Annotated in this window: 100 protein-coding genes, 3 tRNA genes and 1 pseudogene; 39 read left to right on the forward strand and 65 right to left on the reverse strand. The window is 71.2% G+C overall.

All coding sequences use genetic code 11. From position 1 onward, the window contains the following. Window positions 1–444 precede the first annotated feature (444 nt). Window positions 445–669 (forward strand): hypothetical protein, encoded by a 225-nt coding sequence (locus tag NIE111_RS17530; RefSeq protein ID WP_112584164.1) that lies wholly within the window; start codon window positions 445–447, stop codon window positions 667–669. 3 nt (window positions 670–672) lie between these two features. Here NIE111_RS17530 and NIE111_RS17535 read toward each other — a convergent pair whose 3' ends face one another. The 6 genes from NIE111_RS17535 to NIE111_RS17560 all read right to left on the reverse strand — a co-directional run bounded on the left by NIE111_RS17535 (window position 673) and on the right by NIE111_RS17560 (window position 6,261). After that, a complete protein-coding gene (locus NIE111_RS17535; RefSeq protein WP_238685427.1) occupies window positions 673–1,470 on the reverse strand; it encodes a carbon-nitrogen hydrolase family protein in 798 nt (265 codons plus the stop codon). Between the two features lie 139 nt (window positions 1,471–1,609). Continuing rightward, complete coding sequence (clpX, locus tag NIE111_RS17540; RefSeq protein ID WP_112676080.1) at window positions 1,610–2,905, reverse strand: ATP-dependent Clp protease ATP-binding subunit ClpX; 1,296 nt, start codon at window positions 2,903–2,905, stop codon at window positions 1,610–1,612. Between the two features lie 209 nt (window positions 2,906–3,114). After that, window positions 3,115–3,777: an ATP-dependent Clp protease proteolytic subunit gene (locus NIE111_RS17545; protein WP_030333536.1), complete on the reverse strand. Its 663-nt coding sequence runs from the start codon at window positions 3,775–3,777 to the stop codon at window positions 3,115–3,117. Window positions 3,778–3,787: 10 nt separating this feature from the next. Next, on the reverse strand, window positions 3,788–4,429 hold the full coding sequence (locus NIE111_RS17550; protein WP_007464111.1) for an ATP-dependent Clp protease proteolytic subunit: 642 nt from the start codon (window positions 4,427–4,429) through the stop codon (window positions 3,788–3,790). 272 nt (window positions 4,430–4,701) lie between these two features. Continuing rightward, window positions 4,702–6,048 carry a trigger factor gene (gene tig / locus NIE111_RS17555; RefSeq protein WP_145789660.1) on the reverse strand — a complete coding sequence of 449 codons (1,347 nt, stop codon included), beginning with the start codon at window positions 6,046–6,048 and terminating at the stop codon, window positions 4,702–4,704. A 139-nt stretch (window positions 6,049–6,187) separates the two neighbouring features. Further along, window positions 6,188–6,261, reverse strand: a tRNA-Pro gene (locus tag NIE111_RS17560). A 321-nt stretch (window positions 6,262–6,582) separates the two neighbouring features. On the opposite strand from NIE111_RS17560, the gene NIE111_RS17565 reads away from it, so the two are divergent. Beyond that, window positions 6,583–6,656, forward strand: a tRNA-Gly gene (locus tag NIE111_RS17565). A gap of 136 nt (window positions 6,657–6,792) precedes the next feature. On the opposite strand, the gene NIE111_RS17570 is transcribed toward NIE111_RS17565, so the two are convergent. Together NIE111_RS17570 and NIE111_RS17575 are read right to left on the reverse strand one after the other, a co-directional pair. Further along, complete coding sequence (locus NIE111_RS17570) at window positions 6,793–7,623, reverse strand: hypothetical protein (protein ID WP_238685428.1); 831 nt, start codon at window positions 7,621–7,623, stop codon at window positions 6,793–6,795. Beyond that, window positions 7,620–8,129, reverse strand: coding sequence for a SigE family RNA polymerase sigma factor (locus NIE111_RS17575; protein WP_238685429.1), 510 nt, complete (start codon window positions 8,127–8,129; stop codon window positions 7,620–7,622). The genes NIE111_RS17570 and NIE111_RS17575 overlap by 4 nt, the downstream gene beginning before the upstream one ends. A 179-nt stretch (window positions 8,130–8,308) precedes the next feature. Here NIE111_RS17575 and NIE111_RS17580 point away from each other — a divergent pair, with 179 nt between their 5' ends. Both NIE111_RS17580 and NIE111_RS17585 read left to right on the forward strand, forming a co-directional pair. Next, window positions 8,309–10,447, forward strand: a complete 2,139-nt coding sequence (locus NIE111_RS17580) for a M14 family zinc carboxypeptidase (RefSeq protein ID WP_238685430.1) — start codon at window positions 8,309–8,311, stop codon at window positions 10,445–10,447. Window positions 10,448–10,541: 94 nt separating this feature from the next. After that, window positions 10,542–10,808 (forward strand): hypothetical protein, encoded by a 267-nt coding sequence (locus NIE111_RS17585; protein WP_238685431.1) that lies wholly within the window; start codon window positions 10,542–10,544, stop codon window positions 10,806–10,808. Window positions 10,809–10,973: 165 nt separating this feature from the next. Here NIE111_RS17585 and NIE111_RS17590 read toward each other — a convergent pair whose 3' ends face one another. Beyond that, window positions 10,974–11,519: a hypothetical protein gene (locus NIE111_RS17590; RefSeq protein ID WP_238685432.1), complete on the reverse strand. Its 546-nt coding sequence runs from the start codon at window positions 11,517–11,519 to the stop codon at window positions 10,974–10,976. 139 nt (window positions 11,520–11,658) lie between these two features. Between NIE111_RS17590 and NIE111_RS17595 the strand changes: the two genes are divergently transcribed. Further along, entirely contained in the window at window positions 11,659–12,000 is a 342-nt protein-coding gene (locus NIE111_RS17595) for a hypothetical protein (RefSeq protein WP_238685433.1), read from the forward strand. 11 nt (window positions 12,001–12,011) lie between these two features. Here the strand turns inward: NIE111_RS17595 and NIE111_RS17600 are convergent, their stop codons facing one another. From NIE111_RS17600 to NIE111_RS17615, 4 genes are all read right to left on the reverse strand, one after another. After that, on the reverse strand, window positions 12,012–12,479 hold the full coding sequence (locus tag NIE111_RS17600; protein WP_112584153.1) for a ribose-5-phosphate isomerase: 468 nt from the start codon (window positions 12,477–12,479) through the stop codon (window positions 12,012–12,014). An 87-nt stretch (window positions 12,480–12,566) separates the two neighbouring features. Beyond that, window positions 12,567–13,766, reverse strand: a complete 1,200-nt coding sequence (locus NIE111_RS17605; RefSeq protein ID WP_238685434.1) for a DUF1015 family protein — start codon at window positions 13,764–13,766, stop codon at window positions 12,567–12,569. An 89-nt stretch (window positions 13,767–13,855) separates the two neighbouring features. Next, window positions 13,856–14,371, reverse strand: a complete 516-nt coding sequence (locus NIE111_RS17610) for a hypothetical protein (RefSeq protein ID WP_238685435.1) — start codon at window positions 14,369–14,371, stop codon at window positions 13,856–13,858. A gap of 181 nt (window positions 14,372–14,552) precedes the next feature. Further along, a complete protein-coding gene (locus NIE111_RS17615; protein WP_210786053.1) occupies window positions 14,553–15,179 on the reverse strand; it encodes a mycothiol-dependent nitroreductase Rv2466c family protein in 627 nt (208 codons plus the stop codon). A 221-nt stretch (window positions 15,180–15,400) separates the two neighbouring features. Here NIE111_RS17615 and pepN point away from each other — a divergent pair, with 221 nt between their 5' ends. Beyond that, a complete protein-coding gene (pepN, locus tag NIE111_RS17620; protein WP_238685436.1) occupies window positions 15,401–17,950 on the forward strand; it encodes an aminopeptidase N in 2,550 nt (849 codons plus the stop codon). A gap of 328 nt (window positions 17,951–18,278) precedes the next feature. Here the strand turns inward: pepN and NIE111_RS17625 are convergent, their stop codons facing one another. The 14 genes from NIE111_RS17625 to NIE111_RS17690 all read right to left on the reverse strand — a co-directional run bounded on the left by NIE111_RS17625 (window position 18,279) and on the right by NIE111_RS17690 (window position 31,305). After that, the gene (locus NIE111_RS17625) at window positions 18,279–18,686 is read right to left on the reverse strand and encodes a DUF5130 family protein (protein ID WP_238685437.1); all 408 of its coding nucleotides are present in this window, start codon (window positions 18,684–18,686) and stop codon (window positions 18,279–18,281) included. After that, window positions 18,673–18,993 (reverse strand): aa3-type cytochrome oxidase subunit CtaJ, encoded by a 321-nt coding sequence (gene ctaJ / locus NIE111_RS17630; protein WP_433312043.1) that lies wholly within the window; start codon window positions 18,991–18,993, stop codon window positions 18,673–18,675. The genes NIE111_RS17625 and ctaJ overlap by 14 nt, the downstream gene beginning before the upstream one ends. Before the next feature lie 51 nt (window positions 18,994–19,044). Beyond that, on the reverse strand, window positions 19,045–20,508 hold the full coding sequence (locus NIE111_RS17635; RefSeq protein ID WP_238685438.1) for an amidase: 1,464 nt from the start codon (window positions 20,506–20,508) through the stop codon (window positions 19,045–19,047). Between the two features lie 181 nt (window positions 20,509–20,689). Beyond that, window positions 20,690–21,691, reverse strand: coding sequence for an amidohydrolase family protein (locus NIE111_RS17640; protein WP_238685439.1), 1,002 nt, complete (start codon window positions 21,689–21,691; stop codon window positions 20,690–20,692). After that, window positions 21,691–22,215, reverse strand: a complete 525-nt coding sequence (locus tag NIE111_RS17645; protein ID WP_238685440.1) for a 3-hydroxyanthranilate 3,4-dioxygenase — start codon at window positions 22,213–22,215, stop codon at window positions 21,691–21,693. The genes NIE111_RS17640 and NIE111_RS17645 overlap by 1 nt, the downstream gene beginning before the upstream one ends. Continuing rightward, window positions 22,212–22,634 carry a RidA family protein gene (locus NIE111_RS17650; protein WP_238685441.1) on the reverse strand — a complete coding sequence of 141 codons (423 nt, stop codon included), beginning with the start codon at window positions 22,632–22,634 and terminating at the stop codon, window positions 22,212–22,214. Before NIE111_RS17650 ends, NIE111_RS17645 begins: the two co-directional genes overlap by 4 nt. Beyond that, the gene (locus NIE111_RS17655) at window positions 22,631–23,404 is read right to left on the reverse strand and encodes a 2-keto-4-pentenoate hydratase (RefSeq protein WP_238685442.1); all 774 of its coding nucleotides are present in this window, start codon (window positions 23,402–23,404) and stop codon (window positions 22,631–22,633) included. The genes NIE111_RS17650 and NIE111_RS17655 overlap by 4 nt, the downstream gene beginning before the upstream one ends. Next, on the reverse strand, window positions 23,401–24,525 hold the full coding sequence (gene dmpG, locus NIE111_RS17660; protein WP_238685443.1) for a 4-hydroxy-2-oxovalerate aldolase: 1,125 nt from the start codon (window positions 24,523–24,525) through the stop codon (window positions 23,401–23,403). The genes NIE111_RS17655 and dmpG overlap by 4 nt, the downstream gene beginning before the upstream one ends. Beyond that, window positions 24,522–25,457: an acetaldehyde dehydrogenase (acetylating) gene (locus NIE111_RS17665; protein WP_238685444.1), complete on the reverse strand. Its 936-nt coding sequence runs from the start codon at window positions 25,455–25,457 to the stop codon at window positions 24,522–24,524. Before NIE111_RS17665 ends, dmpG begins: the two co-directional genes overlap by 4 nt. Beyond that, entirely contained in the window at window positions 25,454–26,251 is a 798-nt protein-coding gene (locus tag NIE111_RS17670) for a 2-keto-4-pentenoate hydratase (protein WP_238685445.1), read from the reverse strand. Before NIE111_RS17670 ends, NIE111_RS17665 begins: the two co-directional genes overlap by 4 nt. A 20-nt stretch (window positions 26,252–26,271) precedes the next feature. Further along, a complete protein-coding gene (locus tag NIE111_RS17675; protein ID WP_238685501.1) occupies window positions 26,272–27,753 on the reverse strand; it encodes a 2-hydroxymuconic semialdehyde dehydrogenase in 1,482 nt (493 codons plus the stop codon). Between the two features lie 23 nt (window positions 27,754–27,776). Beyond that, window positions 27,777–29,114 carry an FAD-dependent oxidoreductase gene (locus NIE111_RS17680; RefSeq protein WP_238685446.1) on the reverse strand — a complete coding sequence of 446 codons (1,338 nt, stop codon included), beginning with the start codon at window positions 29,112–29,114 and terminating at the stop codon, window positions 27,777–27,779. Further along, window positions 29,111–30,388 (reverse strand): kynureninase, encoded by a 1,278-nt coding sequence (kynU, locus tag NIE111_RS17685; protein ID WP_238685447.1) that lies wholly within the window; start codon window positions 30,386–30,388, stop codon window positions 29,111–29,113. The genes NIE111_RS17680 and kynU overlap by 4 nt, the downstream gene beginning before the upstream one ends. 14 nt (window positions 30,389–30,402) lie before the next feature. After that, complete coding sequence (locus NIE111_RS17690; protein WP_238685502.1) at window positions 30,403–31,305, reverse strand: tryptophan 2,3-dioxygenase; 903 nt, start codon at window positions 31,303–31,305, stop codon at window positions 30,403–30,405. Window positions 31,306–31,453: 148 nt separating this feature from the next. Here NIE111_RS17690 and NIE111_RS17695 point away from each other — a divergent pair, with 148 nt between their 5' ends. From NIE111_RS17695 to NIE111_RS17705, 3 genes are all read left to right on the forward strand, one after another. Beyond that, the gene (locus NIE111_RS17695; RefSeq protein WP_091405454.1) at window positions 31,454–31,918 is read left to right on the forward strand and encodes an Lrp/AsnC family transcriptional regulator; all 465 of its coding nucleotides are present in this window, start codon (window positions 31,454–31,456) and stop codon (window positions 31,916–31,918) included. A gap of 212 nt (window positions 31,919–32,130) precedes the next feature. Then, complete coding sequence (locus NIE111_RS17700) at window positions 32,131–32,655, forward strand: hypothetical protein (RefSeq protein ID WP_238685448.1); 525 nt, start codon at window positions 32,131–32,133, stop codon at window positions 32,653–32,655. A gap of 12 nt (window positions 32,656–32,667) precedes the next feature. Then, complete coding sequence (locus tag NIE111_RS17705; RefSeq protein WP_238685449.1) at window positions 32,668–33,507, forward strand: class F sortase; 840 nt, start codon at window positions 32,668–32,670, stop codon at window positions 33,505–33,507. On the opposite strand, the gene NIE111_RS17710 is transcribed toward NIE111_RS17705, so the two are convergent. Continuing rightward, a complete protein-coding gene (locus tag NIE111_RS17710; protein WP_238685450.1) occupies window positions 33,450–34,223 on the reverse strand; it encodes a MerR family transcriptional regulator in 774 nt (257 codons plus the stop codon). The two genes, NIE111_RS17705 and NIE111_RS17710, sit on opposite strands and share 58 nt — an antisense overlap. A 54-nt stretch (window positions 34,224–34,277) precedes the next feature. Here NIE111_RS17710 and NIE111_RS17715 point away from each other — a divergent pair, with 54 nt between their 5' ends. After that, a complete protein-coding gene (locus NIE111_RS17715; protein WP_238685451.1) occupies window positions 34,278–35,873 on the forward strand; it encodes a DUF6194 family protein in 1,596 nt (531 codons plus the stop codon). 13 nt (window positions 35,874–35,886) lie between these two features. On the opposite strand, the gene NIE111_RS17720 is transcribed toward NIE111_RS17715, so the two are convergent. Then, window positions 35,887–36,423, reverse strand: a complete 537-nt coding sequence (locus NIE111_RS17720) for an HNH endonuclease (RefSeq protein WP_238685452.1) — start codon at window positions 36,421–36,423, stop codon at window positions 35,887–35,889. A 349-nt stretch (window positions 36,424–36,772) separates the two neighbouring features. On the opposite strand from NIE111_RS17720, the gene NIE111_RS17725 reads away from it, so the two are divergent. Together NIE111_RS17725 and NIE111_RS17730 are read left to right on the forward strand one after the other, a co-directional pair. Further along, a complete protein-coding gene (locus NIE111_RS17725; RefSeq protein WP_238685453.1) occupies window positions 36,773–37,135 on the forward strand; it encodes an ArsR/SmtB family transcription factor in 363 nt (120 codons plus the stop codon). Further along, the gene (locus NIE111_RS17730; protein ID WP_238685454.1) at window positions 37,132–37,827 is read left to right on the forward strand and encodes a cation diffusion facilitator family transporter; all 696 of its coding nucleotides are present in this window, start codon (window positions 37,132–37,134) and stop codon (window positions 37,825–37,827) included. Before NIE111_RS17725 ends, NIE111_RS17730 begins: the two co-directional genes overlap by 4 nt. Before the next feature lie 592 nt (window positions 37,828–38,419). Here the strand turns inward: NIE111_RS17730 and NIE111_RS17735 are convergent. Beyond that, window positions 38,420–39,271, reverse strand: a pseudogene (locus NIE111_RS17735) (IS5 family transposase). A 514-nt stretch (window positions 39,272–39,785) separates the two neighbouring features. Between NIE111_RS17735 and NIE111_RS17740 the strand changes: the two are divergent. The 4 genes from NIE111_RS17740 (at window position 39,786) to NIE111_RS17755 (ending at window position 43,750) form a co-directional block, all read left to right on the forward strand. Further along, window positions 39,786–40,220, forward strand: a complete 435-nt coding sequence (locus NIE111_RS17740) for a tyrosine-type recombinase/integrase (RefSeq protein WP_238685455.1) — start codon at window positions 39,786–39,788, stop codon at window positions 40,218–40,220. A 300-nt stretch (window positions 40,221–40,520) separates the two neighbouring features. After that, the gene (locus tag NIE111_RS17745; protein ID WP_266304605.1) at window positions 40,521–41,579 is read left to right on the forward strand and encodes a mechanosensitive ion channel family protein; all 1,059 of its coding nucleotides are present in this window, start codon (window positions 40,521–40,523) and stop codon (window positions 41,577–41,579) included. 233 nt (window positions 41,580–41,812) lie between these two features. Further along, window positions 41,813–43,198 carry an MFS transporter gene (locus NIE111_RS17750; protein WP_238685456.1) on the forward strand — a complete coding sequence of 462 codons (1,386 nt, stop codon included), beginning with the start codon at window positions 41,813–41,815 and terminating at the stop codon, window positions 43,196–43,198. Window positions 43,199–43,321: 123 nt separating this feature from the next. Further along, entirely contained in the window at window positions 43,322–43,750 is a 429-nt protein-coding gene (locus NIE111_RS17755; protein WP_307850661.1) for a globin, read from the forward strand. Window positions 43,751–43,771: 21 nt separating this feature from the next. Here NIE111_RS17755 and NIE111_RS17760 read toward each other — a convergent pair whose 3' ends face one another. From NIE111_RS17760 to ettA, 4 genes are all read right to left on the reverse strand, one after another. Continuing rightward, window positions 43,772–44,356 carry a type III secretion system chaperone family protein gene (locus NIE111_RS17760; protein ID WP_112676053.1) on the reverse strand — a complete coding sequence of 195 codons (585 nt, stop codon included), beginning with the start codon at window positions 44,354–44,356 and terminating at the stop codon, window positions 43,772–43,774. A gap of 131 nt (window positions 44,357–44,487) precedes the next feature. Beyond that, complete coding sequence (locus NIE111_RS17765) at window positions 44,488–45,225, reverse strand: DUF8185 domain-containing protein (RefSeq protein ID WP_238685457.1); 738 nt, start codon at window positions 45,223–45,225, stop codon at window positions 44,488–44,490. After that, on the reverse strand, window positions 45,222–45,668 hold the full coding sequence (locus NIE111_RS17770) for an acyl-CoA thioesterase (protein ID WP_238685458.1): 447 nt from the start codon (window positions 45,666–45,668) through the stop codon (window positions 45,222–45,224). The genes NIE111_RS17765 and NIE111_RS17770 overlap by 4 nt, the downstream gene beginning before the upstream one ends. Window positions 45,669–45,680: 12 nt before the next feature. Further along, window positions 45,681–47,357 carry an energy-dependent translational throttle protein EttA gene (gene ettA / locus NIE111_RS17775; RefSeq protein ID WP_238685504.1) on the reverse strand — a complete coding sequence of 559 codons (1,677 nt, stop codon included), beginning with the start codon at window positions 47,355–47,357 and terminating at the stop codon, window positions 45,681–45,683. 209 nt (window positions 47,358–47,566) lie between these two features. Between ettA and NIE111_RS17780 the strand changes: the two genes are divergently transcribed. The 4 genes from NIE111_RS17780 (at window position 47,567) to otsB (ending at window position 52,389) form a co-directional block, all read left to right on the forward strand. Beyond that, window positions 47,567–47,851 (forward strand): hypothetical protein, encoded by a 285-nt coding sequence (locus NIE111_RS17780; protein WP_238685459.1) that lies wholly within the window; start codon window positions 47,567–47,569, stop codon window positions 47,849–47,851. Next, window positions 47,848–48,270 carry a hypothetical protein gene (locus NIE111_RS17785; RefSeq protein ID WP_238685460.1) on the forward strand — a complete coding sequence of 141 codons (423 nt, stop codon included), beginning with the start codon at window positions 47,848–47,850 and terminating at the stop codon, window positions 48,268–48,270. The genes NIE111_RS17780 and NIE111_RS17785 overlap by 4 nt, the downstream gene beginning before the upstream one ends. 112 nt (window positions 48,271–48,382) lie before the next feature. Further along, window positions 48,383–49,783, forward strand: coding sequence for an alpha,alpha-trehalose-phosphate synthase (UDP-forming) (locus tag NIE111_RS17790; RefSeq protein WP_124817234.1), 1,401 nt, complete (start codon window positions 48,383–48,385; stop codon window positions 49,781–49,783). Between the two features lie 41 nt (window positions 49,784–49,824). Next, window positions 49,825–52,389, forward strand: a complete 2,565-nt coding sequence (gene otsB / locus NIE111_RS17795; protein ID WP_238685505.1) for a trehalose-phosphatase — start codon at window positions 49,825–49,827, stop codon at window positions 52,387–52,389. A 50-nt stretch (window positions 52,390–52,439) separates the two neighbouring features. Here the strand turns inward: otsB and NIE111_RS17800 are convergent, their stop codons facing one another. From NIE111_RS17800 to cobC, 4 genes are all read right to left on the reverse strand, one after another. Continuing rightward, window positions 52,440–53,726 (reverse strand): hypothetical protein, encoded by a 1,287-nt coding sequence (locus tag NIE111_RS17800; RefSeq protein ID WP_238685461.1) that lies wholly within the window; start codon window positions 53,724–53,726, stop codon window positions 52,440–52,442. A 129-nt stretch (window positions 53,727–53,855) separates the two neighbouring features. Next, the gene (gene cobA, locus NIE111_RS17805; protein ID WP_238685462.1) at window positions 53,856–55,097 is read right to left on the reverse strand and encodes a uroporphyrinogen-III C-methyltransferase; all 1,242 of its coding nucleotides are present in this window, start codon (window positions 55,095–55,097) and stop codon (window positions 53,856–53,858) included. Window positions 55,098–55,137: 40 nt separating this feature from the next. Continuing rightward, window positions 55,138–56,241, reverse strand: coding sequence for a nicotinate-nucleotide--dimethylbenzimidazole phosphoribosyltransferase (gene cobT / locus NIE111_RS17810; RefSeq protein ID WP_238685506.1), 1,104 nt, complete (start codon window positions 56,239–56,241; stop codon window positions 55,138–55,140). Continuing rightward, window positions 56,241–57,326, reverse strand: a complete 1,086-nt coding sequence (cobC, locus tag NIE111_RS17815) for an Rv2231c family histidinol phosphate aminotransferase CobC (RefSeq protein WP_238685463.1) — start codon at window positions 57,324–57,326, stop codon at window positions 56,241–56,243. The genes cobT and cobC overlap by 1 nt, the downstream gene beginning before the upstream one ends. Before the next feature lie 121 nt (window positions 57,327–57,447). Between cobC and NIE111_RS17820 the strand changes: the two genes are divergently transcribed. Continuing rightward, a complete protein-coding gene (locus tag NIE111_RS17820) occupies window positions 57,448–59,577 on the forward strand; it encodes a transglycosylase domain-containing protein (protein ID WP_238685464.1) in 2,130 nt (709 codons plus the stop codon). A gap of 25 nt (window positions 59,578–59,602) precedes the next feature. Here NIE111_RS17820 and NIE111_RS17825 read toward each other — a convergent pair whose 3' ends face one another. Further along, on the reverse strand, window positions 59,603–60,172 hold the full coding sequence (locus NIE111_RS17825; protein WP_238685465.1) for a GNAT family N-acetyltransferase: 570 nt from the start codon (window positions 60,170–60,172) through the stop codon (window positions 59,603–59,605). Continuing rightward, window positions 60,169–61,572, reverse strand: a complete 1,404-nt coding sequence (locus NIE111_RS17830; protein WP_238685466.1) for a cobyrinic acid a,c-diamide synthase CobB — start codon at window positions 61,570–61,572, stop codon at window positions 60,169–60,171. The genes NIE111_RS17825 and NIE111_RS17830 overlap by 4 nt, the downstream gene beginning before the upstream one ends. Before the next feature lie 206 nt (window positions 61,573–61,778). Between NIE111_RS17830 and NIE111_RS17835 the strand changes: the two genes are divergently transcribed. Beyond that, the gene (locus tag NIE111_RS17835; protein WP_238685467.1) at window positions 61,779–62,600 is read left to right on the forward strand and encodes an SURF1 family cytochrome oxidase biogenesis protein; all 822 of its coding nucleotides are present in this window, start codon (window positions 61,779–61,781) and stop codon (window positions 62,598–62,600) included. A 10-nt stretch (window positions 62,601–62,610) separates the two neighbouring features. Here NIE111_RS17835 and NIE111_RS17840 read toward each other — a convergent pair whose 3' ends face one another. The 5 genes from NIE111_RS17840 to NIE111_RS17860 all read right to left on the reverse strand — a co-directional run bounded on the left by NIE111_RS17840 (window position 62,611) and on the right by NIE111_RS17860 (window position 67,887). After that, window positions 62,611–64,203: an ATP-dependent DNA ligase gene (locus NIE111_RS17840; protein WP_238685468.1), complete on the reverse strand. Its 1,593-nt coding sequence runs from the start codon at window positions 64,201–64,203 to the stop codon at window positions 62,611–62,613. 92 nt (window positions 64,204–64,295) lie between these two features. Further along, a complete protein-coding gene (locus tag NIE111_RS17845; protein ID WP_238685469.1) occupies window positions 64,296–64,502 on the reverse strand; it encodes a hypothetical protein in 207 nt (68 codons plus the stop codon). A gap of 77 nt (window positions 64,503–64,579) precedes the next feature. Next, complete coding sequence (locus NIE111_RS17850; protein WP_238685507.1) at window positions 64,580–65,923, reverse strand: dipeptidase; 1,344 nt, start codon at window positions 65,921–65,923, stop codon at window positions 64,580–64,582. Between the two features lie 36 nt (window positions 65,924–65,959). After that, a complete protein-coding gene (locus NIE111_RS17855) occupies window positions 65,960–67,105 on the reverse strand; it encodes a M48 family metallopeptidase (RefSeq protein WP_238685470.1) in 1,146 nt (381 codons plus the stop codon). Window positions 67,106–67,173: 68 nt separating this feature from the next. After that, window positions 67,174–67,887, reverse strand: coding sequence for a uridine kinase family protein (locus NIE111_RS17860; protein ID WP_372488354.1), 714 nt, complete (start codon window positions 67,885–67,887; stop codon window positions 67,174–67,176). A gap of 201 nt (window positions 67,888–68,088) precedes the next feature. On the opposite strand from NIE111_RS17860, the gene NIE111_RS17865 reads away from it, so the two are divergent. Continuing rightward, window positions 68,089–68,490 carry a rhodanese-like domain-containing protein gene (locus tag NIE111_RS17865; protein ID WP_112584171.1) on the forward strand — a complete coding sequence of 134 codons (402 nt, stop codon included), beginning with the start codon at window positions 68,089–68,091 and terminating at the stop codon, window positions 68,488–68,490. Between the two features lie 163 nt (window positions 68,491–68,653). Here the strand turns inward: NIE111_RS17865 and NIE111_RS17870 are convergent, their stop codons facing one another. The 3 genes from NIE111_RS17870 to NIE111_RS17880 form a co-directional block, all read right to left on the reverse strand. Beyond that, a complete protein-coding gene (locus NIE111_RS17870; protein ID WP_238685472.1) occupies window positions 68,654–70,192 on the reverse strand; it encodes a cobyric acid synthase in 1,539 nt (512 codons plus the stop codon). Next, window positions 70,189–71,244 (reverse strand): cobalamin biosynthesis protein, encoded by a 1,056-nt coding sequence (locus NIE111_RS17875; protein ID WP_238685508.1) that lies wholly within the window; start codon window positions 71,242–71,244, stop codon window positions 70,189–70,191. Before NIE111_RS17875 ends, NIE111_RS17870 begins: the two co-directional genes overlap by 4 nt. Before the next feature lie 188 nt (window positions 71,245–71,432). Then, window positions 71,433–72,251, reverse strand: a complete 819-nt coding sequence (locus tag NIE111_RS17880; RefSeq protein ID WP_238685473.1) for a single-stranded DNA-binding protein — start codon at window positions 72,249–72,251, stop codon at window positions 71,433–71,435. 303 nt (window positions 72,252–72,554) lie between these two features. Between NIE111_RS17880 and NIE111_RS17885 the strand changes: the two genes are divergently transcribed. Continuing rightward, complete coding sequence (locus NIE111_RS17885) at window positions 72,555–72,974, forward strand: HPF/RaiA family ribosome-associated protein (protein ID WP_238685474.1); 420 nt, start codon at window positions 72,555–72,557, stop codon at window positions 72,972–72,974. 152 nt (window positions 72,975–73,126) lie between these two features. Beyond that, on the forward strand, window positions 73,127–74,218 hold the full coding sequence (locus tag NIE111_RS17890) for an alpha/beta hydrolase (protein ID WP_238685475.1): 1,092 nt from the start codon (window positions 73,127–73,129) through the stop codon (window positions 74,216–74,218). A gap of 21 nt (window positions 74,219–74,239) precedes the next feature. Here NIE111_RS17890 and NIE111_RS17895 read toward each other — a convergent pair whose 3' ends face one another. Next, on the reverse strand, window positions 74,240–74,935 hold the full coding sequence (locus NIE111_RS17895) for a hypothetical protein (RefSeq protein WP_238685476.1): 696 nt from the start codon (window positions 74,933–74,935) through the stop codon (window positions 74,240–74,242). 160 nt (window positions 74,936–75,095) lie between these two features. Between NIE111_RS17895 and NIE111_RS17900 the strand changes: the two genes are divergently transcribed. From NIE111_RS17900 to NIE111_RS17910, 3 genes are all read left to right on the forward strand, one after another. Beyond that, window positions 75,096–75,168: transfer RNA gene (locus NIE111_RS17900), tRNA-Arg, on the forward strand. Between the two features lie 227 nt (window positions 75,169–75,395). After that, window positions 75,396–75,965: an LPXTG cell wall anchor domain-containing protein gene (locus NIE111_RS17905; protein ID WP_238685477.1), complete on the forward strand. Its 570-nt coding sequence runs from the start codon at window positions 75,396–75,398 to the stop codon at window positions 75,963–75,965. Window positions 75,966–76,132: 167 nt separating this feature from the next. Beyond that, window positions 76,133–76,306: a hypothetical protein gene (locus NIE111_RS17910; RefSeq protein ID WP_238685478.1), complete on the forward strand. Its 174-nt coding sequence runs from the start codon at window positions 76,133–76,135 to the stop codon at window positions 76,304–76,306. Here NIE111_RS17910 and NIE111_RS17915 read toward each other — a convergent pair. Continuing rightward, window positions 76,291–76,593 carry a MerR family transcriptional regulator gene (locus NIE111_RS17915; RefSeq protein WP_238678144.1) on the reverse strand — a complete coding sequence of 101 codons (303 nt, stop codon included), beginning with the start codon at window positions 76,591–76,593 and terminating at the stop codon, window positions 76,291–76,293. The two genes, NIE111_RS17910 and NIE111_RS17915, sit on opposite strands and share 16 nt — an antisense overlap. Before the next feature lie 730 nt (window positions 76,594–77,323). Here NIE111_RS17915 and NIE111_RS17920 point away from each other — a divergent pair. Both NIE111_RS17920 and NIE111_RS17925 read left to right on the forward strand, forming a co-directional pair. After that, a complete protein-coding gene (locus NIE111_RS17920) occupies window positions 77,324–77,821 on the forward strand; it encodes a SigE family RNA polymerase sigma factor (protein ID WP_238685479.1) in 498 nt (165 codons plus the stop codon). After that, complete coding sequence (locus NIE111_RS17925) at window positions 77,821–78,864, forward strand: hypothetical protein (RefSeq protein WP_238685480.1); 1,044 nt, start codon at window positions 77,821–77,823, stop codon at window positions 78,862–78,864. Before NIE111_RS17920 ends, NIE111_RS17925 begins: the two co-directional genes overlap by 1 nt. Window positions 78,865–78,903: 39 nt before the next feature. Here the strand turns inward: NIE111_RS17925 and NIE111_RS17930 are convergent, their stop codons facing one another. After that, the gene (locus NIE111_RS17930; RefSeq protein ID WP_238685481.1) at window positions 78,904–79,401 is read right to left on the reverse strand and encodes an STAS domain-containing protein; all 498 of its coding nucleotides are present in this window, start codon (window positions 79,399–79,401) and stop codon (window positions 78,904–78,906) included. 179 nt (window positions 79,402–79,580) lie between these two features. After that, complete coding sequence (locus NIE111_RS17935) at window positions 79,581–80,327, reverse strand: GAF and ANTAR domain-containing protein (RefSeq protein WP_238685482.1); 747 nt, start codon at window positions 80,325–80,327, stop codon at window positions 79,581–79,583. Between the two features lie 538 nt (window positions 80,328–80,865). Here NIE111_RS17935 and NIE111_RS17940 point away from each other — a divergent pair. Further along, entirely contained in the window at window positions 80,866–81,015 is a 150-nt protein-coding gene (locus NIE111_RS17940) for a hypothetical protein (protein ID WP_238685483.1), read from the forward strand. A gap of 54 nt (window positions 81,016–81,069) precedes the next feature. Here NIE111_RS17940 and NIE111_RS17945 read toward each other — a convergent pair whose 3' ends face one another. Further along, complete coding sequence (locus NIE111_RS17945; protein ID WP_238685484.1) at window positions 81,070–82,068, reverse strand: hypothetical protein; 999 nt, start codon at window positions 82,066–82,068, stop codon at window positions 81,070–81,072. Between the two features lie 144 nt (window positions 82,069–82,212). Between NIE111_RS17945 and NIE111_RS17950 the strand changes: the two genes are divergently transcribed. The 5 genes from NIE111_RS17950 to NIE111_RS17970 all read left to right on the forward strand — a co-directional run bounded on the left by NIE111_RS17950 (window position 82,213) and on the right by NIE111_RS17970 (window position 86,585). Further along, entirely contained in the window at window positions 82,213–82,608 is a 396-nt protein-coding gene (locus NIE111_RS17950) for a VOC family protein (protein ID WP_238685485.1), read from the forward strand. Window positions 82,609–82,727: 119 nt separating this feature from the next. After that, window positions 82,728–83,906 carry a sensor histidine kinase gene (locus NIE111_RS17955; RefSeq protein WP_238685486.1) on the forward strand — a complete coding sequence of 393 codons (1,179 nt, stop codon included), beginning with the start codon at window positions 82,728–82,730 and terminating at the stop codon, window positions 83,904–83,906. After that, complete coding sequence (locus NIE111_RS17960; RefSeq protein ID WP_238685487.1) at window positions 83,896–85,104, forward strand: hypothetical protein; 1,209 nt, start codon at window positions 83,896–83,898, stop codon at window positions 85,102–85,104. Before NIE111_RS17955 ends, NIE111_RS17960 begins: the two co-directional genes overlap by 11 nt. Next, window positions 85,077–85,790, forward strand: a complete 714-nt coding sequence (locus NIE111_RS17965; RefSeq protein ID WP_238678153.1) for a response regulator transcription factor — start codon at window positions 85,077–85,079, stop codon at window positions 85,788–85,790. Before NIE111_RS17960 ends, NIE111_RS17965 begins: the two co-directional genes overlap by 28 nt. A 72-nt stretch (window positions 85,791–85,862) precedes the next feature. After that, window positions 85,863–86,585: a hypothetical protein gene (locus NIE111_RS17970; RefSeq protein ID WP_238685488.1), complete on the forward strand. Its 723-nt coding sequence runs from the start codon at window positions 85,863–85,865 to the stop codon at window positions 86,583–86,585. On the opposite strand, the gene NIE111_RS17975 is transcribed toward NIE111_RS17970, so the two are convergent. From NIE111_RS17975 to NIE111_RS18005, 7 genes are all read right to left on the reverse strand, one after another. Continuing rightward, a complete protein-coding gene (locus NIE111_RS17975) occupies window positions 86,467–87,447 on the reverse strand; it encodes a GlxA family transcriptional regulator (RefSeq protein ID WP_238685489.1) in 981 nt (326 codons plus the stop codon). The genes NIE111_RS17970 and NIE111_RS17975 overlap by 119 nt on opposite strands. Before the next feature lie 4 nt (window positions 87,448–87,451). Next, window positions 87,452–88,060, reverse strand: coding sequence for an isochorismatase family protein (locus NIE111_RS17980; protein ID WP_238685490.1), 609 nt, complete (start codon window positions 88,058–88,060; stop codon window positions 87,452–87,454). Window positions 88,061–88,133: 73 nt separating this feature from the next. Beyond that, window positions 88,134–88,886 (reverse strand): lysophospholipid acyltransferase family protein, encoded by a 753-nt coding sequence (locus NIE111_RS17985; protein ID WP_238685491.1) that lies wholly within the window; start codon window positions 88,884–88,886, stop codon window positions 88,134–88,136. A gap of 96 nt (window positions 88,887–88,982) precedes the next feature. Then, window positions 88,983–91,043, reverse strand: coding sequence for an amylo-alpha-1,6-glucosidase (locus tag NIE111_RS17990; RefSeq protein WP_238685492.1), 2,061 nt, complete (start codon window positions 91,041–91,043; stop codon window positions 88,983–88,985). Beyond that, window positions 91,043–91,414 carry an SCP2 sterol-binding domain-containing protein gene (locus tag NIE111_RS17995; RefSeq protein ID WP_238685493.1) on the reverse strand — a complete coding sequence of 124 codons (372 nt, stop codon included), beginning with the start codon at window positions 91,412–91,414 and terminating at the stop codon, window positions 91,043–91,045. Before NIE111_RS17995 ends, NIE111_RS17990 begins: the two co-directional genes overlap by 1 nt. 293 nt (window positions 91,415–91,707) lie before the next feature. Beyond that, window positions 91,708–92,124 carry a CBS domain-containing protein gene (locus NIE111_RS18000; protein WP_091405600.1) on the reverse strand — a complete coding sequence of 139 codons (417 nt, stop codon included), beginning with the start codon at window positions 92,122–92,124 and terminating at the stop codon, window positions 91,708–91,710. Window positions 92,125–92,198: 74 nt separating this feature from the next. Then, entirely contained in the window at window positions 92,199–92,882 is a 684-nt protein-coding gene (locus tag NIE111_RS18005) for a TMEM175 family protein (RefSeq protein WP_238685494.1), read from the reverse strand. A 113-nt stretch (window positions 92,883–92,995) separates the two neighbouring features. Here NIE111_RS18005 and NIE111_RS18010 point away from each other — a divergent pair, with 113 nt between their 5' ends. Then, the gene (locus NIE111_RS18010; RefSeq protein ID WP_238685495.1) at window positions 92,996–93,577 is read left to right on the forward strand and encodes a nucleotidyltransferase family protein; all 582 of its coding nucleotides are present in this window, start codon (window positions 92,996–92,998) and stop codon (window positions 93,575–93,577) included. A gap of 29 nt (window positions 93,578–93,606) precedes the next feature. On the opposite strand, the gene NIE111_RS18015 is transcribed toward NIE111_RS18010, so the two are convergent. The 4 genes from NIE111_RS18015 to NIE111_RS18030 all read right to left on the reverse strand — a co-directional run bounded on the left by NIE111_RS18015 (window position 93,607) and on the right by NIE111_RS18030 (window position 98,015). Then, complete coding sequence (locus NIE111_RS18015; protein ID WP_238685509.1) at window positions 93,607–94,047, reverse strand: PPOX class F420-dependent oxidoreductase; 441 nt, start codon at window positions 94,045–94,047, stop codon at window positions 93,607–93,609. 155 nt (window positions 94,048–94,202) lie between these two features. Beyond that, a complete protein-coding gene (locus tag NIE111_RS18020; protein WP_196919411.1) occupies window positions 94,203–95,228 on the reverse strand; it encodes an aspartate-semialdehyde dehydrogenase in 1,026 nt (341 codons plus the stop codon). 163 nt (window positions 95,229–95,391) lie between these two features. Next, on the reverse strand, window positions 95,392–96,729 hold the full coding sequence (locus tag NIE111_RS18025; protein WP_238685496.1) for a M16 family metallopeptidase: 1,338 nt from the start codon (window positions 96,727–96,729) through the stop codon (window positions 95,392–95,394). Then, entirely contained in the window at window positions 96,726–98,015 is a 1,290-nt protein-coding gene (locus tag NIE111_RS18030) for a M16 family metallopeptidase (protein ID WP_238685497.1), read from the reverse strand. The genes NIE111_RS18025 and NIE111_RS18030 overlap by 4 nt, the downstream gene beginning before the upstream one ends. 103 nt (window positions 98,016–98,118) lie before the next feature. Between NIE111_RS18030 and NIE111_RS18035 the strand changes: the two genes are divergently transcribed. Next, the gene (locus tag NIE111_RS18035; RefSeq protein WP_238685498.1) at window positions 98,119–98,868 is read left to right on the forward strand and encodes a phosphodiesterase; all 750 of its coding nucleotides are present in this window, start codon (window positions 98,119–98,121) and stop codon (window positions 98,866–98,868) included. Here the strand turns inward: NIE111_RS18035 and NIE111_RS18040 are convergent. Next, the gene (locus tag NIE111_RS18040; protein WP_238685499.1) at window positions 98,835–99,053 is read right to left on the reverse strand and encodes a hypothetical protein; all 219 of its coding nucleotides are present in this window, start codon (window positions 99,051–99,053) and stop codon (window positions 98,835–98,837) included. The two genes, NIE111_RS18035 and NIE111_RS18040, sit on opposite strands and share 34 nt — an antisense overlap. A 273-nt stretch (window positions 99,054–99,326) precedes the next feature. Here NIE111_RS18040 and NIE111_RS18045 point away from each other — a divergent pair, with 273 nt between their 5' ends. Beyond that, window positions 99,327–100,421, forward strand: a complete 1,095-nt coding sequence (locus NIE111_RS18045) for a 3-deoxy-7-phosphoheptulonate synthase (protein WP_238685500.1) — start codon at window positions 99,327–99,329, stop codon at window positions 100,419–100,421. Window positions 100,422–100,589 lie beyond the last annotated feature (168 nt).

Here is a 100,589-nt window from a genome sequence, read left to right on the forward strand (position 1 = left end):
TGCTTCAACCCGATAACGCGGATAGTCTTGCTTGCTCGATTCCACGATGACGCACGTCGTTACCGACGTTCGTTTCTGTCGTGGGAAGCCGCAGACCGGCCGATCACCGCTTCGCGGCTCTCCGCCCGGCTCCTGCCGGCTCCGAAACTCTACCCGGTCGGTTCCGCGTTCGCAACCCCGTTTCCGGAGTGTTCCGCACCGCCCGATCCTCAGTCTCGCTCGGCGTTCCCGCCACGAGCCTGACGCCCGTTCTCAGCCGGTTTGTCCGGCCTCCCCCGTGCAGAGAGAAAGTTACGCGGACGGCCCGGAGAAGGCAAATCAGGGTTCATCACTGGTTCGGGTGAACAGCGCCGACCGGTCGCCGGCGCAGCCGAGGACGCGAGCGCGTCGACTCCCCGGCGCAGCCGAGGACGCGGGCCGCCTCGACGTGCCAGAGTGTCAGTCATGGATGAGTCCGGGCACGGTGCCAGGGTGTTCGCCGAGGAGGCGCTACTCGGCCTCATCGGGCCGTTCTGGCAGGTGGTGATCGGCGCGGTCGTGCTGGTCGTACTTGTGCTCTCGGTGGGACGACTGGCCCGACGGGGCAGGTCCCGGATGACCACGGCGCTGCTGGTCACCGCGGCGGCCATCGCCGGGTTCGCGGTCATCGGCGTCCTGCTGGAGGGCTGAGGTTCAGAGCCGGCGGTTGGCCAGGCTGGGCAGCTCGGCGCGGATCGTGTCGAGCCGCTCCAGGTCCAGGTCGACGACCGAGAGCCCCGGGCCGTCCGGCACCTGGCCGATGACCGTGCCCCACGGGTCGACCACCATGCTGCGCCCAAAGCACGTGCGGCCTGGCTCGTGGTCGCCGGTCTGACCCGCCGCCGCCACGAAACACTGGTTCTCGATGGCCCTGGCCCGCAGCAGGACCTCCCAGTGATCCCGGCCGGTGTGCATCATGAACGCCGCCGGAACCACAAACAGCTGAGCGCCGCCATCGGCGGCGAGCAGCCGGTACAGCTCCGGGAAGCGCAGGTCGTAGCAGATCGACAAGCCGACCCGCAGCCCCTCGACGTCGACCACCACCGGTTGGACCCCGGGCGCGACACTCGCCGACTCCCGGTAGGAGACCCGACCGGGGATCTCCACGTCGTACAAGTGGATCTTGCGATAGCTCGCGGCCAGGCTGCCGGAACGGTCGAAGACCAGCGAGGTGTTCCAGGTGTGGTCCGGGTCCGGGCCGGCCTCGTGGAACGAGCCGGCCACCAGCCAGATCCCGAGCCGCCGCGCGACGCTGGCGAAGAAGCTGCCCACCTCACCGTCGACCGGCTCCGGTTCGGGCAGCCCAGCGGCAGGACCCAGGTAGTCGACGTACTCCGGGAGGACGGCGAGATCCGCGCCGCCGGCGGCGGCGCGCTCCAGTAGGGCCTCCGCAGCCGCCAGATTGGCCTTACGGTCGTCCCGGGCGTTCAGCTGGCAGACGGCGACACGCATGAGCAAAGGGTACGGCTGGAGGGCTCTGACGGACAGCGTCACAGTCTGGCCGGCACGGGTGGTGGGTCACTGGCAAACGGCGCCGAACACGATCACGCCGGCCGCTCAGGATCGAACGACCGGCGTGACACGGGAAGGATCAGGCGGACTTCTCTTCGCGGTCGCGCCGAGCCCGGCGCCCGGTGAACTCACGCGGCACGATCGTCGGGTTGACGTTCTCCAGGACAACCTCGCGGGTGATCAGCACGCGGGCGGCGTCGGGGTTGCTCGGCACCTCGTACATCGCGGAGAGCAGGACCTCCTCGATGATGGCCCGCAGACCACGGGCACCGGTGCCCCGCAGCATCGCCTGATCGGCGATCGCCTCCAGCGCCGGCTCGTCGAACTCGAGCTCGACACCGTCCAGCTCGAACAGGCGCTGGTATTGCCGGACCAGGGCGTTGCGCGGCTCGGTGAGGATCCGAACGAGGGCGCTGCGGTCCAGGCTGCGAACGTTGGTGATCACCGGCAGCCGGCCGACGAACTCGGGGATCAGCCCGAACTTGAGCATGTCTTCCGGCATGACCTGGCTGAAGATGTCGTCGGTCGACCGGTCCGAGACCGACCGGAGTCGGGCGCCGAAGCCGGTGCCGCCCTGCCCGGTGCGGGACTCGATGATCTGGTCGAGGCCGGCGAACGCCCCACCACAGATGAACAACACGTTCGTGGTGTCGATCTGGATGAACTCCTGATGTGGGTGCTTACGGCCACCCTGCGGCGGCACGTTTGCCACAGTGCCCTCGAGCATCTTGAGCAGGGCCTGCTGCACACCCTCACCGGAGACGTCCCGGGTGATCGACGGGTTCTCCGACTTGCGGGCGATCTTGTCGACCTCGTCGATGTAGATGATGCCGGTCTCGGCGCGCTTGATGTCGTAGTCGGCGGCCTGGATCAGCTTGAGGAGGATGTTCTCGACGTCCTCGCCCACGTAGCCCGCCTCGGTCAGCGCTGTGGCGTCGGCGATGGCGAACGGGACGTTCAACATCCGGGCGAGGGTCTGCGCCAGGTGGGTCTTGCCGCACCCCGTCGGACCGAGCAGCAGGATGTTGGACTTGGCCAGCTCGACGGCGTCACTGCCGGAGCCCGGCGCGCCAGCCGCCTCGGCCTGAATCCGCTTGTAGTGGTTGTAGACCGCTACGGCGAGCGCCTTCTTTGCCTGATCCTGACCCACGACGTAGGTGTCGAGGAACTGGCAGATCTCCATCGGCTTGGGAAGCTCTTCCCACTTCACCTCGCCGGACTCGGCCAGCTCCTCTTCGATGATCTCGTTGCAGAGATCGATGCACTCGTCGCAGATGTAGACCCCTGGGCCCGCGATGAGCTTCTTGACCTGCTTCTGCGACTTGCCGCAGAAGGAGCATTTCAGTAGGTCGCCGCCGTCACCGATCCGTGCCACCTACGTTCTCCCTGCACTCATCGGCCGGAGACCCGGCCCTGACCTGCGGACGTTGCGCGCCGCCCGGCTTAGTTCGCGCCGCCGGCCCAACCGGCGAAGCGGTACGGACCCGACGTTACCCGCTGGCGGGGCATTCTCCGACCCCCAAAACGGGTGTGTCAGAGGTCGGCCGGGAACGGAGCCCCGGCCAACCTCTGACCCGGTACAGCTCAGCGGGCGGCGTTGGCCGCCAGCAGACCCTTCTTGCGGCTGGTCAGGATCGTGTCGACCAGCCCGTACTCCTTGGACTCCTCGGCCGTCATGATCTTGTCGCGGTCGATGTCCTTGCGAACCTGCTCGATCGGGCGGTTGCAGTGGCGGGACAGCATGTCCTCCAGCTGCGTACGCATCCGCAGGATCTCCCGGGCCTGGATCTCGATGTCCGAGCCCTGCCCGTAGCCGCCCTCGGTGGCCGGCTGGTGGATGATGATCCGCGAGTTCGGCAGGGCCATCCGCTTACCCGGAGTGCCCGCCGACAGCAGCACCGCCGCCGCGCTCGCCGCCTGCCCGAGGCAGACCGTCGAGATGTCCGGACGGACGTACTGCATGGTGTCGTAGATCGCCGTCATGGCGGTGAACGAACCGCCCGGCGAGTTGATGTACATGATGATGTCGCGGTCCGGGTCGGTGCCCTCGAGCGTCAGCAGCTGGGCCATCACGTCGTTGGCCGACGCGTCGTCCACCTGGACGCCGAGGAAGATGATCCGGTCCTCGAAGAGCTTGTTGTACGGGTTCGACTCCTTGACCCCGTACGACGTGCGCTCGACGAACGACGGCAGCACGTAGCGGTTGTGCACGGCCGCGAACTGGGGCGGCAGGCTCAGATCGGTCATCGTCAGCTCCTCAGCTCAGGGTCCCGGCGCCATCCGGAACCTGTGCGGCCCCGATGATCACCTTGTCGATGAAGCCGTAGTCCATGGCCTCCTGGGCGGTGAACCAACGGTCCCGGTCCGAGTCGGCCTCGATCTGCGACTGGCTCTGGCCGGTGTGGTGCGCGACCCGCTCCTGGAACATCCGCTTCGTGTAGAGCATCTGCTCCGCCTGGATGGCGATGTCGGACGCCGTGCCGCCCAGACCACCGGACGGCTGGTGCATCATGATCCGTGCGTGGGGCAGGGCGTACCGCTTGCCCTTGGTGCCCGCGCAGAGCAGCAGCTGACCCATCGAGGCAGCCATGCCCATCGCCACGGTCGACACGTCGTTGTCGATGAACTGCATGGTGTCGTAGATCGCCATGCCGGAGTAGACCGAGCCACCCGGCGAGTTGATCCACAGGTTGATGTCGCGGTCCGGGTCCTCCGCGGCGAGCAGCAGCAGCTGCGCGCAGATGCGGTTGGCGACCTGGTCGGTCACCTCACTGCCCAGGAAGATGATGCGTTCCTTGAGCAACCGGTTGTAGACCGAGTCGTCGAGGTTGCCAATGGAGTCGCCACCGCGCGCGTCAATCGCCCGGAGCGACTTCTTGGGGATGTGCATGTCGGTCATGGCAGCCCTTCGCTCTCCGTACCGTCTTTCCCGACACTAACCGCTGTGCGAGGCGGCAGAGTCCCGGTCGGGGCAGTGTTCGCTCTCAGCGCAGCTGTGTCGGGTACCCGCGGCGCGGGCTTCCGGGCGTACCCGGCAGTGCTTGCTGCCCGGGCGTACCCGGCAGTGCTTACCGCCCGGACGTACCCGGCAGTGCTTGCCGCCCGGGCGTACCCGGAAAGGAAACGGCCGCCGTCCGCCGCTCAGCGGCGGACGGCGGCCGCACCCGACGATCAGTGGTCGTGGTTGTGCTCCGCCTCGTTGGCGGCGCGGAGCGCGTCGAGGGTGATCCCGTTGCCGGCCGAGTCCTTGATCGTGATCTTCTCCATGACGGCCGCGAGCGCCTTGCCTCGCCGCACGTCGCCGAAGACCGCGGCGGCCGCGCCGGAGCGCACCAGCTGGTCGTAGTACTGCTGCGGGGCCATCCCGGCACGCTGCGCCCGGTGCACGATCTCGTGCCCGAACTCGTCGTCGGACACCTGCACGTCCTCCGCGTCGGCGAGCGTGTCCAGCAGGAGCTGGACCTTGACGCCCTCGGTCGCCGCCTCGGTCAGCTCGGCGTCGATCTGCTCCTCGGTCTTGTCCTCGGCAGCGAGGTACTCCTCCATCGAGGCGCCGATCCGCTCCAGCTGGTCGACCATCGCCTGCTTGCGGCTCTCGACCTCCTCGCGGACGACACCCTCCGGGGCCGGAATGTCGGCGGCCTCGACGAGCTGGGCCAGGGCCTTGTCCCGAGCGGCGTAGATCTGCTCGACCTGCTTGCCCTGGGTGACCCGGGACCGCAGGTCGCCGCGCAGCTCCTCGATCGTGTCGAACTCGCTCGCCATCTGGGCGAACTCGTCGTTCAGCTCCGGCAGCTCCTTCTCCTTGACCGTGCGCACGGTCACCGCCACGTCGGCGTCCCGACCGGCGAAGTCGCCGCCGACCAGCTGGGTGGTGAAGGTGGTGTCGTCACCGGCGGCGAGGCCGACCACTGCCTCGTCCAGGCCCGGCAGGAGCTGCTTGCTGCCCACCTCGTGGGAGATGTTGCTCGCCTGGCCGCCCGGCACGTCCTCGCCGTCGACGGTGGCGTTCAGGTCGATCTGGACGTAGTCGCCCTCGGCGGCGGCCCGCTCGACGGTCTTGAGGGTCGCGAAACGCTCCCGCAGGTTCTTCACCTGCTCGTCGATCTCGCTCTCGTCGATCTGCAGCTCGTCGACCGTCACCTCGATGGTGCTCGCGTCCGGGATGGTGATCTCCGGGCGGACGTCGACCTCGGCCGTGAAGTTCAGCGAGTCACCGTCGTTGAACTCGGTGATCTCGACCTCCGGGCGCCCCAGCGTCTTCAGGTCGTGCTCACGCACCGCGGCGAGGATGTTCTCCGGGATGGCCTCCTGGACCGCCTCGTTGAGGACGGTGCCCCGGCCCACCCGCTGGTCGATCACCGCGGTCGGCACCTTGCCCCGGCGGAAGCCCGGAACCTGGACCTGCGAACCGATCTCCCGGTACGCCTTCTTGAGGCTCGGCTCGAGCTCGACGAACGGCACCTCGATGGCGAGCCGCACGCGCGTCGGGCTCAGAGTCTCGACGGTGCTCTTCACAGGCGTACTCCTTGACGGATCTCAGTTGAGTCTGGGCGTGATTCAGCCCATCGAGTGTAGGCGAGCCGGCCTGACGCTCCGGCATCGCCCGGGGACCGCACTGGGCAGCACCCGGGGCGGCCCGGCCCGCGGACGACAGTCGGGGTGGCGGGATTTGAACCCACGGCCCCTCGCTCCCAAAGCGAGTGCGCTACCAAGCTGCGCCACACCCCGTGGCGACGTGCAGTCTATGCCGTCGCCACGCCTCAGTCGGTGCCGGGGCATCCCCCACCCGGGCACATCACCCGAAAATTACCATTCCGCCCCGCCCACGTGCCGCCAAGATCCGTACGGCGACGTCAAGATCCGCACAACGTCGCGGATGTAGTGGCCTCCTCGGACGGCGAGGCCCCTCCATCCCGGATGTTGTGCGGATCTTGGGTCGCCGTACCGCCGGGTCGCGAACGACGCCGCACCGCGGGGCGGTGACGCGGTTACGCGTCGGGCGTCGACATTGGGTACGCTGTGGGCGCGTCCTGTTTCGGCGGGAAGCACGCGGGCGTAGCTCAATGGTAGAGCTTCAGTCTTCCAAACTGACTACGCGAGTTCGATTCTCGTCGCCCGCTCCAACGCCCTCCGGCCCAGGTCGGAGGGCGCTTTGGCGTACAGGGCCGTCTCCAGTGTCGGCAACGGCGCACACGGCAGGGTCCAGGCGCACACACAGTGGCGGCACCTGGACCCACTCGGCGAGGCCGAGTCGCCGTGTCACTTCAGATGAAACCGTTCGTCGACGGCGAGAGCCGCCAACTGCGGCACGGAGAACGGCAGCTCCGACAACGCCGGCCGGCTCTCGTCCAGCCGTACGCCCTGCGCCACGAAGACCACCACGCCGTCCGGGTGCCGGTACGCCGACCACTGGTCGAGCCGATCGTCGCCGCTCGGTCGGACCACCACGCCGACCCGCACGGCTCCGACGGTCTCGACCTGGCACCCACCCCGCATGCCCCAGAATTTCTGGGCCAGGTCGCACGGCTCGGTCGGCAGCTGATTGCCGGCGGCGTGCACCTCGACGATCACGCGACCGGTGCCCTCGCCCTGCGCCACGGCCACCGAGGACGAGTAGCTCCACACGTCGACGCCGTCCACCTTGTCCTCGAACTGCGCCTGGTGGGTCCGCAGCGTCCGCTCCTCGGCGGACTGGCTCGACGGGTCCTCCGGCGTGGTGTAGCCGGAAGGTATGACCGAGACAGCCTCGCCGAGCAGGTGAGCCCCCTGCTCGTACCGGGACCCGGCCCGCGCGGTCCGGTCCTCCTGCGGTTGCCCGTCCGGCCCGGTCGGCCACGGCTCCTTGGTGTCCGGAGCAGCCAGTGGCCCCTGCCCCGCCGGTTGGTAGACGTGGCCGCCCGGGGTGGCGACGGCCGCGAAGCCGGTGACGGCCAGCACGACAGCAGCCGATCCGAGGGACGCCCACAGCGCGCGTCGCCGGAAGTGCGTCCGCCGTGCCGCGCCGAGCGCGGCCGTCGTACTCAATGGTGGTGGCGGGGTTGTCCCCGCCATCTCGCTGCGCAGCCCCTCGCGCAACTCCTGCTCGTTCATCGCTCCCCCATCTCGATCCCGCTGTAGGTGGGGGTCAGGAGGCCGCGCAGGGTGTCGAGCCCTCGTGCCGCCTGGCTCTTCACCGTCCCTGGAGAACACTCCAGCAGCGCCGCGACGTCATCGACCGACAGGTCCTCCCAGTACCGCAGAACCAGCACGGCCCGCTGACGCGGTGCCACCCGGGTCAGCGCCTGCAGCAGCACCAGTCGGCTCTCCGGCGAGTCGGGCGGGGCCACCTGTTCGGCGTCCTCCCCACCCACCCGTTCGCGCCGCCACCAGCCGCGGCGGCGCTCGTCGAGGAAGGTCCGGATCAGGATCCGGCGCACGTAGCTGTCGAGCACCTCGTGCCGGGAGATCCGGTTCCAGACCCGGTAGAGCTTGACGAACGTGGTCTGGACCAGGTCTTCGGCACGGTGCCAGTCGCCGCACAGCAGGTACGCGGTGCCGCGCATGGCACCGGACCGTGCCGCGAAGTACTCGGCGAACGCCTCGTCGCGATCGCTCATTCAGGCCTCCGATCCCCGTTTCGAGTTAGTCACGCGGGGTCTGCCCCAGGGGGTTGCTCCGGATCTCGCGGACCTGTCACGGGATCAACGCCGGGAAGGCGCGGAGGACGCCTTGACAGGTGTCGATCCGTGCACTGGTGTAAGGACCAAGCACATCGACGTCCGTCACAGGAGGGCACATGATCGTCCGACGACGGTGGACAGCTGCCGCCACCACAGTGATCCTGTTCAGCGCAGTGTTGGCCCATCCGGCTTCCGGAGCGGCCGCACCCGCCGACCCGGCCGCCCCGATCGCTCTGAGCGCCACCGAAACCGCAGTGGTCCGAGTCCAGCTGCGCGATCAGGCCCAGTTGGACCGGCTCGTCGCCACCGGCGCGGACCTGGCCAACCGGCCCCGGGCACGGGACGGCCGGATCACCGCCGACCTGGTGCTCAGCGGCGCGCAGCTCGGCGACCTGACCGCGCAGGGCGCGACGGCCGTGCAGATCGTGCAGCGCGCCGGGGACGGCAACCGGCACTACGCCGACAGCGTCCGGGCGGCGCGGGCCCGCACCGCCGCCGGCCTGCGCGCGCCGGCCGCGGGCCAGCGGTCCGCCGCCGCCGTGGACACCCTCCAGGTGCAGCAGGCGTACTGGTGGACCACTACCGGACAAACCTTCCTGCAGGCCCAGGTGGCCACCACCGCCACCGACGACCCGGACGTGGAGATCACCGTCAGTTGGCGCACTGCGGACGGCGCCACCGGCTCGTTCCCGCTGTACCGGTTCGAGGACTCCGGTGAGTACCAGTACCACTACGCGCTCCCCCAGCCCGTGCCGAGCCGACCGGTTCAGCTGACCGCCACCTCCAGCCTCGGCGGGGTCAGTCGGGCGATCACCCCGACGCTCTGGCCGAACGCCTCCCCGCCGCCGCTGCCGGCCGGCTACCAGAAGGACTTCATCGACGCGTACCTGACGCCGGTGGACATCCAGGCGCGGATCAAGCGACTGGCCCGCCAGTACCGGGACCTGGTGGACGTGATCGACCTGCCGAACAAGACCCAGGGGTACCGGCGCAACGCCGTCGGCTATCTGGGCGACCCGGCGGTGGCCGCCCTGGTGGTCGAGTCGGTTCGCTTCGGCGACCAGAACATGAACGGCGTACAGGTGCGGACTGTCGACCCGGGCCGGGCGAACCGGCCACTGACCGTCGGCTACCGCGACCGCGTCCTCACCGTGTCACTGGCCACCGACACCGCGGGCAAGACGGTGAGCACCACCGACGAGGTCGCGGCGGCGATCAACGCCCGTCAACCGGACCGGTTCCGGGCCACCGTCGAGGACGGCTCGGCCGGGCTGCCGATGCCCGTCGCCGGCCCCACCCGACTCGACGACGGCCTCCAGGGCACCGAGGTGCCGGCGCGGCCGTGGACGGTGCAGGCGCTGCGCCTCGGCGTACACCGGGACGGCTCCCGGGTCGGAGTGCTCGCGTACTCCCAGGAACACGCCCGGGAGTGGGCCACCCCGCTGGTGACGCTGGAGTTCGCCGAGCGGATGCTGGCCAACGCCCAGACCGACTCGGCCACCCGTGAGCTGCTGGAGCAGGTCGACATCTTCGTCATCCCGATGGTCAACCCGGATGGCGCGAACTACTCGTTCAACGACTTCAACTTCCAGCGCAAGAACCTCGTCAACCACTGCACCGGGGCGGCCCGCGACCCGAAGAACCGCACCTCGTGGGGCGTCGACATCAACCGCAACTACACAGTCGGGTCGTACTTCGACGGCTACGTGGGGGCCAGCGCCAACTGCCTGTCCGGCACCTACGCGGGCACCGCCGAGCTGTCCGAGGCGGAGAGCGGCAACGTGATCGCGCTCGCACAGGACCACCCGAACATCAAGTTCGCGATGAACGTGCACTCCTACGGCGGGTACTTCATGTGGCCGCCGGGGGCGTACCGGGCCGACGGCAGGGTGACCCTGCCGCGACCGTCGATCGACGAGTCGACGCTGTTCCTCGACAGCGCCCGACGGATCGTCGGCGCCATCGCCCAGGAGCGCGGCACCGTCACCTGGCCGTCGCAGACCGGACCGGTAGCCGACGTGCTCTACTCGGCCGCCGGCAACTCGGCCGACCAGCTCTACTACGAGCTGGGCATCTTCGCCTGGGACTTCGAGGTCGGCAACGACCGGTGGAACCCGGCGACCAACGAGTGGGAGGGCGTCGGCTTCCAGCCACCGTTCGACGAGGCGCACGGCGAATCCCAGGAGTACGCCGGCGGGCTGGTGGAAATGGTCCGGGTGGCCCGCGACTACGCCGCCGCCGAATCCGCCGGCTGATCCCTCGGTGGTGCCGCGTCCCCTCGTCGGGGCGCGGTACCCCCGGCCGGATGTCACCCGTTTCCGCCGGATGCCTGGTGGGTAGGGCCCGTGCATGGACACGAACACCACTGCCCACCTGGTGGGCGGCCCTCGAGACGGCAGCACCCACGAGACCGGCAACGAGGCACTCGTCGAGGTGGAGATCGACGGCCTGATGCACCGCTACATCAAGACCACCAAGCGGCACGACGATGGTCGACCGCTCTACAACTACGACGGGGCGGTCGCCCCGGACGGCGGCGAGCCCGGCGTCGAGGATCCGGCCGCCCGGGTCGCGTCGCCCCGGGCCGACGCCGAGGGGCACGGCGGCACCCACTGACCGCCGCTCCACCGGAATCACCCAGGCCCACGAAGGAGGAATCGGTCGGAGCGGCCGGCTGCGGATGAACCGCGGCCGGCCGGGTAAGCAACGACCTTGCCTGGTGGGGAGACGACCGGGTGCACGGGTGGGCGGTCCTGGACCAACCCGCCCGTGCACGCCCGGTCAGTTCGAGGAAATCCAGTTCCAGGCCGAGACGACCCACTCGGTCTGCTGGAGCCACGCCACGCCGAGGCCGACGAGGAACACCGCCGTCGCCAGGTGGGCACCGCGGGCGCTGCGCCGGACCCGGCCGAGCTGCCGCTCCAGCACCACCCGGCCAACCAGCCGGAACAGGGCGAACAGGCCGAGCGCCACCAGCAGGCTGAGCACCAGCACCAGCAGCGGGCCGCTCAGGTTCCCCTGGCCGGACAGCGCCCAGATCCCCCAACACACGAACGCGAAGAGGCCCGCCGCCGCGCTCCATTCGCCACCGAGCCGAAGCTGTGCCATCCGCGAGCTGAGCGAGCGGCGGGGCACCGGTTCGCCGGGCCAACCGGTGCCGGTCGGCTCCTGCTCGACCACCGGGAACGGCTCCGTCCGCGGGGTGCGACGCTCACCCACCGGAGCGACCCCCCGGCGGAACCCGTCACGCTGCGGCGGCACCCCGACGCCGGCCTGCGGTGGCACCTCCACGGTCCGCTCCGCCCACGGCTGCGTCTGGTCTGCCATCTCGTCCTCCCCCTGACCGACGGCAACAGCACCGCCTGGATTCGAGGGTAGCCAGCCGGCAAATCGGTCGCCGACCCCGGCCGGGACGCGTGGCCCCGCGACGGTGCCGGATCGAACCCGGCCAGGGTACGGTCGGCTGATGGGTGACCCCGACCGACGACGGCGACGGCTGCGCCACCACGGCGACACCGAGACGGCCAGACCGGGTGCGGACGGCCCGACGGTCAGCACGCCGGGCGTGCACGACGGTGACGAGCCGCCGCCGCGACGCAGGAACACGGGCGGCGACGAGCGCGACGGCGAGCGAGGGCTGCGCGGGTTGGTCGGTTCCGGCTCGTCCCAGGTGGGGCTGAGCGCCGCACTACGGGCCCGGGACGCGGCCCGCCCCACCGACGACGACCTGGCCCAGGCCGAAGCCCGGGTGGTGGTCGTCCGGCGAAACTGGGTGCCCCGCGAGGAGCTGCCCCGCTCGCCGCGCTGAGCGCCGCACCGTCAGGGCAGGTCGGGCAGCTTCCGGGTCCGCTCGTACTCGGCCACCTGGGCGATCCGACGAGCGTGCCGCTCGTTGCCGGAGAACGGCGTGTTCAGGAACGCCTCGACGATGCCGGTCGCCTCGTCCAGCGTGTGCTGGCGGGCACCGATGGCGACCACGTTCGCGTCGTTGTGCTGGCGGGCCAACTGAGCGGTCTCGACGCTCCAGGCCAGCGCGGCGCGAACGCCGGCGACCTTGTTCGCGGCGATCTGCTCACCGTTGCCGGAACCACCGATGACCACCCCGAGGCCAGTCTCGTCGGCCACCACCTGGTCGCCCGTGTGCAGGCAGAACGTGGGGTAGTCGTCGTCCGGGTCGTAGCTGTGCGGGCCGACGTCGACCACGTCGTAGCCTTGCATGGCCAGGTGGTTGGCCAGGTGCACCTTCAACTCGAAACCGGCGTGATCGGATCCCAGGTAGACGCGCATACCGGGCAGTCTGTCAGGCCGCGCTCGGGGACGTCACAGGGGCGGCGTCCCCGAGCCGGGTTCGTCACACGGTCGTGGGGATGACGCTCACCGCGGCAGCTCGGCGACGACCAGACCGCCGCGCGCCTTCGGGGTGAACCAGGTGCTCTTGCGGGGCATCTTCTCCCTGGCCAGGTTGACGGCGACGAAATCCGCCACGGTCACCGGAGCGATCAGGATGGCCAACTCGGCCCGCCCGGCGTCGACCTCGCCGGTGAGCCAGCTCGCCGGGTAGTCACCGCCGACGTAGGTGATTCGCTTGTCGCCCGGGTCCAGACCGAGCGCGTCGCGCAGCACCAGCCGCTCGACCAGGGCGTGGTCCAGGTTTTCCAGGCGGGCGGAGGCGGTGGCGGGCAGGCGCACCGCGTACCCCTGGCCGTCGAGGCGGAGGTGCACGGAGCCGCCGGCCGCCGGGACCTCGACCGGGCCGTCGATCGGCTCGACCTCGGCGCCCGCGGCCCGCAGCCGGTCGAGCAGCTCGGCCGGGGTGGTGGTCAGCTCGCTGACCAACCGGTTGTACGGCTGGATGGCCACCGACGCGGGGGTGGTGACCACGGCCAGGAAGCGCGGCAGCCCTCCGGTCTGGGCGGCCAGGCTGCGGTGGTTGCCGTCCGCGACGACCAGGTCCCCGCCGCCGGCGAGAGCGGTCAGCGTGGCCTGCTCCGGGCCGGGGCCGAGCAGCCAGATGGCGTGCGTGCGCCCCGCCTGGTCGGTATCGGTCGCGGCGGGCGCGCCGGCCATGTCGGTCGCCGCAGCGAGCGCGGCGTGAAGGTCGTCGCCACGCCCGGTCTGGAGCAGGAGTACGGGTGAGAGCAGGTGGCCCAGCGCGTCGGCCAGCGCCACCCGCTCGCGCACCTTGGCGATGAAGACGTCCTCGTTGCGGATGACCAGGCCCGGCTCGTCTGCCCGGGTGGAGATCTGGTCGGTGTCCACCATCGCGAACAGCCCGTACGCCGGCTCCTCGCCGGGCGCGCTGATCCGGTAGAGCACCACCACCTGCTCGGCGGGGGTGTAACTGCCGTCGGCCTTGGCCTCGGCGAAGCGGGCCACCGCGTCCGGCAGCGCGTCGAGGAACGACTTGCCCAGGCTCTGCGGGGCGCGGTGCGGCATCTCGATGCCGAGAGCACTGTGCGGGTTCGACTCGATGATCGCGGTGATCTCCGCGTCGTCGGCGAACTCGTCGTAGTTTTGCGCGCCGGTGCCGCCAGTGGTGACCCAGGCCCGGGTGATCGGATGCACGACCGTCATGCCCACTGACGCTACCGGCGACGGTGTCGCCGCCGACGGGGACCCGCGGGGCGTCCACCAGATGAAAGCGCCCGGTGAGGCCCTGTCGGTCAGCCGGCGCGGTCGGAGGTGCCCCGGCGGTGCTTGCCCGCGCTCACCGGCCCACCGTTGCCACGCCGACCGGTCCCGATCGGCCCGGTGTTCAGGGCGCGGCGAGGCGACGCGGGCGGCCCCGGCACGGGACGGTCGGGAGGAGGCGTGGGAACGGGCCGCGGGCTCAACGGCGGCGTCGGCACCGGGCGCGGAGGAGCCGGCGCCGGCGGCGGCGGAGCCGGTTCGGCCGGTGCCGCCAACGACGGCACCAGCGCCGGCGCGTTGGCCGGCACCGCGTCGACGGACGACGGCAGTGGGTCGACCGCCCTGGGCGGGGTGAGCCGGGAGGTCACCGGGACCCGGGCCACGCCCACCACGATGGGCGGCGCGAGTAGATCCACCAGGTGGGCGGGCAGGTCCGGGCGGACCGTCGGCCAGCGGGAGTCGTCAACGGACCAGTAGTCCGCGCCGGGAGTCTCGATCACCCCCTGCCGGGTCAACTGATCGTCACCGGACGCACGGTGCTTGGCCATCGGGATTTGCCTCCACGAACTGCGGCGTGCGGCCCTGCGGGCCGCTGCGGCGGACACCGAGGGAAACGACGCCGCCCGCCTCCCGGTGACGCCACTACCCTCCGCCGACCTCGGCACCCGACGAGAAACGCCCCCGTCCGCGCCACTGACGACGCACGGACGGGGGCGCGACGGTCGTCGCTCAGTCGAAGATCGGGCTCTGCTCGCGGGTGCGCTTGAGCTCGTAGAAGCCCGGAGTGCCGGCGACCAGCAGCACGCCGTCCCAGAGCCGGCCGGCGGCCTCCCCCTTCGGAGCCGGAGTGATCACCGGGCCGAAGAACGCGACAGGGGTGCCGTCCGGGCCGGGCGCGTGCACGACCGGAGTGCCCACGTCCTGCCCCACCGGGCGCATGCCCGCCTCGTGGCTGGCCCGCAGTGCCTCGTCGTAGTCCGTGCTGTCGGCGGCCGCGGCCAGTGCCGGGTCGAGGCCGGCCTCGGTGAGCGCGGCCACGTACAGCTCCGGACCCCGCTCCTGCTTCTGCAGGTGGATCCGGGTGCCGAGCGCGGTGTAGAGCGGGCGCAGCACGTCATTGCCGTGCAGCTGCTCGGCGGCGATGCAGACCCGCACCGGGCCCCACGCGGTCTTCAGGAACTCCTTGTAGTCCTCGGGCAGCTCGTCCCGACCGTCGTTGAGCACGGCCAGGCTCATCACGTGGAAGCGGATGTCCACATCCCGGATCTGCTCGACCTCGAGCAGCCAGCGGGAGGTGATCCACGCCCACGGGCAGGCCGGGTCGAACCACATGTCGGCGGTGACACGTTCGGTCACAGTGAGATCCCTTCACGACGGGTGGCGCCGACAGGTCGGCGTCTCAGGAGAATCTTCACCCCGCAGCGCATCGACCGGCACACGAATGAGAGCGTGACCTCGGCCACCGCGGGCTGCCCGTACATGGAAGACTCGAATCGGGCCAGCCGTCACGAGCGGTAGGCGAACGGGCGCCGCCGGGCGTACGGCGACATGTGGGATGGAGACGAACAGTGCCGGGAGTGCGCAACCTGACGCAGGTCGAGGCGACCGAGCGGGCACGCCTGCTCAACGTGACGGGGTATGACATCAGTCTGGACCTGTCCAGTGCCGTACTGGCGGCCGACGGCCGCACGTTCAGGTCGACGACCGAGGTCCGGTTCCGCTGCTCCGAACCGGGCGCGAGCACCTTCATCGAGCTGGCCGCCGACTCGGTGCGGTCCGCGACGCTGAACGGCACGCCCGTCGACCTCTCCGACTGGTCCGCCGAGAAGGGCCTGGCCCTGTCCGGGTTGGACAGCGACAACGTCCTGGTGGTCGATGCCGACTTCGGTTACTCCAACAGCGGTCAGGGTCTGCACCGGACGGTCGACCCGGTGGACGGCGAGACGTACCTCTACAGCCAGTTCGAGACGGCCGACGCGCAGCGGGTGTTCGCCTGCTTCGACCAGCCCGACCTGAAGAGCGTCTACACCTGGCACGTCACAGTGCCGGCGCACTGGCGGGCGGTCTCCAACATGCCCGTGCAGCGGGAGGAGCCGGCGGGTGAGGCGCTCAAGACGCTGCACTTCACCGAGTCGCCCCGGATGAGCACCTACATCACGGCGATGTGCGCCGGGCCGTACCACGAGGTGCGCGACGCGCACGACGGCATCGACCTGGGGGTGTTCTGCCGGGCGTCGATGGCACAGTACCTGGACTCCGACGACCTGTTCCTGATCACCAAGCAGGGCTTCGACTTCTTCCACGAGAAGTTCGACGTGCGCTACCCGCTGCCGAAGTACGACCAGCTCTGGGTGCCCGACTTCAACGCCGGCGCGATGGAGAACTTCGGCTGCGTGACGCACGCCGAGTCGCACTACCTGTTCCGCTCGCAGGTCACCGACTTCGAGTACGAGCAGCGGGCCAACACGATCCTGCACGAACTGGCCCACATGTGGTTCGGTGACCTGGTCACCATGCGCTGGTGGAACGACCTGTGGCTGAACGAGTCGTTCGCCGAGTGGGCCAGCCACTGGTGCAACACCAACGCGACCCGGTTCGCAGAGGCGTGGACGACCTTCCTGTCCATCCGGAAGAACTGGGGCTACCGGCAGGACCAGCTCTCCTCCACCCACCCGGTCTACACCGAGATGCCGGACATGGAGGCCGTGGAGGTCAACTTCGACGGCATCACCTACGCCAAGGGCGCGAGCGTGCTCAAGCAGCTCGTCGCGTACGTGGGTGAGGAGCCGTTCGTGGCCGGGCTGCGGGCCTACTTCGGCAAGCACGCCTGGGGCAACGCCACCTTCGACGACCTGCTCACCGAGCTGGAGGCCGCATCCGGGCGGGAGCTGCGCAAGTTCGCCGCGCAGTGGTTGGAGACCGCGCAGGTCAACACGCTGCGTCCGGAGGTGACCATCGGGGCCGACGGCACGTACGAGCAGGTGCTGGTGCGGCAGGAGGCCCCGGCGGCGTACCCGACGCTGCGGACCCACCGCATCGGCGTGGGCCTGTACGACCTGACCGACGGGCGGCTGGTCCGTCGGGAACGGTACGAGGTGGACGTGACCGGCGAGCACACGGATCTGGCCCCGCTGCGCGGCGTCCGGGCGGCCGACGTGTTGCTGCTCAACGACGACGACCTCAGCTACACCAAGCTGCGCCTCGACGAGCGCTCGATGGCGACAGTGGTGCAGCACATCGGTGGCTTCGACTCGTCGCTGGCCCGCGCGCTCTGCTGGACCGCCGCCTGGGACATGATCCGCGACGCCGAGTTGTCCGCCCGCGACTACGTGGCGCTGACGCTGAGCGGGCTGCCCGCGGAGACCGACATCAACCTGGTCACCGCCACCCTGCGGCAGGCGACCACGGCGCTCACCCTGTACGCCGACCCGGCCTGGGCGCCGACCGGCTGGGCCGACCTGGCCCGTACCGCCCGCGACGCACTCGCCGCCGCCGAGCCCGGCAGCGGGTTCCAGTTGGCCTGGGCCCGTGCGTTCACGTCGGCGGTCCGCTCCGAGGAAGACCTGGCCACGCTGCGCGGTTGGCTGGACGGCACCGGGATGCCGGCCGGGCTGACAGTCGACACCGAGCTGCGCTGGTCGGTCCTCGCCGCGCTGGTGGCCAACGGCGCCGCCGGCACCGCCGAGATCGAGGCGGAGCTGAGCAGCGACCGCACGGCCAGCGGCGAGCGGGAAGCCGCGTACGCGCACGCGCTGATGCCGACGGCCGAGAACAAGGCCGCCGTGTGGGCCCTGCTCACCGGCCCGGACGCACTGCCCAACTGGCGGCACCGGGCGCTGTTGCAGGGCTTCGCCCACCCGGCGCAGGTGGAGCTGGTCGCCCCGTACCGGGCGCGGTACTTCGCGGCGGTCGGGCAGGTGTGGGCCACCCGGGACAGCGAGCCGGCGCAGGAGTTCGCCCAGCTGGCGTACCCGACCTACCTGGTGGAGGACGACACGGTCGCGGCTACCGACGCGTGGCTGGCCGGCGACGGGCACCCCGCCCCGCTGCGTCGACTGGTGGCCGAGGGCCGCGACGGCGTGGTGCGGGCGCTGAAGGCCCGCGCGAAGGACGCCCAGAGCGCCTGAGCAGCTTGTCCGGGGCCGGCGTGGGTGTGAGCCCGCGCCGGCCCCGGGCGTTATCGTCACGCGATTCGCCAGGCGGCGCCCACCGGTTGGCGCGTGATCCGGGAAATTGGGGTGCAGGGTCCCCGACGGTAATCTCATCCCCGATCTGACGGTGTTGCGACCAGGCGCACCCCCGCGGGCTGGGCACCATTGGTCCGGACGACGCCGTGACAGTGGACGAGCCGTGGACGATGAGGTTGGACCCGAGCGCCTGGCCGCACTGAGACAGCCCCAGACAGATCAAAGCCCGGCCCGCTCGCAGCGGGCCGGGCTTTGTCGTGTGTGTGGGTCAGCCCTTGCCGGCGTGGCTGGCGAGCTGGTCGAGGCCGTTGATGATGCCGCCGGCCAGGTCACCGCCGCTGAACGCGCCGACCATGGAGAGCGCGGCCAGCTTGGCGTACGTGTCGGGGATGCGCTTGCGGGCGTACCGCCCAGTGATGATCTCCAGCTGACGCTGGTTGGGTGACACAGCGATCAGCACCGACTTGTCGGGCTCGGCGAGCTGACGGTGCAGCCGCTGGGCGTGCTCGCGGATCGGCTCGTCGAGACCACCGACGAAGACCGAGAAGACCAGGCCGGTGCCCCTGTCGGCCAGGCGCAGGGCCTCGTCGATGCGCAGCAGCTGGCGGGTCGAGAACGGCCCGTCGAGCACCTCGGGCGGATTTTCCGACCCCGTCTGCTTCTCACCAACGGTCACTTGCGCCTCCGGTTCCACCGGCCGGCGCCTCGACGCTGGCCTGCTCAAGCTTGTGGCTGGTCAGCGCGGGCGCCTGCGCCCCCGCCGTCAGCGCGGTGCCGGCCGAGTCGGCCAGCTGCTCCGGTCGGCCCAGGAACCAGACCGGAGTGAAGTCGAAGGGCCGGCCCGGACGGTAGCGCTTGGCGCCACCGCCACCGCCGGTGGCACCCCCGCGGCTACCGGCGTACGACAGGCCGGCGATGACCAGCACAGCGGCCAACGGGATGCCGACGAAGACCAGCAACGTCTCGGTAACAGACAATCCCAACGCCCCCAGGCGGAAGAAGGACGACAGTGAAAAACCGGGTCGGATGGACGATCACGCGGCCGACCGCCCGACTCCGTCACCATTCACGTTAGCGGAGTCGACGGCCCGCCAGATTGCGGGGTGCCGATCCCATCCGTCACTCGAGTTCTCCAGTTGCGCAGCGGTAGCGATAAGCCGCGCGTCGTCGCCGTACCGACCGGTGAGCAGCACCCCGACGGGCAGGCCGTCGGTAGTGGTACCCAGTGGCAGGGAGACGGAGGGATCGCCGGTGACGTTGAAGATGGCGCAGTAGGGCGAGAATCGGCGTTGCCTGTCGAAATCGGCGGCCGGGTCCGCATCGGCGGTGAACCAGCCGACGGGCGCCTGCGGGGTGGCCAGCGTGGGACAGAGGAGCAGGTCGCAGCCGGCGGTGCGGCGGGCACCGAGGCGCACCTGCGCCTGCAACTCCCCGAGGGTGGCGGCCAGGGTGCCGGCGGAGAGTTCGGCGCCCCGGGCCCGGAGCAGCCGGGTCAACGGCAGCAGCTCCGCCTCCCGCTGGGGTGGCACCGGGGTGAGCGCCAGCACGTACCAGAGGATCTCGAACAGCGGCCACGCCGCCGGCCCGAGCGGCGGCGGCACCTCGACCACCTCGTGGCCGGCCGCCGTGAGCAGCGCGGCGGCCCGGTCCACGGCGGCCACGCAGTCGGGATGCACCGGCTCGTCGGCGAGCATCGGCGTGGTGAACCGACCGATCCGCAGCGGGCCCGGCTCGGCCCGCCGCGCGACGGCCAGGTAGCCGCCGGGCGGCGCGGACGGCGGCAGGTAGGGCTCGCCGGGGACCGGGACGGCCATGACGTCGAGCAGCGCGGCGACGTCGGTGACCGTCCGCCCGAGCGGGCCGCTGGTGGGCAGGCCGAACGCGCCGGAGCCGATCGGCCCACCGGAGACGAGGCCCCGGCTGGGCTTGTAGCCGACCAGGCCGCAGAGCGACGCCGGGATGCGCAGCGACCCACCACCGTCGGAGCCCTGGGCGACCGGGACCAGCCCGGCCGCGACCGCTGCTGCCGCGCCGCCGCTGGACCCGCCCGCTGTGTACGCCAGCTGCCACGGGTTGCGGGCCGGCGGCGCGACCCGGCCCTCCGAGTAGAGCGAACAGCCCAGCTCGGAGGTGGTCGTCTTGCCCAGGCTGACCAGACCGGCGGCCTTGATGAAGCGGACCACGTCGGCGTCGACCGGCGGGACGAAGTCGAAGAAGGCGGCCGAACCGAAGGTGGTGCGGACTCCGGCGGTGAGCGTCAGGTCCTTGATCGCGGTCGGCACGCCGTGCAGCGGGCCGCGCTCCTCGTTCGGCACCGCGTCGGCCGCGCGCGCGGCCTGCCGCGCGAGGTCCGGTGTGACGGTGACGAACGCGCCCACGGTGTCGCCGAGCGCGGCCACCCGCCGCAGGGAGTGCTCGACCAGGTCGACGCTGGACAGCTCGCCGCGGGTCATCGCGGCGGCCTGCTCCAACGCGGTCAGGTCGTGCGGCTCGGCCATGCCGCCATCCTGCCGGCCGTCGGCCCTTCGCGCAGCCGACACGCGCTGGCGACCGGAAACGGACCAACCGGGCGTCCACCCCACGCGTGGCCGGTCGAGCCGCAGATCGTGGACAGTTCTCGTCAACGCGGCGGACGGAAACTGTCCACGATCTCCTCGCGCCGAGGGCGAGGCGCTGCGCTCAGCCGTGCAGGAAACGGAGGGCGTTGGCGGACAGGAGTTTGTCGCGTTGGTCGTCGCTGAGGAAGTCGGCCGCGTGAACCACAGCGCCGGCCGGCCGTTCGCCCAGCGGGTACGGGTAGTCGCTGCCGACCAGCACCCGGTCCTCCCCCAGGGTGTCGACAAGCAGCCGCAGGGCGGGCGGCGCGAAGACCACCGAGTCGACGCTGAACCGGTCGAGGTAGCTGCTGGGCGGGCCGGCGGACGCGCCCCGGACCAGGTCGCCACGGCGGTGCCAGGCGTTGTCGGCGCGGCCGAGCCAGAACGGGAAACTGCCGCCGCCGTGCGCGAAACAGATCCGCAGCGTCTCGGGCACCCGGTCGAAGACACCGCCGAGGATCATCGCCAGCACCGACAGGTGCGTCTCGGCGGGCATCCCGGTGAGCCAACGGGCCATCCAGCGGTCCAGTCGCGGCCCGCCAGGCATGTCCCACGGGTGAACGAAGACGGGTGCGCCCACCTCGGCACAGTGCTGGAGGAAGGTGACCACCCCGGCGTCGTCCAGGTCCCGGTCGCCGACGTGGTTGCCGATCTCCACGCCCACGTGCCCGGCGGCGAGGCTGCGGTCCAGTTCGGCACAGGCGGCGTCCGGGTCCTGGAGCGGCACCTGGCAGAACGGCACCAGTCGGTCAGCCCCGGCCGCGGTGACCTCCAGTGTCAGGTCGTTGAAGATCCGGGCGACCTTCACCGCCTGGTCGGCCGGACGGTCGTAGCTGAAAAAAACTGGAGTGGGCGAGACCACCTGCACGGCCACGCCGTCGGCGTCCATGTCGGCCAGTCGACGCGACGCGTCCCAGCACTCGGCGCCGACCGGGCGGAACTCCGTCTCCCCCACCATGATCATGGCGGCGCGCTCGGAGTCGACCCGCAACCACGGCCAGCCGGACCCGCCGCACGCCGCGCCGAGGTCCGGCCAACCCTTCGGTACGACGTGCGTGTGCACGTCGACCACGCCTGCGGGCATCAGCCCTTGCCCGGGTGCAGGGTGCCGCAGTTGGCGCAGGTGCGTGCCTGCTCGTCGGCGTAGAACGCCTGGAACACCGGGGGCAGATCGGCGGCGATGTCGCGGACCTGCAACTCGACCTCGTGCACCTTGCTGCCGCACTCCGGGCAGTACCACTGGAACGTCTCCAGCGTGCCCTCCTCGCGGACCCGCTCGACGACCACACCGATCGAGCCGGCCTCCGGCCGCTGCGGCGAGTGCGGGGTGTTGCGCGGCAGCATCCACATCTGCCCCTCGCGCACGTGCACAGTACGCGGCCCCTCCGGGGTGACCAGGTTGACGTGCATGTTGCCCTTGACCTGGTAGAAGAACTCCTCGTACGGGTCCACGTGGAAGTCGGTGCGCTGGTTGGGCCCGCCCACCACCATCACGATGAAGTCGTCCCCGCCCGGGAACATCTCCTTGTTGCCCACCGGGGGCTTCAGCAGGTGCTGGTTGTCGGCGATCCAGCCCGGAAAGCTGAACGGCTCGGCGATCTCACTCACGACTGACCTCCCGAGGGAAGAAGGGCCACGGCCTGGATTTCGATCAGCAGGTGCGGGTGCGGCAACTGGTGGACCGCCACCGTCGTACGGGTCGGTCCGGAGGCGTCGAAGAACTCGGCCCACACCTCGTTGTAACCACCGAAGTCGTTCATGTTGACCAGGTACGTCGTCACCTGGACCAGGTCGGTGAGGTCAGCGCCGACCGAACGCAGCAGATCTCGCACGTTCTCGATGACGGCCCGCGTCTGCACACGGATGTCGAGGTTGGTGGTGCCGAACCCGTCCACGTCGACACCGGCGAAGGTGTTGTCCGCACGCCGCGACGACGTACCGGAGACGAAGACGAACCCGCCGGCGACCTTGACGTGCGGAAAGGCCCCGCGTGGAACGGCCTTCCCGGCCACCACCCGGGCGGTCATGACGACGCCCGCAGCGAGGCGGTGCCGAGCTTCTCGACGACGGCGCGGACGTGGGCGCCGGGACGCAGCGGAACAGCGGCGGTGGCGGCACCGGCCAGGAAGACCCAGCCGGACTCCAGCCGCACCCCGTGCCGGCCCGCCAGCCGGATGCCCTCGTCGAGGGCCCGGCGCGGATCACCGAGGATCGCCGCCGTCGAGCCGACCTGCGCCACCCGCCCGTCGACCTCCAGCAGCACGCCCAGGTTGTCCAGCCCCGCCGGCACCGGCGACCACGGTCCGATCACGAACGCGGCGGCCGAGGTGTTGTCCGCTACGACGTCCGGCAGCGAGAAACGGAAGTCCGCGTACCGGGAGTCGATCAACTCGATGGCCGGGGCGACAGCGCGGACCGCCGTGGCGAAGTCGCCGACCGGCTCGCCCGGCTCGGGTAGCCGGTCCAGCAGGAACGCCACCTCCGGCTCGACCCGGGGATGGATGTACGCGGCGGGATCCACGGCGCCGCCGTCGGGCACCCGCATCGCGTTGGTGAGCCGCCCCCAGATCACCTCGTCCACGCCGACCTGGGCCATCTTCGCCCTGCTGGTCAGCCCCATCTTCAGCCCGACCAACCGCTCACCGGCGTTCAGCCGGCGCTGCAGGAGCGCGGCCTGCACCGCGTACGCGGTGTCCACGTCGAGGCCGGTCTCGGCGGCGAGCTGCGGGATCGCGGTGGCCGTGTCGGCAGCCGTGCCCAGCTTCTCGGCGATCCCGACGATGTCCACGCCAATCATGCTGCGCCACCTTCCGTTCGCGACTGCGGGGCTCGCAAACCCGGCTCACTCCTCGCGCTCACCGCCTGCTCCTTGTCGGCCAGGTCGAGTGCCACGTCCACGATCATGTCCTCCTGGCCGCCGACCATCCGGCGGCGGCCCAGCTCGACCAGGATCGACCGGACGTCCACGCCGTACTTCGTGGAGGCCCGCTCGGCGTGCCGCAGGAAGCTGGAGTAGACCCCGGCGTACCCCAGGGAGAGGGTTTCCCGGTCCACCTGGACCGGCCGGTCCTGCAGCGGGCGGACGATGTCGTCGGCGGCGTCCATCAGCGCGAACACGTCGCAGCCGTGCTTCCAGCCGTGCAGCTCGGCGACCGCGACGAAGACCTCCAGCGGGGCGTTGCCGGCACCCGCGCCCATGCCCGCGAGGGAGGCGTCGACGCGGACCGTCCGGCCGTGCGCCGCGTCGGGGCCGACCGGCGCGGACCCGGTGACCCGGCCGTGCTCGACGGCGAGCACGCTGTTGGCCACCCCGAGCGACAGGTTGTGGTGGGCGTGGATGCCGATCTGCGTCTCCGGGGCGAGGACCTGCCGGTACGCGTCGACCCGCTGCGCCACGTCGGACATCAGCAGCCGGCCGCCGGAGTCGGTGACGTAGACGCAGTGCGCCCCGTACGACTCCATGAGCTTGGCCTGCCCGGCGAGCCCGGCCGGATCGTTCATGTGCGACATCATCAGGAACCCGGCCACGTCCATGCCGTTCTCCCGGGCCCAGGAGATGTGCTGGGCGGAGATGTCCGCCTCCGTGCAGTGGGTGGCGATCCGGACGCTCGTCACCCCGAGCGCCTTCGCGGCCTTCAGGTCGGCGATCGTGCCGATGCCCGGCAGCAGCAGGGTGGTCAGTTTCGCGGTGGTCAGCACCTCGGCCGCCGCCGAGATCCACTGCGCGTCGCTGGCGGCGCCGTGGCCGTAGTTGACGCTGGAGCCGGCGAGACCGTCACCGTGCGCCACCTCGATGGCGGCCACCCCGGCGGCGTCCAACGCGGCGGCGATGGCGCGCACGTGGTCGACCGTGTACTGGTGGGCGATGGCGTGCATGCCGTCGCGCAGCGTCACGTCCTGGATGTACAGCTCGGTCATGGCGCGGCCACCTCCGAAGAGCGCAGGGCGACCAGCCGCTCCGCGGTGCGCAGCGCGGCCGAGGTCATGATGTCCAGGTTCCCGGCGTACGCGGGCAGGTAGTGCCCGGCGCCGGAGACCTCCAGGAACACCGACACCTGAAGAGCGGTGAGCCGCCGCCCGAGCGTCGGCAGGTACGCCTGCACCCGGTCGAACTGCACGTCCTGCTTGAGCCGGTAGCCGGGGACGTACTCCTGCACGGCCGCCACCATCTCGGCCACCGAGGCGGCGATGGCGTGGGTGTCGGCGTCGGCGTCCGGGCAGAGGCAGTAGACGGTGTCCCGCATCAGCAGCGGCGGGTCCGCCGGGTTCAGCACGATGATCGCCTTGCCCCGCTCGGCACCGCCCACCACCTCGATGGCTCGGGCCGTGGTCTCGGTGAACTCGTCGATGTTGGCCCGGGTGCCCGGCCCGGCGGACTTCGACGCGATCGACGCGACGATCTCCCCGTACGCCACCGGGGTGACCCGGCGTACCGCGGCGACGATGGGCACCGTCGCCTGCCCGCCACAGGTCACCATGTTGACGTTGGGCTGATGCAGGTGTTCGTCGAGGTTGACCGGCGGCACCACGTACGGGCCGAGCGCGGCCGGGGTCAGGTCGACCACGGTCCGGCCGTGGGCGCGCAGCACCTCGTCGTGGCGTCGGTGCGCGCCGGCCGAGGTGGCGTCGAACACCAACTCGACGTCGGCGAACTCGGGCAACGCGACGAGCCCGTCCACGCCGTCGGCGGTGGTGGCGACGCCGAGGCGGCGAGCGCGCGCCAGGCCGTCGGAGGCCGGGTCGATGCCGGCCATCGCCACCATGCGCAGGCTGTCGCTCAGGCGCAACACCTTGATCATCAGGTCGGTGCCGATGTTTCCCGATCCCAGCACCGCCACGTTAGTGGTCACTGGTTGCCTCCCAGGCTGAAGGACGTGCGCACCGAGCCGAGCCCGGAGATCCGGGCCTCGTACGCGGCACCCGGGGTGACCGGCACCATCGGGCCGAGCGCCCCGGAGAGCACCACGTCCCCGGCGCGCAGCGGGTCACCGGCGCGGGCCAGGGTGCCCGCCAACCACTGCAGGGCGTGCAGCGGGTTGCCCAGGCAGGCGGCTCCCGCGCCCACCGAGACCGGCTCGCCGGCGTGCTCCAGCACCATGCCGCACAGTCGCAGGTCCACGTCGGCGAGCCGGCGCGGGGTGGTGCCGAGCACGAAGAGCCCGCTGGAGGCGTTGTCGGCGACCGTGTCCACGATGGAGATGTCCCAGGCGGCGATCCGGGAGTCGACGATCTCGATCGCCGGCAACACGTGGTCGACCGCGCGGATCAGGTCGACGGTGGTGAGCTGCGGGTTGGGGAGATCCTTGTCGAGCACGAAGGCGATCTCCGCCTCCACGCGGGGCTGGAGCAGCCGGTCGATGGGCACCTCGACCCCGTCGCCGACCGCCATGGCGTCGGTCAGCATGCCGAAGTCCGGCTGGAACACCCCGAAGGTCTCCTGCACGGCCCGCGAGGTCAACCCGATCTTCGCGCCGACCCGGCGTTCGCCGCGGCCCTGCCAGGCCCGCGCCTGGAGTTGCTGCACCCGGTACGCGGCCTCGACGTCGCCCTCCGGCAACAGCCGGCCCCGAAGCGGCGCGCACGGCTTGCCGGTGCTGCGGGCGTCGGCCAGCTCCCGGTTGGCGCCCTCGATGTCAGCTTCCATGCCCGCTCCCTCGCTACGGCTCACGACAGGTCCACGCAGACGTTCGTGAGTTCGGAGTAGAAGTTCAGCGAGTGCACGCCGCCCTCGCGACCGATCCCGGACGCCTTCACCCCGCCGAACGGGGTACGCAGGTCACGCAGGAACCACGTGTTGACCCAGACGATGCCGGCGTCGAGCCGGGCGCCGGCCCGGTGCGCGACGCCCACGTCCCGGGTCCACACGGTCGCCGCCAGGCCGTACTCGGTGCCGTTGGCGAGGGCGTACGCCTCGTCCTCGGTGTCGAACGGCGCGACGTGCACTACCGGGCCGAAGATCTCCTCCCGGTTGGTGCGGGCGTCCGGGCCGAGCCCGGTGAGCACCGTCGGCTGCACGTACGACCCGCCGTCGCGGGTGTCGCCGAAGGTGGGCGTGCCGCCACCGGTGAGCACCTCGGCGCCCTCGGAGCGGGCCAGCTCGTACGCGCCGAGCACCTTCCCGCGGTGCTGGTGGGAGATCAGCGGCATGGTGGCGGTGGCCTCGTCTGTCGGCCAGCCGTACGCCAGTTCGCCGGCCCGCTTCGCCAGCCGGGCGGTGAACTCCTCGAAGACCGGGCGCTGCACGTAGATGCGTTCGGTGCAGAGGCAGACCTGCCCGCCGTTGGTGAAGCTGGACCGCACCGAGCCGGCCACCGCGGCGTCCAGGTCGGCGTCGGCGAAGACCAGGCCGGCGTTCTTGCCACCGAGTTCGAAGCTCACCGCCTTCACTCCGTCGGCGGCGGCCCGCATGATCGCGCCGCCGGTGGCCGACTCGCCGGTGAAGGTGATCGCGTCGACGCCCGGGTGGCGGGTGAGGAACTCGCCCGCCGAGTCCGGCCCGAAGCCGTGCACCAGGTTGAACACCCCGGCCGGTACGCCAGCGGCGGCCATCACCTCGGCCAGCACCGTCGCCGAGGCGGGAGTCTCCTCGCTGGGCTTGACCACGACGGCGTTGCCGCAGGCCAGCGCCGGAGCCACCTTCCAGGTGAGCAGCAGCAGTGGCAGGTTCCACGGCACGATGACCGCTACCACGCCGACCGGCTTGCGCAGCGCGTAGTTGAGTGCCCGGCCGCCGGTCGGGGTGACAGTCGTGAACGACTCGGTGGGCGCGGTCGCGACGATCTCCGCGAACGCCCGGAAGTTCGCCGCGCCGCGCGGAATGTCCAGGGTGCGGGCCTGGGCGATGGACTTGCCGGTGTCGGCGACCTCGGCGGTCACCAGGTCGTCGAAGCGGCGCTCCAACTCGTCGGCGACGCGGCGCAGCACCTCGGCGCGCTCGCGCTCCCCCATCCGGCCCCACGGCCCCCGCAGCGCCGCCCGGGCAGCCGCCACCGCGTCGTCCACCGTGGACAGCGACGCCTCGTCCACCTCGAAGACCTGCTCCCCGGTGACCGGGCTGGCCTTGGCGAACGTGTTTCCGCCGTCGACGAACTCGCCGGCGACGAAGTTGCGCAACCGCTGCGGGCCACTCGGCGCGTGGCCGGCCATCAGCCGCGGATCCCAGTTGCCGGTCATGCCCGCCTCCCTCGGCTCAGTGCCGCACCGATCGCGCCGACCAGCAGCAGCGCGGCCCCGCCGACGACCGCCCCGAGCACCCGGTGCTGTCGGCGCACCCGACGGCGAACCTCCGCGTACGGGGTGGTGGAGAACGACACCAGCTCGTACTGGGAAACGTACCGGCCGGGCAGGGCCCGTTCCAGTGCGTGCTCCACCCGCCGCCGGGCCTGGAAGACCGGGGAGGCGACCTTGTCCCGCATCTCCACGAAGTTGGTCAGCGCCATCGTGGCGATGGCCTCGGCGTTCTCCTGTCGGCGCCGCTGGAACAGCGGCAGCGCCGCCAACCAGTCGTCGGCGCACTCGTCCAGGCAGCGGTCCAGCTCCACCACGTCCTCGAAGGCGCAGTTGGCGCCCTGGCCGTAGAACGGCACGATGGCGTGCGCCGCGTCGCCGAGCAGGCCGACCTTCCCGTTGACCTGCCACGGGGTGCAGCGCACAGTGCCGAGCACGCCCACCGGGTTGTGCTGGTAGTCGTCGATCAGGTTCGGGGCCAGCGGGACCACGTCCGGGTAGTGCTCGGTGAAGTGCCGTTCGATCTCCGCCGGACTGGTCAGCGAGGCGAAGCTGCCGGCACCGTCGTTGGGCCAGAACAGCGTGCAGGTGAAGGAGCGGTCCGGGTTCGGCAGCGCGATCATCATCGAGGTGCCGCGCGGCCAGATGTGCAGCGCGTCCTCCTCCAGGGCGAAGTCCCCGCCCAGCGGCGGAATCGTCAGCTCCTTGTAGCCGTAGTCGAGGAAGTCGACGCTCTCGTCCAGCAGCCCGTACGCCAGCAGTTGCCCGCGCACCACGGAGCCGGCGCCGTCGGCGCCCAGCACGACCGACGCCTTCGCCACGACCGGGCCCTGCGGGGTCTCGAAGCTCAGGGCGCCGTCGGTCGGGTCGAGCCCGACCAGCCGGTGGTCGAAGACGACCCGCACGCCGGGCAGCGCGGTGGCCTCGTCCAGCAGGGCGTTGTTCAGCGCACCCCGGCTGATCGAGTTGATCGCCCGGTCACCGGCCGCGCTGTAGGACTGGAACTGCTGCTCGCCCTCGACCGGGTGGATCATCCGGCCGCGCATCGGCAGCGCGTCGGTCATCACCTGCTCGGCCAGCCCGATGCGGCGCAACGCGTCCAGGCCGCGCTCGGAGAGCGCCAGGTTGATCGAGCGACCGCGTTCGGCGGTGCCGGCGCGCGGGTCGGAGCGGCGCTCGTAGAGGGCCACCGGGTAGCCGCGCCGGGCCAGGAAGCAGGCCGCGAGGCAGCCGGCCAGCCCGGCACCGATGATTGCGATCTCGTCGCGCCGCGCGGTCATGAGCTCGCCCCCACCGTCGCGGCGAGCGCCGCGGCGGCCCGCCAGCAGTCGAGGTACGTGGAGTACAGCGGCACCGGGGCGAACCGCACGACATCGGGTTCGCGGGCGTCGGCGATGACCCCGTGCTCGTACCGTAGGCGTTTGGTCAGCTCGTTGGCGCTGCCGGAACCGATGCGCACGGAGAGCTGGCAGCCTCGACGGGCCGGGTCGCGCGGAGTGACCACCCGCAGCGGCCGGCCGACTGTCACCTCGTCGAACAGTGACTCCAGCCAGCCGGTGAGGCGCTGGCTGCGCTCGCGCAACGCGGTCATCCCCACCGCGTCGAACAACTCCAGCGAGGTACGCACCGGACCCATCGCGAAGATCGGCGGGTTGGAGATCTGCCAGGCCTCCACTGTGGCCGGCGGCCGGGACACCGGCGTCATCTCGAACCGGGTGGCCGCCGCGGTGCTCCACCACCCCTCGAACCGGGGCAGGCTCTCGTCGCCGAGGTGCCGCTCGTGCACGAAGACGCCGGCGAGGGCGCCCGGGCCGGAGTTCAGGTACTTGTAGGAGCACCAGGCGGCGAAGTCTACGTCCCAGTCGTGCAGGGCCAGCGGCACGTTGCCGACCGCGTGGGCCAGGTCCCAACCGACCACCGCGCCGGCGGCCCGGCCGGCAGCCGTGATCGCCGGGATGTCCAGCAGCTCACCGGTGAGGTAGTTGACCCCGCCGAGCAGCAGCAGCGCCACCCGGTCGCCCTCGGCGGCCAGGTAGTCGGTCACGTCCTCGGTGCGCAGGGCGTCCTCACCCGCACGCGGACGCAACCGGACCACTGTGTCGTCCGGATCCAGGCCGTGGAACCGGGCCTGACTGCGCACGGCGTAGCTGTCCGAGGGGAACGCGGCGTCCTCGATGACGATGCGGGTGCGCGCGCCGGCCGGTCGGTAGAAACTCACCATCAGCAGGTGCAGGTTGACGGTGAGCGAGTTCATCACCACGGCCTCCGCGGGCCGGGCGCCGACCAGTCGCGCGGCCGGCCCGGTCAACAACTCGTGGTACGGCAGCCAGGGGCGCTCCGCCTCCAGGTGCCCCTCCACGCCGAGCCGCCCCCACGCGTCCAGGTCGGCCAGGAGTTCGTCGCGGGTGGCCCGAGGTTGCAGGCCGAGCGAGTTGCCGGCCAGGTACGCCGACTCGGGGTGGTCGCCACCGTCGGCCGGCGGCACGTGGAACAGGTGCCGGTGACCGGGGTCGGCCTCGTCACGGCGATGCGCTTCGTGTTCTGGGGTGTGCATGTCTCGCTCTCCGGTCACATCGCTGTGCGGGCCGACCAAAGCTCCGGGAAGACCACCCGGGCCATGCTGCGCTGCAGCCACGCCAGGCCGGCGGAGCCTCCGCTGCCGACCTTGGCGCCCATCGTCCGCTGCACCGCCTTGACGTGGTTCCAGCGCCAGTCGCCGAACTCCTCGGCGACAGCGCTCAGCGCCTCGCCGAGCAGCCGCAGGTGATTGTCCGGGCTGGCGTCGTCGTAGATCCGTACCCAGGCCGCCTCGACCAACGGGTGCGGGTCGTGTTCGACGGCCACGTCCCGGTCGAGCAGGTCGGCGGGGAGGTCGAAGCCGTGCCGGGCGAGCAGCGCGAGCACGTCGTCCCAGAGGCTCGGGGTGGTCAGCGCGGCGCTCAGCTCGGCATGCACCTCGGCCTGCCGGCGGAACGGGCGGATCAGCGTCGGGTCGCGCAGCCCGAGCAGGAACTCCAGCTGCCGGTACATCGCCGACTGGAAGCCGGAGGCCTCACCGAGCAGGTTGCGGAACCTGTTGAAGTCTGCCGGGCTCATCCAGCGCAGGCCCTGCCAGGCGGCGTTGAGCCCCTCCAGGTGCAGCTTGGCTCGGCCCAGCGGGGCCAACGACTCCCAGATCTGGTCGGCGCGAATCAGCCGCTGGGTCTCCCGCAGCTCGTGGCAGGTCAGCCCGAAGTACAGCTCCATGATCTGACTGACCATCAGGAAGGACATCTCGCCCGGGTCGCTGCTGAGCGGGTGCTGCATCTTGTGCAGGGCGCTGGCCTGCACGTACGCGTCGTACGGCACCAGGTCGGCGAACTCCAGGGTCGGCTCGCCACCGGTGCGCTCCGCCTGCGCGGCACGCTGCCCGGGGGTCACCGGTTGCACCGTGGCACGGCGGTTCGGCGCCCGCCGCTCCGTCTGATCCACCATCTCGTCTCCCTCCCCCGGACTAGCCGACGTCATGATCTCGCGGTCGGATCGGCCTACGGAATGCCGAATCAACGGCTCTCGCCGCCTTCTCCTGGCAAACCAAAGGCAACTAGGCGAAGTCGGTTCACGAAAGTAAGGTCTGAGCGTGGACGACATGGACTGGGCGCTGCTGCGCGAGTTGCAGGCCGACGCGCGGCTGTCCTTCAGCGAGTTGTCCCGGCGGGTGCACCTCTCGCCACCGTCGGTCGCGGAGCGGGTCCGCCGGCTGGAGGAGGCCGGCATCATCACCGGCTACCACGCCCACGTCGACCTCAGCCGCGCCGGCCGTACCGTGGTCGCGCTGATCCGGATGTCCTGCTACGGCGCGCGGTGCATCCTGCACGACCCGGCGGTTGCCGACTGGCCGGAGATCCTGGAGATCCACCGGATCACCGGGGACGCGTGCAGCGTGCTGAAGGTGGCGGCCGGCTCGATCGGCGCGTTCGAGGGGGTCATCGACCGTCTCGCCCCGTACGGCCAACCGTCGAGCACGATGGTCCTCTCCTCACCGCTGAACTGGCACCCCGTCACCCCCCTGCCCGCCACCGGCCCCATCCCCCGCCCGCGCTGACCGCGCCCCACCTCTCCCCCGCGATCTTGCAGTTTCTGTTGGTGAAATGCCGGCTAAGTGCCGGTTCGTCGCCGCAGAAAGTGCAAGATCGCGGAAAGTGGGTGGGTGCGGGGGTGGGGTGGGGTGGGGCGGGTTTGCCTTTGGGCCAGGGGGAAAGCAGCGCGCGTGCCCAGGGGAGGGTTCCGGCGGTCGTCGCCGGTTGGGGGGAAATCATGCAGGCAATCCGCACGATCAACCGCGCGCTCTCGTCCGCACTGACACTGGTGGGGCTGGTCGGGGCGTTCGTCCTGTTGTCGGTAGCTCCGGCGCGAGCCGGCGAGAACGTCTTCGTCGAGGTGACACCGAACAGCGCCCAGGCCGGCAGCCGGGTCAGCATCAAGGCGAGCTGCGACAACGACAACAACAACCGCCAGTCCAGCGTGCACTCCGACGCGTTCGGGCACGTCCAGCTCAAACCGGACAAGGGCTTCCTGACCGCTCAGGTCACCATCGCGAGGGACAAGCCGGCCGGTGACTACCCGGTCGACCTGCGCTGCGAGAACGGCCAGACGTCGTCGACCACGCTGACAGTGCTGAACATGGCCTCACCCAGCAAGGGCCCGGCGACCGGTGGCGGTGGGATGGCCGGTGGGCGCGGCGCCGGCTCACTGCTGGTGCTCGGTGGCGTGGCGTTGGTGGCCACCGCGATCGTGCTCGGGATGGCCGGCGGCCGACGTCGACCGGGAGCCGGCTCCTGAGCCGGATCACCCATGACCCGCAGATCCGCGCGTGCGCGGCCGAATCGCCGCGCCCGCCTCCGGGCCGGGCCGGCGCTGCGCGCGTCCGGCCGGCTGGTGGTCCGCGTCTCCGGACGGCTGCGCCGGATCGCCGGGCAGGCCGTGTCGGCCAGCGTCACCACCGCCGATCCGGCCGCCCGCCCGCTGCCGCCGCGGCGTCCGGCCGGGCCGTCGTCGGCCCGACACCGGTTCGGTACGAGCCCCGGGTTCCCGGTGCTGGCCATCGCGGCGCTGATGGTGCTGATCGTGGCGATGCTCGGCGTCGAGCAGGTCACCGGCATGAGCCTGCTGCCGGACCGGCTCAGCGCCGGACTGCGACCGCCGCCGAAGAAGTTCCCGGTGCTACCGGCCAGCCATCCGACCAGCCTCGCCATCGAGAAGATCGACGTGCGGGCACCCGTACACGACGTGGGCATCGCCCCGGACGGCACGATCGCCGTGCCGGACGCGGCCCGCGCCCAGGAGGCCGGCTGGTACGACCAGGGGCCCACCCCGGGCCAGTACGGCCCAGCCGTGATCGTCGGGCACGTCGACACCACCAGCGGACCGGCGGTCTTCCACAAACTGCGCGAGCTGCGCTCCGGTGACGAGATCGAGGTCACCCGCACCGACCAGCGCGTGGCGGTCTTCGAGGTCAACTCCGTGGAGAAGTTCGACAAGGGCCGACTGCCGGTGGACGAGGTGTACGGCGACTTCAGCCGCCCGAGTCTCCGACTGATCACCTGCGGCGGCCAGTGGGTCGGCGGCGAGACCGGCTACGCGGACAACGTGGTGGTGTTCGCCTCGCTGGTCGAGGCACGTTCAGGCGGCTGACCGGCGTCGACGTAATCGGCGAGCCGGGCGGCGCCGGTGAGCATGGCCCGGGCTCGTTCGGTGAGCCGTTGCCGCCACTGGCTCAGCGACGCGGCGAGCGGTTCGGCACCGCCGGCGTCGCGCACCCGACGCAGCACGCCGGCGATGTGGTCGAGCCGGTACCCGCCGCGGCGCAACAGGTGGGCCAGTTCGGCGTCCCGGACGTCGTCGGGACGGTAGAGCCGGTAGTGAGTCACCGGATCACGTACCGGTCGCAGCACCCCGGCCCGCTCCCACTTGCGCAGCGTGGCTGGCTGAAGACCGAGCCGGTGAGCCACCACGCTGATCGGCACGGCTTTCTGGCTCTGCGGTTGCGGTCTCGTTCCGGTCAGCGTCGCCACCGCGGCCTCGACCGCGTCCAGGGTGTCCCGATCGCGCTGGAGCAGGGCATGCCCCTTGTCGATGGTGCGCAACGCCGTGTCGATCTCACCGCGGTTGACGGCCCGCATGATCTCGCCGCTGGCCGCATAGCCGTGGCCCGGGATCAACGCGAGGTAGGCACGCAGCGCCTTGGCGTGCAGCTCGGTGAAACGACGGTAGCCGTTCGGGGTGCGCTGGGCCGGAGGCAGGACGCCGTCTCGTTCGTAGTTGCGAACTGCCTGCGCGGAGAGGCCGTGGGCGCGCGCGAGGTCGACCGGCCGGCGTACCAGTGGGTTTGAAGGTTTTGGGGCTGTCACCGCGCTCCACCGCTCGTGAGTCTCAACCGCTGGTTCAACGATACGGTTCATGGAATGCCATCTTTTCTCGACCTGCTGGCGGTAACCCCGGACCTGCTCGCGCTCGGCGAACCGACGCACGGTGAGTCCGCCTTCCTCCAACTCCGCAACGAGGCTTTTCTGTCGCTGATCGAGCACGGCTACCGCTCGATCGCCGTGGAGAGCGACCGGGCGGCCGGGCTGATCGCCGACGAGTTCGTGCAGGGCGTCGCCGACGTGACGCTCGACCGGGCGCTCGCCGAAGGGTTCAGCCACGGTTTCGGGGCAGCCCCGGCGAACCGCGACCTCCTCCTGCGGATGCGGGAGTGGAACGCTGGACGGCCGGTCGCCGAGCGCCTGACGTTCCACGGCTTCGACGCCCCGGTAGAGCTGGAGAGTGCTCCGAGCCCGCGCTGGCACCTCACCCAGGTCTGCCGGTTCCTCGACCTGGACCGGGCTGCCGAGATCGACGACCTGATCGGGGACGAGGCGCGGTGGAGTGACACGGCCGCGATCTGGGAGCCCGGCCGATCGGTCGGGCGCTCGACCGACGCCCAGCGACTGCGGGTGCTCGCCGACGACCTGCTGACCGAGCTGTACCTGCGGGCGCCGGGGAAGTCAGTGGGCTGGCCGGCGGCATTCGTGCACGCCACGGCCGCTGTCGCGTTGCTGCGGTACCACGCCGCGGCCGCCGCACCACTGGCCCAGGAGGAACGCTTCGCCCACCTGGCCGCGGTCCGGGACGCGCTGATGGCCGAGAACCTGCTCGCGATCCGATCGGCCGAGGCACACCGCGGGCCCACACTGGTCTTCGCGCACAACACGCACCTCCAACGCCACCAGAGCACGATGACGCTGGCCGAGACGCAGGTGTCCTGGGCCGGCGCCGGCGCGATCGTCGCGTCGCTGCTGGGCGACCGGTACGCGGTGATCGCCGGCAGCCTCGGCGCGAGCCCGGCGCTCGGCATCGGGCCGCCCGCCGCCGCCACCTACGAGGGCAGACTCCAGCAGGAGATTAGCCTTCCCCGTTACCTGCCGACGTCCGACATCGCAGCGGCCGAGCAGCGGACCCACGACTATCGCTACTTCCCGCTGGACCAGGCCACCATCGAACACGCCGACGCGGTCCTGCACGTTCCGACCGGTGTCGACACGGCAGTGCTCGCCGATCGGATCGCCGCACTGCCCGACGTCGAGCAGGTCGTGGCGAGCGAGGAGAACGGATCACCCGAGGCGGCCTGGGGCGACCGGTTCTTCTTCGTCGGCCCGGACCGCCGCCAGCCGTTCGCCACCATCGTCGAGCACGACGTGCCCGGCTTCGACGAGGCCGCACAGCTTGACCGCCCCGGCGTCTTCCGCCTCAACCTGGACCTGGGCCGGGCCGAGTTCGAGCGGCTGTTCGGCTTCCCGCCCAAGGCATTCGAGGAGCATCGGCACGAGTTCGACTTCGCCCGACTGGACACCCTCGTGCCGCACCCGGGCTACGCGCAGTACGGCTTCGCCAGCATCGTCATGCCCGGTCCGCACCTGCTGCCCGAGATCGACCGGCTACTCGCGATCGCGTACCGCCGAGCTGTCGACCGCCACGAACGCGCAGCGCGCCGGGCAACCCGCCCGCAATCCGGAGCCTGACCACGCTGCGGGGTCAGGCCGCGGCCTCGGGCTCCCGCAGGTCCAGCCAGTCGGCCCAGCGGGGGTCGGGGGCGCGGTGGCCCAGCACCCGCCAGGCGGTGCCCTTCGGGGCGGTTGGCAACGCGTGTAACCGCCACCCCATCTCGGCCGGAGTCTTGTCGCCCTTGGTGTGGTTGCACCGGGCACACGCGGCGACCACGTTCTCCCAGGCGTGCCGGCCACCCCGGCTGCGCGGAAAGACGTGGTCGATGGTCTCTGCCGGCCCCCGGCAGTAGGCGCACCGCCACCCGTCCCGGGCGAAGATCGCCCGGCGGGACAGCCCGACATGCGTTCGGTACGGCACCCGGACGAAGCGCGTCAGCCGGACCACTGATGGCACCGGGAGCGCGTCCCGGGCGCTGTGCAGGATGCCGTCACCGTCGGCGACGCAGACCGCCTTGGCGGAGAGGACGAGGATCGCGGCGCGGCGCACCGACACGACACACAGCGGCTCGTAGGTGGCGTTGAGGACCAACGCGCCGGAGCCCACCGTGGGTCGTATGTCAGGCATCGCGCTCACCCTCCCGGTTCAGCGGCTGCTGGGGACCGCCGCCGACCGGGGCCGGGCACAGGGGCCCACACGGTCGACGCCGGGCCGATCACCGACGTCCGTTGCGCCAATAGTCCCTGATCGGACCCCGGATTGCACGTACTAATCCCTCATAGGGTATGAGGATCATCCGCATCCGGGCGGATCGCCGTCCCGGCCTGGGAGAACTCTGCCGTTGCCTGACATTGGTTGACAGCCCTTGTTGGCCTCAGTTGTGCCGGATCTGTGCCCGATGATCTTTCACCCCACCGCCTTCGAGGGTCATGCCGACACCTTCCCAATCATCGCTGAATCCGGCTATCATCGCGCCATGGCGATTGATTGCACCCCCGGCCTGGCTCCGGCCGTGGCGCTGTTCCGGTCCCTCGGGGATCCAGCTCGGCTGGCGATTCTGCGACGGATCGCGTCCGGTGAGGCTCGGGTGGTCGACCTGACCGGCGAGTTGGGGCTGGCGCAGTCAACGGTGTCGAAACACCTGGCGTGCCTGCGTGACTGTGGCCTGATCGACTACCGGGTGGAGGGTCGCCAGTCGTTCTACGCCCTCACCCGGCCCGAGCTGCTGGATCTACTGCGCTCGGCGGAACTGGTCCTCGCTGCCACCGGCGAGGCCGTCGCCCTCTGCCCGGTCTACGGGACTTCCTCCGACTCCACCACTTCGGGAGTGAACGCATGAGCACGTCCTTGCTGACTCCGGAGCGGCGTGCGGCGCTCTCACGCCGCAGCCTGTGGTTGGCCTACGCCACCGCCGGCTACAACCTTCTTGAAGGCTTGGTCGCGATTGCCGCTGGCGCGGCGGCCTCCTCCACTGCTTTGATCGGCTTCGGCCTGGACTCGTTCGTCGAGGTGTCCAGCGCAGCGGTGCTGATCTGGCAGTTCCGCTCACGGGTGCCGGAAAACAGGGAACGACAGGCGCTACGGCTTATCGCCGCATCGTTCTTCGCCCTGGCTGCCTGGGTTACCTTCGATGCCGGCCGCTCGCTGCTATCCGGGGAAGACGCTGAGGCTAGCCCAGTTGGCATCGGCCTTGCCGTGGCGTCGCTACTTGTGATGCCGCTGCTCGTTCGGGCCAAGCGTCGCACCGGCCGGGAACTCGGCTCGGCAACAGTCATGGCCGACTCGACACAGACGATGCTGTGCACCTACCTGTCTGCGGTGCTGCTCGTGGGCCTGGTCCTCAACGCCGCTTGGGGTTGGTCATGGGCCGACCCGATCGCCGCACTCGTTATCGCGGGGGTAGCCGTTAAGGAAGGTATCGAGGCGTGGCGCGGTGAGCACTGCGACGACTGCGCGCCCCTCCCGGCCACCGATGCCGACGGCCAGACCTCGGGTTGCTCCGACGGATGCTGCACGGACGAGAAGGCCTGAGGTCTGGCTTGGGTGTCGCCGTTGTGCCCGCGCTACTCATCGTCTTCGTAGCTGAGGTAACCGCGGCTGCTTCTGCTGATTTCGCGGTGCACCTGAGCCCATCTGATGACCTTCGGATCGAGGGCTATCTGACTTGTCGGGCACGAGTGGCCCGCCCGTTGGCCGGCCTCGTACAACCGACTAGCCAGAGCACCCCGGCTCGCCAAAGCGGAGGCGATACGGTCACCTGCGGCATCGGCGACCCTTCTCGACTTCGCCTCACTCGCGCGACAGGCGTCAAGCCAGCGGCGTAACTCCCGTTCGTGTTCTTCGGCCCGCTGAGCCCGCCGTTCCGGCAACTGGCCTTGGTGCTGGGCGCACTCGTCGCAAAGCTTGGGCACATTCCCGTCACGGTCCCGGACCCGTCGCAGCAACCCGCAACACTGACAATTGATGTTGATTGCGCCGTATGGCAAACCGCGCTCGCTCATGCCCTACTTCTATCGTCGTCGTCAAGCAACCAGCGCTCACCGCCTACCTGCTTGCGCCATCCCGTCTGCCGCCGACCCACACACCGTGGAGCAGATCAGGGCTAGGCCGTGTCTTCAAGGGTTCACAACCATTGGAGTAGCGCGGCGATAGTGACTGTGGCCTGGAACGAGGTCGCGGTCTTGTCGTAACGGGTCGCCACGCTGCGGCACTGCTTGAGCCGGTTGAAGCACCGCTCCACGACGTTGCGCCGTTTGTAGAGCTGCTTGTCGAACACCGGTGGTCGGCCGCCACGGCTGCCTCGTCGGTGGCGGTTGGCCTGCTGGTCGGCGCGCTCAGGGATCGTGTGTCCGACGCCGCGCCGCCGCAGGTGCTCACGGATGGCCTTCGAGCTGTAGCCCTTGTCGGCGATGACATGGTCGGGCCGGACCCGAGGTCGGCCGGGTCCGGACCGCTCGACCCGGATCGCTGCCATGACGTGCGTGAAGCGGCTGCAGTCGTTGACGTTGCCGCCGCTGAGCACGAACGCCAGGGTCCGACCCAGGCCGTCGCAGGCGAGGTGAATCTTGGTGGTCAGTCCACCTCGACTTCGACCGAGGGCGTGATCTTGTGGTTCGTCCGTTTCTCGATGCCCCCTTTAGCGCCAGCGGCATGCTGATGAGCACGCACGATCGTGGAATCCACCGACACCAGCCAGTCGATGTCCCCGGCAGCGTCCGCGTCGGCCTGGACCCCGGCGAGCATCCGCTCGAACGTGCCGTCCAGGGCCCATCTGCGGAAACGGGTGTAGATCGACTGCCAGGATCCGTAGCGGGCGGGCACATCCCGCCACGCCGCCCCGGCCCGGATCTTCCACACGATCCCGTTGAGGACCCCGCCGGTCATCGACCCGAGGCCGACCACCAGTCACCGCCGACGGCAGATACCTCGACAACGCATCCCACTCGACGTCAGACAACTCATAGCGACGACCCACGCCCTACATCATCCGACACCAAAATCCTTTGAAGACACCGCCTGGGCGCCAAGGTGGAGCGCCCTACCGGACGAACGACCTTGGCACCCTAGCCCTGATCTGCTCGGCTCCGCCTGGGTCGGTGGCGGGCGGGATGGCACCCCACCTCACACCCCTCAACCGCAACCGTGCGGCAACTCCATCTCGGAGTCGTCTGGCCCCCGCCGGAGGCCGCCCTTGTACTCCTGAGCACTGAAGCCCCGGAAACTGCCAGCACTCATGGCGGCCCGGGGCTTCGTCGTATGTCGCGCCGCCGGCGGGCTATCACCGATCGCGCCGTGGCCGCAGGCCTAAGGCGCGAGCGGCGGGCCATCGGCCCGGCCCAGGTTCGGCGGCGCGAGCGGCCCGCGACGCGGGTCGCCTTGATGTTGGCAGTCAAGAGCTTCACGTCGTCCAGCAGTTGCGGCACTCTCCCGAGCATTTCGGAGGCTTCTACCTCTCCGCACCGAAGAGTGGGTCAGCCGGGACGGTTGACTTGGACGCCGTCGTCGCCGAGGAGTTGGCAGCCCACATCAGGGAGGTCGGCCCCGTCGAATTCCAGCTTCCGGACATCACCAGCGGAAAGCCGGTGACTCGGCCGGCCGCACTCCTGTTCACCTCAACCCGAGGCAAGCTGCTTACGGATCGCTACTGGTCGGAGCTGTGGGAGGACTGGCGCTGCGCTGCGGGCTGGCCCAAGCAGGGCACCTTCCACTCACTGCGGCACTTCTTCGCCACCACGCTGATCAGCAACGGTGTCGAACCCCAGCACGTGCAGAAGGCACTACGGCACGCGAGTCTGCGGATCACGCTGGAAACCTACGTGCACTGGATACCGAAGAGTGACCGGCCGCGCGGCCTAGTCGGCCAGCTCCTACGGCAGGCCAACGGCCAACGGTCAGGGTCATCGGCCATCCAAGATCGAAGCTAAGTTGTGCCCTGGTTGTGCCCGATGATCTTTACGGAGCGTTCTCCCAGCTCAGCGTCGGTCTACCCCCGCCTTTCGGGGACTTCACGTACTAATCTCTCTTCTGGTAAGCGGATCACCCGCGCTGGGACGGAATCGATGCCGAACGCACCGCTTCGGCCTGGTTGCTCCGCGCGACTGCCACCCCAACCGGTCCAGGCCCTTGCGCCCATCGGGTCGACGCGCGCGCTCCGCCTCTCCAGTCGCCATGCTCGCAACGACCGGTCCGCCGGTCGGTGGGTCGGCGGCGGACGCTCGGGCTCCTTGCGGTACGAAGACATAGTGAGTGCCGCCAGCGTGACGCCCCTAGCCCTGTCCGACGCCGTCTCGGTGAGCTGCCAGGGCAGCACCTCCTGCGAGTGGATCTACGACATCACCAGGTCGGCCTGGTTCGCCGAGGGAAGCTACTGGATCCTGCTCAAACCGCTTCGGGTGTTGCTGATCCTGGCGCTGGCGATGGTGGCCCGCTGGGCGCTGCACCGGACCATCAACCGGTTGGTGCGAACGACCACCGACGGTGCGGTGCCGACGATGCTGCGGCCGCTGCGCGAGCGGGTACCCACCGCCGCTGTCGACCCTGCCGAGTTCGTGCCGGAGCGACGGAGGCAGCGGGCCGAGGCGATCGGGTCGGTGTTGCGCAGCCTGACCACCGCCTTCGTCTTCGGCATCGCGCTACTGATGATCCTGCGGGAGTTCAGCTTCGACCTGGCGCCGCTGCTGGCCAGCGCGGGGATCGCCGGCGTCGCGCTGGGCTTCGGCGCGCAGAGCCTGGTGAAGGATCTGATCGCCGGCCTGTTCATGCTGATCGAGGACCAGTACGGCGTGGGTGACAACGTCGACCTGGGCGAGGCGATGGGCGTGGTCGAGTCGGTCGGCCTGCGGGTCACCACGGTGCGCGACGGCCGGGGCGTGCTCTGGTACATCCGCAACGGCGAGATCATCCGGGTGGGCAACAAGAGCCAGGGTTGGGCTCTCGTGGTGGTGGACCTGCCCATCGGTTTCAACAGCACCGAGGAGGCCACGGCGGTGCTACGGACCGCGGCCGCCTCGATCGCGATGGACCCGGAGCTGTCACCGGAGATCGTGGAGGCGCCCGAGGTGCTGGGTGTCGAGCAGGTGACGGTGGACGGCGCGGTCATCCGCACCGTGGTGAAGACCACCGCGGACGGGCAGTTCGCGGTGGGCCGGGAACTGCGTCGGCGTCTCGCCGAGGCGCTGGAAAATTCGGGGATCACCGCGCAGATCGCCGCGGCCCGCATCTATCCCGGTCTGTCGACCCGGCCGTTGCCGGAAGGTGAAACCGGTCAGGGCGGCGCCACCTGACACCGCCGACACTGTCCGGCAATTCAGGGGTCGCGATCCGGCCGGCCCCTCGGGTATCGTCCGTTCGTTCAGTCGGGGAGGCGACGAACGACCCGTTCGACCTAGCTAGTTGTCAGACGATCGGGCAGAATCCGGAGCACGCGTTCCCACCAAAGCGTGATCACATCCTCGCTGATCCGTAGATCTGACGAGCGCTTCCGGCCGGGCTGCCACGAGCGGCCGAGCCGGGGCCGATGGAGGCGACGGTGCCTGAGGAGCGACCTTCTGCGGAAGGCCCCGCCACATTCCGCGAAGTCTTCGGCCAGCACGAGTTCCGGGCTGTGTTCGTGGCCGGCGCTCTCTCCTGGATCGGCGACTATGTCGCGAAGGCCGCCGTCACCCTGCTCGTCTATCAGCAGACCCGGTCCGTCGCGCTCTCCGCGGCTGCCTTCGCTGTCAGTTTCCTGCCCTGGTTGCTCGGCGGTCCCGTGCTCGCCGCACTCGCGGAGCGGTACCCGTTCCGACGGGTGATGGTGGCATGCGACCTCATCCGGATGGCGCTGATGCTGCTCATCGCCATTCCGGGCCTGCCGTACCAGGCGGTGCTGGTGCTCATCTTCGCCGCCACGCTGGCCAACCCGCCGAGCCAGGCGGCGAAGTCCGCGCTGATCGCGCAGTTGCTCACCGGGGACCGACTGGTGCTGGGGCTGTCACTGAACAGCAGCGTCGGGCAGGCCGCCCAGGTCGTGGGGTACGTCTTCGGCGCCGCTGTCGCCGCGGTCGACCCGGAGGCGGCGCTGCTGTTCAACGCGGTCACGTTCGGTGTCTCGGCGCTGCTGGTTCGCCTGGGTGTGCGCGACCGCCCGGCGATGATGAACCCGGAGCACCGCAGCCATCTGCTGCAGGAGACTCGGCAGGGGTTCGGCATGGTGTTCCGCACACCGGTGCTGCGGGCCATCGCGGTGTTGGTGTTCAGTTCGATGCTCTTCTCGATCGTTCCCGAGGGTCTCGCCGCAGCCTGGGCCAACGAAGAGGGCCGTGGCGCGCTGAGCGCGGGCACCGCACAGGCGGCGATCATGGTGGCCAATCCGATCGGCTTCATCGTCGGTGGGTTGCTGGTGAGTCGCCTGTTCGGGCCGGCTCGCCGACTGAAGCTGATGCGGCCACTCGCGGTGCTCGCCCCGTTGATGCTCGTGCCGGTGCTGCTCGACCCCCCGCCGCTGGTGGTCGCGCTGCTCGCCTCGCTCTGCGGGTTCGCGGTCGCCGGCATGATGCCGATGGCCAACGGGTTGTTCGTCCAGGCGCTGCCCAACGGCTTCCGAGCCCGCGCCTTCGGGGTGATGGCCACCGGCATCCAGGTCATTCAGGGCCTCGCGGTGCTGGTCACCGGGTTGCTCGCCGAACGTTTCCCCATTCCGATCGTGGTGGGGGTCTGGAGCGCAGCCGGGGTGGTGCTGATGGCGGTCGCCACGCTGCGTTGGCCGGACCGGCAGACGGTGGACGAAGCGATCACTGCCGCCTCGTTGGCCAACGCCGATCCGCCGCCCTCCGGGCTCGGCGACCCGGCCAGCGACCGCCCGGTGGGAGGCACGTCCGACCCGCATGCCGGTGACGGCCACCGCCGGCACGCTGTCACCTGACGGCCGAAGCGACCTCCACCCACAAACGCCGGGTGCCCGACATTCGGGGTTGTCGACCCGGCGTGATCCGACGCACGTCGTGCGGGTCGGGCCGGCGCCGGGCGCACCTGGCAGGATGGAACTGTGACTTCCGCAGGTGAATCCGACCGTCCCGGTGCGTCGATGACCCTCTTCGAAGCGGTCGGCGGCGAACCCACCTTCCGCAAGCTGGTCGACGAGTTCTACGCCGGCGTCGCCACCGACCCCCTGCTGCGACCCATGTACCCGGAGGAGGACCTGGGCCCGGCCGCGGACCGGATGACCCTGTTCCTGATGCAGTACTGGGGCGGGCCAAACACGTACTCCGCTCAGCGCGGGCACCCGCGGCTGCGGATGCGCCACGCGCCGTTCCGGATCGGCGCGGCCGAACGGGACGCCTGGCTACGGAACATGCGCCGCGCCGTGGACCGGCTCGACCTTGAGCCGGAGATCGCCGCAACCCTCTGGGACTACCTGGAGCGGGCCGCGTACTTCATGGTCAACGTCGAGGACGACCCGGCCAACGGCGGCTGACCCACCCCATCCGGAGCGTCGTCAGAGCAGCGCGCCCTCGTCGTGCAGCCAGTCCACGAAGCTGGTGGCGACCGCCGCGCCGCAGTCGAGCATCTCGACCAGGAGCGCGTCGTGGGTGCCGGCGCCCAGGGGCACCTGAAGCTCGGCGTAGATCGGTAGCTGACCGCGCTCGGTCGGGTCACCGATGTACGCCTTGCAGAACCGGCGGGTGTGGTTCCACTCGTTGACCACCCGGTACGCCCGGTCGGCCCAGTCCGGCGGGACCGTGGCATGCGGACGTGCCCGCATGACCAGGATCTCGTCCTCCGGCCCTTCGAGGGTGACCAGCACCGCGTGCCGCTCCCACATCGCCAGCAGGTTGCCGTCGCCGTCGGCCAGATAACGCACGTCGAGCAGATCGAGCGCGTCACAGACCCGGCGCAGACTCACCGGCTCCACGGTGGCGGGCATCTCGGTCAGCACGGGCCGCTCGTTGGACGGGCAGTCGTCCCCCGGCTGGCGAGGGCTGGGCGGCCCGATCCGGACCGCGTTGTCGACTGTGATCCCGCTTCGGGTTTCCGGATCGCCGCCGTCGGCGGGACCGGGGCGCCATGACCACCACGGCATCGCTCGCGCACCTCACTCCCCAGCGGATCCAGTCGCCTACGGTGCGTTGGATCCGAGGATGGACGGTACCCGGACAGCCGGGTTGAAGCACCCCCCCAACGACCGCCCCTGACCAGAAGAATGATCCGGGGTCATCCGTTCGGACGAGCGTTCAGGGGTGTCACGGCAAGATCCGTGGCCTTCTGCAACCAAGCCGCTCCGTGCGGTCCCACCAGGCCGACCCAACGACCGGCCACCCGCACCTGAACGGCGTCCCCACCCTCGCCAGCCGCCGAGCCGCTGGCGGCGCCCAGGAAGCCCATCCGGACCACCCCCTGCACCAGTCGCTGCGGCACCTCGACCGGCGCGGCGGGCGTCCCGTCCGGGGTGATCAGCACCGCCACGTGGTCGAGCAACGCGTCACGCAGGGCCCGCTGGCCCACGGCACGGCCGGCCACACCCTGCTCGCTCGCCGTCCGCAGGGTGCCCGCCGCCGCGTCGGCGATCCGTCGCACCTCGGCAACGGGCAACGCCTCCACCTGGCGGCTCCGCGTCGGCGGCAGCGGCCACCGCCACTGGGCGTCCCGGCGGGTCGGCAGGGTCACGCCGCCCCGCTCCAGCTCGGCGAGCAGCTCCGCGGCCGCCACGGTGACGTCCTCAGCGACGCCGTCGGCCGGCCCACCGGCAACCGTGCGGACCACCAGGACCTGCCACGGCAGCCGCGCCCACAGGGCGACCCGGCCCGGTGCGCCGGCCGGCCGCAACCGGACCGGCGCGACCGGATCCAACCGGACCAGCCGGGCCAGGAAGGCGCCCGCGTCCGCCACCCCGGCGACACCGTGGGTGGACGCCGCCGTCCGGCCCGGCTCGGCGGTGCCCGGCCGGGTCACACCACACCGCCCCGCGGCGCGTACGTGAGCAGGAAGTCCCGTTCCTCGGTGGTGATCCGCCGGGGCACCTGGCGGGTCAGGTCGAACGGCACCAGCACCGAGCGGGCCCGGCTGGCCAGCACCTCACCGTCGTACAACTCGTAGGCGACGGTGAACCGGGAGGCCCGGATCTCCTCCACCCAGAGCTCGATCCGGACGGTGGGCGCCGCCTCCGCGGTGGCCCGGCCGAGCGCGTAGTCGACCGGGCGCAGGTAGTCGACCTCGTGCCGGCGGATCACCACCCCGTCGGCGAACGAGCCGACGCCCCAGGCCCGGCCGCCGGCGAACATCAACGCCACCCGCGCCTCCTCGTACAGCGTGAGGAAGCGCGAGTTGTTGACGTGGCCGTACGCGTCCAGGTCGGACCAGCGCAGGGTGCAGTGGTAGACGAAGCGGTCAGACACCTTCTCGGCCGGTCAGTCGCGGGTCAGCTTGCGGTAGGTCACCCGGTGCGGCCGGGCAGCCTCCGCGCCGAGGCGGTCGATCTTGTTCTTCTCGTACGCCTCGAAGTTGCCCTCGAACCAGAACCACCGGGACGGGTCCTGGTCGTCGCCCTCCCAGGCCAGGATGTGCGTGGCGACGCGGTCCAGGAACATCCGGTCGTGCGAGATGACCACGGCGCAGCCGGGGAACTCCAGTAGCGCGTTCTCCAGGCTGGACAGCGTCTCCACGTCCAGGTCGTTCGTCGGCTCGTCGAGCAGGATGACGTTGCCGCCGATCTTCAGGGTCAGCGCCAGGTTGAGCCGGTTGCGCTCACCGCCGGAGAGCACCTTCGTCGGCTTCTGCTGGTCCGGTCCCTTGAAGCCGAACGCGGCGATGTAGGCCCGCGACGGCATCTCGACCTTGCCCACCATCAGGTAGTCCAGCCCGTCGGAGACGACCTCCCAGACGGTCTTGTCGCCGTTGAGGCCCTCACGGTTCTGGTCGACGTACGACAGCGAGACGGTGGGACCGACCCGGACCTGACCGCCGGTCGGCTCCTCCAGCCCGACGATGGTCTTGAACAGGGTGGTCTTGCCGACGCCGTTGGGGCCGATGATGCCGACGATGCCGTTGCGCGGCAGCGAGAACGACAGGTTGTCGATCAGCAGCCGGTCACCGAAGCCCTTGCTGAGGTCGACCGCCTCGATCACCGTGCTGCCCAGGCGCGGGCCCGGCGGGATCTGGATCTCCTCGAAGTCGAGCTTGCGGGTCTTCTCCGCCTCGTTCGCCATCTCGTCGTACCGGTCCAGGCGGGCCTTGGACTTGGTCTGCCGGGCCTTGGCGTTGGAGCGGACCCACTCCAGCTCCTCGGTGAGGCGCTTCTTCATCTTGGCGTCGCGGCGGCCCTCGACGGCCAGCCGGGCGGCCTTCTTCTCCAGGTAGGTGGAGTAGTTGCCCTCGTACCCGATCGCCCGGCCGCGGTCCAGCTCCAGGATCCAGCCGGCCACGTTGTCGAGGAAGTACCGGTCGTGGGTGATCGCCATGACGGTGCCGGCGTACTTGGCGAGGTGCTGCTCCAGCCAGGAGACGCTCTCCGCGTCCAGGTGGTTGGTGGGCTCGTCGAGCAGCAGCAGGTCGGGCGCCTCCAGCAGCAGCTTGCAGAGCGCGACCCGGCGACGCTCACCACCGGAGAGTTGGGTCACGTCGGCGTCCGGCGGCGGGCAGCGCAGCGCGTCCATGGCCAGTTCGAGCTTGGAGTCGATGTCCCAGGCGTCGAGGTGATCAAGCTCCTCCTGGAGCTTGCCCATCTCCTCCATCAGCTCGTCGGAGTAGTCGGTGGCCATCTGCTCAGCGATCTTGTTGAACCGCTCCAGCTTGGCCTTGGTCTCGGCGACCGCCTCCTCGACGTTGCCGAGCACGGTCTTGGCCTCGTTGAGCGGGGGCTCCTGGGCGAGCATGCCGACCGTGTAGCCGGGCATGAGTCGGGCCTCGCCGTTGCTCGGCTTGTCCAGCCCTGCCATGATCTTGAGGAGGCTGGACTTACCGGCGCCGTTCGGACCGAGCACACCGATCTTGGCTCCCGGCAGGAAGCTCAACGTGACGTTGTCGAGCACGACCTTGTCGCCGTGCGCCTTGCGCGCCTTTTCCAGGACGTAGATGTACTGGGCCACGGTGCGGGCTACCTCCGTCGGTTGCTGTCGCTGATCGGCGGCGCGGCGCGGGCTGCGAGGACCGCCCGCCGCCGCCGGCCGGTAGCCGGCCGCGCGCACGCCATCGTCAATCCTGACAGGTACGGCGCGCTTCGCCCACATCACCCCGCCCCAGGGGTACGCGAGCGCGCCTCCTTGCCAGAGCCGGTAAGGCAAATTACGGTTTCGGTATGACCAAGAAGATCACCATCAGCCTGCCCGATGAGCTTGCCGACAGGCTGGCCGACGAGCCGAACGCCTCCGCCTATGTCGCTGAGTCTCTGCGCCGGAGGGTGGCCGGGGAGAAGACGCGGGAGATCCTCCGGCGGGTGGGTTTTGAGATCACCGACGAGGGCGTCGCGCGGGTACACGCCGAGATGGAGCAGTTGCGGGCGAGCATCACGCCCGAACTGCGCGAACAGGCAGCCCAGCTCCAGGCGGAGGTCTTGGCGGCACGCGCGAGAGCCACCCGGTGACGGGCTACGGCTTGGCGCTGGATGCGACCGCCCTGCTGGCATATTCCTCGTCCGAACGGGATGTCGGACACCGCATCGCGGAAGCCGCCGACTATGGCGTGCACGTGCTGGTGCCGGCACTCTGCCTCGTCCGTGCGCACCAGGAGGCCACTCCCGATCAGTGGGAGATGCTCGAAGTGCTCGCCGCGTTGCCGCACATCCGGGTAACACCTGTCGAGCCGAACATGTGCTCGTTTCTCGGCGGATGGTCGCGCCGGATGGCCGGACACACGGACCTAGCTCAGTTGGCGATGGACGCCGCCGCCCACCCCCTCGTGCCGATCATGACGGACCGGCGGGAGCTGCTCGGCGAGGTGCTGCCCAAGGAATGGCCGATCATCGACCTCCGACCCGCGGGCTGTCGACAAGATCACCTCTAGGATTCGGTCGCACCGAGGCGGGTAGGAGACTCCGGCACGGGGCACAAGACGCCGCAGCTACGCTCAGTACGCTCATCGCGGTGGACCCGTCAGTACCCGGAGGTGGCCGATCGTGACCGTCCGTAGCTCCTTTGTCGTAGTGGCGAACCGTCTGCCGGTCGACGAGGTGAGCACACCCGAGGGCCGGCAGTGGCGACGCAGCCCTGGCGGGCTGGTCACCGCCCTGCATCCCGTACTCGCCGAACACAAGGGCACCTGGGTCGGCTGGGCCGGTGGCACCGGCGCCGCCCCCGAGCCGTTCGACCTGGAGGGGATCCGGCTGCACCCGGTCCCGCTCAGCGCCGAGGAGTTGGAGCGCTACTACGAGGGCCAGTCCAACGCGACGATCTGGCCGCTCTACCACGACGCGGTGGAGACGCCGGCCTACAAGCGCCGGTGGCGGGAGGCGTACCGCCTGGTCAACGCCCGGTTCGCGGAGGCCGCAGCCGACGTGGCGGCCGAGGGCGCGACGGTCTGGGTGCAGGACTACCAGCTCCAGTTGGTGCCGGCGATGCTCCGTGAGCTCCGCCCGGACCTGCGGATCGGGTTCTTCCTGCACATCCCGTTCCCGCCGATCGAGCTGTTCATGCAGATGCCGTTCCGTACCGAGATCCTGCGCGGTCTGCTCGGCGCCGATCTGGTCGGTTTCCAGCAGCGGCTGGCCGCGCAGAACTTCGTCCGGCTGGCCCGGCACCTGCTCGGGCTGCGCTACGAGGGTCAGATGATCCAGGTCGACGGTCGGCAGGTGAAGGCGGGCGCCTTCCCCATCTCGATCGACACCCAGGAAATGGAACGGATGGCCGCCGACCCGGCGATCCAGGCCCGGGCCAAGCAGATTCGCGCCGAGCTGGGCGACCCGAAGACGATAATCCTGGGCGTGGACCGGCTGGATTACACAAAGGGCATCGAGTTGCGGCTCAAGGCCTTCCGGGAGCTGCTGGCTGACGGAAAGTTGACAGTTCCCGACGCGGTCATGGTTCAGGTCGCGACACCCAGCCGTGAGCGCGTGGAGCACTACCAGGCACTACGGGTGAAGGTGGAGCGCGAGGTCGGTCGGATCAACGGCGAGTTCGGCAGGGTCGGCGTGCCGGCGGTCCATTACCTCCATCAGTCGTACAGTCGCACTGAGCTGGCAGCGATGTACGTTGCTGCCGACGTGATGATGGTGACCCCGCTGCGAGACGGAATGAACCTCGTGGCGAAGGAATACGTAGCATCACGTGCCGACCAGGGTGGCGCGCTCGTACTCAGTGAGTTCGCCGGCGCCGCCACCGAGCTTCGCCAGGCATTTTTGTGTAACCCGCACGACCCGGACGCGGTCAAGGACGCCCTCCTCCGGGCAGTGCACGTGGAGAAAACCGAGGCACGCCGCCGGATGCGGACAATGCAACGTCACCTGCGTACCCACGACGTGGGCCACTGGGCCAAGTCTTTCCTCTCGGAGCTCGGAGTTCCCGAGGCGGAGGCCGAGTGAACACGTCCGTCAACGATGGGGCGGCAAACGCCACCGGGGTCATGGACCCTGAGCTGCGTTCCGCCATAGGCCGGATCGCCCGGGTCCCCCAGCTCCTGGTCGCCTGCGACTATGACGGCACGCTGGCGCCGATCGTGGAAGACCCGAGCACAGCCGTCCCACTGCCCGAGTCGGTCGCCGCGGTCCGCGCGCTCGCCGCGCTACCGCAGACCACAGTGGCGGTGGTTTCCGGTCGGGCGCTGCGCGACCTGGCCGCGCTCTCGCGGCTGCCGAGCGAGGTGCACCTCGTCGGCAGCCACGGATCCGAGTTCGACATCGGCTTCGTCGAGCGGCTCTCCCCCGAGTTGGTAGCCGTACGGACCCAGGTCCGCAACGCGCTGCGTGAGATCGCGGCCCAGCACCCGGGCATCCGGCTGGAACGCAAACCGGCGAGCGTCGCGATGCACACCCGTGGGGTCGACCCGCAGATCGCCGCCGCCGCCATCGAGGCGGTCCGCAACGGTCCGGCCACCTTCGACGGCGTCACGGTGACCCAGGGCAAGGAGGTCATCGAACTCTCCGTGGTGGCCACCCACAAGGGCACCGCACTCGACCAGTTGCGGACCCAGCTCGCCTCCAGCGCGGTGCTGTTCATCGGCGACGACATCACCGACGAGAACGGCTTCGGCCACCTGCACGGTCCCGACCTCGGCATCAAGATCGGCCCCGGCGACACCCAGGCCAGCTACCGGGTGGCCGACCCGCTGGAGGCCGCCCGCGCGCTGGCGCTGCTGCTGGAGACCCGGCGGCACTGGCTGTTCGGTGAGCGGGCGGTGCCGATCGAACGGCACTCCATGCTGGCCAACGGTCGTACCGTCGCTCTGCTCACCCCCGAGGCCAAGGTGAGCTGGCTCTGCCACCCCAAGCCGGACTCGGCGGCGATCTTCGCCGACCTGGTCGGTGGCAGCCCGGCCGGCCACTTCAGCATCGCCCCGGAACGTGGCGGCATCCCGCTGGGCCAGCGCTACCGCTCCGGCACGATGACCGTGGAGACTCGCTGGTCCGGGCTCACCGTCACCGACTGGCTGGACAAGCCGGCCCGGGAGACCACCCCGGACGACAGCCCGGCGGTCATCACCGGCGACTCGACACTGGTCCGGGTGCTGACCGGCAGCGGCAAGGTCAAGGTGGAGTTCGCGCCGAGGCCGGAGTTCGGCCAGGTCGCCGTGCAGTTGCAGCCGATCGGCGACGGTCTGCTGGTGCTCGGCTCCAACGAGCCGGTCGCGCTCTACGCCCCCGGTGTGGAGTGGGAGGTCGGCAACGACGGGGGGTACGAGACCGCCAAGGCGATCGTCGACCTCTCCGCCGCCGGTGGGCAGGTAGTGCTGGAGCTGCGCTTCGGCACGCACAGCCTGGAGCACCACCGGGTGCCGATCCACGAGCGGCAGGCCGCCGCCGAGCAGCCGTGGAAGGACTGGGTGGCCTCGCTGCGGCTGCCGTCCACCGCCCGGGACCTGGTCGCGCGCAGCGCCCTCACCCTGCGCGGGCTCTGCCACGAAGCCACCGGCTCGATCCTGGCCGCGGCGACCACCTCGCTCCCCGAGGAGTTGGGCGGCGTCCGCAACTGGGACTACCGCTACTGCTGGCTGCGCGACGCCGCGCTGACCGCCCGCGCACTTGTCGACCTGGGCTCCGTCGAGGAGGCAGAGGCGCTGCTGCGCTGGGTGGACGGCTGCATCGAGCGCACCGGCGGGCACCCGGAACGACTGCACCCGCTCTACACCATCGACGGCTACGAGTTGGGCGCCGAGGCGGTCATCGACACGCTGCCCGGGTACGCCGGCTCCCGGCCGGTCCGGGTCGGCAACCTCGCCAACCACCAGTTGCAGCTGGACGTCTTCGGCCCGATCGCCGACCTGATCGCGGCCGTCGCCGACGCTCGCGGTTCGGTCCGTGACGACGAGTGGCGGGTCCTGGAGAACATGGTCGAGGCGGTCCGCCGCCGCTGGCACGAGCCCGACCACGGCATCTGGGAAGCACGGCTGCCACCCCGGCACCACGTCTTCTCCAAGGTGATGTGCTGGATGACAGTCGACCGCGCCCTGCACGTGATGCGCGAGCACGGCGGCGAGGACCGGCCCGAGTGGAAGGACCTGCGCGACCGGATCGGCGCCAACGTGCTGGAGCACGGCTGGCACTCCGACGTCGAGGCGTACAGCGTCGCGTACGGGGACGAGGACATGGACGCCTCGTCGCTCTGGATCGGCCTCTCCGGCCTACTCCCGGGCGACGACCCGCGCTTCCTGTCCACCGTCCTGCGGATCGAGGCGGACCTGCGCAGCGGCCCGGTCGTCTACCGCTACCACTGGGACGACGGCCTGCCCGGCCGTGAGGGCGGCTTCCACATCTGCACGGCGTGGCTGATCGAGGCGTACCTGCGCACCGGCCGCCGCACCGACGCCGAGGAGCTGTTCGCGCAGATGGTGCTGACCGCCGGCCCGACCGGGCTGCTCCCCGAGCAGTACGACCCGCTCGCCGAGCGCGGCCTGGGCAACCACCCGCAGGCGTACAGCCACCTCGGCCTGATCCGCTGCGCCCTGCTCTTGGACAACATGCTCAAGCAGTAGTTCGCCGTCTGTGTGACGGGGCCGGAGCGCTTGCGCTCCGGCCCCGTCGGTCAGCGCGGGTACGGCAGGCTCGGTTGCCACCCGTGCAGGTGGGCGGCGAGGTCGGCGGGCACCGTCCAGTGCGCGTACGGCAGCACCGCGCTGCTGCCGGTGTGGACCAGGCACAGGAGTGGGGCGTCGCCGGTGTGGTCGAGCGCGAGCTTCGGTTTGCGGGCCGCGCCGACGCCGCCGAGGCCGAACAGGACAACCGGGTCCCGGACCGGAAGCCCCTGTGCCTGTCGGGCGTCACGCCACCCTCGGTACGCCGCGTCCAGCCGCCAGGGCGCGAGGTCGGCGAGACCGCGGTACAGGTTGGCCACCCAGGTCGGTGTGAGTTCGGCGTCGGAGAGCCGGTACGGCACCCCGGTCAGCAACGCGTCGAGTTCCGGGTCCGTCTCCACCCCGGCGTTGAGCAACGCCTCGGGCAACGCGCCACGGCGGACGGCCGCGACCGCGGGGGCAGCCTGCTCGACCCGATCGACCTGCCAGCGAAGCCCTGCCGGGGTGTTCGCCGCTCGGCGGTCCCACAACCAGCGGGCGTTGTCCCAGCGGTGCCGCTGGTTGGCCGGGATCAGGTCGTCGATGCCGATGACCAACTCCTCGCCCTCGACCCGTGCGGTGAGCCACCGGCCCCGCAGGTGCGGCCGCTGCTCGCCGTAGCCGGCCAGTGCGACCACCGCCGACCGCAGGTAGGCGCCGGTGTTCCCGCGCGGGAAGTGCCAGCACAACGCGGACAGGTCGAGGGCATCGAGGTCGGCGGCGGCCTCGTCCGACACCGCGCCGAACCGGACCGGTGGCGATGCCGCGCTGGCCTGGCGGTTGTCGAACTGTCGACGGTCTCGGCGCTGTCGTGCCTCGGCCCGCTCGACCGACGGGCTGACCGAGCACGCCGCCTTCCTCCCGGCCCACCGCAGCACCTCCGCCCCGGCCGCCTGCGGGTCGCCGAAGAGCCGGAACGCCAGCAGCTCGGGCTCGTCGGACCCGTCGTCCTCGGTCACCTGCAGTTCGTACACCAGGTCGCCGGGCGAGCCCAGGTCGTAGGCGGTGTGCGGGTCACGGCCGAACTCGTTGCCGACGAGCGAGTCGCCCGCCTGCTGGCGATAGCCACGGACCACAGTTACCAGGACGGCCCAGGAGCCGTCCGCTTCCGCGCACCTCAGGGTCCGGACCGGAGCATCGCGCCATCGCGAGGGAAGGTCCTCGAAGGTGCTGGTCAGGCCGGGACTCCCGCACACCAGCGCGACGGGTGTGAGCAGTTCCGTTCGCCACGTCTCGTGCGGATCCTTCACGGTGAGCATGGGCGACATTGTGTCGACAGCCACCGACATCCGCCGCAGCTGGCAATCTTGGACAGTTTCCGTTAGCGCCGCGTAACGGAAACTGTCCAAGATCTACCCTGCCAGCACCCTCCCGCGTCCGGTCGGCTGTCAGCCGTCGAGGGCGCCCACCACGTCGCCCACCACGACGACGGCAGGTGGGCGTAGGTCGGCGGCACGCAGGTCGGCGGCCACCTCGCCCAGCGTGGACCGCAGCACCCGCTGGGTGCCCGTCGTGGCTTCCTGGACGACGGCGGCCGGCGTCTGCGGCGACCGGCCATGGGCGATCAGGGTGGCCGTGATGGCGGCGAGGTTCTTCAACCCCATCAGGATCACCAGGGTGCCGTGCAGACCGGCGAGGGCGTCCCAGCGCACCAGCGAAGCCGGAGCGTCGGGTGCCAGGTGCCCGGAGACCACAGTGAACTCGTGCGCCACCCCCCGATGGGTGACCGGGATGCCAGCCGCTGCCGGCGCGGCGATCGAGCTGGTCACCCCGGGCACCACTGTCACCGGCACGCCGGCAGCCGCGCAGGCCAGCAACTCCTCGCCGCCGCGGCCGAAGACGTACGGGTCACCGCCCTTGAGCCGCACCACGACGGCGCCGGCCAGGGCCCGGTCGACCAGAATCTGGTTGATCTCCTCCTGGGCCCGGGACGGGCCGTAAGGGATCTTCGAGGCGTCCACCAGCTCGACGTCCGGGCGCAACTCGTCGAGGAGCAGCCCGGGCACCAGCCGGTCGGCGACCACCACGTCGGCCTCGGTGAGCAGCCGCCAACCCTTCACGGTGATCAGCTCCGGGTCACCCGGCCCCGCCCCAACCAGCGCCACCCGCCCGGCCTGCCGCCCACCGGTCATCCCCGTCGAAGGGTCGGGCCGGCCAGCGATCCCGCCCGGAGCCAGGCGGACCGCCAGGAGGTCACGGATGGCGTCGCGGACGGTCATCGCCCGGCGCGGGTCGCCGCCTCCGAACACCGCCACGGTGACCGGGCCGTGCCGGGTCACCGCCGGGGTCCAGGCGGTGGCGGCCGTCCGGTCGTCGGCCCGGACACAGAAGATCCGCCGCTCGGCGGCGACGGCGCTCACCGAAGCCGCCGCGATCGGGTCGTCGATCGCCACGTGGACCAGCCACGCGCCGTCCAGGTCCTCGGGCGCGAACCGGCGCGGCACCCAGTGCAGCCGACCCGCGTCGACCCGCGCGCGCAGCGCCGGAGTCAGCTCCGGGGCCACCAGCAGGACGTCCGCACCGGCGTCCAGCAGCGCGGGTACGCGCCGGGTGGCGACAGCGCCGCCACCCACCACTACCACCCGCCGCCCGTGCAGCCGCAAACCCAGGGGGTACGGATTGGAGGTCACGCCGCACCACCGAGGCGGACGGCTTCTTCGTCGCGGGTGCTCACTTCTCGGCCACCCCTGCGGAGTCGAAGGTGGCCACCTCGTGCAGCACCCGGACCGCGCCGGTGACCACTGGCAACGCCAGCAGCGCGCCGGTGCCCTCGCCGAGGCGCAGCCCCAGGTCGATCAGCGGGTCGAGGCCGAGGTGGCGCAGCGCGACAGTGGCACCGGGCTCGGCAGAGCGGTGGCCGGCGACCATGGCGCAGACCGCGTCCGGGGCGAACGCGGCGGCGGCGAGCGCGGCCGAGACGGCGATCACACCGTCCAGCAGCACCGGCGTACGGCGCGCTGCGGCCCCCAGGATCAGCCCGGTCAGGGCGGCGTGCTCCAGCCCACCGACGGCGGCCAGCACCCCGAGCGGGTCGGTCGGGTCGGGGGTGTGCCGGGCCAGCGCGGCCCGCACCACAGCCACCTTGCGCGCGTACGTCGGGTCGTCGACCCCGGTGCCCCGGCCTGTGGTGTCGAGCGGGTCTTCGCCGGTGAACGCGGCGATGAGCACTGCGGCCGGGGTGGTGTTGCCGATGCCCATGTCCCCGGTGAGCAGGATGCCGGCGCCGGCGTCGATCAGCTCGTCGGCGATCCGGATGCCGGTCCGCACCGCCGCCAGCGCCTCGTCCCGGGTCAGCGCTGTGGTCACAGTGAGGTCGCGGGTGCCCCGGCGGACGGACGCGACAACCAGTCGGGGCACGGCCGGGTCGAGCACCGCCGGGTCGAGGGCCGTCGGGTCGAGCACCGCCGGGTCGGTGGGCAGCGGGGTGGCCACGCCGACGTCGACGACGGTGACCGAGGCGCCGGCCTGCCGGGCGAACGCGTTGACCACCGCTCCGCCGGCCAAGAAGTTGCCGATCATCTGCGCGGTGACCTCCTGCGGCCAGGGACTGACTCCCTGGGCGTGCACCCCGTGGTCGCCGGCGAAGATCGCCACCGCGGCCGGTTCGGGCAGCGGTGGTGGGCAGACTCCGGCCAGGCCGGCGAGCCGTACCGAGAGCTCCTCCAGCGCACCCAGCGAGCCCGCCGGCTTGGTCAGCCGGCCGTGCAACTCGCGGGCGGCGGCCATGGCCGCCTCGTCCGCCGCGCGGATCGCCGCGATCGTGGTCTCCAGCATCATGCCTCCATGGTCTCGCGCAGCACGTCGATGAACGCGTCGGTGGTGTTTCGGTCGCGTACGGCCACCCGCAGCCAGTCCGGGCCGAGGCCGGGGAACGTGTCGCCTCGGCGCACCGCCCAGCCGCGCTCGCGCAGGGCGGCCCGGATCGCTGTCGCGCCCGGCAGGCGCAGCAGGACGAACGCGCTGGCGGGACGGCCGACGACGCGTACACCGGGCAGTTCGGCGAGGCGCGCTACCAGGTGGTCGCGGTCGGCGGCGAGGTCGGCGGCGATCGCGCGTTCGGCGTCGACCGCGACGGCGCTGGCGCAGGCCGACGCGGCCGCCAGCGCGGGCGTGGAGACGGCCCAGAGCGGCTGGACGGCGGCCAGCCGGGACAGCAGCTCCGCGGCGCCCAGCAGGTAGCCGATCCGCAGGCCGGCCAGGCCCCACGTCTTGGTGAGGCTGCGCACCACGAGCAGGCCGGGCAGATCGCGGCGTTCGGCCAGCGACTCCGGTTCGCCGGGGCGCCCGGCGGCGATGGTGGTGTCGGCGAACGCCTCGTCGACCACCAGCACCCGGCCGGGGCGGGCCAGCGCGGCCACCGTCTGGGCGGGGTGCAGCACCGAGGTCGGGTTCGTCGGGTTGCCGATCATCACGAGGTCGGCGTCGGCGGGCACCCGGGACGGGTCGAGCCGGAAGTCGTCGGCGGCGTCGAGCAGCACCCGCTCGACCGGGTGTCCGGCGGCCCGCAGCGCCGCCTCCGGCTCGGTGAACTGGGGGTGTACCACCACGGGGCGGTGCACGCCGCGCAGCGCCTGGGCGATCAGCACGAAACCCTCGGCGGCGCCGGCGGTGAGCAGCACCTCGTTCGGGTGACGGCGGTGTCGGGCGGCGACCGCCGCCCGGGCCGGCGCCGGGTCCGGATAGCGGGCCAGGTCGGTCAGGGTGGCCGCGATCGGGTGGGCCAGCCAGTCGGGAGGCCGCGCCCGCCGAACGTTGACGGCGAGGTCGATCAGGCCGGCGGTGGCCTCCGCGTCGCCGTGGTGAGCGAGGTCCGGCTCGACCCCGGTGGGTGGGGCGACAGCGCTCGGCTGATCAGACATGTCCGCGATCCTGCCGGGAAGGTGGCCGGTGGGACAGTCGATGTCGGCGTAAGCCGCGTCACCACCCGGCGGTTTAAGAGTTCTTCTCATGTACGAATCGGAAATGTCATAACTTGACCAGGTGAGCAACCGACCCCTTGCTGCCGCTGGTCGTCTCGTCCCTCTCCTCCGCGCCGGACTGATCGCCGGAATCGTGATCGCCGCCGCCGCGTACCCACTGGTCGCCCTCACCGGGCTCGGCGCGAAGGCCACCGCGCACGCCGTGGATCAGAAGACCCGGGTGCTGAAGACCGCCCTGCCCGCCGAGACCTCGTACGTCTACGGCCCGGACGGCAAGACCGTGCTGACCATGTTCTACGAGGAGTACCGGCAGTACACCAAGCTGTCGGACATGTCGCCGAACATCCAACAGGCGATCGTGGCCGCCGAGGACTCCCGCTTCTACCAGCACCACGGCGTCGACCCGAAGGGCGTGGCCCGGGCCTTCGTCTCCAACGCCCGCTCCGGCGGCTCCCAGGGCGCGTCGACGCTGACCATGCAGTACGTCCGGATGGCCCTGCGGGACAGCGCGACCACGCCCAAGGAGGTCCAGGAAGCCACCCAGCAGACCAGCATTCGCAAGGTCAAGGAAATGCGGATGGCGCTGGACCTGGAGAAGGAGATGAGCAAGGAACAGATCATGGAGCGGTACCTGAACTCGGCGTACTTCGGGCACCGGGCGTACGGCATCTACGCGGCCAGCGAGATCTTCTTCTCCAAGACCCCGAAGGACCTCACCCCGGTCGAGGCCGCCACCCTCGCCGGACTGGTCAAGTCCCCCTCCGAGTACGACCCGGCCGACTCCGACCAGAAGGAGGCCACCGGGCGGCGCAACTACGTGCTGGACCGGATGAGCCAACTCGGCTACCTCTCCCCCGACTCGGCCGCCGCCGCCAAGTCCGAGCCGATCCGGCTCAAGCTGACCACCCCACCGCACGACTGCGCCGCGGTGGCGGAGAAGTACAACAGCTGGGGCTTCGCCTGCGACTACCTGAAGAACTGGTGGAGCGCGCAGCCCGCGTTCGGCGCGAACCGGCTGGAACGGATGGACAACCTGCGCCGGGGCGGCTACCGGATCGTGCTCAGCCTCGACCCGAAGATCCAGGAGGCGGCGGAGAAGAACGTCGGCGCCAAGGAAGCCACCGGCAGCCCGTTCGCCAACGGCATAGTGGTCTCCGAGCCGGGCACCGGGCGGGTGAAGGCCATGGCGGTGAACCGGACGTACTCGCTGGACCTGGCCGAAAACCCGCAGAGCTCCAACCCCGAGGCCGGGCCGAAGGTGAAGGCCAACTACCCGAACACTGTGGCACCACTGCTCGGCGGCGGTGACCTGGCCGGCTACCAGGCCGGCTCGACGTTCAAGATGTTCCCGATGCTGGCCGCGCTCGACGCGGGGATGCCCCTCTCCACCTCGTTCAACGCGCCACACCGCTACCGGTCCGAGGTCTACGACGGGTGGGCGCCCTCCAACGCCAGCGGCGCCATGTCCGGCCAGCAGACCATGTGGTCCGGCTTCGGCAAGTCGGTGAACACGTACTTCGTCTGGCTGGAGGAGAAGGTCGGCGCGGACCGGGCGGTCCGGTTGGCCGAACAGCTCGGGCTGCGGTGGCGCACCGACGTCGACCGGGACCACGCGTCCCCGGACAAGGCGAAGAAGTGGGGCGCGTTCACCCTGGGAGTCTCCGACGCCACCCCGCTGGAGATGGCGAACGCGTACGCCGCGATCGCGGCCGACGGCCGCTACTGCGAGGCCATCCCCGTGCAAGCCATCATGAACCGGGACGGCACACCCGCCACCTACGCCACAGCGGGCGGTCTGCACCGTGAGGTGGCCAAGCCGCGCTGCCGGCAGGTGGTGAGCGCGGACGCCGCACGGGCGGCCACCGACGCGGCCCGCTGCCCGACCGGCGACACCCCGGCGCGCGGCAGCTGCGGCGGCTGGTCCACCGCCGACAGCGTGCGCGGCACCGTCGGACGCCCGGTGGCCGGCAAGACCGGTACGACCGACAGCACCCGGTCGGCCTGGTTCGTGGGCTACACCCCGGAGTTGGCAGCGGCGAGCTTCATCTCCGACCCGGACAACCCGTTCAACGCGGTCGGTGACGGGCAGTCCCAGATCCCGATCAAGGCGGTTTCGGAGACCCTGCGCGACGGCCTGAAGGGCACCCCGACCCGCCAGTTCACCCCACCGTCGGACGCCATCGTCGGGTGACGGGTCACGGGCCGGTGCGCGCCGCTCAGCGCAGGTCGGCGGCGACGAACGACCACAGCTCCAGATCCACCCGGCCGCCGCTGACGAACCCGGCGTTGCGCAGCAGGCCCTCGTAGCTGAACCCGCCCTTCTCGGCGACCCGGCGCGAGGCCAGGTTGCCGGGAGCCACCCGCAGCTCGACCCGCTGGAAGCCGTGCTCCAGGATCAGCGCGATGGCCACCGCGTCGACCGCCTCGGCGGCGAAGCCGAAGCCCCGCGCGTGCGCCGCCATCGCGTAGGAGATCTCGGTGAGGCGGGCGCCCCAGTCGGTGCGCCGGGTCCACAGCGAGCCCACCACCTGGTCGTCCTCGCGCCGGAGCACCGCGTAGTGGTCGCCCTCCCCGCTGTCGCGCCGCTGCCGGGCCAGATCGGTGCACCAGGCCAGCCCGTCGATCGGGCCGGAGTCGTCGGGCAGCGGCAGCCAACGCCGGGTCAGCTTGTCGGCGAAGATCTCCCCGGCCGCCGCCGCGTCGGCCGCCGTGAGCTGACGCACCTCGGTACGCGGGGTGGAGACGGTCAACGTCGGGAACCGGCGCACCGCCACCTGGCCGATCACACCGACACCTCGCCCGGCTGTGCTGGTACCACCTCGCTCGTCGGGTCGGCCGCCGCCGCGGCGACCAACCGGGCCGCCGTCGCCGGATGGCTCGCCCAGTGCACTGTGAGCTGCGAGGCGTGCACGTTGCGCCAGACGAAGCCTTCCGGCGCGCCGCCGTCCCAACTCCAGGCCGGGCGCTGACCAGCGCGGGGGGTGAGCACCGCACGGTGTGCCTTGTGCCCGACCAGCACCGTGCCGGTGGCGGCGACCACACTGTCGGTCTGGGCGGTCGCCTCCCGGTAACCGGCCACCACCCCGTCACGGCTGACGCCGACCGCGTCCAGGACACCGCACATCGGCAGCCCGTCCAGTTCCCGGGCCAGCCAGAGCAGCCCGGCGCCCTCGGCGATCACCGGACGCCCCGTCCGCGCCAACTCGGCCACCGCGATGCAGAGCCGCCGGTTGGCCGACAACTGCTCGGCGTACGCCTCGGGTAGCGCGCCGCCGACGACCAGTGCGCGGGTGCCGACCGGCAGCGCCTCGTCGCGCAGCGGGTCGACGACGACGACCTCGGCGCCGGCGGCCCGGAGCAACTCGCTGGTCTCCGGGTGACTGAAGCTGCCGCCCGGCCCACCGGCCACCGCCACCAGTGGGCGGTTCGCCGGGGGTGTGAACGTGCCGAGGGCCTCCTCGGGAGACCAGGCCGGCCCCGGCAGCGGCGGAGCGGAGCGGGCCAGCCCGAGCAGCCGTTCCAGGTCGACAGTGGCGGCGACGGCCTCGCCCAGCCGGCGGACCGCACGGACGGCGTCGGCCGACTCGTCGACCACCGGCGCCACCCCGTGCCGTCGCGACGGCAGCACCGGGGGCAGGTCCTGTCGACGCAGCGCGCCGTAGACGGGCACCCCCACGTCATCCAACGCCTCGCGCAGCATCCCCTCGTGTCGCGACGACGCCACCCGGTTGAGGATCACCCCGCCGAGCCACAACTGCTCGTCGTAGGAGCGGAAACCGTGCACCAGGGCCGCCACCGACTGACCCATCGCGGCCACGTCGACAACGAGCACCACCGGGCTGCGCAGCGCGGCGGCCGCGGCGGCGGTGGACTCCTGCTCGGGACGGCCACCGACCGAGTCGTACAGCCCCATGCTGCCCTGCACCACGGCCAGCCCGGCACCGGCGGCACCGTGCGCCACCAGTGGGGCGAGCCGATCGAGACCTACCAGTCGGGGGTCGATCACCCGGCCCGGCCGACCGGAGGCGAGGCCGAGGTAGGCGGCGTCGACGTGGTCCGGCCCGAGCTTGAACCCGGCGACGTCGACCCCTCGCTCGGCCAGGGCGGCGAGCAGCCCGATCGCCAGCGCGTTCTTACCGTGCCCGGAGGACGGCGCGCTGAGCACCAGGCGCGGCACGACGGTCATCATCGACTCCTCGCGAGCGGTGGCGGGTACGCGACGGGACGACCGAGGCCGATCCGTCGGCGTGACGATACCCGCCCGGCTGAAGGCGCGAGCACCGCCAACCGGGGTGGGCGGCCCGGCCCTGGCAGTGCCCCGGGCGTCGGCCGCGGCCCGGTCCCGGCCCGGTCCAGCTCAGTGGCGCCGGTCATACGAGTAGCCTCGGTGCCGTGTACCGGTTCCTGCTGAGCCCACGCTGGCTGGGCGCTCTCGCGCTGACCCTGGTCGCGGCCGCCGTCATGGTGTTCCTCGGCAACTGGCAGCTGGACCGTTACCGGGGGCGCACCGAGGTCAACGAGCGGATCGACGCGGGCCAGCGGATGGCTCCCGTGCCGCTCGCCGACGCGCTGCGCGCTCCCGCTGGCGGCGCGGGGACGGCCGGTCCGGCCCCCGCCGCGGACAAGGTCTGGACCCGGGTCACCGTCACCGGCCGGTACGACCCCGCGAACACCGTGCTGGTCCGTGGCCGGACGGTGGACAGCCGGGTCGGTTTCGAGGTGCTCACGCCGCTGGTGCTCGCCGACGGCACGGCGCTGCTGGTGGACAGGGGCTGGATCCCACCGGCGCCCGGTGGGGCGACCGCCCAGCCGTCGGTGCCGGCCGCGCCGACCGGCGACGTGACTGTGGTCGGCCGGGTGCACGAGACGGAGAGCGGCGCTGGCGCGGTGGCCCGACGCGACGGGCTGCTGGAGATCCGGCGGATCGGGGTGTCGCGGCTGGCCGGCGAGCTTCCCTACCCGGTCTACGGTGCCTATCTGCTGCTCGACGAGCAGACCCCGGCAGCCGATCCGGTGTTCAAGGCGGTGCCGGTCGGGCACGCCAACAACTGGCAGAACTTCGGCTACGTCGTGCAGTGGTGGTTGTTCGCGGTGATGGCCCTCTTCGGCTATGGCTGGGTGGCCCGTCGGGAGGCCCGCCGGGCCGCCGGCATCGGCACCACCCCGGCTCCGCTGGACCGCGCCGCCGAGCCGACGCCGACCGCTTCTGCCTGACCTCGCACGGTCAGCCGCTCACGCGGCCGGCGTGGATGGCGCGGACCGCGTCGATGGTGTCCGCCTCCGCGGCGGACTTGTCGTCGCGATAGCGCACCACCCGGGCGAACCGCAGCGCCATCCCACCGGGGTAGCGCGAACTCGTCTGCACCCCGTCGAAGGCGATCTCCACCACCTGTTCGGGCCGAACCCGGACCACCCAGTCGCCGCGTTCCACGGCGAGGCCGAGGAACCGCTCGGTCTGCCACCGCAGCAGCTCGTCGGTGAGCCCCTTGAACGTCTTGCCGAGCATCACGAAGTCGCCGGTGCGCGCGTCACGCGCACCCAGATGCAGGTTGGACAGCCAACCTTTGCGTCGGCCGCTGCCCCACTCGACGGCGAGCACCACCAGGTCGAGGGTGTGCCGCGGTTTCACCTTGACCCAGGCGGCACCGCGCCGGCCAGCGTCGTAGGGGGCGTCCGGCGCCTTGACCACCACGCCCTCCTGCCCGGCGTCGAGCGCGGCGGCGAACGCGGCGGCGGCCTGCTCCGGGCCGTCGACCTCCATCCGGCCGACCAGCAGCGACGAATCCACCGAACCGGCGAGGGCGGCCCATCGGTCCCGGCCGGGAAGGTCGATCAGATCCTGGCCGTCGAGGTGCAGCAGGTCGAAGAAGTACGGGGTGAGCACCGTCGCACCCGTGCTGGCGGCCGCCGCGAGCACCGCCGGAGCGACAGGTGTGCGCCCGGTGGTGCTGGGGGTAGTGCGTCGGGCGGCCCGGCTCGACGTCTGCTGGAACGGCAGTGGGCGGCCGGTCTCGTCCAGGCCGATCGCCTCGCCGTCGAGGACCACCTCCCGGCCCGGCAGAGCACGGACCGCGGCGACCACCTCGGGCACCCGGGTGGTGATCTCGTCGAGGCTGCGGGTGAACACGGCGATGTCGGTGCCGGAGCGGTGCACCTGGATGCGGATGCCGTCGAGCTTCACGTCGACCACCGCCGGCGTGCCGGTCGCGGCGAGCGCCTCGTCGACAGTGGGGGCGCTCTGCGCGAGCATCGGCGCCAGCGGGCGGCCGACCTGTAGACCGAACCCGGCCAACTCGGCGGCCCCTCCGGCCAGCGCGGCCACCGCCACGGCCCGGAGATCACCGGCGAGCAGCAGTGCCCGGCGGACCGCCGCCACCGGCACCTCGGCGGCCCGGGCCACCGCGTCCGCGAGGAGGCCGGCCTGGGCGCCCTGCCGCAGCTCGCCACTGAACAGGCCGGTGAGCAGCCTCTGCTCGTCGGCAGTGGCCGCCGCGTAGAGGGCACCGAGCAGCGCCCGACGCCGAGCCTGTGAGCCCGAGCCGTGCACCGCGGCGATCTGCGCGATGGCCGCGTCCACGGCGGCCACCGTCAACGTCGGCTCGGCGGCCGGCGGCGGCAGGTCACGCAGGCTCGCGTAGCCGACCCCGGTCTGCCGTTGGCGCAGCTCACCGGCGAGATAGCCGGCGCCGGGCTCAACCTCGCCAGGATCGAGCCGGCGCAGCGCGTCAGCGAGCAACTCCACCTTGGCCCGTCGGCCGCTGGTGGCGCCGACGGCGGCAGAGGTCGCTGCCAGATCGAGGAACCGCACGCAGCTCATCCTGCCAGTCACCTCCGACACCGCCCGGGCATTGCCGTGCCCGGGCGGTGTCGGCAGGGTGCCGCCCACTCACGCGGACGACGGATCAGGGCCTAGGCGGAGATGGGCTCCTCGATGCGCAAGCCTCGGGCGCGGACCTCGCCGGCGACCCGGGCGAGCACCGAGTCGAGGGCGACCAGTGCGGCGGAGAGCTCACCGAGCTGTTCGTTGAGCGTGTTCTCGGACCACGCGGAGACATCGACGTCTCCCAGCGCGCTGACAGCGGCCCCCAACCGGGCCATCACCTCGTTCGTACTCATGTACGAAAGGCTATAACAGCTGACCATCCGACACGCCGTAAACTCCCAGATCAGGCCCAAAGTTGCCGTTCTGACACCTAACTGCTCACGGCCGCCACGTTGCGCAGAAGCAGTGCCTCGGCGAGGCAGACCCGGGCGAACTCACCCAGGTGCAGACTCTCGTTCGGGCCGTGCGCGCGGGCGTGCGGGTCCTCCACGCCGGTCACCAGGATCGCCGCCTTCGGGAACATCTCCTGGAAGGTGGCAATGAACGGAATCGAGCCGCCTACGCCGATGTCCACCGGGTCGGTGCCGTCCCAGGCGGTCCGGAAAGCCGAACGGGCGGCGTCGAACATCGGCCCGGACGCGTCGATCACGCACGGGTCGCCGTCGTGTTCGAAGGTGACGGTCACCTGCGCCCCCCACGGCGCGCGCTGCTCCAGGTGCGCGCGCACCGCCGCGTACGCCCGCTTGGGGTCGTCGCCCGGGGCGAGGCGAATGCTGAGCTTCGCCTTCGCGGCCGGGACCAGGGCGTTCGGCGCCTCGCCGGTGGACGGCGCGTCGACCCCCAGAATGGCCAGCGCCGGCTTGGTCCAGAGCCGGTCGGTGATTCGGCCGGTGCCGATGAACTGCACGCCGTCGGCGAGCCCCGCCTCGGCCCGGATCCGGTCCTCCGGGTAGTCGACGGTGGCGCCCTCTCGGCCGACCAGGCCGTCCACTGCCACGTCACCGGCGTCGTCGTGCAGCGTCGCCAACAGCCGGACCAACGCGGTGAGCGCGTCCGGCACGGCGCCGCCGAACATGCCGCTGTGCACCGCGTGGTCCAGCGTGCGCACCTCGACGAAGCAGTTGACGATGCCCCGCAGCGAGGTGGTCAACGCCGGTACGCCGATGTCCCAGTTGCCGGAGTCGGCGATCACGATGACGTCCGAGGTGATCTCGTCGCGGTGCTCGGCCAGCAGTTGCTCCAGCGAGTCGGAGCCGTACTCCTCCTCGCCCTCGATGAAGAGGACCACGCCGACCGGCAGCGCGTCACCGTACGCGCGCAGCGCCGCCACGTGCGCCATCACGCCGGCCTTGTCGTCGGCCGCGCCCCGGGCGTAGAGCCGGCCGTCCCGTTCCACCGGCTCGAACGGGTCGGACTCCCACAGCGACCGGTCGCCGACCGGCTGGACGTCGTGGTGGGCGTAGAGCAGCACTGTGGGCGCGCCGGGCGGGGCGGCCCGACGGCCGATCACCGCCGGCTGGCCGCCGGATCGAACGATGTCGACGTCCAGGCCACAGCCGCGCAGCAGCTCGGCGACCGCCTCGGCGGAGCGTTCCACGTGCGAGTGGTCGAAGCCCTCGAAGGCGATGCCGGGGATGCGGACGAGGCGCTCCAGGTCGGCCCGGACGCCGGGCATCTCCCGCTCGACGGCGGCCCGCACCTCGGACTCGGACATGATCGGTGAGGTCATGACCGGCATCGTATGCCGGCCTTACCGAGGAGTGTCGGCGGAGCCCGTACCGTCACCGCTGTCCGCGGGGCCGGCGCCGGCCCGCGCGCCCGGGGCGGCCCGCCCGGCGCGATGTGCGCGGCCGGCCGCCTCGGTGGCGGCGTCCATCCAGGAACGGGCCCGACCGGCGGTGCCGCCCACCCACTCGCCGACGTCGCTCGCGCCGTCGCCGAGCCGACGCAGCAACCCGACCAGTGGGTCGGTGGACCTGCTGAACTCCTCGCGGTACGACTCGGCAGCCGCCTTGATCTCCTCGGACACGCTTGTCGAGCTGTCGTCCTCGCGGCGCGGATAGTCCCCGGCCAGAACCTGCCCGTACGCCCCGGAGTCGATCCACTGGCGCAGCGACGCCGCCCGCGCCACCGGCACCGGGTGGGTACTCCACGCGGTCATCCGGATCTTGTGCAGGCTGTCGCGCAGGTCGCCGCCGCCGGCGTACTCGGCGGCCTGCTCCAGGAAGGCGGTGGTGTCGACCTGGGACAGGTCACCGCCGCCGGCGAGCTTCATCAGCAGTCGCAGCGCGGCGGCCGGGTCCTGCCCGGCGAGCAGGCCGGCCCTGTCGGCGGAGAGTTCCGCCTTGCGCCACCACTCCAGCATCGCCGCGATGATGGCGCGCAGCGCGATCGCGCCGACCGGCAGCCAGCTCAGGTTGGCCGCCCACCGGGTGAGGATCATGAGCATGGTCTTGTAGACCGCGTGCCCGCTGCCCACGTGCCCCAACTCGTGGCCGAGCAGGCAGCGCAGCTCGTCCTCGTCGAGTTGCTGCACACAGGCGGAGTTCAGCACGATGAACGGCCGCTCCAACCCGACCGCCTCGGCGCCCAACCAGGGCGACTGGGTCACGTACAGCTCGGGCAACTCGGCCACGTCGAGCACCGCCGCCGCCTCGGTGTAGCGCTGCCACACCGCCGGGTACTGCCGATGGTCGACCCGGATGCCGGAGGCCAGCACGGACAGCCGGAAACCCCGCTCGTTCCACATCCCGAAGAACGCCCGCAGCACGTCGTCGAAACCACGCAGCTCCCGCAGCGCGACCAGGGCACCTCGGTCGGCCGGATGCTCCCAGGCCCGCGAGCTGATGCCGGTGAGGGTGATCCGACGCCGCGCTGGCGCGTCCGCTGCCGTCATTGTGGGCTCCCCGTTCGCCGTAGCTCTTCGCATCGTGCCGCAGTCGGTGGCCCACGTCCATGCCCCGCTCAGCGAAGCCGCACGTAGTACCGGTCCCAGTCGTGCGGCAGTGTCGGTGCCCCGTCGACCAACAGGTCGGCGCGGGTCGCGGTCTCGTCGGCGGCGAAGTGCGCCCGCTCCCCGTCATGCCAGCGGCGCAGCTCGGGCAGGATCTCCGGACCGTCCCGGGCGACAGCCCGAGCCAGCCGCAGCGACGCGGGCGCGGTGACGAACACGGCCAGCGTCAGCTCCGGCCGGACGACCGCCCGGGCGGCGCTGACCCCCTCGACCACCAGCACCGGAGCCACCGGCACCGGGACCGGCCGGGGCAGAAAGCACTGCCGGACCCAGCTGTACCGCCGGTAGGCGCCCGGCTGCCCGTCGCGCAGCGGGGCGAGCACCCCGTCGTCCAGCCGGGGCCAGAAGGTGACCTGGTCGTCCCACCCGTCGAGCAGGTCGTCGGTGTGCACCACCGGCGGTCGGCCGCCGAGCGGCCCCGCCAGGGCATCCGCGAGCCGCGCGGCGAACCGGCTCTTACCCGCGCCGCTCGGCCCGTCGACAGCGACCAGCCGGGTCCGCCCCAGCCGCGCCGGGCCCGCGAGCACCCGACGAGCCAATTCGGCGTACGCCTCGACAACCGCCACTGTCGGCCCGCCAGTTCCCGGGTTCAGCACAGCCTCCCGTGGTGCATGCCCGAAGTATGCCGCCACCGCTGGTGAGCAGGCTGATCGACTCGGTTCCATCGACGTCGCGGCATCCCTGTCGGCCCGTGTCGATCGTGCTGGGTGCGGGGCCGGCTCGGGCCACCCTGACACGTCCGGCTGACCGCCCTGGCCAGCCATCGTCACGTCCGGGGGATTTGGTGCGGCGACGGGTGACGGGCGGCCCGTTCCCCGCCCGGGGTGCCGTCGAATCGGCATGATCGGGTGGTGCTCCGAGACGTAATGAGCCCCGGTATAGACGCCCTACTCGAACAGGCCCGCGCCGGGCTGCACCGACTGACTCCGCAGCAGACCGTCGAGGCGGTCCGCGGCGGCGCGTTGCTGGTCGACACCCGTACCGAACTACAGCGCCGCGAACAGGGTGACCTGCCGGGTGCTGTCGTCATCGACCGGACGGTGCTGGAGTGGCGCCTCGATCCGGCCAGCGCCTGGCGGATCCCGGAGGCCACCGGGTACGACCGGGAGATCATCCTGGTGTGCCGGCAGGGTTACAGCTCCAGCCTGGCAGCCGCCAGCCTGCAGACCCTCGGCCTGCGCCGGGCCACCGACATGATCGGCGGCGTGGACGCCTGGCTCGCCGCCGGCCTGCCCACCACCGACCGTCCGGCCGACATTCGTCCCTGAGCCCCGACCTTGCCCCTCACGTACCATTCCGGTCGGTCGGTGCACGATCGTGCCCGATCCAGGAAACAGGCCCCTCCAAGTGTGGACGAGGCCCCTGCAACAAGGATCGAGCACGATCATGCGCGGTCCGCGTTCTCACCCTCCCCAAGGGACGGTGCGCCGGTCAGGACGGGGCGCCGGGCGGGATGAAGGGCAGGTCGGCGGGTGGGCCGGCTTCGATGAGACGCCAGAGGGCATTGGTGTCCAGGTGTTCCTCGACCAGGTCGCCGAGCAGGTCGAGTGAGCGCTCCCGGGCGGCGGCGAAGCTGGTGGCCGGCGCGACCCGGAACCCGCTGCGGCCGGCCAGGCGAGCCGCCTCGGTGAGGAACCACCGGCGGAACTCGTCGGACTCGAACGCCCCGTGCCAGTGCGTGCCGTGCACCACGCCGAGCACTGCCCCCTCTCCGACACCGTCGTCGCTGGTCAACAGCGGGGTCAGGTCGGGGTCGGCCTGTGACACGTACCCGTGGTGGATCTCGTAGCCACGCACAGGGACGCCACCGGGGCCGGTGCCCACCGACTGCCGGACGGTCTTGCGCGGGTCGAAGGTGATGTCGATGGGCAGCAGACCGAGCCCCGGCACGCTGCCCTGCCGGCTCTCCACCGGATCGTGGATGGCACGGCCGAGCATCTGGAAGCCCCCGCAGAGGCCGAGCAGGGGCTTGCCGGCCGCCACATGGGTGGCGACCGCGTCGGCGAGACCGGTTTCGCGCAGCCACCCGAGGTCGGCGACTGTGGACTTGGAGCCGGGTAGGACGACAAGGTCGGCGGCGGCCAGTTCGGCCGGTTCGATGGTGAGGCGTACCCGGACGCCCGGCTCGGTGGCGAGCGCCTCCACGTCGGTGGCGTTGCTGATCCGGGGTAGGCGGACGACGGCCACGTCCAGCCATTCGCTGCCCTGCGGGGCGGCGGGTCGGCCCAGCACCCGGCCGTAGGCGAGTGAGTCCTCCGCGTCGAGCCACAGGTCCAGTGCCCAGGGCAGCACCCCGTACGTGGGGCGGCCGGTGACCTGACGCAGCATGTCCAGGCCCGGCTGGAGCAGACCGAGGTCGCCCCGGAACTTGTTGATCACGAATCCGGCGATCAGCGCCTGGTCGGCCGGGTCGAGCAGGGCCACTGTGCCGAACATCGAGGCGAAGACACCGCCCCGGTCGATGTCGCCGACGACGATGGTGGGCAGGTTGGCGTGCCGGGCCAACCCCATGTTGACGTAGTCACCGGCCCGCAGGTTGATCTCCGCAGGGCTGCCGGCACCCTCGCAGATCACCACGTCGTACGTTTCGCGCAGCTCGGCCAGTGCGGCGTACGCGGTCTCGGCGAGCCGGGGACGCAACTGCCGGAAGGTGCCCGCGGTGATCGTATCGACCGCCTCGCCCAGCAGCACCACCTGACTGGCCAGGTCGCTGCCCGGCTTGAGCAGCACCGGGTTGAACCGCAGGTCGGGTGCGAGCCCGCACGCCGCGGCCTGCATGGCCTGGGCGCGCCCGATCTCGCCGCCGCGCCCGTCCGGCCCGACGACCACCGCCGAGTTGTTCGACATGTTCTGCGCCTTGTACGGCGCCACCTTCACGCCCTGCCGGTGCAGCCAACGACAGATGCCGGCGGTGAGCACGCTCTTGCCGGCGTCGGACGTTGTGCCGGCCACCAGCAGCCCGCCGCTCACCGACCACTCCCCCGCACCGCGACGCCCCCGGCCGCGCCAGCCGGCCCGCGCTCTCCAGCCGCAGCAACCGGCCCTCGCCGACGCGCCGCGCCGACCAGTGCACGCCTGCTCACCGCGCCGACCAGCCGACCGAGCGTCACCGGGTACGCGGCGGCCAACCCGACGGCGGCCAGCCCCACCGCGCCGGAGATCCGGGCGGCCCGCTTCAGGTGCCGCGCCTCCGGGCGGGGGCCATCGCCGAGGAACGGCCGCACCTCGGAGCGCCCGAAGTAGATGTTGCGACCACCGAGGCGGACCCCGAGCGCACCGGCCATCGCCGCCTCGCACTGACCGGCGTTGGGGCTCGGGTGGTCGTTGCGGTCGCGCCGCCACACCTGCCAGGCGCGCTGCCGGTCCCCGTGTGCGACCGGCGTGACGGCGATGGTGAGCAGCCCGGTCAGCCGGGACGGCACGAGGTTGAGCGCGTCGTCCAGCCGAGCGGCCGGCGTGCCGAACCGCGCGTAGCGCGTCGACCGGTGCCCGACCATCGCATCGAGGGTGTTCGCCGCGCGGTAGCCCAGCAGCCCGGGCAGACCAGCGACCGCGCCCCAGAGCAGCGGAGCGACCACCGCGTCGGAGGTGTTCTCCGCGACCGACTCGACTGTCGCACGGGCCAGCTCCGACTCGCCCAGCGTCGACGGGTCCCGCCCGCAGAGGTGACCGAGGCGTCGCCGGGCAGCGGGCAGGTCGCCGTTACGCAGCGTACGACCCATGACTGTCGCCTCATGCCGTAGCGTGCGGCCACCCAACACTGTCCATGTGCCGGCCGCCACCAGCACCGCCCGGGTCACCGGCCGGTGCCGGGTAGCCGCCGCGGCGACCGCCCCGAGCAACACCGGCCCGCCGACGGCCAGCGCGGTGAACGCCGCACCCGCCGTACGGTCCGGGCGGTAGAGGCGGCGCTCCAGCGCGCCCGCGGCCTGCCCGAAGCCGGCCACCGGGTGCCACCGGCGGGGGTCGCCGAGCGCCCTGTCCAGCGCGTACCCGGCCAGCAGCCCCACCGCGTTCGCCATCGGCGCTGTCCGTCGCACCCGCACCACCTCCGGCCGGCCAGCCTAGACGAGCACTCCGTGAACCAGCCCATCCCACGGTCCCGCACCGGCAATGAGAACCCGTGGAGTGAACGGGTAGGCCAGCGCCCACGCCCGTCACGCGGGGTGACGACGCTGTCGCGCCGCCACCCCGCCCCCGTCGTGATCGGTCAGGCTGGCTGGGGGATCCGGCCCCGACCGCGGCGCCCTCGACCGGGCTGCGCCGGCTCCGGCTGCCCCTCGTCGGGCACCGGCCCCAACTCGATGTCCACGTCACCGTCGGCGTTGTCGTCGTCGTCCGCCTCGGGCGGAGGGGCCAACTCGTCGTCGAGAGCCGGCGGAGCGTCGATCTGCCCTGCCTGCCCTGCCTGCCCTGCCTGCCCGCCGCTCGCGATCGCTCCGCCGTCACCGAAGACCCCGCCGCTCGGGGAGCTGTCGTCGTCCGCCGGGACATTGCCGAACGGGCTGCTTCGCAGCTCCGCGTAGTCGGGCAGCTCGAAGTCGTCGTCCAGCAGACGGTCGTCGGGCAGCACGGGCGCCTGCCCGGCCGGCACCGGCTCGGTGGGCTCACCGTGCACCCGGCTCTCGGCCTCCGAGTCCTCCACGGTGCTGGTCGTCATGCTCGGCCGGTTGCGCAGGAACCGGGCCCGACCTCGGGACAGGTCGTGGCCGACGGCGACCGCCTCCAGCTCGTAGAGCGTGCGGTGGTTGCCGGCGTCGTCGGTCCAGTCGCGGGTGTAGAGCCGTCCGCAGACCACCACCGGGTCGCCGACCATGACGGAGGCCGCCACCCCCTCGGCGAGCTTGCGCCAGCAGTTGACGCGGACGCGGAGCGAATTGCCGTCGACCCACCGGCCGCTGTCCCGGTCGAGGCGGCGGGCGGTCGAGGCGACCTTGAAGTTGGCCACCAGGGTGTTGCTCTGGGTCGTACGTCGCCATTCCGGCGTGGTCAGCACATTGCCGACGATTGTCACGTAAGTGTCGAACATCGTCCCTCCAGGGGATCGGGGCCTGCCAGCGCGAGTCGACTCGACACCGAGCATCGACACTGAAAGCACCCGTCGCGAGGGCCCATCCTCGGCCTGTGGATGACGAACGCACCTGTGGACAACGCCCTGATCACGCCCCGATGTGGTACGCCCGACCCGCCCGACCCGCCGTCCACGGTTTCCCAGGCCACCCGAACTGGGTAAGGACTTGATCAACGCACCACCGACAGCTCCACGTCGACGAGAGGTCAGCGCCATGATGATCACCACCATCGACTCCGCGAACGCTTCCGAGGCGCAGCGATGAGCGCCGTGGCGAACCCGGCCACCGTGGCTGAGTGCCTGCGGGTGGGCGCCGGGTTCTCCCAGGGCGACCGCAACTGGATCGCCGAGCAGTTCGCCACCCTCGACGCCCGGCTCGCCAGCTTCCACGCTGACGCCACCGAGCTGGAGGTGTCGGTGAAGGACCGGGAGGCGCGTGGTCAGAAGGTCACACTGGAGTGCTGGATCGCCGGCCGGCAGAAGATCGTCACCACCTCCGCGGAGGAGGATCTACACGCCGCCCTCAATGACGTTCGTGACGACCTGCGCCGCCGGCTCAACGATGCCAAGACCCGCCAGGAGCCCCGGCACAACAAGCACCTGCGCGACCTCCCCCAGCCGCAGTTGGAGCCCGACGAGTCGGAGAACCCGGCCCTCCGCGCCGACGCGGAAACTGCCTGACCCACGCCGCACCCCGCGATCTTGCACTTTCGGCTCCCGAACAGCGGCTATTGCCCCTTATGTCGGGACAGAAAGTGCAAGATCGCGGGAGTGAGCGGGGGTGGGCGGGGACGGGCTACCGCTCGGTAGGTTGGCGGCGTAGCGTCGCGTTCGTGGAACCGGACGTGTTGGGGCCGCCGTACGAGCGGCAGACGATCGACCTGGGCACCGACGACGAAGGCCCCGTTGTCGCGACACTGGTCCGACGGCGGGCCGAGCGCCCCACCGGACGGGCCGTGCTCTACGTGCACGGCTTCGTCGACTACTTCTTCCAGACTCATCTGGCTGACTTCTTCGCCGAGCGAGGCTGGGATTTCTACGCGCTCGACCTGCGCAAATACGGCCGCAGTCTGCTCCCCGCCCAGACCCCCAACTTCTGCCGCGACATCAGCGACTACTTCCCCGAGTTGGACGCCGCCGCCGAGATCATCCGCGCCGACGACGGGCACGACACCCTGCTGGTGATGGGCCACTCCACCGGCGGCCTGATCATCTCGCTCTGGGCGGATGCCCGCCGCGACACCGGCACCATCGACGGTCTGGTGCTCAACAGCCCCTTCTTCGATCTGAACGCCCCCTGGGCGGTCCGTCGCCCCCTCGCGGCCGCCGCGTCCCGGCTGGGCCGCAGGGCGCCGCACCGCATCCTCCCGTTCGGGCTCGGCACTGTGTACGGCGAGAGCATCCACTCCGACCACCGCGGCGAGTGGACCTACGACCTGGCGTGGAAGCCGCTGGCCGGGTTCCCGGTCCGGGCCGGCTGGCTGAACGCGATCCGCACCGGGCAACGCCGTCTCCGCGCCGGGCTGGACATCCAGGTGCCGGTGCTGCTGGCCTGCTCGACCCGCTCCTTCCGGGGCACCAAGTGGCACGACAACGCGACACTGGCCGACGCCGTGCTGGACGTCGAGCACATGGTCCGCTACGCGCCCCGCCTCGGTCGCCACGTCACACTGGCCCGTTTCGACGGAGGGCTGCACGACCTCACGCTCTCCGGCCCCGTCGTACGGAAGAAGGTGTTCGACGAGGTGGGCCGCTGGGCCGAGGCGTTCCTCGCCGCCGGCCCCACCGCCCCGGCCGACGCGGCGCCGACCGATGCTGCCCCAGCCGACGGCGCATCCACCGCCGCCGACACAGCGCCGGCCAACGCGCAGACGGTCGGCGCGCAGACGGTCGACCCGGCGGGGGCGGCGACGCCCGGCGGCTGACAGGCCGGACGGCGCGAAAGGTCAGATGTCGCCGGGCGTCGCCGGGAGGACGGCACGGATCCGGTCGAAGGTCGCCACCGGGTGCGCGCCGACGCCGGGCAGGACCAGGCCCAGGCAGTACGGGGAGACCTCACCGGTGGGTTCAGCCTGCACGATGAAGACCGGCGCGCCGACGTACCCCAGCGGCAGCTCGGTGGTGATCAGCACGGCGTCCCCGTCGCGGACCACCCGCTCGATCGCGACCTCCAGCGGTCGCGACCCGTCTTCGCGTACCCCATGGGCCAGCACGAAAGCGGAACTGGCGTCGGCGCCGAGGCGGGCGACGACCTCGGGCCCGGCGGCGATCCCCGCCGGCACCGGCTGGACGCGCCACCGCCAGCCGCCGTCGCCGGCGTGCCGGTGCAGGCCGGCGGTCGGCAACACCGCGACCCCGTCGCCCGGAAAGCGGGCCCAACCGGGCACGATCTCGGCCTCGAGAATGACGGCCGGGGCAACCCCCGCCGGCTCGGTGACGCTCGTCCGCAAGCTCAACTCACCACCCGAACCGCCCACCAGGTCGGCCGCCGTCAGCAGCGACTCCCCCACCGGGTCGTCGCCGCCCCGGAAGAAGAAGGCGGTACCGACGTCGCCCGACGACCGATACGGCAGGATGGCGCGACCGACGACCTGGCACAGCTCGTAGGCGACGTCGCTCTCGGCGTCGGAATCCAGCAGCACCAGCCAAAGGTACGGTCCACGGCCAGGCCGGTCCGCGGTAACCCGGATGCCCGCTACGGGGCGGACGTGAGACTCTGCTCGGCAACGTGGACGCGGGCACCCTTTTCGCCGTCGGGCAGTGGGACGGCGGTACCCTCTGGGCGCGACATCCACGCCACACGCGCCCGTAGCTCAGCGGATAGAGCAGGGGACTTCTAATCCCAAGGCCGCAGGTTCGAATCCTGCCGGGCGCACCCCCACCACCGCAGGTCAGCGGCTTGCCGCGCAGGGTCCCGTCGATCATCTCGACCCGTACAGCCATTCATGCAGCTCGGAGATCCGCTACCTAGCCTTGAAGCCGCTGCGCCCAGTACACCTGCCCAGCGGACCCATGTAGACCAAGGCCAGCAGCAGGTTCGATATCGCAACCGGTGCAGTGGCTCCCCTGGCCGCTTTCCGTTGCCCCCCGGATACGGGAAGGGTGCGACGAACGTCAGCGGCCACCGAGCAGGAGGTACGGGTGTTGGCCGCCCGGATCCTGTCCGCGGCGAACGCCGACGAGTTGCCCGTTCTGCCCGGCGCCATTCAGGATGCGCTGAAGGGCACCGAGGATGAGCTCCGCGCATTCCTCAAGACGGGCGTACAGAATGCCTGGTCGGTGGCTCTACGGATCACTGTGGTTCGCACGTTGACGGACGCCGGCACCAACGTGGAGGCGGCCGCGCAGAAGGTGCTCGGGGAGGCGACCGTCGATGCCTACCTGGCTTACCTGAACGACGGTCTGTACGCCGCCCGTGAGCTTGACTGCGCGTCTCAGCCCACGCCGACGCCGACGTCTCAGCCCACACCGAGCGCTTCGCCCAGCGCCACGAGCGTCGCACCGACTCCTACCGTCTCCGCCAGCCCGGGCGGGCCCGGCGGCGAGGGTGGCGGGCTGCCCGTGACCGGTGCTGACACCGCGACGGTGGCCGGCATTGGCGGTGTGCTCCTGCTCCTCGGCGGCGCGGGTTACCTGATCGGCCGCCGACGCCGTTCGCGCTTCGTGGCATAGCTCACCTGACGCGCCCGGCTCGATGCGTCGTCGAGCCGGGCACGTCAACGCCGTACGTGGCCGTCGCGGATGCGGCGGGGGCAGTCGTGCTGGGCGAACGCGCGCTTGCGGGAGTTCATCGGGCTTACCCGCGTAGCGAGAAGCCGCTGCGCTGATGGCGTCGGGCCGTGTCGATGTTCGGCACTCCTCAGGTGATCCTCTTCAGCGAGGACGTCTCCCGCGCCGCCGAGTTCTACGCCGGCCTCGGCTTCACCGAGTCCTTCCGGGTGCGGGACCGCGTGGCGCTCGGCTTCACCGTGGGGGCAGGCCCGCACGGACGGTGTGCTCAGCCCTGCTGGTGACGCTCATTGCGCCGAAGGGCCTCTTCGAGTTGGTCCTCAAGAATGATGATCCGGCAGGCCGAGGCCATGTCGGTGCCCTGGTCGCACATCTCCCGAGCCCTCGCGGCAAGGCGCAGTTGGTAGCGGGAGTAGCGGCGGTGCCCCCCACTGGAGCGCTGCGGGTCGATCAGTTTCGCCTCGCCGAGCCGGCGTAGAAAATCCTGCGAGCAGCCAAGGATCTCGGCGGCACGGCCCATCGTGTAGGCGGGGTAGTCCTCATCGTCGAGCATGTCGTCGGGTTGAGCCATGGAACCTCCATCACGAGGGCCCCGGTGCTCGGAAGCACCGGGGCCCAAGGGTTGTGGGTCAGGAACACCATCTACCGACAGAACGTCGGCTTGTCTTGTCCGCACCAGCCGTCAGGGACGGCTTCGGGTGCGAGGATCGCATAAGCGTGACCGGAGACCACCTCTCGTTCGAGGGAAACTGCGGTGTCCGCGCCCAGCCCACGATTGCGACTGGCAGCGGGCGATCCAACGGTGTAATGCCCTCCCTTGCCTCTGATTTCCTCTGTCGTACTCCGTGCTGTCCGTCGGTGTCCGAGCCCCACGCGACTTCATGGCCCCAACACGTACGACGAACTCTCCTCACCTCGGGTGAAGCCCTGAACAAGCGTTGGCCCCACCCGCTGTCACACGCGTACTGCCTAACTGCGGCACATGTCTGCCGCCGAACCGAGCAGGACTTGCAAGATCCCTGCCCCACTCCTTCGCCCTCGTGCGGGGCGGCAACGTCAGCGTCTTTGTTTGCTCTGCTCTCGACCACAGGAACGTTAGTTGGCGACGGCGCGAATGTCTAGCGCTTCGCGCATAGATTTTCTCCGAGGACGGAGTAAGTCCTGCCGGTGCCAAGGCCAGCGGGCGCGGTGATCCTCTGGACCCACGACACCGCCGCCGCGTGCGCCGCACTCCCGGCCTGCGGCGCACAAAGTGCCCGGTGGGTGTCTACGGAGCGGCCGGCCTGAGGCGTTAATAGGGCGTGACGTTCGAGGAGTACGCGTTCGCTCGCACTTCGGCGCTGGTGCGGCTCGCCCGGCTGCTGACCGGTGACGAGCACCGAGCCGAGGATCTGGTTCAGGATGTCCTCGCGCGGGCGTACGCCCGGTGGGGTCGCATCTCACGGACGGACCGTCCTGATGCCTACGTCCGGCGCATGCTCGTCAACACCCACAACTCGTGGTGGCGTCGGCTCAGCAGCCGCGAGATCTCGGTTGCCGCGGTGCTCGATCGGGCGGGCGACGTGGACGAGGCCGCCGGGGTCGCCGAGCGCGACGCACTGTGGCGGCTGGTCTGTGATCTGCCGGCGCGTCAGCGCACCGTGATCGTTCTGCGCTACTACGAGGATCTCGACGACACCTCGATCGCCGAGATCCTCGCCTGTTCGACAGGCACGGTACGCACACACGCGAGGCGGGCCCTGGCGACGTTGCGTCAGCGGCAGGTTGCAGCTACCCACGCATGGGCAGGAGAGCTCTGATGTTCAGTGACCTCGACGAGCAGCTCGCCACCACGCTCAAGCGTCGGGCGGGCGGCGACATCGATCCGACGCCGATCGTGCAACGGGCCCGTCATCGTGGCCGGCGGTTGCGACTGCGGCGACGAGGACTGATCGCCGCCGGTGTGGCGACGGCGTGTGCCGCTCTCACCTCGGTGGTGCTGGTGTTTCCGGGCGGCGGAACCACCGATGACCCGATCATGCCGGCCGCGGCGTTGATGCTGCCGGAGGCACAGAGCGGTGGGACCGTACGCCCCGAGGAGGTCGGTGCCGATCCCGCGACTGTGCACTTCTCGACCGAGACGCTGGTGAGCGATGCCAGTTCCGCGTCGTGGCGCACCGGGCGCGGCATCGAGAGCGTCGAGTTTCGCGGCCCGACCGGTCAGGCTCGTTTCGTGTTGGCGCGTACCGAAGATTTGCTGGACGGGCTCCAGCAGACGTTGTCCTCGCAGGGGCAACCGCAGGGACGGACCGAGGTGCGGGTCGGCGACCGCCCCGGGGTCGCCTGGTTCGATCCGTCCGGCGACCGGAAGCTGTGGTTCGTCCGCTGGCAACCCGCCGACGGGCTCTGGGCCCAGTTGGAGATCTACGCGACCACCCGGGACGAGGCGGCCGGTACGGCGAGCCGGGTCCGGTTCGATGGCGCCCACCGCTGTGTCGTGCCGTTCCGCCTGGAGTCGCTGCCGCCCGACGGACGGCTGCTGGAGTGCTCGGTCACGCTCGGCCGGTCGGCGCGGGACTCCTTCGTCGAGGGCTCTCTGGTGGTCGGTGACGCATCCGGTCGTTGGCTGACCGTTCGGGCGCAACTCGCCCCGGCCGGCGACGACGCCCGCCGCGGAGACCTTGTCGCGGGCCCCTACCGGGTCCGCCGACAAGGCAGGGACGTGCTGGAGATGGTGGTCAGGCCCTGCCACGTCGAGGCGTTCCGCAAGGGTCGGGGGAACGGCTACACCGAGGCGGAGGGCTTGGCGATCCTCGGCGGGTACCAGCCGGCCCGCGATCTCGACCGCCCGGACACCTGGTGACACCGCCCCCTGGCGAGGGTGTGGTGCACGAGCTGCGGATCACCCGAGCCGCGCGGCTGGCCCGCCGTCTTGTTCGGGGCCGAGGAGCAGACGCTCCACCCCGGTGATCCGCAGCACCCGCTGGGTGATTCCCCCGGCGCCTCGGATCGAGAAGCGGGAGCCGACCTGGTCCGCCCGGTCTCGCGCCAGCAGAAGTACGCGCACGCCCGCGGCGCTGAAGAAACCGACGCCGGTCAGGTCGCAACAGACTTCGGGATGGCTGTCGATCGCGTTCATCAGCGCCGTGGCCAGGCGTGGCGCCGTGTCCATGTCGACGTACCCCACCGGGGCGACGACCATCCGGTCGGACGAGATGGTCGCGGACAGGTTCGTGGGCTCGGTGTAGCGGGTCACCTGGAACGACGGCCCGGAGGAGTCGAGGTCGAGGCGGCCATCCCGCTTGCTGCTGGCGAGCGCCGCTGGCGTGACCTGCCCGAGGCTGACTGCCGTCGGGATGCCGTCGAAGCCGCTCGGGAAAGACCAGGAACGCTCATTCATGGGAGCACACGCCTCCTGTTGAAATCCGTAACAGGATTGGCGCGTGGCTTGACCAACCTCGACGATAACCGCCTGAGTAGTCGGCCGCCACTCGGTCGCGTCGGCTCTGGCCGACCTCAGTCGGCGCTGCGCTGGCGGACCGTCAACTCCCGAACGCACAGCAGACTGTTGCCGAACGCCTACGGTAGGTTGCCGGACGCACCGCGATCACGCTTGAGACTCGGCGTCCGGGTGGTCCGTTCCACAAGGGCGGCAGCGACCTCCCGCAGCTTGCGGTTGGAGTCCTGGGAAACCTTCGCGAGGACGGCGAACGCCTCGTCGGGGGTGCAGCGGCGCTCGCCCATGATGATGCCCTTGGCCTGCTCGATGACGGCCCGGCTCTCCATGGCCGACTGCATCTGTGCGGCAAGGGTGGCGGTGGTGTCGTACAGGTGGGCGTTGGCGAGGGCGATGGCGGCGTATCCCGCGAACGTCTCCGCGAGGGCGACCGCGTCGTCGTCGAAGGCACCCGCCTCGGCCCCGTAGATGTTCAGCGCACCGAGCACGGACTCCTGGATCGGGAACCCGATCGACAGTGAGCTGTGAGCTCCGCCCTGCGCGGCTTCGGCCGCCCACCGCGGCCAGCGGACCTCGTCGGACATGTCGGGGACGGACACGACGGCGGAGTCTCTGGCCGCCTCCAGACACGGACCCTCACCATGCTCGTACTGCAGTTCGTCGAGTCGCAGCGCCATGTCACCGCTGAACGCGGCGGTGTGCGCACCCTCCTGCTTCAGCAACGTCACCGACACCTCCACGGCACCGGGGATCGTCCGTCGCGCCAACTCGGAGACCTGGGTCAACACTCCAGACAGGTCGGTTTCGCCGAGCTTGATCTGGCCGAGTTCGGAGATCGCCGCATTGGGGTCAATGGGCTGCTGTGCCATGACTTCAAGGTCCTCGTGCCCGGGGCGCGTACCGGTTGCAGGAAGGCGACGGCAGCGCGCGTGGTGATAGCGCACCGCGAGCACGGGGCGCCGCACGGACTCGCCAACCGAGCCCGGGCGCCCGCTGCTGGACGCTGACTGACCGACGCCCACGCGTCGGCTGCGGCGACAACTATACGACGCGGAGTGGAACGTCCCCGAAGCAGCCGGATCGGCTCGGGCGCACTCGTTTGACCCCCCGGCCGGCGGGGCATCGTGCTCAGACAGCGCGTACACCACGCCCCGGCTCGGAATGTGCCGATGTCAGCTCAGAAGCGCACGAGCCGGGCCTCGACCGCACCCGACAGCGGAGGTGGGAGGCACCGATGCCAGCAGGATCAAGCCCGAAGAGAGAACGACAGTACGAGCACATCAAGGAGAGCGCGCAACAGCGGGGCGCTCCTCAGGGCGGGCCAAGGAAATCGCGGCCCGCACTGTCAACAAGGAACGGGCCCGCTCGGGTGAGTCCCGAACGGCGAGCCGGTCCTCCCGCAACGACGTGTCGTCCGGGCACCGTGGCGGTAAGCGCTCCCACAGCGGCGCACAGGGTCGCACCAAGGAGCAGCTGTACAACGAGGCGAAGCAACGCGGCATCAAGGGCCGCTCGTCGATGTCGAAGAGCGAGCTGGAGCGGGCCCTGTCGAAGTAGCTACCGGTGGTTCCCCGCCCCGACAGGGCGGCGTCGTGGACCCGCCGAGCCGGCTCAGACGGGCCCCAGCAGGGCGACGAGCGCGTCGTCGCCCTGGCCGAGCTGCGCAGCGCCGCTCGCTGGCGCGACCAGGAATCGGCGGCAGCCGTCGAGTTCCACGTACCGGTCGGGGCCCGTACCTTCGAGCGGGCGTAGCACAGCGAAGCGGGTCGCTGGGGTGGCACAGTCGACCACTGCCCGGCGGTTGGACAGCGCCCGGAGCACGCCCGCCTGGCGCTCGGTTGGCAGCGGACCGCCGTACACGAAGTCGCCCGCTGGTTTCTCGCCTTCCTGGAGCGACGCGGGCACCTGGTAGACGCAGAGGCGCAGCCGCCCGGCGGCCGGCGGTAGCCCCGGCCCGGGCGGCGCGGGGCTACCGTTGCGGGTCCGCACCCACACCATGTCCGTCCACTGCTGCGCGCATCCGGCGGTCTCGGCCGCCGCGGATTCGATCTGCCGGATGGTACGGGTGTCCACTGTGGTCCACTGCGGCCCAGCCAACGCGGCGATCACCTCGGCGCGAGGCTTGCCGCAGGAGTCCGTCGGGATGTGCGGCCGCAGCCAGCGCCCCCGGTCGTCCACCAGGGCCAACCACGGCGGGATGACCATCTCGAGGGTGCAGGCGACCTCACCGCCGGTCTGCTCGCTGGGCAGACGCAGCGCGGTGAGCAGCGGTGCGATCTGCTCGGCGCGTCGCTCGGTGGCGATCTGCTCCTGGCCGCCGTTGGGGCCCGGCCGGATCTCCCGCCCGCAGATCACGGCAGCGACCGCTGTGAATGCGCTGTCGATGCGACCGATCGTCGGCTCTTTCACTGCCGGCGGAGGCGTCTCCGTGGTCGGCACCGTGATCACCTCGCCGGCCCGGGGTGCCGCCTTGGCGCAGGAGGTCCACCCGTCGACGATCTGGGCCGGACCAGGCTCCCTCGGATCGCTCGGCCCGATCACCGTGCCACCGCAGCCACCCAGCGCCATGCCGAGCAGTGCCACCGCCAGTACCGTCCGGGACGAGCGCATCCGGCTCACCACCCTTCCACCCGAGGATGAGACGGACGACAGACGCGTCCGGTTCCGGCCGGCCGGCCGGCCCGCGGCGTGACGAGGGTGACCGGCGCGGACGTCGCCGGCCGGGCCCGGGGCGTCCGCCGACAGAATGGCCGAATGGCACATCTGGGACTTGTCACCCTGCTGGTCAGGGAGTACGACGAGGCGATCGACTTCTACGTCGGCGCCCTCGGTTTCGAGCTGGTGGAGGACACCGCGCGACCCGACGGCTCACGCTGGGTGGTGGTCCGCCCGGCGGGGGCCCGGGAGACGGCAGTGCTGCTGGCCCGGCCGAGCAGCGCCGAGCAGCAGGCTCGGATCGGCGACCAGACCGGCGGCCGGGTCGGGCTGTTCCTCCATACGGAGGATTTCGCCCGGGACCACGCTCGGATGGTGGCGGCCGGCGTGCGCTTTCTGGAGGAACCGCGGCATGAGGCGTACGGTTCGGTAGCGGTGTTCATCGATATCTACGGCAACCGCTGGGATCTCCTTCAGCCCCGCAGCACAGAGTGACACATTAGCGACACTCCGCACACATAGGATCACCCCGTCACGGTCCGCCATGCTATTGTCCGATGTCGATCTACGCCGTGTGGACCCGGACCGGGTCGTTGTCGGAAGGACACTTCCCGATGCCGGCCGTTGCCACCCCAACCGTGCCGCCGCCCACGCTGGACAACCCGGCCGGCGGAGCCCTGGGCCTCATCTTCACCACGCTCCCAGCGCTGCTCCGGCTGAGCTGCGGGGTGTTCGGCGCGGCGGTGGCCGTGTCGGTGCAGACCCCGCCGGTGCGGCAGGCGGTGTTGCTGCCCGCTGTGGCAGTGCTGACCGGCTGGTCCCTCTGGTACGCGCACCGCGCGTTGCGCCACGGCATCGGCGCCGGCCTCGTCGGCGGTGACGTGGCGGTCACCGCGCTGACCTGCCTGCTCATCCCGGTGTTGGTGGCGCCCGAGGTACTGCCCGGCGAGGGCAGTTGGATCGCCGTGCTGGCCAGCACCACGGTGATCAACACGCAGGCCACGACCTCGGCCCGCTGGTCGATCCCGGCCGGGCTGCTCGTGATAGCCACCTACGTGACAGGGGCGCAGGCCGCCGGCAACCCCACCGAAGCCAGGGCACACGCGGCCACGCTACTGGCGCAGACCGCCTGCACGGCGATGATGGCGGCGGTCATGCGCCGACGCATCGGCCGGGCGGACCGCGCCTTCGTCGAACACCAGCGGATGACCCGGGAGGCGTTGGTCGCGCGCGCCGCCCGCGAAGCCGAACGCCAACAGAACCGCGACCTGCACGACACAGTGCTCGGGACGCTGACCATGGTGGGGCTGGGCGCGGTGGCCGGGCCCTCGGCCGTCTTCCGGGACCGTTGCGCGGCCGACCTGCGTACCCTCGTCTCGCTCACCGACGTCGGCCCGGTGGCCGGCGACGGCCCGGTGCCACTCGACGGGCGGTTGCGGTTGGTGGTCGGCCGGCTGCCCGAGCTCGCGGTACGGCTGGACCTGGCGTCCTGCGCCGTCCCGGTCGGCGTGGCCGACGCGATCAGCGAGAGCGCCTACGCGGCGTTGTCCAACGTGGTCCGCCACGCGCCGGGCGCCGGGGCCACGCTGCGGCTGACCCGCGACGCGATCGGCGTCGTGATCGAGGTCGCCGACGACGGCCCCGGCTTCGACCTGGCCACCGTCCCACCGCACCGGTACGGGTTGCGCGAGTCGATCCGCGGCCGGATGGCGACCGTCGGTGGCCGGGCCGACGTGCACTCGGCCGTCGGCGCGGGCACCCGGATTCGGCTGGAGTGGCCCGGTGTCGGCTGACCTGAACGCCCCGGCGCACCCCACCGACGCGCCGGAGGCACCGGACCGGACCAGCGTTCCGACGCCCCGTGAGCCGGACTCCCCCGCGACGCTCGCCGCACCGGCCGCCGTGGCGCACGCGTCCGACAGGGGTGCCCGGATCGCCGCCGTCGCCATCGCGTTGGCCTGGCACGTCGCGATCGCGCTGCCGGCGGTGCTGTCCGCCCGCGCGGAGTTCGCCGCGCCGGCGGTGGTGCTCGGCGCCTGGATCCTGGTCGCCGTGACCGGCGCGGTGGCCGGGGTACGGCTGCTGCACGGTTCGCCACTGCCGCCGTGGCCGCTGGCCGGGCTGCTGCTGGTCGTCGACGCGGCAGTCTTCGCCGCGGCCGGTGAGCGGCAGTTGTTCACCGCCGCCAACTGGGTGTGGGGCACGCTCGGCTGGTTCTTCGTGCTGGCGGTGTGGGGTCGGCGCGTCGTGGGGCTGATCGCGCTCCTCGGCACGCACGCGTTGATCGCCCTGGTCGCCGTGCTCGTGCACGGCCCCGATCCGGCGGACGTGGCCCGTTACGTGATGTACGTCTACGGCACGTTCTCCCTGCCGGTGGCGGTCTTCGTGGGCAGCACCGTCATCGTCGGCCTGGCTCGGGAACGGGCCGCCGTCTCGGCCGCCGGTCACGCCATGGCCGCGGAGCGGGATGCCGCCGAGCGGGGCCTTCGGGAGCGCCGGGACCGGCTCGCTCTGGTCAGCTCGGCGGCCGGGCGGGTCCTCGGGGACCTGGCCGCCGGCCAGGCCGACCCGGACGACCCGGAGGTGCAGCGCCGGTGCATGCTGGCCGCCGCCCGGCTGCGCCGGCTGATCGCCGAGTCCGACGATGTGCCCGACCCGCTGTTGCACGAGTTACGAGCCGCCGCCGACCTGGCGGAACGCAACGGCCTACCGATCGACCTGGTCACCATCGGCACCCCGCCGCCGCTGCCGGTGGAGGTCCGCCGTCGGCTGGCCGACCCGCTCACCGGCACCCTCGCCGACGCCCGGGGATGGGCGCGGCTGACAGTGGTCTCCGGCTCGGACGAGGTGGTGGTCAGCCTGGTCACCCCGGATCGGGATGGGCCGGAGTCGACCGGCCCACCCCCAGGGGAGCACGACGACGGGCCGGTGCAGCACCTCTACGAACGGGACGGGAACATCAGATGGGCGCAGACCCGGTGGCGGCGGTGACCGGCGATCGACCGGTCGGGGTGGCGATCGTCGACGACCATCCCGTGGTCGTCGAGGGGGTCCGCGCCTGGCTCGCCACCGAGCCTCGTCTGACGGTGCTCGCCACCGGCGACGACCCGGACGCGGTGCTGCGGGCGGCGCCGGACGCCGACGTCGTCCTGCTCGATCTGCGGCTGCACGGGCGGATGGCATTGGACAAGTTGGCCGAGCTGAGCGCCGCCGGCCGGCGGGTGGTGGTCTATTCGGAGCACACCGACCCGCAGACGATGCTCGCCGCGCTGGACGCCGGGGCGGTGGCGTTCCTGGCCAAGCACGAGGGCCGGGAACACTGCGTGGAAACGGTGCTGGCCGCCGCGAGCGACCGCCCGTACGTGCCGCCGGCGCTGGCGGGTGCGATGGTCGGCGACCCACGGCCGGACCGGCCGATGTTGTCCGACAAGGAGCGTGAGGCGCTGCTGCTCTGGTTCCAGTCGATGTCCAAGGCGTCGGTGGCCCGGCGGATGCAGATCAGCGAGCACACAGTGAAGCAGTACGTCGACCGGGCGCGGATCAAGTACACCCGGGCGGGGCGGCCAGCCGCCACAAAGGCGGCACTACTCGCCCGTGCGATCGAGGACGGTCTCGTCCGCCCGGAGGAGATCGGCATCTACCGGTCACAGGCGACACACGACCGGCCGACCCCCTAACAGGCGTCATGACAGGGGCGCTCCGGTCCGGAAGGCTTCAGTACACAGCCAGCTGACCGGAAGGTCGTGACGATGCATTCCGACGCGTCCCCCTTCTTCATCGGTCCTCACCGGTTCGACGCCCCCGACGACGACGTGGGCCCGACCCTGGACCGCCGCTACAACCTGCGACCGATTCCCGGCGAGCGGTTGCTCGGGCGACACCAGCTGCTGGTCGCGGGCTACCTGCTCGGGCCGAGCGAGGTGCGACGCCGTTGGCAGTTGCCCGAGCCGGTTGCCGTGACAGTCACCGACCAGCGGATCTGCTGGGTGGGCAGTGGCTCGCAGCTGTCGCTGGTCGGCGACGGCACGCACCGGGCCCGACCGCCGGCTCGACTGAACGGCCTGATGAGCGGCCAGATCCGCTGGCAGTGGCCGTCCCGGTTGGAGCTGCCCACGAGCCCGCCGGACGCTCCGGCGCAGTTGCTGATCGTCTGCGACGCGCTGCGCACCATTCAGCAGCCGGCGTTGGCCCTCAGCGGCGCGACCGCCGAGGTCGTGGCGCTGGCCCGGCAGGTCCGCCGGGCGGTGGCCATGTTCCGGCTCAACCGTCCACAACTGGTCGACCTCTCGGCCCAGGAGCGCGACGTGCTGCTGCTGCGGGCCGGCCCCGGTCTGCTCGCCGGGGACAGCCGGATCACGCTGCCCGGCTCGTTGCCCGTGGAGTTCCACTCCCGGGACGACTACTACCGCTCCAGACCGGATCCGACAACGTGGGGCGGGCTCGCAGGCGGCGCAGCATCCGGGCATCGGTGAAACCGACAGCGCGCGCTGCGGCTTCCACTGTGGTGCCGTGCCCGATCAGGTGCTCGGCCCGTTCCACCCGGAGCAGCTGCTGGTAGCCGAGCGGGGTGAGGCCGGTGCTCGCCCGGAAGATCCGGGTGAGGGTTCGTTCGGCCACCCCGCCGGCGGCGGCCAGTTCGGCCAGCGGCAGGGGCTCGGCGTACCGGCTGTCGATCAGATCCTGCACCCGGTGCACCGAGTCGGACAGGTGTGAGCGGTGCCGCATCAACGCGCTGGCCTGCGGCTCGTGCCCGTTGCGGCGGGCGTAGACGACCAGCGTGCGGGCGATCTTCGCGGCGGTCGCCGGGCCGTGCCGGGTCGCCACCAGATGCAGCGCCACGTCGATGCCACTGGCGATGCCCGCCGAGGTGACCACCCGGTCGTCCACCACGTACAGCACGTCGCGGACGACCTGGGCCGCCGGGTGCCGGCGGGCCAGGTCGTCCTGCACCTCGTGGTGGGTGGTGCAGCGTCGGCCGTCGAGCAGCCCGGCCCGCCCGAGCGCGTAAGCCCCGGCGCAGACACTGGCCACCGTGCCACCGGCCGCGTGGTGCTCGGCGAGCCGCCGCAGGTCGCCGGGCGACACCGGCCCCTGCGGCCCGTGCGCCGCCGGCCGCCAACCGGGCACGATCACCAGGTCGTCCGGGGCCAGCTCGGGCCACCGGGTGTCGGCGACCAGCGGTACGCCCTGCACCGTGGGCACCTGCTCGCGCTCCGCGACGTAGTGCAGTCGATAGTCGTACCCGAGGTCGGCGGCGCTGGAGAAGACCTGGGCCGGCCCGGCGAGGTCCAGCAGGTGCAGCTGTGGGACCAGCAGGAAGACGACCCGGGTCACGACGTCAGCCCCGGCTGCCGGCGAGGGTCACGCCGGTGACCTCGTCCACGGTGCGGATGGTCGCGAAGCGGCCAGCCAGCGCGTACTCGGTGCGGGTCACGATTTCCTCGTTCGTCAGGGTGCGCGGGTCGGCGAGGATCTCCGCGACCGTGGCGGTCTCCGGCAGGTCCCGGTGTGGGATGGGGAAGGTGAGAGTGGCGTCGGTGACGAAGGTCATCCGGTAGCCCAGGTCCGCGCCGACCCGGGTGGTGGTTTCCACGCACTGCTCGGTGCGGATGCCGCAGACGGTGATGTCGGTGATTCCCGCCTGGGTGAGCAGTTGCTGGAGGTTCGTCGTGGTGAACGCGTTGTGTGCGGTCTTGACCAGCGTCGGCTCACCCTCGGCGGGGACCAGCCCGTCGATCAGCCGGACGTAGGAGAGGACGGGGTCGAACAAGCCGCCCGTTCCGGGCTCCGAGTGCAGGACCCACACCACCAGGTCGCCGCGCTGCCGGGCGGCAGTCACCAGCCGGTCGACCTGGCGGATCATGTCGGGGTTGGAGCCGTACGCCCAGATCGGGCGCTGCCGGAAGGACTCTTGCACGTCGATCACGACGAGTGCTGCTCTGCTCATGACGTCGATCCTGGTCGGACGGCCTTCGCGCCGGCAGACACCATTGTGCCCAGGTGCGGAACGATCCGGCCAACTACGGCGTGGGGGCGCGGTGTTCGGCGGCGGCGTCCAGAGCGGCGGCCTCCTCTGGTGTGGGCGCGCTGCCGCCCAGGTGCGCGGGCTGCCACCAGGTGTCGTCCGGGCCTGCCGGGGCGTCCGGATAATCCCGCTGCGCCCGGTCGACGAGGGCGCTGAGCCGGGAGGTCAGCTCGGCGGCCAGCACGTTCGGGTCCGGGAAGTCCGCCGGGTTGATCGGCTCGCCGATCAGGATGGTGATCGGCGTGTGCCGGCGGGTCAGGGTGCGCGGGCGGCCCTTGGTCCAGAGGCGCTGGGTGCCCCACAACGCGACAGGCAGCACAGGCACCTTGGCCGAGCGGGCCATCCGGACCGTGCCGCTCTTGAGCTCCTTGACGGTGAACGACCGGCTGATCGTCGCCTCGGGGAAGACGCCGACGACCTCGCCCTGCTTGAGCGCGCCCACGGCGGCGCGGAACGAGGCCGCGCCGGCCTGCCGGTCCACCGGAATGTGCCGCATCCCGCGCATCAGCGGGCCGGAGATCTTGTGCGTGAAGACCGAATCCTTGGCCATGAAGCGGACCAGCCGACCCGACGCGTTCGCGCCCAGACCGGCGAAGATGAAGTCGAGGTAGCTCACATGGTTGCTGGCCAGCACCGCCCCGCCCGTGCGGGGTACGTGGTGGGCGCCCTCGATCGTGATCTTCAGGTCGAGGACCCGGAACAGCGTCTTGGCGGCGGCGATAACGGGCGGGTACACGAGCTCCGGCATTCGCAGAATCTACCCTGACCGGCTGGGGATCGGCTGGGTGGCGGGACCGGCGGCGACGCGGATGGCGCGCCACCGCCGGCCCGGCGGTCCAGCCGGTCAGTCGGAGAGTTTGTTCAGGTCCAGTCGACCCCGGGCGAACGCGTCCACCCGCCCCCAACGACCGGGGATGTCCAGCACCTCGATGCGACCCATCCCCACCGGCAGCCGCGGCTCGACCGCCAGGTGACCCTCGTGCGGCTCCAGACCGAGCATGGTGCGCAGCAGCAACAGCGGCGTACCAGTCGACCAGGCCTGCGGGCTGCACGCCGTCGGGTACTCCACCGGGAACTTGGTCAACTCCCGCGGGTAGCCGCCGAACGCCTCCGGCAACCGGCCGTCGAAGTACGTGGCCGCGTCCAGGATGCCGTTGGCGATGGTCGCGGCCTCCTCGGCGAAGCCGTAGCGGCGCAGACCCCAGGCGATGAACGAGTTGTCGAACGGCCAGATCGTGCCGTTGTGGTAGCCGATGGGGTTGTAGCGGGCCTCCCCCTCGGCGAGGGTGCGCACCCCCCAGCCGGAGAAGAGCCGCGGCCCGACCAGGTGCGCGGCGAGCTTCTCCGCCCGCTCGGGTTCGACGATCCCGCTCCACAGCAGGTGGCCGATGTTGGAGCTGAGGATGTCGCACTGCCGGCCGTCCGGGTCCAGGGCCAGGGCGAAGTACTCCCCGTCGTCCACCCACCAGTCCCTGTTGAACCGTTCCTTCAGCTCTGCCGCCTCCCGCTCCAACTGGTCGGCGAACTCCGGGTCACCCCAGAACTCGCGCGCCAACCGGGCCGCGCGGACCTTCGCGTCGTACGCGTACCCCTGCACCTCGCAGGTGGCCCGTGGGAACGGCGGCAGCGTGCCGTCGGAGTAGGAGATCGAGTCCCAGGAGTCCTTCCAGCACTGGTTCTCCAGGCCGGTGTCGGTGTTGCGTCGCTCGTACCAGATGTAGCCGGTGCCGACCAGGTCGGCGTAGTTGTCGATCCACCTCAGCGCCGCCCGGGACTCCTGCTCCAGCTCCTTGACCAGCGCGACGTCCCCGCTCCACCGCTCGTACTCGTCGAGCAGCACGATGAACAGCGGCGTCGCGTCGACCGAGCCGTAGTACGGCGAGTGGGGCTGCTCCTCGAAGGCCGCGGTCTCGCCGTAGCGCATCTCGTGCAGGATGCGCCCCGGGTCCTCGTCCCGGAAGTCGTCGAACCGGCTGCCCTGCAGCGACGCCAGGATGCGTAGCGTCGTCTTCGACAACTGCGGGGTGAACGGCAGCGTCTGTAGGCAGGTGAGGATGCTGTCCCGGCCGAACATGGTCATGAACCAGGGCAGACCGGCGGCGGGCAGGGTGGCGCCGCCCAGCGACAGTGGCGAGAAACGCAGCGCCGCCAGGTCGATCAGACTGCGCCGGTACGTGCTGGCCACCCGGCCGTGCTCACTGTTGACCTTCGGTGCGTCGGCGATCCACTTCTCCAGGTCGTGCTGGAGGGCGAGCCGCTCGGTGCCGTGTTTGCGCAGCCCGAACCGCAGGTCCCGGCCGCCGGGCCCGACCGCGTGGGTCTGCACGTCGATCGAGGCATCCCACTGCTCGTTGGGCTCCAGGTGCACCGTGTACGCGAAGCCCTTGCTGTCGTAGCGGGCCGACATCGACGACGAGATGATCGTCTCCCGCTGGAAGTTTCCCCGCCGGTACCCGAGCCGCAGCCGGTCCGACTCCACCTCGGTGTAGATCTCGCCCTTCTTGTTCAGGATCTCGTCCTTGACCTGGAACAGGTCGGCGAAGTCCGACGCCGCGTCCATCCGGACTTCCAGGTCGACGGGCTTCTCGTCGTGGTTGAGGATGGTCAACTGCTCACAGAAGCTGCCGCCCACTGTGCGCTCCCGGATGATCGACAGCTTCGCGTCCACGTAGTGCGTGGCCATCCCCGGGACCAGGAAGAATCGCGACTCGAAGTACTGCAGGTCGTCGTAGGAGAGCGAGTTGAGTCGCTCACCGTTGACCGTCAGCACCCACGTCGACAGGAACCGGGTGTCGATGGAGAACAGCCCGGTGGGCTCGCTCGGCGTCGCCTCGATGTCACCGGTGTCCTCGCAGACGACGAACGTGTTGCCGTCCAGGATCCGGATCGTGTTGCTCTGCCCCATCAGTGCACCTCCCCGGAGAATCGCCGACGCGGCCCACGGGCGTCCGGGGAACCCGGAAAGATCCGCTCCACCTGTACGACGAGACGAGCGTCACCGGACACCGTCATGTCCCCCCGCAACAGCGCCGCCAGGCCGTGCTCGCGCCCCGAGGCGATGTCGTCGAAGAGGACCGGGCTCGCGCCGATCACCGTGTCGGCCTCCTGGTCCTCCTGACTGACGTTCAGCCGGCCGTGGTCGATCCTCAGCAGCCAGTGCCGGGTCTGCGCCCCCTCGTGCAGGTCGATCCGCAGCGTCCCGGAGGTCTTGGCCAGCAGGGGTTCGTACCCCCGCCGGTCCAGGTCCTCGAAGAACCTCGTGGTCGCGTCCACCATCGGGTCCACTCCTCCCAGTTGCCGGGCCGGGGATCCCACCCACCGCGCTCGCGTCGCACGGACGGCCGGCGTTGCACGTCCCCGCACGGGTCCCCGCCACTCCCCCGGCCAACCTCGCCCAATTCGGGTGACCCGACCTTGATCACCCACCCCGCCCTGCGCCGGTGATCAAGAGCTTTGCGTCATCGCTTCCGGCGTGTCGTGACGCGAACCTCTTGATCACCGAAGGGGTGGAGACGCCACAGCGCCGGCCCTCCCGGACGGGAGAGCCGGCGCGCGCCGCGGCGGACGGGTCAGTTGTTCGGGTCGTCGGCGCTGATGTCGGCCAGGACCGACTGCGGTTCGCGCTCGACAGCGAGGTCACCCATCGACACCAGGCCGATCAGGCGCCCGTCGTCGATCACCGGAAGTCGGCGTACGGCGTACGTCCGCATCAGGTCCGCGGCGGCCACGGCATCGTCGTACTGACTCACCGTGATCACGTCGCGAGTGGTGATTTGACTCAACCGGGTCGAGCCCGGGTCCATGTTCTCCGCGACACCTCGGACCGTGATGTCCCGGTCCGTGACGATGCCGACGACACTGTCGCCGTCGGTCACCACCACATCACCTATCGCGCTGTCGCGCATCTCCTGCGCGGCGGCGATGAGCGTGTCGTTGCCGTCCATCGTCACCAACCGGGTCGTCATGAACTCTCCGACCGTTGTCATGGTGCTCCCCTCTCGGTGTTCGGCACGGCCCGTCTACCCGCCGCCCGGGAGGGGGTAACGCCGACGGCCCCGGCCTATCCGCGCGGGTGTCGCAGGCGTCGAAGTTCGTAGAGGCCGCTGCTGGTCAGGCTGTAGAACACCGGCAGCAGCAGGAAGATCACCAGCGCGAACAGCGGGCTGGTCACGAATCCGACCAGGATCGCCAGCGCGTACCCCAGGAGGCCGACCGCGGCCCGGGCCCGTTCGGCCGGGAAGAACCGAAGCGGCACCGTCTGGTCCAGCAGATCGTGATGCCGGGCGAGGTAGTGGTACAGCCCCAACCAGCTCACCGAGACCAGCACCCCGACCAGACCGTAGACGACCACGCCGGTCCGCTGGTCGGCCTGGTCGCCGTCCCGCATGGCCTGCGAGACGACCGAGGTGGCGAACGGCAGCAGCGCGGTGCTGAACAGCACTGCGAGGTTGTACCACTGGAGGGCCTTTCCGCTGTTCATCACCCGGTTGAAGGCGGCTCGGTGGTTCAGCCAGCCCACCGCCACGTACACGTACGACGTGACATAGGCGAGGTACGCGGGCCACTGCTCGACCAGCGCGTGCAGCATCTGACCGCGGCCGACCCGGGGAGGCTGGAGGTCGAGCACCAGCAGCGTGATGATGATGGCGAAGACCCCGTCGCTGAACGACAACAGCCGGGAGGTTTCCCGCCGCAGGGGCGGCCCACCGGGACGGGTCTCGTCGCTGCTCGTTCCCGCGCCCATCGCCCATCTCCTCCCCGACGTCCCGCAACGGCAGATCAGCGCGGTATACCCGTCGACGGGCGGCACACCCGCCCACGGCGGCGCACGTCGACTCCGCTGCCTACCGTGGGCGGATGATGACGGGCGAGGAGGAGCTGCGGGACCTGGTCGCCGGCAGCGAATGGCTGACCCGGGCGCTGACAGTGGTGCGTGATTCCGGGCTGCCGGACGCCTGGATCGGCGCGGGCGCCCTGCGTGACCTGGTCTGGGGCGAGCGATACGGCCACGGGTTCGACCCGGTGCGGGTCCGCGACGTGGACGTGGTCTTCTTCGACCCGGCGAGGCTGACCCGCGTCGACGACGACCGGGCCACCGCGCTACTGGCGGGAATGTGGCCGCAGCCGCCGTGGCAGGCGCGCAACCAGGCGGCGGTGCACACCTGGTACGCGGCCAGGTTCGGCGGCGACCCGATCGAGCCGTACCGAAGCGTGGCCGAGGCGGTCGCCACCTGGCCGGAGTACGCGACAGCCGTGGCCGTCCGCCTGGACCCGGCCGGCCGACTCACGGTCTGCGCCCCGTACGGCCTGACGGATCTGCTGGTCGGGGTGTGGCGGCACAACCCGGCTCGGGTGGATGTGGACCGGTCGCGGCAGCGGTTGGCCCGGCACCGCCCGGCGCAGCGCTGGCCCGGCGTGACAGTGATTGAGCCGGGCTGATCGGCTGCGGGCGGTCTCCCTTGGGCGGGTCAGCCTCGGGGCGGCATCCCGTAGATCCGCTCGACGTGCAGGCGTAGCACTATCCGCCCCTCGTCGACCATTGCCTGGCGGTACTCGTCCCAGTCGGGGTGTTCGCCGCTGAGCCCTCGGTAGAGCGCCACCAACTCCTCGACAGTCTCGTCGCCGAGTTCGGTCGCCGGCGGGCTGAGTTCGGCGCGAGCCTCGACCACCGCGTACGCCCAGCCGTCCTCGCTGCTGACGTGGAAGCTGGCACGCGGGTCGCGGCGCAGGTTGGCGGTCTTGGCGCGGCCGTCGGTGACCGAGACCCGGATCAGGCCCGCGTCCCGGTCGAAGGAGTAGAGCACCGTGGACAGCTGCGGACGCCCGTCTCGCTTGATGGTGGCGAGCACGCCCATCGAGCGGCCGGCCACCAGATCGGTCAACGCCTGCTGGGTGCGGTCATCCGGCATGGTGTCCTCCAGGTTGGACGATCGTCTCCGACCCATCCAAGCACGACCTGCCGGCCGCCGCGGGCGACCACCCGAACGGCGGGGCGACCACCCGCATCGGCACCGAGCCCTCGCCGACGGACGGCGAGGGCTCGGTGTTTCGGCAACCGTGCCGGTCAGCGGCGCTCTGCGGCGACCAGTTCGGCGAGTTGCACAGCGTTCAGCGCTGCGCCCTTGCGCAGGTTGTCGTTGGAGCAGAACAGCGCCAGCCCGTACTCGACGGTCTCGTCGGCGCGGATCCGGCCCACGTAGGTCGGGTCCTGGCCGGCGGCCTGCAACGGGGTCGGGACGTCGGTCAGTGCCACCCCGGGCGCGTCGGCCAGCAGTTCGTGGGCGCGCTGCGGGGTGAGCGGCCGGGCGAACCGGGCGTTGATCTGGAGCGAGTGCCCGGTGAAGACCGGCACCCGGACGCAGGTGCCGGAGACCAACAGGTCGGGGATCTCCAGGATCTTGCGGCTCTCGTTGCGGAGCTTCTGCTCCTCGTCCGTCTCGAAGGAGCCGTCGTCGACGATCGAACCGGCGAGCGGGAGGACGTTGAAGGCGATCGGCTGGGTGAACGAGCGGGGCGCGGGGAACTCGACTGCCGACCCGTCGAAGGCCAGCCCGGCGGCGTGCTCGGCCACCTTGCGGACCTGCTCGTCCAGCTCGGCGACGCCGGCCAGCCCGGCGCCGGAGACCGCCTGGTAGGTGGAGACGACCAGGCCGACCAGGCCGGCCTCGGCGTGCAACGGACGCAGCACCGGCATCGCGGCCATCGTGGTGCAGTTCGGGTTGGCGATGATGCCCTTGGGCCGGTCCAGGGCGGCGTGCGGGTTGACCTCGGCGACCACCAGCGGCACCTGCGGGTCCATCCGGAACGCCGACGAGTTGTCGATCACCACGGCGCCGGCCTCGGCGACCCGGGGCGCCAACTCGCGAGCGGTGCCCTTACCGGCCGAGAAGAGCACGATGTCCAGCTCGGAATAGTCGGCGGTCGCGGCGTCCTCGACTGTCACCTCGCCGTCGCGCCACGGCAGCGTACGCCCGGCGGACCGCGCCGAGGCGAACAACCGCACCTGCTCCGCTGGGAACTCCCGCTCCGCCAGCACCTGCCGCATCACGCCACCGACCTGGCCGGTGGCCCCCACAATGCCGATCCTCATGCCCGCGAGGCTACCGACCCCACCCCCGAAACCGGGACCCCTTTCCCACCCCCCGGGTCCCACCTCACACCCCGCCCTACATCTGTCGATCAAGAGATTCGCGTCAGAAACCGTGCTCCGGATGACGCAAACCTCTTGATCAACGGCGTTCGTCCGGTGCGGGTCAGGGGAGGAGATCTCCCAGGGCGGTGGCTTGCAGGTCGTCGCGGATCACCGCGGCGTCGCCCTCGATGACCAGGGTCAGAGCTTCCGGGTGCAGGTGGGTGGCTGCCGCCGCCGAGACCTGGTCCACGTCGGCGGAGAGCAGCGACTCGCGCAACCGCGCGTGGTAGTCGTCCGGCAGGTCGTGCACCACCAGGGTGGTCAGCGCGGAGGCGATCGCCCGGGGGCTCTGCAATTCGACCGAGAGCTGCCCGGCCCGCCAGGAGCGGGCCACCTCCAGCTCCTCCTCGGTCACCCCGGTGGCCTGGGTACGGGTGATCTCGCCCACCGCCTCGACCAGGGCCGGCGCGGTGACCGCCGTCTGCACGCCGGAACTGACAGCGAACCGACCGAACCGCCGCGACGCGGCGAAGTCGCCCCGGATGCCGTAGGTGTAGCCGTGCACCTCCCGCAGCAGGTGGTTGAGTCGGGAGGTGAACGCCCCGCCGAGCACAGTGCCGGCGAGCGTCATCGGCACGTGGTCGGGGTGCGCCCGGTGTGGCGACGGGTGGCCCAGCCGCAGCGTGGACTGCACCGATCCGGGTCGGTCCACCAGGATGATCCGCCGACCGCCGTGCAGCGGCACCTCGATGGGACCGCCCCGTTCGGTGGGGCCACCACCGGTGCCGGCGAACGCCGCGGCGGCCAGCGCGTCCAGGTCGATCCGGTCCAGGTCACCGGCGACGATCAGGGTGCCGGGGCGGAGGAACCACTCCGAGTGGAAGACGGTCACGTCCTCCACGTCCAACCCGGCGACCGACTCCGGGTCGCCGTGCATCGGCCGCCCCCAGCGGTTCTGCGCGCCGAACAGGTCGGCCCGCAGCGCGGCATCGGCGCGCGGCCCGGGGTTGGCCCAGTCCATCCGGAGCGCGGTCGCCTCGTCGTCGCGGACCCGACGTACGTCGGCGGGGTCGAGCCTGGGCGTCCGGACCGCCTCGGCGAGCAGTTCCACGGCCGCGCTCAGCCGGTCCACCGGGATCACCACGCTGGCCTGGAACGAGTCCCAGTCCAGACCGGTCGACAACGCGGTGCCGAGCCCCTCGACGGCGAGCGCGTACGCGGCGGCGTCCCGCTGCGCGGTCCCCTCCTCCAGCGCCTTGGCCAGCACACCGGACAGCCCCTCCTTGCCGACCGGCTCCTGGCCCGCGCCCACGTCGAGCAGCAGCAGGGCCACGGCGAGGTTCTGCCCCGGCAGGTGCGCGGCGACGACCTGACCACCGGCCACGGCGCGGCGGACCACCGGCGGGAACCGGTACGGGCGGGCGGCACCCGGGCCGGGACGGTCGGCGATCAGCGTCATGAGGTCTCCTCGGGCAGGTAGGTCAGGGTCACCCGGTCGGTGGCGAGCACCTCGGCGGCTGCCTCGGCGATCTGCTCGGCGGTGACCGCGAGCAGGGCCGGCAACTGCTCGGCGATGCGGGCCGGGTCACCGAACTGCGTGGTGTACCGGCCGAGCAGGTCCGCGCGGCCGTCGACGGTGGACAGCTGACGCCACCACCCGGTGCTGAGCAACGCCTTGGCCCGATCCAGCTCGGCGGCGGTGACCGGCACTGTGGCCAGCTCGTCGATGACCTCGGCCAGCCCTTCGGCCAGCCGCTCGGCGCTCACCCCGGGGCGGGCGGTGGCGGTGGCGATCAGCGGTGCCGGGGCGTGTGCGAGGTCCACCCCGTACGCCCCGACCAGGTCCGGTTGCGCGATCCGCTCGCCGTCGGCGAGGCGCTGGTAGAGCCGGCTGCCCCGGCCGCTGCCCAGGATGGTGGCGAGCACGGTGATCACGTTGTATCCCGGGCTGCCGAACGGGTAGCTGCGGTGGGCGATGTAGACCCGTGGCGCCGGCACGTCGGCGCTCACCGACTCGACGGCTGTCTGCCCGGTGACGGGGACGTCGCGGCCGTCCGGTGCCGGCGGGATGTCGTCGCGGGCGGGCAGCGCGCCGAAGTACTTGTCGGCGAGCGCGAACACGTCGGAGGCGGTGGCGTCGCCGACCACTGTCAGCACCGCGTTGTTCGGCGCGTAGTAGGTCTGGTGGAACGCCTGGAAGGTGGCCAGGTCGGCGGCATTCAGGTCGGCCATCGAACCGATCGTCGCGTGGTGGTAGGGGTGTCCCGGCGGGTAGAGCAGCGGAAGCAACCGCAGCCAGGCGTCGCCGTATGGCACGTTCTCGTAGCGCTGCCGGCGTTCGTTCTTCACCACGTCCCGCTGGTTGTCCAGCGTCTCCTGGGTGAGGGCGGGGACCAGGCCGCCCATCCGGTCGGCCTCCAACCAGAGCGCCAGCTCCAGGTGCTCGGCCGGAACCGTCTCGAAATAGTTGGTCCGGTCCGGGTTGGTGGTGGCGTTGAGCGAGCCGCCGGAGCCCTGGATCAGCTTCATGTGCTCGGTCTTCGCCACGTTCACCGAACCCTCGAACATCAGGTGCTCGAAGAGGTGGGCGAAACCGGTCTGCCCAGCCGGCTCGTGCCGGGAGCCGACGTCGTACCAGAGGTTGACGGCCACGGCGGGCGCGGTGCGATCCTCACTCACCACCACGCGCAGGCCGTTGTCCAGTCGGGACGTCTGAATGGGCCAGGGGTAACCGCTGTCGGGCATGCCCCCGACGCTATCCGATCTCGGAGGCGGAAAGGTGACGTGCCGTCGGTCGGCGAGCCGACCCGGGCGGCATCGGAGCCGCCGCGCGGGGTACCGGGAAGCAATGACCGTGACCCCGCCTCCGTCCCGGGCCGCCGGCCGGGCCGCCACCGCCGTCGAACGCGCCAGCACGGCACTCGGCCGGCTGCGCCGTGGCCGGTTGCTGCATCCGGCCGGTCGCTCGTTCGTCGGCGAGACGGTGATCTGGGGTACGCCCGGACCGCCAACCGGTGTCGCTCTGCTGGACCGCCCCGGCCGGTACCGGACCAGCATCCGGCTCTCCAAGGGGACGCCCACGCCCGGCAGTTGGCCGGACGTTCTTGGCCTCGCGCTGCGCCTGCACCGCGGCGACAGCCGGCCGTTCGACCTGCTGGTCAGCTCCAGCGGCGCGGCCCCGGTGCTGCGGAACCTGCCGCTGCCCCGACGCCGCTTTACGGGCACGTACAGCACGATCACGTGCTACCGCGCGGGTCGGCGCCGCCTCTGGCTGGCCGCGCTGGCCGACCCCGACTCGGCCGACCTCGGTCGCAGCCTGGCCACGGCGGCCGCCGTGACCCGGACGGACACCCCGCGTCTGGTGCTCGCGGTCGCGTCGGCGGTGGGGCCGTGGCGGCTGGTCGGGCAGGTCAGTCTCGATGCCCAGCTCAGCGCCGAGGAGGACGCGGCGCTCGCGTTCGACCCGGTGCGCAACCTGCCACCCGAACTGCGGGTGGCAGGTCCGCTGGCCTGGCTGCGAGACCAGACCTACCGGGGGTCGCGCCGGGCCCGTGGGGCGACAGCTCAGTCCGGCGGTTCGACCGCCACCACTGTCTGATCCGAGGTACGACGCTCCAGCACCGTGTCCGGGGCGGCGTTCTGGTCCGCCTCGCGGATGTCCGAGTCGGCGAGGATGGCCTCCGCCTGCGCCTCCGGGTCGTCGCTGCCCACCGCCCTCTCCTCGGGCAGGAGGTGGTGCGCGCGGGACTCCACCCGGTCCTGATCGCTCTGCTCGTGTGTCATGGCACCCCTGTTACCCCGACCGCGACCCCGGCACGCGATCTTCGCCCCGCATCTTGGGACGACAGGACGGGAGACCCCGTTTGGTCGGGTACGCTGGCCCGGTGACGCGTTCCTATCGATGGTTTAGGCAGCCGGCTCGCACGCCGGTGACTTCACTATGAACTGACGTCACCACAGACCGAGCCGGCCGGGCAGGAGCTGTCGTTCCTGCCCTTTTGCGTACGAGCAGCCGGCTCGTCCCGGGCACCGGCCCCGGGCACGGTCGGCGGAAGGATGCCCACCGTGACGACCCCGGAGACTGATCGGGTCAGCGATCAGCGAATCGACCGTGTCGTGCCGCTGACCACGCCCGCCCTGCTGCACCACGAGTTACCCCTGGACGCCCCGCTCGCGTCGGCCGTGTTGACCGGCCGCCGCGCGGTCGGTCGCGTGCTGGACCGCGAGGACGACCGCCTGCTGGTGGTGGTCGGTCCCTGCTCGGTGCATGACCCGGCCGCCGCCCTGGACTACGCGCAGCGCCTTCGGACGGCTGCCGACCGGCTCGCCGACGACCTGCTGATCGTCATGCGGGTCTACTTCGAGAAGCCGCGCTCGACTGTCGGTTGGAAGGGCCTGATCAACGATCCCGGCCTGGACGGCAGTGGGGACGTCAACACCGGTCTGCGGCTGGCCCGTGCGCTGCTGCTCGACGTGCTCCGCCTCGGCCTGCCGGTGGGTTGCGAGTTCCTCGACCCGATCACCCCGCAGTACATCGCGGACACGGTGGCCTGGGGCGCGATCGGTGCCCGCACCGTGGAGAGCCAGGTGCACCGCCAGCTCGCCTCCGGCCTGTCCATGCCGATCGGCATGAAGAACCGCCCGGACGGCAGCATCGGCACGGCCGTGGACGCGATCCGCGCCGCCGGGGTGCCGCACGTCTTCCCCGGCATCGACTTCTCCGGCACGCCGGCGATCCTGCACACCCGGGGCAACACCGACGGGCACCTGGTGTTGCGCGGTGGGGGCGGCCGGCCCAACTACGATGCCGGGTCGGTCGCCGGGGCACTCGACCTGCTCCGCGCCGCCGACCTGCCGGAGCGGCTGGTGATCGACGCCAGTCACGCCAACAGCGGCAAGGACCACCGCAACCAGCCGCTGGTCGCCGCGGACGTGGCCGCCCAGATGGCCGCCGGCCAGCGTGGTATCACCGGCGTGATGCTGGAGTCCTTCCTGCTGCCCGGCCGGCAGGAACTCGACCCGACCCGGGAACTGGAGTACGGCCGGTCGGTCACCGACGCCTGCCTGGGCTGGGACGACACCGCCGAGGTGCTCGACCACCTCGCCTCGGCCGTGCGGGCCCGCCGGGCCACCCTGCCGACGACGGTGTGACAGCCGACACCACTACCGGCGGAACACGAGCGGGGGTCGGCTCGTTGACTGGGGTGTCGGTGTGTCCAGTGTCCCCGGGCCTCACCTAAATAGCCTTCGCGGAATACCGTCCGGCTGGAGCCGCGTAGTGCCACTCGCCGAGAGGCGACCTGCACACCGACACCAGCG

This window comes from Micromonospora hortensis, from assembly GCF_022230935.1.
GTDB lineage: Bacteria > Actinomycetota > Actinomycetes > Mycobacteriales > Micromonosporaceae > Micromonospora > Micromonospora hortensis.

Excerpts from the sequence above, each read along its gene's own strand:
- NIE111_RS17600 (WP_112584153.1), bottom strand. The coding sequence starts at position 12,479 with ATGCGCGTCTACCTGGGATCCGATCACGCCGGTTTCGAGTTGAAGGTG.
- NIE111_RS17780 (WP_238685459.1), top strand. The coding sequence starts at position 47,567 with ATGACCAAGAAGATCACCATCAGCCTGCCCGATGAGCTTGCCGACAGG.
- NIE111_RS17590 (WP_238685432.1), bottom strand. The coding sequence starts at position 11,519 with ATGGCAGACCAGACGCAGCCGTGGGCGGAGCGGACCGTGGAGGTGCCA.
- NIE111_RS17800 (WP_238685461.1), bottom strand. The coding sequence starts at position 53,726 with ATGCTCACCGTGAAGGATCCGCACGAGACGTGGCGAACGGAACTGCTC.
- NIE111_RS17585 (WP_238685431.1), top strand. The coding sequence starts at position 10,542 with ATGGACACGAACACCACTGCCCACCTGGTGGGCGGCCCTCGAGACGGC.
- NIE111_RS17945 (WP_238685484.1), bottom strand. The coding sequence starts at position 82,068 with ATGCGCTCGTCCCGGACGGTACTGGCGGTGGCACTGCTCGGCATGGCG.
- NIE111_RS17670 (WP_238685445.1), bottom strand. The coding sequence starts at position 26,251 with ATGGAAGCTGACATCGAGGGCGCCAACCGGGAGCTGGCCGACGCCCGC.
- NIE111_RS17830 (WP_238685466.1), bottom strand. The coding sequence starts at position 61,572 with ATGACCGTCGTGCCGCGCCTGGTGCTCAGCGCGCCGTCCTCCGGGCAC.
- NIE111_RS17995 (WP_238685493.1), bottom strand. The coding sequence starts at position 91,414 with ATGGTGGACGCGACCACGAGGTTCTTCGAGGACCTGGACCGGCGGGGG.
- NIE111_RS17865 (WP_112584171.1), top strand. The coding sequence starts at position 68,089 with ATGAGCCCCGGTATAGACGCCCTACTCGAACAGGCCCGCGCCGGGCTG.
- cobT (WP_238685506.1), bottom strand. The coding sequence starts at position 56,241 with ATGCTGGAGACCACGATCGCGGCGATCCGCGCGGCGGACGAGGCGGCC.
- NIE111_RS17760 (WP_112676053.1), bottom strand. The coding sequence starts at position 44,356 with ATGCCGTGGTGGTCATGGCGCCCCGGTCCCGCCGACGGCGGCGATCCG.
- NIE111_RS18040 (WP_238685499.1), bottom strand. The coding sequence starts at position 99,053 with ATGACACACGAGCAGAGCGATCAGGACCGGGTGGAGTCCCGCGCGCAC.
- NIE111_RS17950 (WP_238685485.1), top strand. The coding sequence starts at position 82,213 with ATGGCACATCTGGGACTTGTCACCCTGCTGGTCAGGGAGTACGACGAG.
- NIE111_RS17935 (WP_238685482.1), bottom strand. The coding sequence starts at position 80,327 with ATGGCACAGCAGCCCATTGACCCCAATGCGGCGATCTCCGAACTCGGC.
- NIE111_RS17715 (WP_238685451.1), top strand. The coding sequence starts at position 34,278 with ATGCCATCTTTTCTCGACCTGCTGGCGGTAACCCCGGACCTGCTCGCG.
- NIE111_RS17595 (WP_238685433.1), top strand. The coding sequence starts at position 11,659 with ATGGGTGACCCCGACCGACGACGGCGACGGCTGCGCCACCACGGCGAC.
- NIE111_RS17725 (WP_238685453.1), top strand. The coding sequence starts at position 36,773 with ATGGCGATTGATTGCACCCCCGGCCTGGCTCCGGCCGTGGCGCTGTTC.
- NIE111_RS17730 (WP_238685454.1), top strand. The coding sequence starts at position 37,132 with ATGAGCACGTCCTTGCTGACTCCGGAGCGGCGTGCGGCGCTCTCACGC.
- NIE111_RS17845 (WP_238685469.1), bottom strand. The coding sequence starts at position 64,502 with ATGAGTACGAACGAGGTGATGGCCCGGTTGGGGGCCGCTGTCAGCGCG.
- NIE111_RS17530 (WP_112584164.1), top strand. The coding sequence starts at position 445 with ATGGATGAGTCCGGGCACGGTGCCAGGGTGTTCGCCGAGGAGGCGCTA.
- NIE111_RS17575 (WP_238685429.1), bottom strand. The coding sequence starts at position 8,129 with ATGAGCGATCGCGACGAGGCGTTCGCCGAGTACTTCGCGGCACGGTCC.
- NIE111_RS18035 (WP_238685498.1), top strand. The coding sequence starts at position 98,119 with ATGACCGTGACCCCGCCTCCGTCCCGGGCCGCCGGCCGGGCCGCCACC.
- NIE111_RS17855 (WP_238685470.1), bottom strand. The coding sequence starts at position 67,105 with ATGACGGCAGCGGACGCGCCAGCGCGGCGTCGGATCACCCTCACCGGC.
- NIE111_RS17605 (WP_238685434.1), bottom strand. The coding sequence starts at position 13,766 with ATGACGGTCGTGCATCCGATCACCCGGGCCTGGGTCACCACTGGCGGC.
- NIE111_RS17980 (WP_238685490.1), bottom strand. The coding sequence starts at position 88,060 with ATGAGCAGAGCAGCACTCGTCGTGATCGACGTGCAAGAGTCCTTCCGG.
- NIE111_RS17985 (WP_238685491.1), bottom strand. The coding sequence starts at position 88,886 with ATGCCGGAGCTCGTGTACCCGCCCGTTATCGCCGCCGCCAAGACGCTG.
- otsB (WP_238685505.1), top strand. The coding sequence starts at position 49,825 with ATGGACCCTGAGCTGCGTTCCGCCATAGGCCGGATCGCCCGGGTCCCC.
- NIE111_RS17930 (WP_238685481.1), bottom strand. The coding sequence starts at position 79,401 with ATGAATGAGCGTTCCTGGTCTTTCCCGAGCGGCTTCGACGGCATCCCG.
- NIE111_RS18010 (WP_238685495.1), top strand. The coding sequence starts at position 92,996 with ATGATGACGGGCGAGGAGGAGCTGCGGGACCTGGTCGCCGGCAGCGAA.
- NIE111_RS17655 (WP_238685442.1), bottom strand. The coding sequence starts at position 23,404 with ATGATTGGCGTGGACATCGTCGGGATCGCCGAGAAGCTGGGCACGGCT.
- NIE111_RS17720 (WP_238685452.1), bottom strand. The coding sequence starts at position 36,423 with ATGCCTGACATACGACCCACGGTGGGCTCCGGCGCGTTGGTCCTCAAC.
- NIE111_RS17840 (WP_238685468.1), bottom strand. The coding sequence starts at position 64,203 with ATGAGCTGCGTGCGGTTCCTCGATCTGGCAGCGACCTCTGCCGCCGTC.
- NIE111_RS18045 (WP_238685500.1), top strand. The coding sequence starts at position 99,327 with ATGCCCACCGTGACGACCCCGGAGACTGATCGGGTCAGCGATCAGCGA.
- NIE111_RS17700 (WP_238685448.1), top strand. The coding sequence starts at position 32,131 with ATGCAGGCAATCCGCACGATCAACCGCGCGCTCTCGTCCGCACTGACA.
- NIE111_RS17705 (WP_238685449.1), top strand. The coding sequence starts at position 32,668 with ATGACCCGCAGATCCGCGCGTGCGCGGCCGAATCGCCGCGCCCGCCTC.
- NIE111_RS18030 (WP_238685497.1), bottom strand. The coding sequence starts at position 98,015 with ATGCCCGACAGCGGTTACCCCTGGCCCATTCAGACGTCCCGACTGGAC.
- NIE111_RS17970 (WP_238685488.1), top strand. The coding sequence starts at position 85,863 with ATGCATTCCGACGCGTCCCCCTTCTTCATCGGTCCTCACCGGTTCGAC.
- NIE111_RS17875 (WP_238685508.1), bottom strand. The coding sequence starts at position 71,244 with ATGGCGAACGCGGTGGGGCTGCTGGCCGGGTACGCGCTGGACAGGGCG.
- NIE111_RS18025 (WP_238685496.1), bottom strand. The coding sequence starts at position 96,729 with ATGACGCTGATCGCCGACCGTCCCGGCCCGGGTGCCGCCCGCCCGTAC.
- NIE111_RS17650 (WP_238685441.1), bottom strand. The coding sequence starts at position 22,634 with ATGACCGCCCGGGTGGTGGCCGGGAAGGCCGTTCCACGCGGGGCCTTT.
- NIE111_RS17635 (WP_238685438.1), bottom strand. The coding sequence starts at position 20,508 with ATGGCCGAGCCGCACGACCTGACCGCGTTGGAGCAGGCCGCCGCGATG.
- NIE111_RS17880 (WP_238685473.1), bottom strand. The coding sequence starts at position 72,251 with ATGTTCGACACTTACGTGACAATCGTCGGCAATGTGCTGACCACGCCG.
- NIE111_RS17850 (WP_238685507.1), bottom strand. The coding sequence starts at position 65,923 with ATGTCCGAGTCCGAGGTGCGGGCCGCCGTCGAGCGGGAGATGCCCGGC.
- NIE111_RS17580 (WP_238685430.1), top strand. The coding sequence starts at position 8,309 with ATGATCGTCCGACGACGGTGGACAGCTGCCGCCACCACAGTGATCCTG.
- NIE111_RS17955 (WP_238685486.1), top strand. The coding sequence starts at position 82,728 with ATGCCGGCCGTTGCCACCCCAACCGTGCCGCCGCCCACGCTGGACAAC.
- NIE111_RS17550 (WP_007464111.1), bottom strand. The coding sequence starts at position 4,429 with ATGACCGACATGCACATCCCCAAGAAGTCGCTCCGGGCGATTGACGCG.
- NIE111_RS18015 (WP_238685509.1), bottom strand. The coding sequence starts at position 94,047 with ATGCCGGATGACCGCACCCAGCAGGCGTTGACCGATCTGGTGGCCGGC.
- NIE111_RS17750 (WP_238685456.1), top strand. The coding sequence starts at position 41,813 with ATGGAGGCGACGGTGCCTGAGGAGCGACCTTCTGCGGAAGGCCCCGCC.
- NIE111_RS17885 (WP_238685474.1), top strand. The coding sequence starts at position 72,555 with ATGAGCGCCGTGGCGAACCCGGCCACCGTGGCTGAGTGCCTGCGGGTG.
- NIE111_RS17965 (WP_238678153.1), top strand. The coding sequence starts at position 85,077 with ATGGGCGCAGACCCGGTGGCGGCGGTGACCGGCGATCGACCGGTCGGG.
- NIE111_RS17640 (WP_238685439.1), bottom strand. The coding sequence starts at position 21,691 with ATGCCCGCAGGCGTGGTCGACGTGCACACGCACGTCGTACCGAAGGGT.
- kynU (WP_238685447.1), bottom strand. The coding sequence starts at position 30,388 with ATGCACACCCCAGAACACGAAGCGCATCGCCGTGACGAGGCCGACCCC.
- NIE111_RS17915 (WP_238678144.1), bottom strand. The coding sequence starts at position 76,593 with ATGGCTCAACCCGACGACATGCTCGACGATGAGGACTACCCCGCCTAC.
- NIE111_RS17610 (WP_238685435.1), bottom strand. The coding sequence starts at position 14,371 with ATGGCCAAGCACCGTGCGTCCGGTGACGATCAGTTGACCCGGCAGGGG.
- cobC (WP_238685463.1), bottom strand. The coding sequence starts at position 57,326 with ATGTCTGATCAGCCGAGCGCTGTCGCCCCACCCACCGGGGTCGAGCCG.
- NIE111_RS18020 (WP_196919411.1), bottom strand. The coding sequence starts at position 95,228 with ATGAGGATCGGCATTGTGGGGGCCACCGGCCAGGTCGGTGGCGTGATG.
- NIE111_RS17570 (WP_238685428.1), bottom strand. The coding sequence starts at position 7,623 with ATGAACGAGCAGGAGTTGCGCGAGGGGCTGCGCAGCGAGATGGCGGGG.
- NIE111_RS18000 (WP_091405600.1), bottom strand. The coding sequence starts at position 92,124 with ATGACAACGGTCGGAGAGTTCATGACGACCCGGTTGGTGACGATGGAC.
- NIE111_RS17535 (WP_238685427.1), bottom strand. The coding sequence starts at position 1,470 with ATGCGTGTCGCCGTCTGCCAGCTGAACGCCCGGGACGACCGTAAGGCC.
- NIE111_RS17990 (WP_238685492.1), bottom strand. The coding sequence starts at position 91,043 with ATGGGGCAGAGCAACACGATCCGGATCCTGGACGGCAACACGTTCGTC.
- NIE111_RS17675 (WP_238685501.1), bottom strand. The coding sequence starts at position 27,753 with ATGGCCGGCCACGCGCCGAGTGGCCCGCAGCGGTTGCGCAACTTCGTC.
- NIE111_RS17545 (WP_030333536.1), bottom strand. The coding sequence starts at position 3,777 with ATGACCGATCTGAGCCTGCCGCCCCAGTTCGCGGCCGTGCACAACCGC.
- NIE111_RS18005 (WP_238685494.1), bottom strand. The coding sequence starts at position 92,882 with ATGGGCGCGGGAACGAGCAGCGACGAGACCCGTCCCGGTGGGCCGCCC.
- NIE111_RS17680 (WP_238685446.1), bottom strand. The coding sequence starts at position 29,114 with ATGACCGCGCGGCGCGACGAGATCGCAATCATCGGTGCCGGGCTGGCC.
- dmpG (WP_238685443.1), bottom strand. The coding sequence starts at position 24,525 with ATGACCGAGCTGTACATCCAGGACGTGACGCTGCGCGACGGCATGCAC.
- NIE111_RS17860 (WP_372488354.1), bottom strand. The coding sequence starts at position 67,887 with ATGGAACCGAGTCGATCAGCCTGCTCACCAGCGGTGGCGGCATACTTC.
- NIE111_RS17925 (WP_238685480.1), top strand. The coding sequence starts at position 77,821 with ATGTTCAGTGACCTCGACGAGCAGCTCGCCACCACGCTCAAGCGTCGG.